At 37.2% G+C, this 90,813-nt stretch carries 88 protein-coding genes, 1 riboswitch and 1 other annotated feature (1 of these 90 only partly in view); of the genes, 22 read left to right on the forward strand and 66 right to left on the reverse strand.

Going from position 1 to position 90,813, the window contains the following annotated elements; genetic code table 11:
* Nucleotides 1-300, reverse strand: partial view of a transcriptional regulator SpxA gene (gene spxA, locus AB3I72_RS04515; protein WP_002356477.1) — the 5' portion only. The gene continues 99 nt to the left of window position 1, outside the view; the window shows 300 of its 399 coding nt (coding positions 1-300); it begins with the start codon at nt 298-300; the stop codon falls past the left edge of the window.
* A gap of 359 nt (nt 301-659) precedes the next feature.
* On the opposite strand from spxA, the gene trpS reads away from it, so the two are divergent.
* A complete protein-coding gene (trpS, locus tag AB3I72_RS04520) occupies nt 660-1,670 on the forward strand; it encodes a tryptophan--tRNA ligase (RefSeq protein WP_002359559.1) in 1,011 nt (336 codons plus the stop codon).
* A 44-nt stretch (nt 1,671-1,714) separates the two neighbouring features.
* On the opposite strand, the gene AB3I72_RS04525 is transcribed toward trpS, so the two are convergent.
* Nucleotides 1,715-3,430, reverse strand: coding sequence for an ABC transporter ATP-binding protein (locus AB3I72_RS04525; RefSeq protein WP_176944517.1), 1,716 nt, complete (start codon nt 3,428-3,430; stop codon nt 1,715-1,717).
* A 327-nt stretch (nt 3,431-3,757) separates the two neighbouring features.
* Here AB3I72_RS04525 and AB3I72_RS04530 point away from each other — a divergent pair, with 327 nt between their 5' ends.
* Nucleotides 3,758-4,471 (forward strand): HAD family hydrolase, encoded by a 714-nt coding sequence (locus tag AB3I72_RS04530; RefSeq protein WP_176944516.1) that lies wholly within the window; start codon nt 3,758-3,760, stop codon nt 4,469-4,471.
* 37 nt (nt 4,472-4,508) lie between these two features.
* On the opposite strand, the gene elrE is transcribed toward AB3I72_RS04530, so the two are convergent.
* From elrE to AB3I72_RS04580, 10 genes are all read right to left on the reverse strand, one after another.
* Entirely contained in the window at nt 4,509-5,534 is a 1,026-nt protein-coding gene (elrE, locus tag AB3I72_RS04535; protein ID WP_061101067.1) for a transmembrane protein ElrE, read from the reverse strand.
* 74 nt (nt 5,535-5,608) lie between these two features.
* Nucleotides 5,609-6,385: a WxL domain-containing protein ElrD gene (gene elrD / locus AB3I72_RS04540; RefSeq protein ID WP_002362542.1), complete on the reverse strand. Its 777-nt coding sequence runs from the start codon at nt 6,383-6,385 to the stop codon at nt 5,609-5,611.
* A 40-nt stretch (nt 6,386-6,425) separates the two neighbouring features.
* The gene (gene elrC / locus AB3I72_RS04545) at nt 6,426-7,208 is read right to left on the reverse strand and encodes a WxL domain-containing protein ElrC (RefSeq protein ID WP_061101065.1); all 783 of its coding nucleotides are present in this window, start codon (nt 7,206-7,208) and stop codon (nt 6,426-6,428) included.
* 1 nt (nt 7,209) lies between these two features.
* A complete protein-coding gene (elrB, locus tag AB3I72_RS04550; RefSeq protein ID WP_061101064.1) occupies nt 7,210-7,578 on the reverse strand; it encodes an LPXTG anchor domain-containing protein ElrB in 369 nt (122 codons plus the stop codon).
* 3 nt (nt 7,579-7,581) lie between these two features.
* Nucleotides 7,582-9,753: an enterococcal leucine-rich protein ElrA gene (gene elrA, locus AB3I72_RS04555; protein ID WP_368023621.1), complete on the reverse strand. Its 2,172-nt coding sequence runs from the start codon at nt 9,751-9,753 to the stop codon at nt 7,582-7,584.
* Nucleotides 9,754-9,942: 189 nt separating this feature from the next.
* Nucleotides 9,943-10,848 carry an Rgg family transcriptional regulator ElrR gene (elrR, locus tag AB3I72_RS04560; protein WP_061101117.1) on the reverse strand — a complete coding sequence of 302 codons (906 nt, stop codon included), beginning with the start codon at nt 10,846-10,848 and terminating at the stop codon, nt 9,943-9,945.
* Nucleotides 10,849-10,915: 67 nt separating this feature from the next.
* Complete coding sequence (locus AB3I72_RS04565; protein WP_368023622.1) at nt 10,916-14,113, reverse strand: SNF2 helicase associated domain-containing protein; 3,198 nt, start codon at nt 14,111-14,113, stop codon at nt 10,916-10,918.
* 19 nt (nt 14,114-14,132) lie between these two features.
* On the reverse strand, nt 14,133-17,270 hold the full coding sequence (locus AB3I72_RS04570) for an AAA family ATPase (RefSeq protein WP_368023624.1): 3,138 nt from the start codon (nt 17,268-17,270) through the stop codon (nt 14,133-14,135).
* A 4-nt stretch (nt 17,271-17,274) separates the two neighbouring features.
* On the reverse strand, nt 17,275-18,543 hold the full coding sequence (locus AB3I72_RS04575) for an exonuclease SbcCD subunit D (protein WP_176944512.1): 1,269 nt from the start codon (nt 18,541-18,543) through the stop codon (nt 17,275-17,277).
* 51 nt (nt 18,544-18,594) lie between these two features.
* Complete coding sequence (locus AB3I72_RS04580; protein WP_002367188.1) at nt 18,595-19,221, reverse strand: 1-acyl-sn-glycerol-3-phosphate acyltransferase; 627 nt, start codon at nt 19,219-19,221, stop codon at nt 18,595-18,597.
* A 188-nt stretch (nt 19,222-19,409) separates the two neighbouring features.
* Between AB3I72_RS04580 and AB3I72_RS04585 the strand changes: the two genes are divergently transcribed.
* Nucleotides 19,410-20,144, forward strand: coding sequence for a tRNA1(Val) (adenine(37)-N6)-methyltransferase (locus AB3I72_RS04585; protein WP_061101060.1), 735 nt, complete (start codon nt 19,410-19,412; stop codon nt 20,142-20,144).
* Nucleotides 20,134-20,400, forward strand: a complete 267-nt coding sequence (locus tag AB3I72_RS04590; RefSeq protein ID WP_002356455.1) for a GIY-YIG nuclease family protein — start codon at nt 20,134-20,136, stop codon at nt 20,398-20,400. Before AB3I72_RS04585 ends, AB3I72_RS04590 begins: the two co-directional genes overlap by 11 nt.
* A 66-nt stretch (nt 20,401-20,466) precedes the next feature.
* On the opposite strand, the gene AB3I72_RS04595 is transcribed toward AB3I72_RS04590, so the two are convergent.
* The 3 genes from AB3I72_RS04595 to AB3I72_RS04605 are packed head-to-tail and all read right to left on the reverse strand — an operon-like array spanning nt 20,467 to nt 22,055.
* A complete protein-coding gene (locus AB3I72_RS04595; RefSeq protein ID WP_002356454.1) occupies nt 20,467-21,162 on the reverse strand; it encodes a 5'-methylthioadenosine/adenosylhomocysteine nucleosidase in 696 nt (231 codons plus the stop codon).
* A 15-nt stretch (nt 21,163-21,177) separates the two neighbouring features.
* A complete protein-coding gene (gene macP / locus AB3I72_RS04600; protein WP_002356451.1) occupies nt 21,178-21,474 on the reverse strand; it encodes a cell wall synthase accessory phosphoprotein MacP in 297 nt (98 codons plus the stop codon).
* The gene (locus AB3I72_RS04605) at nt 21,471-22,055 is read right to left on the reverse strand and encodes an NUDIX hydrolase (protein ID WP_002356449.1); all 585 of its coding nucleotides are present in this window, start codon (nt 22,053-22,055) and stop codon (nt 21,471-21,473) included. Before AB3I72_RS04605 ends, macP begins: the two co-directional genes overlap by 4 nt.
* Nucleotides 22,056-22,457: 402 nt before the next feature.
* On the opposite strand from AB3I72_RS04605, the gene AB3I72_RS04610 reads away from it, so the two are divergent.
* The 4 genes from AB3I72_RS04610 (at nt 22,458) to AB3I72_RS04625 (ending at nt 25,870) form a co-directional block, all read left to right on the forward strand.
* On the forward strand, nt 22,458-23,138 hold the full coding sequence (locus tag AB3I72_RS04610) for a 5-bromo-4-chloroindolyl phosphate hydrolysis family protein (protein WP_002356448.1): 681 nt from the start codon (nt 22,458-22,460) through the stop codon (nt 23,136-23,138).
* A gap of 19 nt (nt 23,139-23,157) precedes the next feature.
* Nucleotides 23,158-24,345: a toxic anion resistance protein gene (locus AB3I72_RS04615; protein ID WP_002356447.1), complete on the forward strand. Its 1,188-nt coding sequence runs from the start codon at nt 23,158-23,160 to the stop codon at nt 24,343-24,345.
* A 144-nt stretch (nt 24,346-24,489) separates the two neighbouring features.
* The gene (locus AB3I72_RS04620; protein ID WP_002384084.1) at nt 24,490-25,329 is read left to right on the forward strand and encodes an NUDIX hydrolase; all 840 of its coding nucleotides are present in this window, start codon (nt 24,490-24,492) and stop codon (nt 25,327-25,329) included.
* A gap of 16 nt (nt 25,330-25,345) precedes the next feature.
* A complete protein-coding gene (locus AB3I72_RS04625; RefSeq protein WP_002367191.1) occupies nt 25,346-25,870 on the forward strand; it encodes a GNAT family N-acetyltransferase in 525 nt (174 codons plus the stop codon).
* Nucleotides 25,871-25,914: 44 nt separating this feature from the next.
* Here AB3I72_RS04625 and AB3I72_RS04630 read toward each other — a convergent pair whose 3' ends face one another.
* The 4 genes from AB3I72_RS04630 to recX form a co-directional block, all read right to left on the reverse strand.
* Nucleotides 25,915-26,400, reverse strand: coding sequence for a hypothetical protein (locus AB3I72_RS04630; protein ID WP_002356444.1), 486 nt, complete (start codon nt 26,398-26,400; stop codon nt 25,915-25,917).
* 137 nt (nt 26,401-26,537) lie between these two features.
* Nucleotides 26,538-27,662 carry an LCP family protein gene (locus tag AB3I72_RS04635; protein ID WP_368023625.1) on the reverse strand — a complete coding sequence of 375 codons (1,125 nt, stop codon included), beginning with the start codon at nt 27,660-27,662 and terminating at the stop codon, nt 26,538-26,540.
* 180 nt (nt 27,663-27,842) lie between these two features.
* On the reverse strand, nt 27,843-29,027 hold the full coding sequence (gene mutY, locus AB3I72_RS04640) for an A/G-specific adenine glycosylase (protein ID WP_002367193.1): 1,185 nt from the start codon (nt 29,025-29,027) through the stop codon (nt 27,843-27,845).
* Nucleotides 29,017-29,817, reverse strand: a complete 801-nt coding sequence (gene recX, locus AB3I72_RS04645) for a recombination regulator RecX (RefSeq protein ID WP_002367194.1) — start codon at nt 29,815-29,817, stop codon at nt 29,017-29,019. Before recX ends, mutY begins: the two co-directional genes overlap by 11 nt.
* 131 nt (nt 29,818-29,948) lie before the next feature.
* Here recX and rlmD point away from each other — a divergent pair, with 131 nt between their 5' ends.
* On the forward strand, nt 29,949-31,319 hold the full coding sequence (gene rlmD, locus AB3I72_RS04650; RefSeq protein WP_002382523.1) for a 23S rRNA (uracil(1939)-C(5))-methyltransferase RlmD: 1,371 nt from the start codon (nt 29,949-29,951) through the stop codon (nt 31,317-31,319).
* Between the two features lie 71 nt (nt 31,320-31,390).
* Here rlmD and AB3I72_RS04655 read toward each other — a convergent pair whose 3' ends face one another.
* The 3 genes from AB3I72_RS04655 to AB3I72_RS04665 all read right to left on the reverse strand — a co-directional run bounded on the left by AB3I72_RS04655 (nt 31,391) and on the right by AB3I72_RS04665 (nt 36,374).
* The gene (locus tag AB3I72_RS04655; protein ID WP_002356434.1) at nt 31,391-31,639 is read right to left on the reverse strand and encodes a GlsB/YeaQ/YmgE family stress response membrane protein; all 249 of its coding nucleotides are present in this window, start codon (nt 31,637-31,639) and stop codon (nt 31,391-31,393) included.
* A gap of 180 nt (nt 31,640-31,819) precedes the next feature.
* Nucleotides 31,820-34,942 carry a beta-galactosidase subunit alpha gene (ebgA, locus tag AB3I72_RS04660; protein WP_002397876.1) on the reverse strand — a complete coding sequence of 1,041 codons (3,123 nt, stop codon included), beginning with the start codon at nt 34,940-34,942 and terminating at the stop codon, nt 31,820-31,822.
* Nucleotides 34,875-36,374, reverse strand: coding sequence for an amino acid permease (locus AB3I72_RS04665; protein WP_002359464.1), 1,500 nt, complete (start codon nt 36,372-36,374; stop codon nt 34,875-34,877). Before AB3I72_RS04665 ends, ebgA begins: the two co-directional genes overlap by 68 nt.
* 148 nt (nt 36,375-36,522) lie before the next feature.
* Between AB3I72_RS04665 and AB3I72_RS04670 the strand changes: the two genes are divergently transcribed.
* Nucleotides 36,523-37,353 (forward strand): AraC family transcriptional regulator, encoded by an 831-nt coding sequence (locus tag AB3I72_RS04670; protein WP_086279895.1) that lies wholly within the window; start codon nt 36,523-36,525, stop codon nt 37,351-37,353.
* Between the two features lie 318 nt (nt 37,354-37,671).
* The gene (locus AB3I72_RS04675) at nt 37,672-38,544 is read left to right on the forward strand and encodes an LPXTG cell wall anchor domain-containing protein (RefSeq protein ID WP_176944508.1); all 873 of its coding nucleotides are present in this window, start codon (nt 37,672-37,674) and stop codon (nt 38,542-38,544) included.
* Between the two features lie 249 nt (nt 38,545-38,793).
* On the opposite strand, the gene rplL is transcribed toward AB3I72_RS04675, so the two are convergent.
* The 6 genes from rplL to lsa(A) all read right to left on the reverse strand — a co-directional run bounded on the left by rplL (nt 38,794) and on the right by lsa(A) (nt 42,889).
* Nucleotides 38,794-39,162: a 50S ribosomal protein L7/L12 gene (gene rplL, locus AB3I72_RS04680; protein WP_002382519.1), complete on the reverse strand. Its 369-nt coding sequence runs from the start codon at nt 39,160-39,162 to the stop codon at nt 38,794-38,796.
* Between the two features lie 62 nt (nt 39,163-39,224).
* Nucleotides 39,225-39,725 (reverse strand): 50S ribosomal protein L10, encoded by a 501-nt coding sequence (gene rplJ / locus AB3I72_RS04685; protein ID WP_002388423.1) that lies wholly within the window; start codon nt 39,723-39,725, stop codon nt 39,225-39,227.
* Nucleotides 39,726-39,917: a hypothetical protein gene (locus AB3I72_RS04690; protein WP_104842350.1), complete on the reverse strand. Its 192-nt coding sequence runs from the start codon at nt 39,915-39,917 to the stop codon at nt 39,726-39,728.
* Nucleotides 39,855-39,984 (reverse strand) — a sequence feature (ribosomal protein L10 leader region). Its footprint overlaps the gene before it by 63 nt.
* Before the next feature lie 62 nt (nt 39,985-40,046).
* Entirely contained in the window at nt 40,047-40,736 is a 690-nt protein-coding gene (gene rplA / locus AB3I72_RS04695) for a 50S ribosomal protein L1 (protein WP_086279886.1), read from the reverse strand.
* A gap of 111 nt (nt 40,737-40,847) precedes the next feature.
* Nucleotides 40,848-41,270 (reverse strand): 50S ribosomal protein L11, encoded by a 423-nt coding sequence (rplK, locus tag AB3I72_RS04700; RefSeq protein WP_002356424.1) that lies wholly within the window; start codon nt 41,268-41,270, stop codon nt 40,848-40,850.
* Between the two features lie 122 nt (nt 41,271-41,392).
* Nucleotides 41,393-42,889 carry an ABC-F type ribosomal protection protein Lsa(A) gene (gene lsa(A), locus AB3I72_RS04705; protein ID WP_104806376.1) on the reverse strand — a complete coding sequence of 499 codons (1,497 nt, stop codon included), beginning with the start codon at nt 42,887-42,889 and terminating at the stop codon, nt 41,393-41,395.
* A gap of 375 nt (nt 42,890-43,264) precedes the next feature.
* On the opposite strand from lsa(A), the gene sdaAB reads away from it, so the two are divergent.
* Together sdaAB and sdaAA are read left to right on the forward strand one after the other, a co-directional pair.
* Complete coding sequence (gene sdaAB / locus AB3I72_RS04710; protein ID WP_002414070.1) at nt 43,265-43,933, forward strand: L-serine ammonia-lyase, iron-sulfur-dependent subunit beta; 669 nt, start codon at nt 43,265-43,267, stop codon at nt 43,931-43,933.
* A gap of 22 nt (nt 43,934-43,955) precedes the next feature.
* Nucleotides 43,956-44,828, forward strand: coding sequence for an L-serine ammonia-lyase, iron-sulfur-dependent, subunit alpha (gene sdaAA, locus AB3I72_RS04715; protein WP_002367199.1), 873 nt, complete (start codon nt 43,956-43,958; stop codon nt 44,826-44,828).
* Between the two features lie 64 nt (nt 44,829-44,892).
* Here sdaAA and AB3I72_RS04720 read toward each other — a convergent pair whose 3' ends face one another.
* The 3 genes from AB3I72_RS04720 to AB3I72_RS04730 are packed head-to-tail and all read right to left on the reverse strand — an operon-like array spanning nt 44,893 to nt 48,480.
* Nucleotides 44,893-45,738, reverse strand: a complete 846-nt coding sequence (locus tag AB3I72_RS04720; RefSeq protein ID WP_368023626.1) for a M55 family metallopeptidase — start codon at nt 45,736-45,738, stop codon at nt 44,893-44,895.
* Nucleotides 45,735-46,838 carry a M42 family metallopeptidase gene (locus AB3I72_RS04725; protein ID WP_104806377.1) on the reverse strand — a complete coding sequence of 368 codons (1,104 nt, stop codon included), beginning with the start codon at nt 46,836-46,838 and terminating at the stop codon, nt 45,735-45,737. The genes AB3I72_RS04720 and AB3I72_RS04725 overlap by 4 nt, the downstream gene beginning before the upstream one ends.
* 13 nt (nt 46,839-46,851) lie before the next feature.
* Nucleotides 46,852-48,480 carry a peptide ABC transporter substrate-binding protein gene (locus tag AB3I72_RS04730; RefSeq protein WP_368023627.1) on the reverse strand — a complete coding sequence of 543 codons (1,629 nt, stop codon included), beginning with the start codon at nt 48,478-48,480 and terminating at the stop codon, nt 46,852-46,854.
* A 77-nt stretch (nt 48,481-48,557) separates the two neighbouring features.
* On the opposite strand from AB3I72_RS04730, the gene AB3I72_RS04735 reads away from it, so the two are divergent.
* Nucleotides 48,558-49,280, forward strand: a complete 723-nt coding sequence (locus tag AB3I72_RS04735) for a MurR/RpiR family transcriptional regulator (protein WP_048941895.1) — start codon at nt 48,558-48,560, stop codon at nt 49,278-49,280.
* Between the two features lie 92 nt (nt 49,281-49,372).
* On the opposite strand, the gene AB3I72_RS04740 is transcribed toward AB3I72_RS04735, so the two are convergent.
* The 4 genes from AB3I72_RS04740 to rpmG all read right to left on the reverse strand — a co-directional run bounded on the left by AB3I72_RS04740 (nt 49,373) and on the right by rpmG (nt 51,384).
* Nucleotides 49,373-50,260, reverse strand: coding sequence for an alpha/beta hydrolase (locus AB3I72_RS04740; protein WP_061101050.1), 888 nt, complete (start codon nt 50,258-50,260; stop codon nt 49,373-49,375).
* A gap of 110 nt (nt 50,261-50,370) precedes the next feature.
* Nucleotides 50,371-50,916 (reverse strand): transcription termination/antitermination protein NusG, encoded by a 546-nt coding sequence (gene nusG, locus AB3I72_RS04745; protein ID WP_002384070.1) that lies wholly within the window; start codon nt 50,914-50,916, stop codon nt 50,371-50,373.
* 124 nt (nt 50,917-51,040) lie between these two features.
* On the reverse strand, nt 51,041-51,211 hold the full coding sequence (gene secE / locus AB3I72_RS04750; protein WP_002356409.1) for a preprotein translocase subunit SecE: 171 nt from the start codon (nt 51,209-51,211) through the stop codon (nt 51,041-51,043).
* Nucleotides 51,212-51,231: 20 nt separating this feature from the next.
* Nucleotides 51,232-51,384, reverse strand: a complete 153-nt coding sequence (gene rpmG / locus AB3I72_RS04755) for a 50S ribosomal protein L33 (protein WP_002356408.1) — start codon at nt 51,382-51,384, stop codon at nt 51,232-51,234.
* 285 nt (nt 51,385-51,669) lie between these two features.
* Here rpmG and cbpA point away from each other — a divergent pair, with 285 nt between their 5' ends.
* Nucleotides 51,670-52,308, forward strand: coding sequence for a cyclic di-AMP binding protein CbpA (gene cbpA, locus AB3I72_RS04760; RefSeq protein WP_002365057.1), 639 nt, complete (start codon nt 51,670-51,672; stop codon nt 52,306-52,308).
* Nucleotides 52,309-52,455: 147 nt separating this feature from the next.
* On the opposite strand, the gene AB3I72_RS04765 is transcribed toward cbpA, so the two are convergent.
* The 3 genes from AB3I72_RS04765 to AB3I72_RS04775 all read right to left on the reverse strand — a co-directional run bounded on the left by AB3I72_RS04765 (nt 52,456) and on the right by AB3I72_RS04775 (nt 56,006).
* Complete coding sequence (locus AB3I72_RS04765; protein WP_368023628.1) at nt 52,456-54,054, reverse strand: glycosyltransferase family 39 protein; 1,599 nt, start codon at nt 54,052-54,054, stop codon at nt 52,456-52,458.
* A 63-nt stretch (nt 54,055-54,117) separates the two neighbouring features.
* Nucleotides 54,118-55,020, reverse strand: a complete 903-nt coding sequence (gene murB / locus AB3I72_RS04770) for a UDP-N-acetylmuramate dehydrogenase (RefSeq protein WP_002356404.1) — start codon at nt 55,018-55,020, stop codon at nt 54,118-54,120.
* Nucleotides 55,021-55,091: 71 nt separating this feature from the next.
* Complete coding sequence (locus tag AB3I72_RS04775; protein WP_368023629.1) at nt 55,092-56,006, reverse strand: Gfo/Idh/MocA family protein; 915 nt, start codon at nt 56,004-56,006, stop codon at nt 55,092-55,094.
* A gap of 206 nt (nt 56,007-56,212) precedes the next feature.
* On the opposite strand from AB3I72_RS04775, the gene AB3I72_RS04780 reads away from it, so the two are divergent.
* The 3 genes from AB3I72_RS04780 (at nt 56,213) to AB3I72_RS04790 (ending at nt 58,246) form a co-directional block, all read left to right on the forward strand.
* Nucleotides 56,213-56,968, forward strand: coding sequence for an exodeoxyribonuclease III (locus AB3I72_RS04780; protein WP_113792699.1), 756 nt, complete (start codon nt 56,213-56,215; stop codon nt 56,966-56,968).
* A gap of 33 nt (nt 56,969-57,001) precedes the next feature.
* On the forward strand, nt 57,002-57,535 hold the full coding sequence (locus AB3I72_RS04785; RefSeq protein WP_010713133.1) for a 3'-5' exonuclease: 534 nt from the start codon (nt 57,002-57,004) through the stop codon (nt 57,533-57,535).
* A gap of 120 nt (nt 57,536-57,655) precedes the next feature.
* Nucleotides 57,656-58,246, forward strand: a complete 591-nt coding sequence (locus AB3I72_RS04790) for a hypothetical protein (protein WP_241708798.1) — start codon at nt 57,656-57,658, stop codon at nt 58,244-58,246.
* Between the two features lie 99 nt (nt 58,247-58,345).
* Here AB3I72_RS04790 and AB3I72_RS04795 read toward each other — a convergent pair whose 3' ends face one another.
* The 14 genes from AB3I72_RS04795 to AB3I72_RS04860 form a co-directional block, all read right to left on the reverse strand.
* Nucleotides 58,346-60,028: an FAD-dependent oxidoreductase gene (locus AB3I72_RS04795; protein ID WP_010827704.1), complete on the reverse strand. Its 1,683-nt coding sequence runs from the start codon at nt 60,026-60,028 to the stop codon at nt 58,346-58,348.
* A 96-nt stretch (nt 60,029-60,124) separates the two neighbouring features.
* Nucleotides 60,125-60,688, reverse strand: a complete 564-nt coding sequence (gene ahpC / locus AB3I72_RS04800; RefSeq protein ID WP_002367212.1) for an alkyl hydroperoxide reductase subunit C — start codon at nt 60,686-60,688, stop codon at nt 60,125-60,127.
* A 240-nt stretch (nt 60,689-60,928) separates the two neighbouring features.
* Nucleotides 60,929-61,618 (reverse strand): O-methyltransferase, encoded by a 690-nt coding sequence (locus AB3I72_RS04805; RefSeq protein ID WP_002381418.1) that lies wholly within the window; start codon nt 61,616-61,618, stop codon nt 60,929-60,931.
* Between the two features lie 613 nt (nt 61,619-62,231).
* Nucleotides 62,232-63,236 (reverse strand): lipoate--protein ligase, encoded by a 1,005-nt coding sequence (locus AB3I72_RS04810; RefSeq protein WP_002356394.1) that lies wholly within the window; start codon nt 63,234-63,236, stop codon nt 62,232-62,234.
* 32 nt (nt 63,237-63,268) lie between these two features.
* Entirely contained in the window at nt 63,269-64,009 is a 741-nt protein-coding gene (locus AB3I72_RS04815) for an MBL fold metallo-hydrolase (protein ID WP_002356393.1), read from the reverse strand.
* 145 nt (nt 64,010-64,154) lie between these two features.
* On the reverse strand, nt 64,155-64,946 hold the full coding sequence (locus AB3I72_RS04820; protein WP_002381417.1) for a DUF975 family protein: 792 nt from the start codon (nt 64,944-64,946) through the stop codon (nt 64,155-64,157).
* A gap of 20 nt (nt 64,947-64,966) precedes the next feature.
* Nucleotides 64,967-66,049: a M42 family metallopeptidase gene (locus AB3I72_RS04825; RefSeq protein WP_368023630.1), complete on the reverse strand. Its 1,083-nt coding sequence runs from the start codon at nt 66,047-66,049 to the stop codon at nt 64,967-64,969.
* Nucleotides 66,050-66,261: 212 nt separating this feature from the next.
* On the reverse strand, nt 66,262-67,536 hold the full coding sequence (gene dltD / locus AB3I72_RS04830) for a D-alanyl-lipoteichoic acid biosynthesis protein DltD (protein ID WP_002356390.1): 1,275 nt from the start codon (nt 67,534-67,536) through the stop codon (nt 66,262-66,264).
* The gene (dltC, locus tag AB3I72_RS04835; RefSeq protein ID WP_002356389.1) at nt 67,536-67,772 is read right to left on the reverse strand and encodes a D-alanine--poly(phosphoribitol) ligase subunit DltC; all 237 of its coding nucleotides are present in this window, start codon (nt 67,770-67,772) and stop codon (nt 67,536-67,538) included. Before dltC ends, dltD begins: the two co-directional genes overlap by 1 nt.
* Before the next feature lie 32 nt (nt 67,773-67,804).
* The gene (dltB, locus tag AB3I72_RS04840) at nt 67,805-69,010 is read right to left on the reverse strand and encodes a D-alanyl-lipoteichoic acid biosynthesis protein DltB (RefSeq protein ID WP_002382500.1); all 1,206 of its coding nucleotides are present in this window, start codon (nt 69,008-69,010) and stop codon (nt 67,805-67,807) included.
* A complete protein-coding gene (gene dltA, locus AB3I72_RS04845) occupies nt 69,007-70,527 on the reverse strand; it encodes a D-alanine--poly(phosphoribitol) ligase subunit DltA (protein ID WP_368023631.1) in 1,521 nt (506 codons plus the stop codon). The genes dltB and dltA overlap by 4 nt, the downstream gene beginning before the upstream one ends.
* 14 nt (nt 70,528-70,541) lie before the next feature.
* Nucleotides 70,542-70,691 (reverse strand): teichoic acid D-Ala incorporation-associated protein DltX, encoded by a 150-nt coding sequence (locus AB3I72_RS04850; RefSeq protein ID WP_002356384.1) that lies wholly within the window; start codon nt 70,689-70,691, stop codon nt 70,542-70,544.
* A gap of 203 nt (nt 70,692-70,894) precedes the next feature.
* Entirely contained in the window at nt 70,895-72,991 is a 2,097-nt protein-coding gene (locus AB3I72_RS04855) for an ABC transporter permease (RefSeq protein WP_104806587.1), read from the reverse strand.
* Nucleotides 72,981-73,748, reverse strand: a complete 768-nt coding sequence (locus tag AB3I72_RS04860; RefSeq protein WP_002356382.1) for an ABC transporter ATP-binding protein — start codon at nt 73,746-73,748, stop codon at nt 72,981-72,983. The genes AB3I72_RS04855 and AB3I72_RS04860 overlap by 11 nt, the downstream gene beginning before the upstream one ends.
* Nucleotides 73,749-74,153: 405 nt before the next feature.
* Between AB3I72_RS04860 and nrdD the strand changes: the two genes are divergently transcribed.
* Both nrdD and nrdG read left to right on the forward strand, forming a co-directional pair.
* Entirely contained in the window at nt 74,154-76,337 is a 2,184-nt protein-coding gene (nrdD, locus tag AB3I72_RS04865) for an anaerobic ribonucleoside-triphosphate reductase (protein WP_368023632.1), read from the forward strand.
* 32 nt (nt 76,338-76,369) lie between these two features.
* On the forward strand, nt 76,370-76,966 hold the full coding sequence (gene nrdG, locus AB3I72_RS04870; protein WP_002356379.1) for an anaerobic ribonucleoside-triphosphate reductase activating protein: 597 nt from the start codon (nt 76,370-76,372) through the stop codon (nt 76,964-76,966).
* Nucleotides 76,967-77,010: 44 nt separating this feature from the next.
* On the opposite strand, the gene dinB is transcribed toward nrdG, so the two are convergent.
* From dinB to AB3I72_RS04940, 14 genes are all read right to left on the reverse strand, one after another.
* The gene (gene dinB / locus AB3I72_RS04875; protein WP_023894966.1) at nt 77,011-78,126 is read right to left on the reverse strand and encodes a DNA polymerase IV; all 1,116 of its coding nucleotides are present in this window, start codon (nt 78,124-78,126) and stop codon (nt 77,011-77,013) included.
* A gap of 128 nt (nt 78,127-78,254) precedes the next feature.
* Complete coding sequence (gene fetB / locus AB3I72_RS04880) at nt 78,255-79,013, reverse strand: iron export ABC transporter permease subunit FetB (protein WP_002356377.1); 759 nt, start codon at nt 79,011-79,013, stop codon at nt 78,255-78,257.
* Nucleotides 78,997-79,659, reverse strand: coding sequence for an ATP-binding cassette domain-containing protein (locus AB3I72_RS04885; protein ID WP_002356375.1), 663 nt, complete (start codon nt 79,657-79,659; stop codon nt 78,997-78,999). Before AB3I72_RS04885 ends, fetB begins: the two co-directional genes overlap by 17 nt.
* A 14-nt stretch (nt 79,660-79,673) precedes the next feature.
* The gene (rsmI, locus tag AB3I72_RS04890; protein WP_002356373.1) at nt 79,674-80,546 is read right to left on the reverse strand and encodes a 16S rRNA (cytidine(1402)-2'-O)-methyltransferase; all 873 of its coding nucleotides are present in this window, start codon (nt 80,544-80,546) and stop codon (nt 79,674-79,676) included.
* A gap of 112 nt (nt 80,547-80,658) precedes the next feature.
* Nucleotides 80,659-81,006 carry a DNA replication initiation control protein YabA gene (locus AB3I72_RS04895; protein ID WP_002356372.1) on the reverse strand — a complete coding sequence of 116 codons (348 nt, stop codon included), beginning with the start codon at nt 81,004-81,006 and terminating at the stop codon, nt 80,659-80,661.
* Nucleotides 80,999-81,838 carry a stage 0 sporulation family protein gene (locus AB3I72_RS04900; protein WP_002356371.1) on the reverse strand — a complete coding sequence of 280 codons (840 nt, stop codon included), beginning with the start codon at nt 81,836-81,838 and terminating at the stop codon, nt 80,999-81,001. The genes AB3I72_RS04895 and AB3I72_RS04900 overlap by 8 nt, the downstream gene beginning before the upstream one ends.
* Nucleotides 81,839-81,954: 116 nt before the next feature.
* Nucleotides 81,955-82,905 carry a DNA polymerase III subunit delta' gene (holB, locus tag AB3I72_RS04905; RefSeq protein ID WP_002384059.1) on the reverse strand — a complete coding sequence of 317 codons (951 nt, stop codon included), beginning with the start codon at nt 82,903-82,905 and terminating at the stop codon, nt 81,955-81,957.
* 1 nt (nt 82,906) lies between these two features.
* Nucleotides 82,907-83,236, reverse strand: a complete 330-nt coding sequence (locus tag AB3I72_RS04910; protein ID WP_002356367.1) for a cyclic-di-AMP receptor — start codon at nt 83,234-83,236, stop codon at nt 82,907-82,909.
* Nucleotides 83,237-83,255: 19 nt separating this feature from the next.
* A complete protein-coding gene (tmk, locus tag AB3I72_RS04915) occupies nt 83,256-83,894 on the reverse strand; it encodes a dTMP kinase (protein WP_002356366.1) in 639 nt (212 codons plus the stop codon).
* Nucleotides 83,895-84,102: 208 nt separating this feature from the next.
* Nucleotides 84,103-84,699 (reverse strand): recombination mediator RecR, encoded by a 597-nt coding sequence (recR, locus tag AB3I72_RS04920; RefSeq protein ID WP_002356363.1) that lies wholly within the window; start codon nt 84,697-84,699, stop codon nt 84,103-84,105.
* A 175-nt stretch (nt 84,700-84,874) separates the two neighbouring features.
* Nucleotides 84,875-85,537: a thiaminase II gene (gene tenA, locus AB3I72_RS04925; RefSeq protein WP_086279847.1), complete on the reverse strand. Its 663-nt coding sequence runs from the start codon at nt 85,535-85,537 to the stop codon at nt 84,875-84,877.
* Nucleotides 85,538-85,548: 11 nt separating this feature from the next.
* Nucleotides 85,549-86,202, reverse strand: a complete 654-nt coding sequence (locus AB3I72_RS04930; protein WP_368023633.1) for a CbiQ family ECF transporter T component — start codon at nt 86,200-86,202, stop codon at nt 85,549-85,551.
* Nucleotides 86,193-87,551, reverse strand: a complete 1,359-nt coding sequence (locus AB3I72_RS04935; RefSeq protein WP_104806588.1) for an ABC transporter ATP-binding protein — start codon at nt 87,549-87,551, stop codon at nt 86,193-86,195. Before AB3I72_RS04935 ends, AB3I72_RS04930 begins: the two co-directional genes overlap by 10 nt.
* Nucleotides 87,548-88,111 carry an ECF transporter S component gene (locus AB3I72_RS04940; RefSeq protein WP_002359429.1) on the reverse strand — a complete coding sequence of 188 codons (564 nt, stop codon included), beginning with the start codon at nt 88,109-88,111 and terminating at the stop codon, nt 87,548-87,550. Before AB3I72_RS04940 ends, AB3I72_RS04935 begins: the two co-directional genes overlap by 4 nt.
* 104 nt (nt 88,112-88,215) lie before the next feature.
* Nucleotides 88,216-88,306, reverse strand: a riboswitch (TPP riboswitch).
* A gap of 178 nt (nt 88,307-88,484) precedes the next feature.
* On the opposite strand from AB3I72_RS04940, the gene AB3I72_RS04945 reads away from it, so the two are divergent.
* Nucleotides 88,485-89,270 carry a TraX family protein gene (locus tag AB3I72_RS04945; protein ID WP_368023634.1) on the forward strand — a complete coding sequence of 262 codons (786 nt, stop codon included), beginning with the start codon at nt 88,485-88,487 and terminating at the stop codon, nt 89,268-89,270.
* A gap of 163 nt (nt 89,271-89,433) precedes the next feature.
* Complete coding sequence (locus AB3I72_RS04950) at nt 89,434-90,795, forward strand: MFS transporter (RefSeq protein WP_368023635.1); 1,362 nt, start codon at nt 89,434-89,436, stop codon at nt 90,793-90,795.
* Nucleotides 90,796-90,813 lie beyond the last annotated feature (18 nt).

The raw sequence follows: 90,813 nt of genomic DNA on the forward strand, positions 1-90,813 counted from the left end.
TCTTTTCTCATCAATCATAATTGGCCGACGCAACAATCCAGGGTTTTCTTGAACCAACTCTAATAAATCTTGAAGTGGAAGCTCGTCCAAATCCATATTTAATTTTTGGAAAACTTTAGAGCGAGTAGAGATAATCTCTTCTGTTCCATCTTCTGTCATGATTAAAATTGCTTTTAATTCCTCAATGTTTAAAGGTTCAGAAAAAATATTTCTTTCTTTAAAAGGAATTTCGTGCTCTTGCAACCAGGCTCTAGCCTTACGACATGACGTGCAACTCGGGGAAGTATAAAGTGTCAACATTGTGCATCACTCCTTTTCGCGAATCATCGCGTTTCTGAAACAGGGAACTGTACTGTTCCTCTATTTAAAACCAGTATACCTAATTTCTAATAAAAATACTAGGGGTTTTTAAACATTTTTTATTAACTTTGTTTATTTTTCCTTCATTACATCCGTGTAAAATTAGGGTTAATTTTTATGAAATTTTATGGATATTCGTTATGATTCTGTAAAAAAGTAATACAGTTTTCTATTTTTATGGTTGCTGTTATAATTTACTTCTCTTGGTGATTTTTCAAGAAGTTCCCATGTATTTTTTTCTAATAAAATGTATAATAGAACTATTCACTATCTTAAGTCTAAAGTCAGGTGGTTATTTAATGAAAACAATTTTTTCTGGTATTCAGCCCAGTGGTACTCCGACAATCGGAAATTACATTGGTGCGATGAAACAATTTATCGAATTACAAAATGAATACAATTGTTATTTTTGTATTGTGGATGAACATGCCATTACCGTTCCCCAAGAACCGCAAAAGCTACGTCAACAAATTCGTAGCTTAGCAGCTCTTTACCTAGCGGTTGGTTTAGACCCACAAAAAGCAACAATTTTCATACAGTCTGAAGTGAGTGCGCATGCAGAAGCTGGTTGGATCATTCAGTGCAATACTTCTATTGGTGAGTTAGAACGAATGACACAATTTAAAGATAAATCGCAAAAAAATGGTCGTGCTGGCGTAAGCGCTGGTCTTTTAACATACCCTCCATTAATGGTTGGTGATATCGTGTTGTACAACGCTGACTTAGTGCCAGTCGGAGATGATCAAAAACAACACTTAGAATTAACACGTGATTTTGTGGAACGCTTCAATAAACGTTATGCCCAAAAAAATCAAGAAATTTTAACGATGCCTGAAGTAAAAATCGCTGAGCAAGGTAGTCGAATTATGAGCTTACAGGAACCAACGAAAAAGATGAGTAAGTCTGATACAAATGTGAAGGGCTTTATTTCAATGCTTGATGAGCCAGCAGTGATTCGCAAAAAAATCCGCTCTGCTGTAACTGATTCAACTGGTGTAATTGAATATAATAAAGAAGAAAAGCCTGGCATTACTAACTTACTAAATATTTATTCTGCTGCGACAGGTCAAACTGTTGAGGAACTTGTTCAAGCTTACGAAGGCAAAGGCTATGGAGACTTCAAAGCAGATTTAGCAGAAGCAGTGGTTGCCTTATTAGAACCTATTCAAGTGCGCTACCAAGAGCTTCTAGCTTCAGAAGAATTAGATATGATTTTAGATGAGGGCGCAGAAAACGCTCGCCAGGTAGCCAACAAAACACTTCAACGAATGAAAAATGCTGTTGGTTTGGGAAGAAAAGTTCGGCGCTAACTAAACATAATAAAAACCCGCGAAGTTTTATTCGCGGGTTTTTATTATGTTCTAAATTGAGCATCGTACAGCCGACGATAATGGCCTCTTTGCGCGTACAAAGTTTCATGTGTTCCATCTTCTAAAATTCCTTGGTCACTAACCACGATTATTCGATCAGCATGTTTAATCGTTGCCAGTCTGTGGGCAATAATTAATGTTGTTCGCCCGTCAGCTAACGAGTTTAATGACTCTTGAATCACTTGCTCTGTTTCTGTATCTAATGCAGAAGTCGCTTCATCTAGAATTAAAATCGGCGGGTTCTTCAAGAACATTCGCGCAATTGCCACTCGCTGCTTTTGACCGCCCGATAATTTCACGCCACGCTCGCCAATAATTGTGTCCAAGCCATCTGGCATTAGCTGAATTACATGTTCTAAATGTGCTAATTTCACCGCTTGTTGAATGTCTATTTCTGTAGCATTTAAATTCCCATAAGCAATATTTTCTCGTAATGTTCCAGGGAATAAAAACACATCTTGTTGAACAATTCCAATCTGCTTACGTAATGAAGCCAAGGTCATTTGCTGGATATTTCTACCGTCAATCGTAATTTCACCACTACTGACTTCATAAAAACGAGGCAACAGATTACACAAGGTCGTTTTTCCTGAACCACTTTGTCCAACGAAAGCAACGGTTTCACCAGGTTGAATTTTTAAATTGATATGGTCTAAAACTTTTGTGCCATCTTCATAAGCAAATGAAACATCTTTATAGGCAATCATTCCTTCTAAATGCGAAACAGCAACAGCTCCTGGCAAATCTTTGATGGACGATTGTTTGTCCATTTCTTCCGTAAAACGTTTAAAACCAGCAAATCCTTTGGGATAGCTTTCAATCATATTGTTGACTTTTTCAATCGGCCGAATAAAAATATTGGCTAATAAAATAAACCCTACAAACTGACCTTCTGTAATTTCTCCTTTAATTGTATAATACGCACCAAAAATTAATGAAAATAAATTTATCAGACGAATTAATAAGTAATTATAGGCGGAACTGACACCCATCACCTTATAAAAATATAATTTCGATTTTCGATACATTTGGTTTAAATAATTAAACTGTTTTCGTTCAAATGGTTCATTTGCAAAAGATTGCGTGACACGTATCCCACTTACTGACGCTTCAATCCCAGCATTAAATTCACCTAAATTATCGTAAATATCCGTATTCGCTTTTGTCATTTTTTTATTAAAATAGCCTAGCGCAATCGTGATAAATGGCAATAAAATAAACGTAGCGATGGCTAATTTCACGTGAATGGTTAACATTAATAAAAAAGAACCTGCTAACGTCATAATCGTAATAAAGACGTCTTCTGGACCATGATGCGCCACTTCCGAAATTTCAAAAAGATCAGTGGTCAAACGGCTCATTAATTTCCCTGTTTTTTGATTATCATAATACTCAAACGGTTGTGTTTGAAGATGCTGATATAATTCTTCACGCATATCTGTTTCAATATTCACGCCTAACATATGACCAAAATAAACCACAATAAATTGTAAAAACGTATTGATTATATAAAATGCAAATAAGCCCGCACTAGCTAATGCAATGAGGCGAAAATCTCCTTTTGGCATAATCTTATCAATTACTTGGTTGACTGCTACTGGAAAAGCCAACTCTAACAGCCCCGCAAAAACGGCACACCCAAAATCCAAAATAAATAATCGACGATAAGGTCGATAATACCCAAAAAAACGCTTTAACATAACTCCTTAACTCTCCCCCTTCATTCTCACTCATTATACGGAAAAAGACGGTCTCTTGCAAAATTCTAACTTCTATCAGAACACACGTTATTTAAGTAACTTTGACTCAAAATCATTTTCACAAACTTTTCATTATCAGAATATTTTTTCATTTATCGTTTCCATTTTTTCGGTAAAAATAACTATAATTGTCTTTTCCCGCAAGGCTTTGATTTCTGCGAAAAACCTTGAAATACAGTGAAAAATACTCTATTTATTTGTGAAAATATCAGCTACAATATAACATATGAAAAGTTTTGTAAAAAAGTTAAGAGGTGCACTTGTTAAATGAGAACCATTGTTTTTGATGTTGATGACACGCTGTACGATCAGCAACAACCCTTTCGAAATGCGATGACTAAAATTTTCCCGAACGTTGCGACAGAGGATATGCATGAATTGTATCTTCGTTTTAGACACCACAGCGATGAAACGTTTCCGAAAGTTTTAGCCAATGAATGGTCCCTAGATTTCATGCGGTTTTTCCGGATGAATGAAACATTAAAGGATCTAAACTATCCAGAAATTTCACAAGAAGAAGGAAAAATTTTCCAACAAGTTTATGAAGAAGAATTGGATAATATTACGATGCATCCAGAAGTTACTAAGCTTCTTGATACTTTACAAGAAAAGGAAATTCCGATGGGGATTATTACAAATGGTCCAACAGACCATCAATTTAAAAAAGTTAAACAATTGAATCTTGAAAAATGGGTTCCAAGCCAAAATATCATTATTTCTCAAAGTACGGGTTTCCAAAAACCTGAAAAGGAAATTTTTGATTTAGCCTGTAATCAATTTTGTATGGAACCTGAACATACTTTATATGTTGGTGATAGTTATGACAATGATATTGTAGGCGCACGTAATGGTGGCTGGCATTCTCTTTGGTTTAACCACCGCTCTCGTGAACTACCAAGTTGCCAACCTGCATCACACCTTGCAGAAGTCACTTGTTTCACTGAACTTTGTCCGACTGTGGAGAAATTATTTAATCTTTAAAAAAAAGCCGCTCTTCAAATTGAAGAACGGCTTTTTTTTATTTATTTTTTTGTTTTTTCAGACGTAAAATGATGAACAAACAGATTATCAGTAAAAGGATCAATAAACCGATTAAGAGATAAATAAGTTTAGATTCCGTTTTTTTGACGGTTACATCTTTCTCATTAAATGTTTTTGCTTCCTCTTTTGAGATTGTAAATTCTTTCGTAAATTGCCATTTTTTTCCTGAGCCTTCCACAGTCATTGCCAATACATACGTCCCAGCTTCCATTTCATTTTCTTCATAAGGAATAGGGAAATTAAAAATTGAATTTGGCGCCATTTGCATATCTTCTTGTTCTTTCTCTAAAATAACGTTATTTGTTTTCTTATTTTTAACATTTGCCGCTACTTTCATTGATTGAAGATAGGCTGCTTCATGGTTTAGCAGTGTTGCAGAAATAACACTGCGCGCATTTCTTTGCGTCGGTTCAACTTTCTCTAAAGACAATTCTGGTTGTACAACTGTTTCATTTTCTCGAAGTAAAACAGCTACTGTATAGGCATAGCGATTTTCAATTGCTAAGCCGTTTGTATTTTCTTTTTGCTTGTCTTTCGTTTCATCGACTTTTTCACTAAACGTGATCCCGCCCGCTAGTTGCCCTGAAAACTCTTCTTTCGGCATCTTCACTCGCAATTCAACTACTTTTTCACTTTTAGCAGGCAATTCAACACTCTCACCGCCGTCTTTCAGTTGAATGATTTCTGATAAATCTGCTGGTGCAGATTTATCTAAAGCTGTTAACGACTCACCATATTCAATCACTCCGTTGCTGTTTGTTGTGGCCGACTTCACACTAACATCAATCACTAAATTTTCATCTGTACTATTGGCCGCTCGAACTTTCAAAATTTGTTCTTGGTCTGGTTTCATCATTAAATCAAAATATGTTTTTGTTTTATCTATTTGGTTTTCTGGAATTTCTGTTTCAACACTAAATCGTAATTCTGCTGCTGAGGTTTCAATCCCAAAAGCAAAGAAATAAAAACTTAGGATCATCAGAATAAAATATCTATTTTTCATTTCGCTCTACACTCCATTTCTATGTAAAGGAGAAAGGCTGAGTTCCCCTCTTCCTTTCTCCAAAAAGGTTCTTTTTATACTGGCGTATTAGCTAATGTCCAAGTAATTGTTGTTTTGTAGGCATCGTTTAATTTAACTGATTTACCTGGCACTTTTAATTGAACATCTTTCATTACTTGACGGCCGTCAACTTCAGCAATTGAACTAGCATTGCCGTATAAGTATGACCATTTCCCAGCACCTTGATCTGTTGCGGCTACCATCACGTTATGACTTTCACCCACTGTACCAAAAGTTACACTCGCTAAACTTGTTGGTGCAGCGCTTTGTCCTGCTGTCACAGCTGAAGCATTTTGAAAGACAATTTCAGTTCCTTCAAGTGTCTGACCTTTTGTAGCAGAAGTAAATGCAGAATTTTGTTTTGCAGATAAAGTCCAGCCTTCTAAAGTTCCACGATTATCTGTAATTTGAGCAAATAATGGGCCCGTTTTTTCAACATTATTTTTATCTTTTAAAACTTGTGCTGATGCAAAATAGATTTCATCTTTTGTGCTGATGATATTTTCACCAAAGTTTAAACTTGAAGCATAGTCCAAGGTTAAGGGGCCTGTAGAACCTTCATCAACTGGTTTGTCAGGATTTACTGGGTCGATAGGTGTCACAGGATCTTTGCCGTCTTTGTCTTCTGGATCCACTACAGGATTTTTGCTGTTGGGATCTTTTTCATCTGGTGCTTTAAATTTTACAATAGCATCTGTGTCGCGATTAGCCACTTCCTCTGCTTGAACTGGTAGTGTTCCTACCGCGATGGTTGCTAAAATTAAGCTGCTTGCGATGGTCATTTTTTTCATGTTAGTGCTCCTTCTCTTCTATATGTTATAGTTTCAATAATTATACGCTTGGTAAATCAGCGATTGTCCATGTTAAAACAGTTTTGTATTGAACAGCATCTTTTGGTGTTGCTCCTGGTACAGTTAGTGTGATCGCTGTATTTTTATCTACGTTTTCACCGTCAACTTCCACTTTTTCAATCCCACCGAACGCACTAAGCCAAGTTCCAGAACCTTGACCTTCAGCGGCAGACATCACATTTGATGAATCGCCAGCTACTAAAGTTACTTCATGCGCAGTTGGTGTGACTGCTTTGGAATTTGACACTGCTTTGTTTTGACTTAATTTAATTTCTGAACCGTCTAAAACTTTATTTAATGTTTCTTTTGTCGCTGTTAATTGTGTTTCTTGTTTAACTGTTAAGGCCCAACCGGCATTCGTTCCGCGTTTGTCGGAAATTTGTACATAATTTGGTTTAGGATTAGTCAAATCAGGACCAGAACCGTCTGCCAAGAAAAAGTATTGTGGATTTGCATAATATTTTTCATCTTTATTTGAAATTTTATTTTTGCCAAAGTCTAAACTAGAAGCATAATCGATACTTAGTGGACCAGTTGTTCCTTCATTTGGCTTATTACCAGTGTCTGGTGTCGTTGGGTCAAAGGGTTCAACAGGTTTTTCGGTATCTGGATTCACTGGATCGACTGGTTTGTTGATAGAGGCATCCGGTGTAAATTCAACGATAGCATTTGATTCATAGTTTTTTTCTTCTGCATTCACTTCTGGTGCAATAGCCACGCCTAAAGTGATAGCTGGGATTGTTGCTAAGATAATTTTTTTCATTTTATTGTTCCTTCTTTCTTTTTTTTAAAATAAAACTAGCCAAAAAGATGACTATTATTCCGAGATAATTAAACATTTGTTGCTGTTTAGTACCAGTTCGAGGTAAGAAGCCTGAGCCTTTTTGATCAACCGTTTTACTTGTTGAATGCTTCAATGATTCTCCACTCACTGCTGGTATTGCTTCCGACTGCTTGGGGAAACGCTGTGGTATCTTACCATCTGGTTTTTCTTTGTTGGCTGGTGGCTCATACTCGCCATAAAAAGAAACTTCTGCATTTGTCGGATAGGCATTTGTTTCAGCAAATACATCAACTGATGAAATCAATCCTAATAACAACACGCCGCTAACTATTTTTTTGATAAGACTCACCCCCTATTTTGCACTGCCATCAGGTACGTCCATCAAGTGCCAAGTTAGTTTTGCTTCGTATTCTTCTGCTTTGGCTGTCCCTCCAGGAACAGATAATAACAACTCTTGGTCATTTTCTTTCCATTGATCAGAAATATTTGTTTCTTGATGTCCATTGACTTGGTTGTGAACAAGAATCGATTGGCCTTCTGGAATGTCCTGTAAGCGATGGTTGGTTCTAAATTTTAAAATATTCGGCAACGTAGCACCTGATTCAGATTTGAAATCAGAAGTAACGGTTAGTGCAAGCGACCAATTATTCCCTGTTTGACGAGTATCCCGTATCACTAATGGTTGATCCATGGAAACAATTGGATATTGGGTCGTGCTACTAGCGATTTGCAGCTCATTCCCAAAGGAAATCGCTGTGGGTACCGTTTTGAACCTGACAGAGCCAACCACAGTGACTGTTAGCGCTAATTCATCAATCTTGTAGCCTTTATCATAGACTTCCACGACCAACTGCTGTTTTCCATAAGTTAGTTCTGGTAATAACAAGGCTTTTTCCTTAAATGTTTTAGAATTAGTGGTTGTTTCATCTGCTAATTTCTGGATTTCTTGGCCCTCTTTTTTGATAATAAATTGTAATCTATTCCCAGCATCGACATCTTGCCAATAAAAAGGTAGGGCTGTTTTTTGAAAATCATCAATATCGATTGTTTTTTCCAACGACTTTTCTATACGCTCTTTTGACCAAGATAGTTTCGTTTCACTTAAGAAAACTTCTTTGACAGGTTGGACGACTGTTCCAGAAAAGTTCCCTAAGTATGCTTTATCTGTTGATTCCCAGATATAAGAAACGCCTTCATGAGCTTTGGGTAAATTCCATTCAAACAGTCCTTTTGTGGCATCGTAACTTCCATAAGGGCTAATCGTCAGCGGTGGAAATAGTTGACCATCACGAGATACCACCTTATTTTTTAATTGCAGTGGTTTCCCAGCAATATAATCGACAGAAGATAAGATAATCATTTGATTAGATACATCTAGCCCTGTAATGGCCGTTAAGCCTTTTAACGGACTTATATCTGAAATTTGATTTTCTCCCACATCTAAAACTGTTAGATTGAGTGTTTTCTCTAACGGTGCCAAGGAAGAAATTTGATTGTTTCTTGCATACAGTACACGCAGATTAGGAACAGTGCTTAAAGCTTCCAGACTAGCAATCGTTTGATTCATAATACTCAACTCTTCTAGACGTGGTTTATTCGCCAAGGGCGCAATTGTTTTTAATTGATTATTTTCCACATAAAGACGGAGTAGGTTATTTGCTTCCGTAAGCCCATCTAAAGTAGCAATCTGATTATTGGCAGCCCAAATGGTTTCTAAATTACGAAGAGAACGAAGCGGGTCGAAGGAAGTCACTCGATTATTCGGCGTGATTTTTGACGGATGATCTGTCGTATTTTGGATACTTAAATTTTTTAAAGCAGCCATTCCTTCAAGCCCATTTAATGTCGTTAATTGATTGTTCTCAACATACAAGCCTTCTAAACTAATTAATCCTGCTTGACCTAACGGACTAAGATCAGCTATTTTATTGTTTCTCATATATAAAAAACGTAATAGCTTAAATTCACCTTTAGCAAAAGGACTCAAATCTGTTACATTGAGTGAATCTTGAAAAGATAATTCTTCTAAGTTTCTTAGGTATTGAACTCCTTCCACATTAGAAACAACGACATTTTCTAAAATAACTTTATTCAGTTTATCCAATTCTGCTTGGGTGACAGTATTAGAGGTCCGAGATTTGCTTAACTGTTTTCTGATATTTTCCGCAAAGGCTGGATCAGGAAATAGTGTACTGATAGGCGTCGCTTTATCTAAGACAGCACCTGCGTATAATTGGGGCATCATCAGTTGTGCTTCCGTTATCGCTAGTGCTTCATTTGGCGGCTCTTCACTTGTTTCAACAGTCGTTAACTCTTCTGATTGGGGAATCTCCGAACTACAGGTTGCTGAATTTTGCTCTTCTGCCAATGAAGTTTCTGAAATCTTTTCTTCTGAAACAGATGAAACATTTTCTTCACTGGAGGATGCGATTGTTTCGGTCGTTTCGGCGAAAGTTGTTACAGGAAGTAGCAAACTATTAGCCAAAAGTAAGGCACTAACTGCGGAGATGCACATTTTTTTCATAAACTTCACCTCCTGATATTTTCTTAATTATAGTGAATATCAACTGAAAATGGGTTCAATTACGACAAACTGTCTAAATTAATTTGTATAGACAAGACAAAGAGCGCCAAATAGGGTTTTCTACCCCTATTTGGCGCTCTTTGTCGCTAAACACAACCAGAATTTATTATGACAAATTCTCAATTATGCCTAGTTTTCTTTTATTTCTTTTAAACTATCCTCTATTTTTTCCAATTGCCCAGCAAAAAAATCTTGTTTGGCTTTTGGTAAAAACAATGTGATAGATAAAAGGATTTGTTCTTTAAAGATTGACCAATCTGCGAATAATTCTTCATTGGTTAAAATCATTTCTATTTTTTCTGCTATTTTTTTCCAGAGGATCATTCGCCAGTTATTTTCACCCACTTCATATTCTTTAAACATGCTTAATACATGAAGAATATGGGGAACATTTTGGCTGACAATCGCCGCAAATAAAAAATCAATAATTACTTGCTCGATAATTTCTAGCGAGCGAATATCAATAATTTCCCGCTCATTGACGGATTGTAGTACACGAAAAAGTAACGAAGTTGGAAACGGCTGCAAGCCAACATTTTTTTGTAATGCTAAAAATTTCAAATTAAAAATAGTATACACATCGGCATTAATTAATCGTTCCAGAATCTGATTTTCTAATGCAATAATTTCCTCTTTTGTCACAACCGTTTGAGGGTTAAAAAGATATTCCAACGCCAACATCGAATACATCACCTCTTGTTTTCCTAAAGCAAAAGACGATTTCTCATAATACGCCCGATAATCTGCAACGATTCGACTACTTTCTTGAAAATTTTTACTAAAGATTGCTTGATTAAACTGCTCCTTAGCTAAAACTGTTTTGGACATTGGCGTTAATTTTTCTGTCATTTCCATCGGCGAAATAGACAAGATTTCGACAATAATGGCTAAATCCGAAATACGTAATTCACTATTTCCTTGGACAAAGCGTTGATAACTTCGACTAGAAACACCATTTTCATCAAAGACACGCAGAGGAATATTTTTCCCTTTACGAATCCGTTCAATTTCTTCACCTAGCGGTCGATATTCCATATATTCTTTTTGTTTCAAACGAATTACTCCATTTCTCTTTAAATAAGATAGCAACTAAGTTGAACGGCTATTCTCCAATGCTTAAAATTGTGCGAATATCTTCTTCCGTCATTTTCGCTAATTGCTCTTCATTTCCTTGAATCACTTTTTGGAACAGCTCGCGTTTCTCTTGCTGTAAGGAATTCATTTTTTCTTCAACCGTTCCTTCTGCAATCATCCGCCACACTTCAACAACCTTTTTTTGTCCCATGCGGTGCGCCCGACCAGCCGCTTGTTCTTCGACTGCGGGATTCCACCATAAATCGTATAAAATAACTGTATCTGCACCAGTTAAATTTAGTCCGGTTCCCCCTGCTTTCAATGAAATTAAAAAGACATCTTTTTCTCCTTCATTGAAGGCATTCGCCATCGTTAACCGATCTTGGGGCTTCGTACTTCCTCGTAAATAGAACGTCTCTAAACCTAATTCATTCAATTCTTTTTCTAAGATAGAAAGCATGCTTGTGAACTGAGAAAATAATAGGACACGACGATTGTTTTCTTTGGCAGCCACTAAAAAGTCTTTGACTTGTTCCACTTTGCCAGAACCTCCCGTGTAATCCTCAATAAACAAACGCGGATCGCAACAGATTTGTCGTAAACGGGTCAAGCCTGCTAAAATACTCATACGATTTTTCTTGAAGGTTGCCTGATCCATTTGACTAACATCTGCTTGCATTTGTTTTAGATAGGCCAAATAAACCGTTTTTTGTTCTTCTGTTAAGACACTGTACATATTATTTTCAATTTTTTCTGGTAAGTCTGCGAGCACCGTTTTCTTGTCTCGTCGTAAAATGAATGGTTGAATCATTTTGGCAATTTCTTCCGGCTTAATTTCTCGAAAGGCTTTTTTGCCTGGGAACAATCCCGGTAAGATCATTTGGAAAATTGACCACAGTTCATCTAAATTATTTTCAATTGGTGTGCCACTTAATGCAAAACGTTGGGGTACTTTTAAACTTTTTAAGGATTGCGCCGTTTTGGTCCCACTATTTTTAACCATTTGGGCCTCATCTAGAATCAAATAGCCGACACGCATTTCCTGATAAAGCTGAACATCTTGTCGCATACTTGCATAAGAAGTAATCAGAATATCTTCGGTGCTATTTTGTAAAAGCGCTGCTCGTTCTTGGCGATTGCCAGAAACCACTTGAACATTTAAGGTTGGCGCAAAACGTTTGACTTCGGCTAACCAGTTATAGGTTAAACTTGCAGGAGCGACAATCAAAGCTGTCCCTTTCAAGCGCTCTTCTTCTTTTTCCGAAAGTAAATAGGTAATGGTTTGCAGTGTCTTCCCTAAACCCATTTCATCAGCTAAAATACCGCCAAATTGATAATGGCTAAGCATTTTCAGCCATTTATACCCTGTTTCTTGGTAATGGCGTAACGTTGCTTGTAAGGTTTTGGGGACTTGCGCTTCAAAGTTTTCTGGATGTGTTAAATCCGTGACCATTTTTTTAAAGGAATCTGAAAAATGTGCCCGCTCGTTGTCTTCTAATAAACTTTCGATCATGAGACCTTGATTTTTGGGCACATGAATGACATTGTCTTCTTGATGCATATTTTTTCGCAGCTTCGTTAAAATTGCACTTGTATGGAAAAATTCCTCTGAATCAAAAGCAAGAATTTCACCACTTTTTAACGTATAAAAAGCATCATTACGTAGCAGACTAGTCAATACTGCATCGATTTCGGTTTCATCAATGCCAGTGACATCAAACCGAATATCTAACCAAGAATCCCCTTCCGCAACTTCAATCGTTGGTTGATGATGCTGGGCATCTAAATACAATTCCCGTAATTTCCGTCCCATCCGAACTTCTCCTAATTGACGGAAAGCTGGAACTTCGGCTTTAAAGAAATAATACAAGGACTCTCCAACAGGTAAGACTTTTTCAAAGCCTGTGGTTGTTTGCTGATAGGCAAACTGTTGAAATTGCTGCTTAATTGCTGTTTCTTTTGCTTTATCTCGAACGATTTCTTGATTAACTTCAGGTAATTGAGCATATTTCGGGTTTGTCGAGAAAATGACTTCTCCATAGTGATAATCAATCCGAGCGTTAATCCGACCTTTAATTTTCTTAAAAATAAAGACTGCTTTTAAAGGATGATGGACGACTAATTCTTCAACTGATTCTTCAACAGACACTCGACCAATTTTTTCCAATAATGGTAACACTTCACTAAATAAATCAGAAACTGTTTCTTTTTCATAAATAATTGACGGCTCTTCCAAGCGTTTCATTAATTGGAGTAGCGTGGTGTAGATGGCTTCCTGCTCTTCTGTTAGTAAATAAACCGTTTGATCCGCAATCGCCCAGTGATAGTGGGCTAGAAACGTTGTAATAGGATTCTGAATAGTTAATTTGAAGCTTTGTTCCTCGGTTTTTTGCACTGTAAACGTAAGTGGCAAACTGGTTTCTTTGAACGTTAGATAGCGATACTTATGAGTTTGATTGGTCAATATAAACTGACCCGTTCGATTCATTTTTTCAACTAACGATTGACTGCGATCAATTGGTAATAATAGATAACGTTTGTCGATTTTCCCTTTAACTTGAATACCGTTTGCACCTAATAATTGGCTGGTATGATAAATTGCCGCAAGTTCTGTTAAAATTTCTTGAATCTCCATTGAAAAAGAATCATGTAGCAAAGTAAATTGGTGTTGTTTATTCACCATAAAAGTCATTTCTTTTTCATATGCTTGTAAAAAATCACCAATATTTTTCACAATATATGTTTTAGGTTTGGTGCCTTCCAAACCAATTTTTAAAGAAAGACCAATCGTTGATAATTCTGGATAGTAATTATTCGTTTCAATCACATCTAAATGAAATTCTAAACGTAAAGGCTGCAAGGGAACTTCGGCAGAAGCTTTGCTTAATTTGGCAAAGCCTTTTGTAAACATTTCAGCTGTTGATCGATTTGTTTTCTCAAAACTGACTGTTTGATTCGCTTGAATAATTCTTGACACGCCTCGTTGTTTCAGTGCCAGTTCAACTGCCACTGTATGCTTGCAATAGCCATGTTCCATCCAATATTGACATTCACAAACATCTTGTTCTTTGGCGGTACCATCCAATTCAACAAGATAAAGTTCTTCCCCTAAAACCTCAGACAACCAGATCCTTTTTTCTGGATTTTGAACGATAGATAAGACCCGGCCTTCTTGCATATATTCGCGCCCTTGTTCAACGATTCGCTCTGGAATACTCCATTTCATCGACTCACCTCCTCTTCTACTAAGCTAGCTGATAGTGAACGGTACTTTGACCATTCCCATTGCTTTTTATTTGTAATTGTTGTGGAATTCGTGCTTTTAATTCGCCAATATGACTAATAATCCCAATCATGCGGCCTTCATTTTCAATCGTTTCTAACGCCTCCATTGCCATTTCCAATGCTTCTTCATCTAAGGAACCAAAGCCTTCATCAATAAACAACGCATCAATTAAGACTCCGCCTGCTTGTTCTTGAATCACTTCTGCTAAAGAAAGTGCCAAAGCTAACGCTGCTATAAAACTTTCCCCGCCTGATAACGTGTGAGCGCTGCGCACCGTCCCTGAATTGTCATCATAAATATTGATTTCTAGCCCCGTTTGATTCCGATAACTGCCTGCTTCGTGATTCAATTCAAATTGATAACGACTATTGGTCAGGCGGTCTAAACGCTGATTAGCGACTGTCAGCACTCTTTCTAAATACGTTTGTAACATATACCGTTCAAAACTAATTTTTTTAGGATTATTGCCATTCACCGTATCTGCCAACTGTTGTAGTGCAGCAACTTCCTCAAACTTGTCTTCAATTGTTGTTCTTTGCGCATTAATTTCTTGAACCAACTGTTGGTTGTTCAGCATTTTTTCATGCAGTTGATAGTATTTTTTTTCTTGTTCTTCAATTTGTTGTGTTATTTGTTCAATTTCTGTGGTGATTAAAGATAATTCTGGGAACGTATCACTAGATAATTTTTTCTCAATTTCAGCGAGTTGGATAGTCAGTTGGGTTTGCTCTTGTTCAAATAAAGAAATTTGTTCTTGCTGACTTTCTAGTGTCGGTACCTCTTTCAACCACTCCGTCAATTGGTCCTCTGTCACTCCTTGTTCCGTTAAAACTGCCTTTAACTGACTCTCAAGTTGTGTGACTGTTTGTTGAAGTGTTTGTTGTTCTTTCTCCAAATGCGTCAAGGTACTTTCAAGGATCATTTCTTCTTTCTTCAAGGTTTCTCCTTGTGTCGTCACGTTTTCTTTTTGACGTTCAAATGCAGAGAGTTCTTCTTGAAGCAAAGCTTGTTGTTTGGTCATTTCTTCATATGTGACGGTTGCATCCAATAATTGGCTAGCAATCATTTGCTGCTGGATAGTGATTCTTTCCAGACTTTGTTGCTTTGTTTCTACTTGTTGTCGGAGCACTTCAAAGCGTTGGGAATTTTCAGCTACTTGTTCTTCTAGTTCCGCTAGATGGTCCTTTTCGACTGAAATTTCCGTTAGTTTTTGTGCTATTCGTTGTTTTTCTTTAGCTAATTGCGACTCAACTTCCGCAATTTCTGCAGGTGTTACTTGTGAAAAAGTTAGTCCTGTTAACGGCAACTGCAAGTCAGCAAACTGGGCTGCTAATTGTTCTTGTTCCTCAGTATACGCAGCTTCCTGTTCTTGTAATTGGCTTTCTTTCTGTTGCTTTTCCGCCCCTAATGCAGAGAGCGTTTCAGTAAATCGTTGAACCGTTTTTTCAACTTCCGTTAATTCCCGTTCCACTTGATCAATCTCTTCTAGGGAAACTTCTTGATGAGTTTGTTGCTTTGGATGTTCTAAAGAGCCACAAACTGGGCAAGGTGCCCCCTCTTCAAGTAACAAGCTTAATCGTTGGATTTGTAAAGAGGCCCATTGACTTTTCTTTGTCTGCAACTTCGTTTCTTCGGCGCTTTTTTGTTGCTGTTCAACTGCAAACCGTTGTGTCAACTCGTGCAATTCCCCTTGGTTTTGACTAATTTTTTGCCAAGCTTTTTGATTTTTTTGCCAACGTTCTACAAAATTTTGCCAATGATCTGCTACACTAGAACATTCAAAATTTGCTTTTTCAAGTGTTCCTTCTTGTTCAATAAATTGTTTGGCTGTCGCCACTTTATCCACTAATGTTGTTTTTTCCTGTTGGCAAGATTCATACTCTTTTTGAATGGCTTGATAATTGGCTTGTTCTGCTATTTGTCGTTGAGCTAACTGTTCATATTCTTGGTATTGTGGTAATTGACGTTGAATCGTTTGAAGACGTTCTTGTTTTTCAGCAATCAATGGTTGTTGTTCTTCCAACTCACTCATGATTGCTTGCCAATCCGTCAATGCTTGTTGCGTTTCCATGAGAGCTTGTTGTTTGGACTTTGTTTCTTGCTCTTTTTGTTGTTTTTCGCTTCGTTTTTCAAAGACTTTTTCAGCTAAAGATTGCTGTTTTTGACTCCATTTTAATTGCTGAATCTGTTCCTTTAGCCGCTCAATGACGGTTTCCTGTTCAGCTTGTTTTGCTTTCTTTTCCAGTAATTCTTCTTTTTGCTGTTGCAAGTTTTGCCGTTCTTCAATGGCATAACGAACTTGCTCTTTTGCTTGTTTGGCTTGTTTTAAGGTTGCAATTTGTTCTCTTTCAACTAATAGTTGTTGCTGAGCCTCTTGTTGTTGGCTTTCTAATAATTGAAGTTTTTCAAAAAGTGTCATTGTCGGTTCAGGTTTTTCTGACCAACGCAACTGTTCTGTTTTCAGTTCAATTTTTTGCTGGGTTTCTTGAATCTCTTGATTGGCAATTTTTAAGCGTTCTTTTAAATTTTCGCTGAACAACTGATACAATTCTGTTCCGAATAAATTACGCAAAACCTTTTCTTTTTCATCACTTTTAGCAATTAAAAAAGTCCGAAACTCTCCTTGTGGTAACAATACAATTTGAGCAAATTGATTGGCGTTTAAATGCAATAATTCTTGAATGAGTTCGTCCACTTCGCGTCTTTTAGAATAGGCTCGTAGTTCTTTCCCTTGAGCATCTTTGACAATTAAAGAAATTTTGGCACTTTGTTTACGGACTCCTGTGCCACGTTTTTTAAAAAGTTCTTGTTCGGGAAGGCGGTTCAGTTCATAGAGATACTCGTTATGTTTAAAAAGCAAAGTAACTTCAGTGGCTTCTGAGGGGTCAGCAAATGTGGAACGCATTTCTTTGCCTAAACGTAATTTCCCAGAACTTTCACCAAACAAAGCATAGCTCATTCCATCAAAAATCGTTGTTTTCCCAGACCCTGTTTTTCCACTAATTAGAAAAAGTGAAGAATCTTCAAACTTCGTAAAATCAATGGTTTCATTAATATACGGTCCGAAGTTTTTCAATGTTAAAGATAATGGTTTCATCCTGTTACTTCCCTCTTTCTAATTGATTAAGTGTACTCAGTTCTTCTTGGACCCATTGTGCTTGTTGTTCTGTCAAGGCCTCTCCTGTCACATCGTTAAAAAAGTCATGCAGATGTTCTTCTGGTGAACGTTGTTCTATTTGTACCACTTTTTTCTGATTTCCGTTGCTTGTTTCTCGACCATTCAAACGTTCCAACCCAATAATTTTGGGGTAAATTTTTCGCAATTGATTCATCATGTTGGGAATGATCGCTCGGTCGGTTAATTGGACATGTAAATAATTTTCCCGATTCACTTCTTGATAAAACGCGGGATCCGTTAACTGCTGAAACGAGCCCGTCAATTGTTGAATGTCTCGCAATGGTTTCAAAGCACGGAATTGAAAATGAACTTCAGCTTCTGTTTCAACAAGCCAAACACCCTTTTCTTGTGTCATTTCTGATAAAGAAAATTTTACAGGCGAGCCACTGTATCGAGCATTAGGTGCCTGCAACGCATTTTTTCCATGTAAGTGGCCCAACGCGACGTAATCAAAAGGCTCTAACAAAGCTGTTGGTACAACATCCAAACCACCCACTGTTAATTTTGTTTCAGAATCAGTTTTTTCACTGCCAGCGACAAAAAAATGACTAACTAACACTTGTTTTTTGTTGGGGAGAAAAGATTCCTGCATTTTCGCGACAACTTTTTCCATCGCCGCCTGAATCGTTCGAATCGTTTCGTCTTCAAAATATAAGCGAGCCGCAATCGGTTCAAAATAAGGCAACAAATAAAATTGGGTATTGTCGATTTCAATTGGTTGAAAGGCTTGTTCTAAACGCGTATTCAAATGAAATTGCGTTTGGTTAAACCAAGGGCCTCCTGTTTCTAAACGAGTACTGCTATCATGGTTTCCCGAAATAGCTAACACGGGGAAATGCTCTTTGAGATTCATTTGAATCATCATTTCATTAAAAACCTCGACTGCTTCAACCGCTGGAACAGAGCGATCATACAAATCTCCAGCGATCACAACAGCATCCACTTGCTCTTCTTTCGCAATTGCTAAGATTTGTTTAAAGGCTTCTCTTTGTTCTGCCAACAAATCAAAACCATGTAATTTTTTGCCAATATGCCAATCTGCTGTATGTAAAAATTTCATTTTTTCACCGCCTAAAAAAGTCCTTCTTATTATTATAACAAATTTCTGGTATTTTTTAAGAAAATCGGACAGAAGAATTAGATTTTTAACAAACTTTTTTCTTAACGCAAGAAAAAAGACAGGAAGCATCATCTTTTGATGAGACTACCTGCCAGTAACATACCTATTCTATAGCGGTTTGTTTTATTCTTTTTCTGTTGAATCATACTTAAAAGTTGGATCAATTTCTTTATCTAACTGATCAAATGCTTCTTGCATCCGACGTTCCACTTCAGCTAAACCGTCTTTATCCATTTTTTTAATATCGCTAATATCGATTGGGTCCCCAAAACGAACCGTTACTTTTTTACGTTTAAACAACTCTTTTAAAGTTAACGGACCTTGATAAACAGATGGCACGATAGGTACTCGACCCATTTTAGCAATCAAGGCTACCCCACCTTTTAATTCTGAGGAATGACGCGTGCCACTAGGGAACATAATCAAACTTAAATCAGAATTTTTTAAAATTTTGACAGGTGTTTTAATCGCGCTGGGACCGGGCTTCTCACGATCCACCGGAAACGCATTCGCATGTTTTAAAATGAAACGTAAAACAGGATTTTTAAACAACTCTTTTTTTGCCATAAAGCTAAACTTCTTAGGACTGCCAGCAACAGCTAAATACAGCGGTTCCCACCATGTTCGATGCGGCGCAACTAAGACATAGTTTTGGTCTTTTGGTAATTTTTCTTTATTTTCATAATGTGCATTTCCATTAATCACAAATAAAATGACGCGAACCACGCCACGCATAAATGTAAAAAACATAATTTTCTTCCTTTCTTCTCTCCGCTTTCTAGTATGCCGAAAGCTCTACCTTTTGACAAGCTTTTTTTACGTCTATCAATCAGAGAAATAACATGTCCCCACTAATCTAGGGAACAGATTTTGTCATACGGGTTTAAAAGTAGTATAATACATGAACAATCAGATGAAAAGTTGGAGGTTCTTAATCTATGTTATTATCCGGCGAACGGATTGATCAATTATATGCGGATGATATTCAAATTATTCAAAGTAAAGAAGTCTTTTCTTTTTCCATTGATGCAGTCTTATTGGCTAATTTTCCGCAACTACCAAAAAAAGGCAAGATTGTCGATTTGTGTGCTGGCAATGGCGCGGTCGGCCTCTTCGTTAGTCGGAAAACAGCTGCAACGATCGACCAAATCGAATTACAACCTCGTTTGGCAGATATGGGACAACGAAGTATTCTATTAAATAAATTGGAAAAACAAGTAACGATGTATGAACGTGATTTAAAACAAGCGACAGAGGTCATCAAAAAAGATTCTGTTGATTTAGTACTATGTAACCCCCCATACTTTAAAGAACGACCAACTAGCAAAAAAAATCCAAACCCGCATTTAGCGATTGCCCGTCATGAAATTCACACGTCTCTTCAAGAAGTGGTCACTGTGTCGGCGGATTTATTAAAAACAAATGGTCGCCTCGCAATGGTTCATCGTCCTGATCGTTTCCTTGATATTTTACATGCCATGGAAAACGCCAATATTGCGCCGAAAAAAGCTCGGTTTGTTTATCCGAAGCCAGGCAAAGAAGCCAATGTTTTACTAATTGAAGGCATTAAACAAGGCAAAAAAGACGGTTTTCGTGTGTTACCACCTCTTTTTACATACAATGAAAAGAACGAATACGAAGCAGAAATGAAGGCTATGCTGTATGGAGAATAAGAAATCCCATTATTTTTATGTTTTACTTTGCCAAGATGGTTCCTTTTACGGTGGCTATACAACTGAGCCAGAACGTCGATTAACCGAACATAATAGCGGAACTGGTGCAAAATATACTCGATTAGCCAAACGACGGCCAGTCAAAATGATTCATACAGAGAAATTTGAAACACGTAGCGCGGCCACCAAAGCCGAAGCCGCCTTTAAAAAATTAACGCGTAAACAAAAAGAACAGTATTTAAAAACCTTCCATTAAATGACAATCAGCAAAAAGAAATAGCCATCATTTCATCAATGAAATGATGGCTATTTCTTTCTCTTTTTAAACTAAATTCTCGACAAAATGAATAACCATTTCGGCTGATTTTTTCCCAGCTTCATCGATGAATTCGTCAAAGCTTTGAGTTGCTTCGCCATCTGCTGTATCACTCATTGCCCGTACAACTAAGAATGGAATATTGAACTGTGAAGCGGCTTGGCCAATTGCTGCGCCTTCCATTTCACAAGCTAAGGCTTCAGGAAACTCTTTCTTAATTTTGGCGATTTTCTCAGCGCTGTCCACAAAAGTATCTCCAGTAACAATCAATCCTTTACGAATAGCTAAACCAGTTTTTTCAGCAGCTTTCGCAATTTCCATCCGCAAGTATTCACTTGTTTCAAAATACAAAGGCACACCACCAGGCAATTGTCCATAGGCATAACCAAAACCAGTGACATCAACATCAAAGTAAGCTAATTTGTCTGCAATGACTAAATCGCCGACTTTTAGTCCTTCACCGATACCACCAGCAGAACCTGTATTAATCACCATATTTACGCCATATTGATGAATCAATAAAGTCGTGGTCACAGCTGAGGCCACTTTACCAATTCCTGAACGAACCACAATCACCTCATGCCTTCCTAACGAACCAGAAACAAATAAAGCGCCTGCTCGTTCCCATGACATCGTGTCTGTCAATTTTTCTTTTAGAATTTTGACCTCTTGATCCATTGCTCCAATAATTCCAATTTTCATAGTGATTCCTCTTTTCTATAAATTCAAAACGATATATGCCACAACGGCTAATAAAATCGCTACAATAATAATTGCCTTGTTTAACCAAGTACTCCGTTCTCGACGCTTCGAGTATTCTCCTACTCGTGACTTGTTGATCGGTTTTTGTTTTTTCTTTTCTTTACGATAAAACGTCGAAATTTCTTTTTCTTTTCGCTTATACGCTTTTTCCGCCAGCTTCTGCTCTTCCTGCTGACGACGTTCCGCTTCTTTTTCTTCTGCTTCTCTGCGTTTGCGAAGTTCTGTCCGAGTGACTAACGGACCTTTGCTCATTGCGTGTCCTCCTTAAACTGTCTCTGCAGTAAATACAATTCCCAGTATTGTATAGCAAAAAGTGTTTTGGCATCACAAATCGTGCCCTTTGCCACTTCTGCTTTGGCTTCAGCTATTGTTAGCTCGTAAAGTTCCAAGATTTCATCTTCATCTTGAGGACGCGGATTTTCGACTTTCTGCAAATCCGTTGCCAAATAGAGAGCCAATTTTTCATTAGCAAATCCTGGTGACAGATACATTGAATTTATGTAGGTGAGCTGACCTGCACGATACCCAGTTTCTTCTTCTAATTCCCGCATAGCCGTCGTTTCCAGTTGATTTTCTTCTCCAGGATCAATTTTTCCCGCCGGAATTTCTAAAATCACTTGTTCCAAGGGTTTTCTAAATTGTTTAACTAAGACGATTTTTCCTTCTGCGGTTAACGGAATCATAGCTACTGCGCCTGAATGAAAAACCAATTCGCGTTTAGCAGTGCCGCCTGTCGGTAAAGCCACGTCATCCAAAAAAACATCAATAATCTTTCCTTTAAAAATTTCTCGACGTTGAAGTGTTTTTTCTTCGAAGTCCTCATAATTTAACATATCTTTCACCAACCTTTCTTGTTTATCATACCCTAAAATGATAAAAATCGCACCCCTTCTTCTCTAGTTAAACCCTTTTCAAAGAAAAAAATTTATTGCTTTAGAAAAAAATTACATTTTCGAAAAAAAATAGACATAAAAAATTCACAACTTCCTTGTATTATTTAAGCATACCAACAAACAACCCTAACAAAACACTTTTTCATTTTTAACTCCTTTCCCGTCCTACCCCCAATTAGGACGGGTCTTTTTTTGCATTTTATACTTTTTTTCTTAGGATTTCACTAAATCATAAAATACATCTTCCGCTGTATGTCTTTTCTCTCACAGAGTATGCTAAAATAACTATTGTAACGAGAGCTGACTCTTTCGAGGATTAGATAGATAGGAGGAACTATATAAATGAACAAATTAAATACAAAATTACTGATTGGCTATATTCTTTTAGGAGCCTTAATCATTGCTGTCGCTAGAGAATATGGCTTCTTCGCTTTTGTGATTCTGGTAGGCTTTTTAGTATTCGTTCTCTATCGAAAAAAGAAAAATGCCGCCGACAAGAGCGATCAAATGCCTTACTTAACGAAAGATAAAGAAGCCCATTATCGTGAGTTGGGGTTATCTCCACAAGAAATTGATTTTTTCAGAAGTACAATGAGCACAGCCAAAAAACAAATCATACAATTACAAGAAAACATGAATCGTTCAACTAAATTACGGGCGATTGACTTACGTAATGATACAACGAAGGTTTCTAAAGCTCTGTTTAAAGAGTTAGTGAAAGAACCTAAAAAGTTACACTTAGCCAATCACTTTCTCTACACACATTTACCAAATATCGTTGACTTAACAAGTAAACATTTAGAAATCGAACAACATGAAGTAAAAAACAAACAAACGTATGAAAAATTAGAAGAAAGCGCACAAATCATTGACCAATTGTCAAAATTAGTTAAAAATGATTATGAGGAAATCGTTTCCGATGACTTAGACGATTTAGATGTCGAAATGTCGATCGCTAAAAGCAGCTTGTCGCAAAAAGCTGCAACTGAGGAATCACCTCAAGTAAACGAAGACCAGCAATAATCATTAGGGAGGAAAAAAAATGACTGAGCAACAACCCAAAGAAACAACATCTGTAACCAATACATTGGACGATTTATTAAGTAATCCATTTTCATCAATGGATGAACTAACACCAACGCAACAAAATGAACTATCTGAGTTAAAAGAACAGCAAGCAGCTCCTCGTTTAATTGATAAATTACCACAAGAACGTCAAGCCCAAGCAAAAGAGTTAGCTTCAAAAATTGACGTTCAAGATTCACAAGCAGTAATTACCTATGGTTCAAATGCCCAAATCAAACTTGGCGAATTTTCGCAAGCGATGTTAAACCACGTTCAAGCACAAGACATTGGTCCTGTTGGTGATTCACTGACCGATTTAATGTTTCGTTTAAATGAAGCCAATCCCAATGAATTACGTGCTGGCGAAGGCAACTTTATTCAAAAAATGTTAGGTAAAGTCAAACAATCCGTTTACGAAATTACCGCCAAATATCAAAAAATTGGTGCGCAAATTGACAAAATCGCTGTCAAATTAACCCATGAAAAAGATGGTCTTTTAAAAGATAATGCCATGTTAGATCAATTGTATCAAAAAAATAAAGATTATTTTGATGCCTTAAACATCTATATTGCCGCTGGGGAATTAAAAGCAGAAGAACTACGGACGCAAATTATCCCTGAAGCCATGAAAAAAGCGGAAGAGTCTGGAGATCAAATGGATGTCCAAATTGTTAATGATTATAACCAATTCCTAGACCGTTTAGAAAAAAGAACCCATGATTTACGCTTGGCTCGTCAAATTACGATTCAACAAGCCCCACAAATTCGTTTAATCCAAAATACTAACCAAGCTTTGGCTGAGAAAATTCAATCATCGGTGAATACAGCGATTCCGTTATGGAAAAACCAAGTAGTCATCGCCTTGACCTTACTCCGTCAAAAAGATGCTGTGACTGCTCAACGTCAAGTCTCTGAAACCACCAATGACTTACTGAAGAAAAATTCAGAAATGCTAAAAATTTCTGCAATTGAAACAGCAAAAGAAAACGAACGTGGCCTAGTCGATATTGAAACATTACAAAAAACACAAAATGATTTAATTGAAACTATCCAAGAAACATTACGTATTCAACAAGAAGGAAAAGAAAAACGCCAAGCTGCCGAAATCGAGCTTGGCCATATGGAAGAAGATTTGAAAAATAAATTATTAGAATTAACACAATAAACAACGTTTAGAACAAACTTCTTATAGTACAAGCCTGGGACAAAAATCACTTTGGATTTTTGTCCCAGGCTTGCTTTTCTTTTTACGCTTGAATGTTGTATTTCAGCCACTTAATGATACAATAAAAGAAAACCATGTTTCTTTTTGAAAGGAGGAGCAATTGTGCCACAATTTGCTTCTAAAGCCGAAGAAAAAAATTATTATGAACGCCAAGCTAGCTTAGCAGAGTTTCTAACTTGGTATCATCAACAAGAATTACCTGAATATGAAAAACCCTCTTTAACCGTTGATATGGTTCTTCTTTGTTACAACAAGGAAGCCGATCAATTAAAAGTCTTACTGATTCAACGTAAAGGTCACCCCTTTAGAAACTCATGGGCGCTTCCTGGCGGTTTTGTTAATCGCAACGAATCTACTGAAGATAGTGTTTTAAGAGAAACAAAAGAGGAAACTGGTGTGGTGATTTCTCAAGAAAATATTGAACAATTACACAGCTTTAGTCGCCCAGATCGAGATCCTCGTGGCTGGGTCGTGACAGTCAGCTATTTAGCCTTTATTGGTGAAGAACCTTTAATTGCTGGCGACGATGCCAAAGAAGTCCACTGGTTCAATCTTGAACGGCATGGTCAACACATCACGTTATCTCATGAAGATGTGGAAATTACTTTAGACTTGAAAACAGCGGCCTCTCTTGGTAAAGATACATTAGCCTTCGACCATAGTGAAATTATAATTAAGGCGTTTAATCGTGTTGTTGATAAGATGGAACATGAACCGCAAGTGCTTCAAGTCTTAGGAAAAGATTTCACCATTACGGAAGCCCGTAAGGTTTTTGCGAAGTTCCTCGGCGTTGATTATCGCAGCATTGACCATTCAAATTTTAAAAAAGCCATGACACAATATTTTGAAGAGTTAGGTGAACGTCCCGTTGGCATTGGCCGCCCTTCAAAAATTTACCAATTGAAAACAACAACAGGGTTCTAAGAGGAGGGAATATTTTTTGACTGTTTACTTAAGAAAAGCAGAACCTTCTGATTTGCCTGACATCCTTGCTATCATTGAAGATGGACGCCGCACCTTACAAAAAAGTGGCATTCCCCAATGGCAAAACGGCGATGGCCCGAATCAAGAAATTTTAGCAAAAGATATCGACCAGCAAACTTGCTATATTTTAATGGTTGATAATGCCTTGGCAGGCGTTGGTGTTTTATGTTCGGAGATTGATCCTGCTTATGAAGCGATTTTTAATGGTTCTTGGCAACCTCATTCCCAAGCTACGTATACAGCAATTCACCGTGTTGCTCTAAAAAGTTCCTTTCAAGGTCAAGGACTGGCCTTGGTGCTTTTGCGCTTACTGATTACAGCCGCTCGTTTGCAAGGTGCTACTGATATTCGAATCGATACACATCCACAAAATCTCGCTATGCAGCACTTGATTAAAAAAGCTGGCTTTGTTTATCAAGGTGACGTGATTTTAGATGTTAACGATGGCGAACGTTATGCTTATCAGATGATATTGAAATAAAAAAGTTAGGGATAACTGCCAGATTGACAGCTATCCCTAACTTTTTACATCTTATGAACACTATGAGCGCTTTGAATGCCCTCACAGGCTTCTTTACAAGCTTGATTAATTAATAAATAAGAGGATTCTTTTTGGCGGATTCCTAATTGATATTTCAATTCATCTGTCACTTGGCAAGATTCACTTAATGCCTCTAACCAGAAAAATACTCCTTCTTTATACGTATCTAATCCTTCTAGCAAGATTTTCGTTGCTTCTTTATCATAATACGGCTCTAAATTTTTACGAAACATCATTTCTTCTGTAAAAAAACGATTCACATTATTTCGGCAAAACATATAAGTGTCACGGCCTCTCCGATGTGCAGCCTGATTACAACCGTATTCTTGAACTTCTTTAGAGATGGCTTTGAAAATTTCGTTGTATACTTCAATTCTTTGCATAATTGACAAAATGGTATCTGTATAACTAAACATAACTCCTTGCTCCCTTCCCCTTCTAAGTAACAAAAATTTGCTTGTTACTTTCATTATAAAGGGAATGTTGGGTTTATATCAAATGATACGCTGTTTTCTTGCTAAAATCCTTCGTTTTTTCCTTAGAAGAATAATAAGTAAGCGGATTACTTAATCTGTTATGTTCGGATTTTCTAGACTTGGAAAATAAATTATTTTATAAAGCCATTTTCCGTTTTAACTGATGGCAACGGGCCAGTCTGTGTATTGCCAGGAACACCAATATACGTATTGCCGTTGATGGAAGTCATTTCGTTTTCCTCAGCTGCTTCATCTTGAACGGTATAATCACTTTGATATAAAAATTCACCGTTCGTATGGAAGACATAGCCGTCTTGATCTCGTTCATCTGGCTTTTCTAAATTTAAAGACACGCGTAATTGATGACGGACATTTTCAATACTATCTGGATATAGTTCAACCATACTGCGCCCTTCATTACTAAAAGTGCGCCAGTCAAAAGAAAGCTGTTGTTTATCATAATTGGTCCAAGTCAAACCTTCTTTGACTAAATGAGTCAATTCATTGGAATCCACATCAGTTTGAATGTTTCCATTTAACGAATCAATAATGTCCATTATTTTCATGATTGATTGACCAGATTTCAACTTGTCTTCAACTGCTTGAATAATTTCTTGTTGTCGGAATCCACGCATAATATCGTTATCGCTATGTCTTTCACGGGCATAAGATAAAGCTTTCATACCATCTAAATGCTGTTTCCCTGCATCAAAATGAATGGATCCTGGCCCGTCTTTGGTGACACCATCAAACGCCTGCTTGACATTGACATCTATGCCGCCAACTGCATCAATTAACTTAATAAAAGATAAAAAGTTAAACACAACGTAATGATTGATTGGAATATTCAATAATTTCTCAACTGTGTTAACAGAAGCTGTTGGTCCATCGTAGGTATAGGCGGCTTCAATTCGCTGCATCCCTTGGTAATTTTTCGCATCAATTTGAACAAAACTATCCCGTGGCAAACTTAAATAGGTTATTTTCTTCGTCTTGTTATTCACGGTAATCACCATCATAGCATCAGTCCTAGTTGTGCCTAATTTCCGTTCAATTGTATTGTCTAGACCCATGACCAAAAACGATTGACTATCTTTATTTTGCGCTTCAGTATAATCATTTTTTATGGGGACATAGCCTTTATCAATCGTTTTCTTTAAATAGCTACCCGCTACAGCAAAGTATGCTGAGCCGACTGTGACAAAAAACAAAATGATGACTAAACTAATTAAGCTGATTTTTCGCTTCCTACTCATTGGCTGTACTTCCTCTCTCTTGAAAAGTCTCCACCATCATTACTACTCCTCTAAGCAGACAAGAGACAAGTCTATCTTACCAGTCCCCTTCAAAACTAAACATAGCAGAATTTATATAGGGGTATAACCTAGAGGAAACAAAAAAGAGGGGCTTGTTTGTTTAAAAGCCTCTCTTTTTTGTTATTTATTTTTGTGTTCTTTTTTGAACAATTCCACCATTTTTTGCTGTGGTTTTGGAAAAACATACTCTGAAAATTGTTGTGCTGCCACCCATCGCTGCGACTCTAGTGTGGCTAATTCGCCTGTATTTCGGCCATAAAAGACTAAGATATGCCATTTTAAATGACTGAAAATATGAACGACTTCGCCTAAGGCACGTTTTTGCCAGACAACTGTTTCATAGTCAGCAAAAACATTGACAGGTTCTTCAGCGACCAAAGGCTCTGTTACAGGCTCTAACTCTAAAGTTAATTGTTTTTCCGTTTCTGCTGGTTGCGCCATTTTTTGCAATTGTTGAAATTGTTTTTTGCTAATTTCTTCAATCGGAAACAGCCACATATTGGCTAACAAACCGGTTTCAGGGCGTTGTTCTAATAAAAATTCTTGCTTTTTATTTTCAATAATAGTGCCGACATAATACACATCTTTCGGCTTAACTTTTTTTGATTTAACTGGATAAGCGGTCATTTTATCTGCCTGATAGGCCGCACAATATTGCTGAAGCGGACAGCTTTCACACTTAGGTGAAGTTGGGGTGCAGACGGCTGAGCCTAGATCCATTAAGGCTTGATTAAAATCCCCTGGACGCTCACGATCGATGATTTTAAGCATCGCCGCTTCAAATACTTTACGATTACTCGCTTTTGCAATATCTGCATCAATTTCAAATAAACGGCTCACTACCCGCATGACGTTACCATCAATTGCTGGTTCGGGTAAATTAAAGGCAATACTGCCAATCGCACCAGCCGTATAGGGGCCGATTCCTTTTAAACTCCGAATATCTTCGATTGTGTCAGGCATTTTCCCACCAAATTCTGAAACAATCTGTTGCGCTGCCACTTTTAAATTACGCGCTCGTGAATAGTAGCCTAACCCTTCCCAAGCTTTCAACAACTTATCATCTGGCGCTTCCGCTAAATCTTGAATCGTCGGAAACCATTCCATAAATCGATAAAAATAATCAATGACTGTATCTACGCGAGTTTGTTGTAGCATAATTTCAGAAATCCAAATACGATACGCATCTGTATTCGCTCGCCAAGGTAAATTGCGTTTTTCTCGTTCATACCAAGCTAAAAAATCTTCCTGGAATGAACTAACTTTTTCGGGACTCCACGCCTCCCAAGGCTCTTTATTCGTCATGTTCTACTTCCTTTTCGCTAATAAATTGCTGAACCAAATCATAGTCAAACCCTTTTTGGAATAAGCTTTGTTTGACTTTTTGGACTTTTTTAGAAAAATCAAATCGCTGATTAGCACGCCATAAACGTTCGCCTTCCTTGTTTAACGCTTGTTGTTCTTGTTCTTCGTCCTTTTCAAAAGCTAAAGATTCCAAAGCTAGATCAATGATTTCATTTGTAAAGCCCTTTTGCATCAGATGCAGACGCGTTTTCTGTAGTGCATCTTTAAAACTTTTAGTTCGATAGCGTTTCATGGCCTTTTCTGCAGTTGCTGTGGCAACATTAAGCTGTTCATCTAACGTATAAAAGGTCAAGCCATGCTGAATATCTTCTTCACTAATGCCTTTTTGCTTTAATTGTTGTGCCACATTTCGTGGTCCTTTATCACTGGTTCGCATAGCTGTCCGTACGTAACTTTCACTAAAAATTGCATCATCCAACAACCGTAGCTCTTCTAAACGTTGAACGATTTTTACTCGATCTTCAGGTACAATTTCTTTCTCTTTTAAATAAGTAAAAATCTCTTTCTTTGAACGTAATTGATAGCTTAAGTAATTCATCGCCATTTGTAACCCGACATCATAAGAACTGGCTTTTTTTATTTCTTCTATTAAAGTATCTGATAACTCTTGGCCTTTTAGCAGACGCTGCCGTACTAAAATATCTTCCGAGACACGCAGTTTTTCGCCTGAAGATAGCCAAAGTAGGTAAAATTCACCTTTATCTTTACTAATTCGTGTGATTGTTGTCATCTTATTCTCCTGCCCCTCTAAATCAGAACATATATTCTACTATACCATAGAATCCTTGGAAGCCAAATAAATAAAAATGTGCTAAAATGGGAGGAAGTGAAAAATGTGAGATGACTAAAGGATGAAAGAATATGACCCAACAACTAGTAAAAAAAGGCCAACAAATTTCTTTAAAAATTAAACGATTAGGAATTAATGGCGAAGGTATCGGCTATTATAAAAAATTAATTATTTTCGTTCCTGGGGCGCTACCCAAAGAAGAAGTGACTGCCACGATCACAAATGTTACACCCAAATTTGCTGAAGGAACCCTTCAATCTGTCAAAAAAGCTGCTAAAGATCGCGTGGTCCCTCCTTGTCCTGTCTATGAAACATGTGGCGGCTGCCAACTACAACATTTAGCCTACAAAGCACAATTAGACTTTAAAAAAGATTTATTGAAGCAGGCGCTTAACAAATTTAAACCAGTCAATTATCAAAACTATGAACTACGAAAAACAATTGGGATGGAGAATCCTTGGAATTATCGAAATAAAGCCCAATTCCAATTACGCCAAATCGATGGCCAAGTAGAAGCTGGTCTCTATCAAGCTGATTCACATCAATTAGTACCGATTGATAACTGTTTGGTCCAACAGCCTGCGACAACCAAGGTGATGAATACATTAGTTGATTTATTGAATGACTTTCAATTACCAATTTATGATGAACGTAAAAATAGTGGTATCTTTCGAACATTAATGGTTCGAGTGGGCATCCAAACTGGCGAAGTCCAAGTAGTGTTCATTACACAATCGCAGAAATTTCCACAAAAAGAAAAAATGGTTCGCGCAATTAATGAACAATTACCAGAAGTTGTTTCTATTATGCAAAATGTTCAAAATAAAAAAACCTCTCTAGTAATGGGTGATGATACCCTTCACTTATGGGGCAAAGAAAGCATTGAAGAACACATTAACGACGTTGTCTTTGATTTATCGCCGCGAGCATTTTTCCAATTGAATCCAGAACAAACGGAAATTTTATATAATGAAGGAATCAAGGCCTTAGATTTACAACCAAATGAAACTGTTGTTGATGCTTATTGTGGCGTCGGGACCATTGGCTTAAGTTTAGCGAAACAAGCACATCAAGTTCGTGGTATGGATACCATTCCCGCCGCAATTGACGATGCTAGATTCAATGCAAAACGACTTGGTGTTACGAACACACATTATGCTGTTGGAACAGCTGAAGACTTATTACCTAAATGGTTCAAAGAAGGTTTTAAACCTGATGCCATTGTAGTTGATCCCCCACGGACTGGTTTGGATCGTAAATTATTAACGGCCCTTTTGAAACAACCACCTAAGAAAATGGTGTATATTTCTTGTAATGTATCCACGTTAGCACGTGATTTAGTTCAATTAGCCAAAGTATATCAAGTAAACTATTTACAATCTGTTGATATGTTTCCACAAACCGCTCGTTGTGAAGTTGTCGTAAAATTAACGAGAAAATAAAAAAAGGCACCAAGTTTCACGAAATTCGTGAGACTTGGTGCCTTTAACTAATTAAACAATTATTTACTTAATTAGCTATTTTTTCGTCCGAAGAAGAATGAAACCACAGCAACTAAAATTACTGCCCCAATAATTGATGGCACAATTGCCATACCTGCTACGTGAGGACCCCAGCTACCTAAGATTTTTTCTCCGATAAATGAACCAACTAAACCGGCAACGATATTCGCAATCCAACCCATTGATTGACCTTTGCTTGTAAGCGCGCCAGCGATAGCACCGATAACAGCACCAACGATTAAAACCCATAAAGTATGCATAAAATAATTCCTCCTAAATGCTTTATCTAGCGAATAATTCGCTATGTTACTATTATGGACTACTTTTATTAGATAACAAAATAGTTTGCTTGTTTCCATGAAAAAAAAGCAATAATTTCTGATAATTTCATTAAAAAAGCTCAGAACAGGAGACCGAAGTGCACTGTTCTGAGCTTTTATTTAAGAAATCGTTGGTCGTTTTACTCGTTCATGTGCGACATCCGCTGCTTGAATCTCTTTATTATTAAAAGGTGTTAAGCGGAATGCCAATTGGAATTCTTCAAACGTAGTCCGGTATTTTTCTAATTGCCACTGGCCACAAGAGTAGCTACCTAGGGCGTTTTGTTTGTAATCGATATTTAAAACAACATACTCACTTTCTTGTAATTCATTGGTATGCTTAGCAACATCTAGCGCTTGTTCTTCAAAATAAGAAACACTAAAATTATATGAATCAGCCGCTGTTGCTACTACCCCTTGGCCGCGATCATCCGTGAATGCGGACCATTTAGTCGCCATGTGGTTACCATTGGCTTGTGGAACAACATAATTAGTGAACATTTCCGCCACTGTAGCATCATAAACGCCAAGTAAACCAGCTTCTTGTGAATCTACATAGTTTTCTCTCGGCCCTTTACCGAAATATTTTACTTCTGATAGAGACTTGTCTAAATGGAGAGTCACACCCAAACGTGGTAACATATCTGGCGCATTTTCAATTTTACCAGCAGGACTACCTTTTAAGTCGAAGAAAATTTCGCCATTTGGTGCAATTAAATACTGATAGGTACATTGATAATGCCAAGCACTGTTAGTCGTTCCGTTAATTGTTTTTACGATGACTTGGATAAAATCATCAACTTTTTTCCACTCAAAAGAACGGACAATTTCATGCTCTAAATGTAAGAAATATTTCTTCTTCATTTCATCAATAATTTCCATATCATTACTGATTGGTGCCCGCCAAAATGTAAATTTCGGCCCTTTATGCAATAGTTTTTTACCATCTCGTGTCACATTCGTTAAGGCGCCCTTCACTTTATCAAAATTAATTGAAAAGTTTGGTCCTTCAATGTATAAATGAGGGCCAATTTCCTTTGCCATCAACGTGCCAACTGGTGTGATCTCAATCCCTGGTGTTGCAATTGGCAATTCAAACTGTGCGGTAGCTAATTCATGACCAGCAGATGCATAGGCGGTCGTTTCTTTCAATTGATATGAAAGAGTTAAATAATAGGCGGCTCCTGCCTTTTTAGGAAAATCTAAATGATAAGGTAAGTGCAGTCTTCCTTCTGCTCTAGCAGCAATTGCTGGCACTGCTACTGTCCCTGATTGAATCACTGTTTGATCTTCAGTAATTGTATAAACCAGCTTAAAGATAGCCAAGTTTTCAAAGTCAAAACGACTCAATAATGAGAATTCACCTGACAGAACGTCAATAGCGCTAGTTGTAATGGGTTCAATGACTTTTTTGTATTCATACAAGCTAGGAGATGGCGTACGGTCAGGCATCAACATCCCATCAATACAAAAATCTTTGTTACTTGGATCATCGCCGAAATCGCCGCCATAACGATAATAAACTTCACCGTTATCTGTTACCGATTCAATGCCATGGTCAAACCATTCCCAAATAAAGCCACCTTGTAATTTATCATGAGCATAAAATAGCTCTTGATATTCTTTTAAATTCCCAGGGCCATTCCCCATCGCATGACAATATTCACATAAAATATGCGGTTTTTTTGAATTTTCAATAATCGTATTCATCAGTAATTCTCTAGTTGGGTGTTCCAACCACGTATACATTGTAGAATAGACATCCGTGACCTCTGCTTCAAAATCACCTTCATAATGGACCAAGCGTGTCGGATCCATTTCTTTGGCAATACGGGCCATTTCAATAAAGTTATGACCAAACGCAGATTCATTTCCTAACGACCAAAAGAGAATTGATGGATGATTTTTATCCCGTTGAATCATCCGTACCATCCGAGAAACATAAGCCGTTTCCCATTCTGGATCGTTGCTAATCCAATCATATTCTCCAGTTAATTCAAAGCCGTGACATTCCAAATCAGTTTCATCAATCACATACATTCCATATTCATCGCATAAATCATAGAAATAAGCAGATGCTGGATAATGACTGGTTCGAATGGCATTAATATTAAATTGTTTCATTAAACGAATATCTTTTTCAATTTCTTCACGACTAACCACTCGACCATTTTTCGGATTATAATCATGACGATTCATTCCTTTTAGTTTAATGGCCACACCGTTGACTAAGAAAGTCTCACCAGATACATGAATATTTCTGAAACCAACTTTTTGCGGAATAACTTCGACGACTTCCCCTTCAGAAAAAACAGTGATAAATAGCTGATACAAGTATGGTTTTTCCGCTGACCAAGCAGTGACAGACGGTAAACTTGCTGAAAATTCAACCGTACCTTGATTTCCTGCGACAGTCTCTTTAAGAACCGTTTTTCCCTGCTGATCCATCAACTCCAATTGAACTTGTTGTCCTTTGTCTTGCCAAAATTTACCGGTAATTGCCAAGTGGCCATTTTGATACGAATCATCTAAATCGGAAATAATAAAGAAATCTTCCAGCCCATTTTCTGGTACACCAAGTAATTCAACATCACGAAAAATACCACTTAACCACCACATATCTTGATCTTCTAAATACGTACCATCTGACCATTGATAGACTCGCACCGTTAAATCATTTGTTTCACCAATTTTAGCGTAAGGCGTAATGTCAAATTCTGCTTCATTTCGTGCACCTTTACTGTAGCCAACTTCATGGCCGTTCACCCAAACATGATAAGCTGAATCTACGCCACAAAAACGTAAAATGATTTTTTTATCATGAAATGTTTCATCTATAGCAAATGTCCGTTTGTAAATACCTGTTGGGTTTTCCGTTGGTACATACGGCGGATTAATGGGAAAATTGTACCATAAATCAGAGTAATGCATTTTGCCATATCCTTGGACTTGCCAATTTCCAGGAACAGTGATTTGATCCATTTGGCTTGTATCAAAGTCCGTCGCAAAAAAGTTTTCTGGGCTGTATTCTGGCGCTTCTAAAAAAAGAAAATGCCAGCGTCCGTTTAAATTTTTGTATGCTTGTGTATATTTATTTTCATTTAGTAAGGCTGTTTCTTTCGAAGGAAAGCTCGAAAAATGTGCTCGTCCAGGCAACCGATTGATACTATCTACTTTATAATTTTCCCAAGTCTTCATAATCCATTTCTCCTTTACCAACTTCATTTTTTTCTTTTGTTTCATACCGTTTCCAGCAAATCCAAGCAAAGCCCATAAAGACAATTAAACCAATGATGTTATACGCCAACATGCCCAGTGGACTAGCGGTTCCTTTCGGTAACGTGCCATTGATTTCTTCCATGATTAATTTTGGATCCGGCACAGTTGACATAAAGAATACAAAGATAAAAATGGCTAATAAGAAAATCCCCGCAATTAAGCCAAAGGTTCGATTACCAAAGCGGAAACTTCTCGGCATTGTTTCTTTTTTCCAACGAAGCCCAATATAGGCGATTAACAAGAACAAGACAGGTACTAATGACGTAGAAGCTGTCATATTAATTAACGTTTCTAAAAAGCTATCCATATTTCCAATTCCTAATGCTGGAATGGCAACTAAAATCGTCACAATAATTCCTTGAACTAACAAAGCATTGGTTGGATTTCCCTCTTCGTTCGTTTTCACTAGCCACTTACCGAAGACCCCATCAGGAATTTCTGAGAAAAATACTTTAACTGGTGCTGCCGTCCACAGAGCCAAAGAACCAAGACTTCCGACAAATAAGATAATTCCTACTAAGCGCACCATCATTGCTGCGGGAATATGGAAATACGTACCTAAAATTTTAAAGATATCAAAAATACCATTTGAAAAATTTCCTTTTAAGACGTCCGTTGGCACTACCAAACCTACAGCAACGGCACCAAGAATATACATGATACCGACCGCAATCGTTGCACCAATCATCGTGCGGACAAACGTTTTATTGCCGCCTTTAACATCCTTAATGTATACGCCGATACTTTCACCACCGCCAACAGCTTGTAAAATCCACGCCATCGTCATGAAAAAAGTCCAATTAAAAGTTGGCATAATTGACGTCGTGGTAAATTCTTGTGCTGGCTCATTGCCAAAACCAAACACGACGACAAAGGCTAAAACCACAAAAGCCACGCCCATAAATAAACGAGCACCACCCGCTAAGCTAGTCACTTTCGAAATCCACGAAACCCCTTTAATACAAACCCATGTCATTAACCAAAATAACAGAATAGAAATCACTGCAATTATTTTAGTACTATGGTTTCCTTGAAAAACGTTTTGACCTAAAAAAGCGTATGAACCATAAATCAATGTATTCGGTAGTAATGAACAGAAGAAAAACAAGTTGACAAAGAAATATGACCAAGCGCCTAAAAATGCCCATTTAGGTCCTAACACAGATTCCAACCAACTGTGAACACCTGACTCATTCTCAGAATTAGCAGAAGCAAATTCTGCAATCATTAGAATAAATGGTAAAAAGTAAAAAATAGAGCCGAATAAATAGCCTGGAATAGTTGCTAGGCCAATCTGAATACTGTTGTTGACAATGCTGGGAAAGGCAAAAACCGCTGAAAAAGTCATGAGCATCAATGCGACAGAACCTAATCGTTCCCGTGAATGTGTTGCCATTTTACTACATCCTCTCTTTATCAAATTAATTAGTACTTACACATTGTAAAACGCTTACAGTTTTTTAAAAATAAAAAATGTTGCCTATTTCTTGTAAAGATGTTGACTTTTAGAAAGCCTTTACATACTCTTATAAAGAGGTGATAGCATGCAAAATGTTTTTACAAATAATGTCAGCATCCTGATTAATGATCAACCTATTAGCCAAGAATTTCATCTTTATGAAGCTGGCTATGAAAAATGCCGCCCGACAAAACCAACTGAGTTTGCCCCTATTAATTATTGGGTTTTGCATTATTGTAGCGATGGTGAAGGCTATTTTTCAACACCCTTTATGGAAAAACAACACATTACCGCTGGCGATTTGTTTATGATTCCAGCCAATTGTCGCAATATTTATTATCCTAATCGGCAAAATCCTTGGACCTATCATTGGGTCGGTTTTGTTGGAGATCTTTCGTCTCAGTATTTAGAAAAAATAGGCCTGACTACCGAAAATTGTATTTTAAAAGGAACTGTTGATAAGAAATTAGAAAGTTTATTTAAAAATATTTACCAAGAAGCGAAGAAACATAATCATTTTGGCAGTTTAAGTGAAAGCTTTCAATTGTTGAATTATCTAGAGCATCATTCCGTTACACAGCACGAAAATCAAAGCCAACAATTATTTAACCAAATTAAAATGACTATTCACGAAAATTTTTCAAACAATCTTTCAATTAGTCAATTAGCTTCTGAATATAACATTGATCGTAGCTATTTATTTAAGCTGTTTCAGCGTTATGAACAAACAAATCCTAGTATTTATGTACAAAACTTAAAATTGCAAAAAGCCTGTTCTCTGTTAAGAAAAAGTTCCTTAACCATCACGGAAATCAGTTTTGAAGCAGGTTTTTCTTCGCCTTCTTATTTTTCAAAATTTTTCTTCCAGAAAAAAGAGATGACGCCTCGACAATATCGTCAACAGTTTTTGACTTAAAATAAATTGTCATTATTCTTAAATCTGTATTTTTATCCTTTTAAAAGATTGACGAGTTTTCGCTATGCAGCATACTTGTCAATCTTTTATATAATGACTAATTTACTCGAAACTACCATTAAGCGAATACAGTACTTCTATAACCAACACCTTTGAAATATTTTGACACTAATGTAATGCTCTCTATGGATCGTTTTTTTGATAGATTAACAGTTTAAAATTTATATTTTTTATCACCCAGTATATATTCTTAAGCTTTTCTTAATATTTAATTGTTACAAAAACATTTCGAAAATGTTACAATAGGTAACGAAAGGAATGATTAAAATGAAAAAAATGTTTTTAGGACTCTTTTGTTTTGTTTCGCTTGCCACACTATCAGTTTCTAATGTATGGGCAGAAGATTCGGCTAATGAAGCTTCTGTGGAAAAGTCAACAGTTACTTCTTTAACGCAAGAAACTTCGGCAACAACAATTAATGCTTCAACTGATTCAACAGCACTTACAGCTGAAAGCGAGGAACTTCCATCGCTTCGTCAAACACTTCTTAATTACGTAGGTATGTATGGTTTAACAGAAACCTTGATAAATCGTTTATCTGATGACGAACTGGCCTACGCAAAAAAAGTTTCGTTTCATTTTGTAAACCAAGACATCAGTGGAACAGCAAGAATGATTACTAAATTATATGGTGAGAAACCTATCCCGGAGGACTCCTACTCTACAGATTACTCAACATTAACGATTGATGACTTAAAAAATTATTTACCTCAAATTCGACTTTCGTTAATTTATGTATATGATTTAAATAGTGATGTTGTAAATAATTTAAGCGATCAAACACTCATCGATTTAATTAATCAAGTCAAGGTAGACTACGCTAACCAAAATTATCCATCTGATGTTCGTGGCGATTATGGTTTAGCATCAATGGCAGATAAAATAAAAGCAAACGATTATACGTCAATTAATCAAAGTGCTGAAAGTGTTTCTTCGGATACTACTAATACAGAATCTACATTACAAACAACTACAAGCAGTTCGAAGAAAGCTACTACATCAAGTTCAACTGAGCACAAAAAGGGGATATTTCCCAGTACTGGCGAAAAAAAATCAGTTTTATTTACCATCATTGGAATCATCTTACTATCTTTAGTCAGTATATTCATTATAAAGAATAAAAAGAATTAGACCTACTATTCAATCATTATTTAAATAATTTGCTTTTTATCAAATAATATTGGTAACGAGAACTTATAGAAATTATCAAATCCAGAGGTTAAGATCCTCTGGATTTTCTCTTTAGCTATGAATACTTATCTTTATTAAACGAAAAGTTTATTTTGACAATCAATTCACTAACTTTACCACCATTTAAAAGCTTAATAAAAAAGAACCCTTGCCACACAAGGGTTCTCGAACATTCAAAAGTTGAATGAATTATTTTACTGTTACTGAAGCGCCAACTTCTTCTAAAGCAGCTTTTAAAGCTTCTGCTTCTTCTTTAGAAACGCCTTCTTTAACTGGTGCAGGAGCGCCATCAACTACAGCTTTAGCTTCTTTCAAGCCTAAGCCAGTTGCTTCACGAACTGCTTTGATAACTTTAACTTTTTGATCGCCAGCTGCTGTTAATTCAACAGTGAATTCAGTTTGTTCTTCTGCTGCTCCACCTGCTGCTGGTCCAGCTACTGCTACAGGAGCTGCTGCTGATACGTCAAATTTTTCTTCGATAGCTTTAACTAATTCGCTTAGTTCTAAGATAGTTGCTGTTTCTAACTCAGCAACGATGTTTTCAATGTTTAATGCCATTTTGAATTTCCTCCATTTAAATTAAAATTGTTTGTTTTTTATTTGTTTGAATTAGACTGCAATTAAGCAACTTCTTCGTTTTTCTCTGCCACTGCTTTGACAGCGTAAGCCACGTTGCGGACTGGCGCTTGTAATACAGATAATAGCATAGATAGTAAACCTTCGCGGTTTGGTAGTTTTGCCAACGCAGTAATTTGTTCCACTGAAGAAACTTTTCCTTCGATGACGCCACCTTTGATTTCTAATGCTTTTGCATCTTTAGCAAATTCGTCGATGATTTTAGCTGGTGCTACTACATCGTCGTTGCTGAATGCGACAGCAGTTGGGCCTGTAAAGACTTCGTCTAAGCCGTCTAAACCAACTTTTTTAGCTGCACGAGAAAGGATTGAGTTTTTGATGACTTTCATTTCTACGCCTGCTTCACGTAATTGTTTACGTAAGTTAGTGACTTCTTCAACTGTTAAACCACGGTAGTCCACGATTACAACTGATGCTGCTGATTCAAATTTCTCAGCGGCTGCTTGAACTAGGCTTTCTTTTTTAGCGATTGCTGCTTCACTCATTTATTTCACCTCCTGATTTTGATGGTGGAGTTGGACTTGGTTTACGATATGTAAAGTAGAAGAATCAAATGAAACTTCGCTCACTTCGTTCGCCAAGTATTGTTTTATATCGGCTTTTTTTAAAAAGTCGTGTAAAACAACAAAACTCCATGCCACCGTAGACATAGAGGGACCGAATTGTATATAACTCAACAATTGTCCTCGGTAGGAAATTAAGACTTGCGTCACCTACTGTCTTCGGTACAGTTAATTATTAACCTCACTCACTTTACCATAGGGTAAGTGAGTGAGTCAAGAATTTTTTAATTATTTTCTTTCAAATTAGAAAGAAGTTTGGTCAACGTGGATTCCAGGTCCAAATGTTGTTGTTACTGAAATGTTTTTGATGTATTGACCTTTAGCAGTTGATGGTTTAGCTTTCAATAATACGTCGTTAATTGTGTTGAAGTTTTCAACCAATTTTTCGTTATCAAATGAAACTTTACCGATTGGTACGTGGATGTTACCAGCTTTGTCGACGCGGTAAGTTACTTTACCAGCTTTAACTTCTTCAACAGCTTTTGTAACGTCCATTGTTACAGTACCAGTTTTAGGGTTTGGCATTAAACCTTTTGGTCCTAAGACACGGCCTAATTTACCAACTGTAGCCATCATGTCAGGAGTCGCAACAACTACGTCAAAGTCGAACCATCCACCTTGGATTTTTGCAACCATGTCGTCGTCGCCTACGAAATCTGCACCAGCAGCTTCAGCTTCTTTAGCTTTTTCGCCTTTAGCGAATACTAAAACAGTTTGTGTTTTACCAGTTCCGTTTGGAAGCACAACTGCTCCACGGATTTGTTGGTCTGCTTTTTTAGGGTCAACGTTCAATTTGTAAGCAACTTCAACTGTTGCGTCAAATTTCGCGATGTTTGTATCTTTTGCTAAAGCTACTGCTTCTTCAACTGAGTAAGCTTTTGTAGCATCAACTTTTTTCAATGCTTCTTGCATTTTTTTGCTCTTTTTAGCCATTTTGTTTCCTCCTTGATTGTGGTTATAACGGTTGTACCTCCCACGTCTTTCATATCTTTAAATATGAAACGAACTGAGAAGCTACTTCTTTGAGTAAGTGTGGAATAAAAATTATTCTACGATGATACCCATGCTTCGTGCAGTTCCTGCAACCATGCGCATTGCTGCTTCAACGTCAGCGGCGTTTAGGTCTGCCATTTTAAGTTCAGCGATTTCTTTCACTTGATCGCTTGAAACTGTTGCAACTTTAGTTTTGTTTGGTTCACCTGAACCTTTTTCGATTTTTGCAGCTTTTTTCAATAAGACTGCAGCAGGTGGTGTTTTAGTAATGAATGTAAATGAACGATCTTCATATACAGAGATTACTACTGGAATAATCAAGCCTGCTTGGTCAGCTGTACGAGCATTGAATTCTTTAGTGAATCCCATGATGTTGATACCTGCTTGACCTAACGCTGGACCTACTGGTGGAGCTGGTGTTGCTTTCCCCGCAGGAATTTGTAATTTAACGATTTTTTCTACTTTTTTAGCCACGAAAATACCTCCTTAAGTTCTCGTGCGTGGTTAATGGGGTTGAGATTTCCCCTCCCACTCAACGTACATTTAAAACATACCCTATTACTATACAGGATTCCCTTTACTTTTTCAAGATGTTTTTATGATTTCAAGGCAATTTTTTTATCTGTTATTTTCTTCATGAAATGTGCATCATGATCAATCACTAGCATTGCAGGCTTCACAGATAAGATTAGCGCTTCTAATTGTTGATGATTAAACACATCCAAGTAATTAAGGGGTTCATCCCAAATATAAAGTTCAGCTGATTGAGACAATGATTTGGCTACTTCGACTTTTTTCCGTTGCCCCATACTCATTTGTTCAATTCGATTAGTGAAAACGGCGCGCTCCATCCCAAGTTTTCGTAAGTTATTTAAAAATTGGGTGTAATCTAACTGATTTTTCTCTGCAAATTCGGATAAAGTTCCTTGATTGTCTTCATAATCTTGGCGCACATAAGAAATGGTTAATTGGTGAGCCAAAGTGGCTTCGCCTTCTGAATCCCCAGAAAAATTATCCAATAAATACTGAATTAAGCTCGATTTTCCTGAGCCATTTTTTCCTGTTATTCCGACAATTTCTCCCGCGTTTATTGAAAAAGAAATTGGCGCAAATAGCCAATTTTTCTCGTAGCCCAGACGAAGCTCTTCCACCGTCAATAATGTTTTGTGATGCGTTGGCTGATAATCCATTGACAAAGGCTCAATATACTCAAGATCTTTTAATAGTTTTTCTTTTTCTGCTAATTGTGTTTCGGCGCGTTGTTGAATGTGTTTCGAACGCTTCATTACGCGCGCAGCCCGGGCACCAATGGCTCCTGTATCAAAAATCGCCCCGCTTCCTTTTTCCTTAGCGTTGCCGTACTTATCACCTTCACGGTTCATCGACCATTCCGCTTTTTTACGAGCGGTTTCTTTCAAGCGATTGACTTCTTTTTTGATTTTTTCATTTTCTGCCAGTTCAAAAGCATCTCTTAATTTTTTTTGCTCTTCATAAATAGAAAAATTCCCTTGATACAGTGTCAATTGACTTTTTTCAATCGCCAAAATATGATCAACTACTTCATCAACAAATGCCCGATCGTGGCTGACTAAAATAAATCCGTGTTTCTTTTTCTTCAAATATTCAGCCACTTGTTGTCTGCCAGCTAGATCTAAATGATTTGTTGGCTCGTCAATTAAAGGAAAGGCATTTTCTTCAATAAAAAGAAGACCTAATAAAACTTTCGTCTTTTCGCCGCCTGATAAAGAAGAAAAGGGCCGCCATAAAACTTCAGGATCAACGTTTAAAAGCGTTAATTCTCGTTCTAATTCCCACTGTTCAAAAGAAGTCACCTCTTGTAAGACATAATAAGTGAGCTGTTGTTCTTCTGCAACTGTTTGTGGAAAATAGACGAAATCGACTTGATGAAGAATCTCTCCTTGGTAATCCAACTGCTTTTGTAACAATCTTAATAAGGTTGTTTTCCCACGGCCATTGCGGCCAATCAATCCTAATTTCCAATTGGTATCCATCGTGATATTTGCCTGATCAAAAAGCAATACTTCTTGATTATCATAGGCAAAAGATAGTTGTTTTAGTTCAATTTTCGACATAAATATACCTCCATAAAGCAAAATTGATGCAGCTTTACGGAAATCAGCGGCATCAATCCAAGGTATACAAAAAGACCCGTGGCTGAATTCTTTAAGCTAATTTCCGAAAATCCGCACACTCCACCCGTTATATTCAGGCAAAGTTATACAGTTTCTCTAAAAAATTAACTTAAATTTTCAACGCACGAATCCCTCTTTTCGTCTTTTATTATCTAGAATTTAGCATCTCTTCACTGATTTGTCAACGAAGGCCCCTTGCTTTCATTCTGATAAAAATTTAAATTATTCGCTAAAACACAAGCGATTGCCTAGTTCCCCGCCATTTTTTGTGTTAGACTTCCAATGAAAACATATTCTAATGAAGAAGGTGCTGAAATGGAAGAGTTACGCTTTAATAGTGTTTTTGATATTATCGGACCCGTTATGATTGGTCCAAGCAGTTCTCATACAGCTGGAGCGGCAAGAATTGGAAAAGTGGTTCGCAGTATTTTTGGACAGCAACCTGATAGCGTTGACATTTATTTATATGAGTCTTTTGCCAAAACTTATCGTGGTCACGGAACAGATATCGCCTTAGTTGGCGGCCTTTTAGGTATGGAACCAGATGATGAGCAATTAGCCAATTCTTTGGAAATTGCTTATGAACAAGGAATGGAAGTTTGTTTTATTCCTAAAAGTGAAAAAGCAGACCACCCTAATTCCGTTAAAATTGTGGTTTCTTCTGGCGACCGAAAACTATCTGTGACAGGAATTTCAATTGGTGGTGGAAACATTCAAATTTCTGAATTAAATGGCTTCAAATTGTCTTTAAGTATGGGCACGCCAACATTTATTGTTGTCCATCAAGATGTTCCTGGCATGATTGCTAAGGTGACCAACATCCTTTCAGCTAGCGATATCAATATTAGTACAATGACCGTTACCCGAGAATCTAAAGGGGAAAAAGCGATCATGATTATTGAAGTTGATCAAGCTGAAGTCGGTGACATTGTCATGCAATTAGCTGAAATCCCTCATATATATAGCGTTAACTATTTTGACTAAATGAACGTAAAGGAGTAATACGATGTTTTATTCAATTGAAGATTTGGTAGCTCAAGCGAAAGAGTACCCTTCTGTGAGCGAATTAATGATTGCAACAGAAATGGCTCATGGCGGGTATTCTCGTGAACGAATTATTGAAACAATGGAAAAAAATCTAGCCGTTATGAAACAATCTGTCGCTGAAGGAATAGCTGGTGTTACCTCAGTAACAGGGCTAACTGGTGGCGATGCAACCCGCTTAAATGATTACATACATTCAGGCAACTTTTTAAGCGGTGAGACCATTTTACAAGCCGTGCGAAATGCGATTGCTGTTAATGAAGTTAATGCAAAAATGGGCTTGATTTGTGCTACACCAACCGCAGGCAGTGCTGGAGTAGTTTCTGGCGTCTTGTTGGCAGTTATTGATCGCTTAAAGTTAACGCATCAGCAACAATTGGATTTTCTATTTACAGCTGGGGCTTTTGGCTTAGTGATTGCCAACAATGCCTCAATCAGTGGTGCCGAAGGTGGTTGTCAAGCTGAAGTCGGTTCTGCTAGTGCAATGGCCAGTGCCGCTTTAGTTGCGGCTTCTGGCGGTACGCCTGATCAATCTGCTCAAGCTGTGGCCATTACGATAAAAAATATGATGGGCCTCATTTGTGATCCTGTTGCGGGACTTGTTGAAGTCCCTTGCGTGAAGCGAAACGCATTAGGTTCTTCTCAAGCCTTCATCTCAGCTGACATGGCTTTAGCGGGGATTCGAAGTGTCATTCCACCAGATGAAGTCATCCACGCAATGTACCAAGTGGGTCGCCAAATGCCACAAATTTTCAAGGAAACAGCTGAAGGCGGTCTTGCGGTGACACCAACTGCACAACGTTTAAGCAAAGAAATTCTAGAGAAACAAAAATAGAAATAACTATAGCAAGAAGCTTACAGAAAAAAATGTCCATTCGTTTTTTCCGTAAGCTTCTTCTTTAATAACTTGTTCCGCCTAAACCAACTACAGCGACAATTCCATTCATGACATCTTTCATCGTTTCACCTACAAATGAAACAGTTCTACCATCAATGCGTTTAATCATTGGTAACATTTCAATGCGATCTGCTTGTGCTGTCGTCACACATTGCAATTTTACAGTTGCTGGTGTTTGCAAGGCATATCGGGGTAATTCAGACAACGCAAAGGAAGTTAACACCTGACTTGTAGTTGCTACGATAGCTTCCCGAACTTGTTGCATGGGTCTATTTTTGATTGCATAACGTCCCAGAGATTCTTTGGTGGAAACAAAGGGGACTTCGGGCATCATTTTTTCTTGAAAAATTTGTTCCTCTAAGCCTGATTCACCGATAATTAAACCAACAGGGACACCTAATTCGCTAGCGTAAGCTGCATTAATTGTCGTTTCATTCATCGCTAAGTCGTTTATTTTTAAATCATAAGCAACACTAGCACTATACCCATGATCCATATTCCCTTTTTGTTTACCAATACCGGCATGATAACCTAAGAAAAAGACTACATCATAGCTACTATCCAAGCCACTCATCATATAATCCATGCGAGGAAAGCCGCTCACTAAGGAAATTCGTTCATCCATTTCTGCCAAGCGCGCATAAGCTAAATTCAATCCACGGCTATGCGAATCGGCAATAGTAATTTCTGTAATTTGTTCATTTTTAGCACTCTTTTGAATCCCTTCAATCAACCAAGCCACATGTTGGTGATATAATTCTCGGAATAAAACGGTATCCTCTTTTTCCATATCAAATGTCGCAATACCTGCTAATCCTTCAATATCGCATGATACATAAATCTTCATTTGTTCCACTCCTTTGACAATGGCTGAACCAGTGCTTGAATTTTGTCAGCATCTAAATTTTTGATTAATTGAATGACTAATTCTTTCGCCGCTTGGTAATCTTGAAAGTCCACATAGCAATGGGGTGTGTGAGCGTAACGGACAGGAATTCCTACAACAATCGTCGGGGCTCCTTGAACTTGTGTAATCGCCATGCCATTGGTTCCACCACCACTTCGAACAGAAACTTGAACAGGGATTTTGTGTATTTTAGCAATCTCTAGTGCATACTCTTGAAATTCCGGATTCGTAATCATAGAAACATCAAAATAGCGTAACATCGGTCCTTTTCCCATTGCTGATTGAATCATCTCTGGCGTTTCTGCCGTATCATCAGCCGGGCAGCCTTCGAAAACAATAGCTAAATCAGGATTGACTTGCTTTGCGGCAATAAGTGCTCCTCTTTCGCCAACTTCTTCTTGTGCAGTTATTGTCGCAACTAACTTGAATGGAAGTGTCTCTTCTTTCAACTCCTCCATGACATCCACTAAGCAAGCACAGCCAATGCGACAATCAAAAGCTTTTCCTAAAAAAAGATCTGTCTGTTCGTTGTAACAACACGTCACATCTGGAATGACCGGTGCACCAAGATCGATTTTGTACGTTTCAATTACTTCTTCTTTTGAGGTAGCGCCAATGTCGATCGTCAAATCAGCAATGGTTAATGGCCGCTGACGTTCCTCTGGTGTCATAAAATGAGGGGGTCGACTAGTAACTACGCCTGGCAGATAAGTGCCTTCCCGGTTACGAATCCGAACTTTTTGTGCAGAAATCGTATTAGGGACCCAGCCACCTAACGGAAGAAAACGCAACAAGCCGTTTTCTTTAATTGCTTGAATCATAAAACCCACTTCGTCACTATGAGCATCAAAAAGCACAACTGGACCTTCACTTAGATTATTTTTCTTCTCAAGATATAAATTTTTAATGGCATCTAGCCGTTGAATAGTAAAATCCGCAGTTGCGTGTTGAAGGATTCTAACGACTTCTGTTTCAAAGCCTGAAACACCATTAGCATTTGAAAGTTCCTGAATTAATTGAACAGCTTGACTTTTTTTCATTTTTTCCCAACCTTTACTTGTCACTGATAGAGACTGATTTGTAATAGCCTGAACCTAATGGACCATAGACTAAATTTTGGACAGAATCGTCCACTAAGCGTGCTTCTGTTAATTGATAAAGAGGAACTAGGGGTGCTTCTTCCGCAACCAATTGATCCGCTTTTTGTAATGTTTTCCAACGTTCTTCATATTTATTTGCATAAGTTACGTTTGCTTCTTGAAGCAACTGATCGAAGGTCTTATTAGACCATTTACCAAAATTATTGGAATTTTTTGATTGCAGTAAGTTTAAGAAATCGATTGGATCAGCATATACTGGCGTCCAGCCACCAACCACAATGTCGAAATCTCCGCTGCGACTTTTTTCTAAACGATTATTAAAAGGAACTGGCGAAACATTGACTGTTAAATTTTCTAAATTATCTGCTAAAGCTCCTTGAACATACTCACTGATTTTTTTAGCATTTTCTGTATCCGAACTTAAAATCGTTAGCTCCGCTTTTTCAATTCCTAATTCTTTTTTAGCCGTTTGCCATAACTCTTTCGCTTTTTCTGGTTCACTAGGATTTAAATCTCCTAATTCCTCTGCAAAATCTTTTTGCGTTTCTTGATTAGTGAAACCTGTTGGCACGAAGCCAAGTGCTTTTTTTGAGCCATCATTTAAAACATTTTTAGCTAAACGTTCAGAATTCAATGATAATGCTATCGCTCGACGTGCATTCTTATTTGCCAAAAGATCTTTTTGCGTATTTAATTGGATATAATACGTTCCAGGAATTTCACGAATTTTCAAAGCTGCATTGCCTTGTTCTTGTGCAACAATTTCTCCAGAAATTTTTACAACATCTAATTCTTTCCCTTCGAAAAGATTTTTCCCAGTATTGACTTCTTTAACGACTTGGACATCCACCTTATCCAGCGAAACATTCGCTTGATCCCAATAATTTTTATTCTTCACATAGGACCAAGTATTATTCGTGCCATCCCAACCTTCCAATGTGAAAGCGCCATTGTAAAGTGTTGACTCAGCTGATGTACCATAGTTTTTGCCCGTTTTTTCGACAAATGCTTCATTTAAAGGATAAAAAGCTGGCACCGCCAATAACTGTTGAAAATAACTCATAGGATAGCTCAGCTCTACTTCCAAGGTATGGTCATCAATGGCTGTTACCCCTAGCTCTTCTTTGGATTTTCCACCGTCAACAATAGCATGATAATTTTTTAGCCCTTCAAAATAATACGCTTGCGGGGAAGCTGTTTTTGGGTCTACTGTGCGCTTCCAAGAATATTCAAAATCATTGGCTGTGATTGGCTCGCCGTTACTCCATTTTGCATCTTTTCGAATCGTAAAAGTATAGATTAAACCATCATTAGAGGGCTGTACTTTTTCAGTTGCCAATGCTGGTTTAGCTTCTCCTTTTTCGTCAAAGGAGAAAAGTCCCTCCCCTACTTGGCTCATTACATCTGCTGCTGTATTATCCATTGCCAACGACACGTCTGCCGTTGATAATTCCGAATCAATTCCGACCCGTAATACCTGTTGTTCTTGTTTTTTGGTTTCTTTCCCGACACTTCCACAGCCCGAGAGAAGTAAAACCGTGATTGCTGCCAAAGACAGCCTTTGCTTTGTTGCCCTTTTCATAAAAACACCTCATTTTTTTATTTTTTGATACCTTTTTCCCACAAAATTATTTATAATCTGATAAAGGAGGTTTGCTCATGAACTTAGATTACTTAAAAGAAACGTATCATTTAACGAAAACAGAAAGTCAGATTTTGTATTATTTGGATCAACAAAGTACGAACGCAGCCGATTTGAGTATTCGGGAAGTTGCCAAACACTGTTTTTCTTCGCCTAGTTCCATCATTCGTTTAGCCAAAAAATTAAATTTATCAGGTTATAATGAACTTATTTACAAATTAAAAGAAGCCCATTTTTCTCAGCCAATCCCTTTTGAAACAGCGCCTTCATTTGAAACAACCAACGAGTTTTGTCAACTGCTTGCCAAACACAAGAGTCATTTATTTGTTATTTTAGGTCATGACTTTTCACGACATTTGGCGGCTTACATTAGTGAAGTTTTCAATTTTCATGGCATCCCCAGCATCACAACAGCCTATACTCATTCGATAAATAGTCAAAATAATCAGAATTTTCTTTTTATCATTCTTTCACATTCTGGTGAAGAAAAATACCTAAAAGAAACAGCTCTGCTTGCGAAAGAGAAAAAACATCCTATCATTTCTTTTGTTGGCGCCAAAAATTCAACTCTTGGTCGACTGGCAGATCTCGTTTTTTCAACTGACTCTTACAGCCCGTTTTCAACAAGTGTCGCTCAGCCACAAATGTTTTTTGGCCAAACATTAATCACCTTTGAAGCCTTGATTTGTGCTTATTTAAATCATGAGGATTCCATGCCAATATCTCCTAAAAATAAATAATTTTATTTATTATAGCTGAAAAAAGCTATTTCGCTAGCCAAAGTATAGAAAAAGGCACATGTTCCATTTTTTATGGAACATGTGCCTTTTTGCTATTTTTTACTCGGCCATAGAAATTCGATTAGCAATTGATCTACTTCAGGATTTTCATGTAATTGGCTATGTTGTGCATTTTCTCCTTTAATAATCTGGCTAGTGACTTGAGTTCCTCGCTGTCTTAGCAAGGCGTTGACTGCTAAGGCACTAGATAACGGTACCGTTCCATCACTTAAATCTGTTGCACTTAATTGACCACCAATTAATAAAATGGGCAGTTTTTCTGGAACAACATTAATCATCTCTTGATAATCCAAATAGCGGCTACTTTTTTCTGTGGGGCCATTTTCTAGTTCCGTTTCGATGGTTTGCTGTTGACTCGTATCAATAAAATCATTGAAAGGTGCTCCAATGCTGACAAATTTTTCAATTTTAGGTAACGATGTGTCTTGCCCATAGGTTCCTAAATAACGTAAACCACTAACACCACCCATAGAGTGCCCGACAATATTGGCTTTGTTCACTTGATAATTTTTTTGTAAATAGAGTAATGTGTTTTTTATCCATTCTGTTTGATTCCATTCATTGTTTTTATTATCTTCAAATAGAACTTGAACACTGGGATTCGTCGCTTTGCCACTTAAAGCTCCTCGCTCTTTAACCACGGTCCCATCAGGTTTAACGAGTAGCACTAATTCTTGAGTTGTGGCACCTTGTTTCTCCAAGCGATGAAGTAACGAGCCAAACGAATTTTTAGTTCCCGCGTAACCATGAAAAAAGAGCGTTGGTGTTGTTGTGCGGTTTAACTCAACGGTTGCTTCTTTTGTGGCGGCTTGGTTGTCATTCTTCGTGGTTGCTCCAATTTGGCAAGCACTTAATAATAGAACAAGACCCATTAGCAAAGAAAAATAACGATATTTTTTGGCCTGTTTCATTTTTTTCATTCCTTTCTGCGATGAAATAAAAAAGGGCTTGGAAAAGAAGTCAGTTGACTGCTTTTCCAGACCCTACAATCTGTATCAATCAGCTGAACAATAGTTTGTCAGCTTGTTTATTAATCAATGTTATCGACTTGTTCAAAGTCTAATTCTGTACTTGTTTCACGACCAAACATATCGATGTTTACTTTTAATTTTTGTTTTTCTTCATCGATTTCTGTCACAACACCTTCAAGACCAGAAAAGGCACCTTCGATAATTTTCACTGTATCGCCTAGCGCTACTTCTAAGTCTGATTGACGGGTGCTCATGCCAATTGAACGTAAAATGTGGTTAATTTCTTCTTGTAATAAAGGAGCGGGTTTACTACCGGCACCATGTGAGCCTACAAAACCAGTTACGCCTGGCGTGTTACGAACAATATACCAAGAATCATCGGTCATAATCATTTCCACTAACACATAACCAGGGAAAGTTTTATGAACGATTTCTTTTTCTTTACCATTTTTGACTTCTTTTTCTGTTTCTTCTGGTACAACGACACGAAAAATATAATCGCCCATCCCCATGCTTTGTGCACGTGATTCAATGTTTGCTTTTACTTTATTTTCATAGCCTGAATAGGTGTGCAATACGTACCAATTTCTTTCAAAAGTTTCCATTACTGATTCGGCTCCTTTAAATGTTTTAGTTTATTTTTTTCGAGCAAATAAAAAAAGCTCAGTTTCCCGAAGCTTTTTCTCGAATACTATTATAGCACCCCTCGTCGGGAAATACTAGAATTAATTATTTTAAAATCCAGCCAAATGCCGTTTGGATAACAGTATCCATGATAAAGAACAATGCTGCAAATAAAATAGATGTTTCAATTACAACTAATGTATCTTTACGCAATTGTTTTTTTGTTGGCCAAGTTACTTGCTTCATCTCATCAGCAACGCTGCGGAAAAATTTCATGTTGATACCCTCCTCTAAATCTATTTCGTTTCTTTATGTAACGTGTATTGATTACAATATTTACAGAATTTATTGATTTCTAAGCGTTCGCCACGTTTACCTTCACTAACGGATTTAGAATAGTTGCGAGAGCCACAAACGGAACAAGCAAGAGCTGCTTTCTTTGTTGCCATGTTCTTCGACCTCCTCTATTCACAAATTTACTTCTTAACAGTACCATTATTCGAAAAAGTTGTCAAAGTTTAATTTACTTTTTAAAGAAGCGCTGTGCCGATTCTTACGTAATTTTTTACCATTATCGCGAATACGTGCTTGATTTCTTTTACAAAATATCTGATTTTTCTTTATTTTCTATTTATTTTAACAAAATTGCTTTTATTCTGAGGTCTCAGCTATTGTTTTCTGCTAAGTTATGATATGATAAATTTATTAAAAATGAACCCTTAGGAGGCCTGTTTATGTTATTAAAATCTGTAGTTATTAAAAAAGATAATTTAACAACAGTCAATGAATCTTGTACTCTAGAAGAAGCTCTTTCTATTTTAGAAGACTCAGGTTACCGTTGTGTCCCAATTTTAGACGAATCTGGAAAAATTTTCCGAGGAAATATCTATAAAATGCATATTTACCGCCATAAAGCAAACGGTGGCGATATGAGTTTACCTGTTACCTATTTGTTAAAAAATGCCACAAAATTTATTTATGTCAACACTTCATTTTTCAAGGTATTTTTTACTATTAAAGAACTACCTTACATTGCTGTTTTAGATGAAAATAATTATTTTTACGGCATTTTAACACACAGCACCTTATTAAATATTTTAGCGCAATCTTGGAATGTAAAACAAGGGAGCTATGTTTTAACGATTGCTTCAGTTGGTCAACAAGGCGACTTAGCAGCCATTTCAAAAATCATTGCCAAATATAGCAGCATCGCCAGCTGTATTACATTGGATGTTGATAGTGAAGAATTTGTTCGTCGCACACTTATTACTTTACCAGCCGGCACAACTGCCGAAACGTGTACAGCCATTGTAGAACATTTAGAGCGGAAAAACTTTAAAGTTGTAGAATTGGAAAATTTAGAAGACGAGTAAAATTTACGAATTACCAAACGAAAACTATTAGTAATATAAGTAAAAAACAACAATATAGCTCCTTTTATGGGAACTGTATCGTTGTTTTTTATTTTCTACTAAAATATCTCTATAATTTAGGGAACTGATGAATCTAAAATTGATTTTTTACAACTCATCAGTCCTTATTGGCAAAGAGCCTCTATAGTCCGTTGATGTAAATGATTTTTTTATTCCGTTTATAGAAACAATGTCATTAATTCGTGCCAAACCATTTGCCGATAAAAGATAGAAGAATGGTAAATACTGAATTAAATATCTAGATCGTCCACCTTCAAATAAAAGCAAATATAGAAATGCTCCTATAATCGTTAATTTTATTATTAATAGTGTACCTCCTTGAATGTCCTTAACAAAAAAAGATAACAACATTCCTAGTAAAACTATAATCCACAGTATTTGCATGACAAACCGAAGATTATTTGTACGTTTTCCTTGTTGATAGTAGGTATCTCTAAGCTTCGTTTGAAATTCACTTTTCGAAGGTTTTGTAGGATTTTGTGGTGTACCATCTCGTCCCCAACCAAAATCGCCACGATCAGTATTATTAAAATGTTTTACTAGAAGAAATTTAGTGTAACCTACCATCCCATAATCTTCCAACCGTTTCTTTATAGTTTCAGTTGTATATTTCTTTTTCTTTTCTAATGTAGGAAGGCTATTCACTTTTCTTGTATCTTTCTCACTATATCCTCCAGATCCAGTCAGACCCATCATTACAAAGTGCGTCCACGGTTTTTGCATCTCAGCATCATAATTAACGATTGTTTGCTGCTTCTGAAAAATTGAAAAACATCCCACAGTTATTATAAAGAAAAACATCGCTACAAAAAATGATAAAACATTTTTTTTATAAAGCTTTCCGGTAGTGAGTAATTTAATTCCCATAATAATAGTCCATGCTATTAAGAATACAATAGAGGAGGGCTTTAAAAGATAACAAATACCTAGAAGAATACCTATAAATATTAAATTCCATACGCCACTATTTTTTATCTCGATTTGTTTAGCATATAAAAGTAGCACAGCTGATATAACAGGAATCATTATTACATCAGTATATGGTACTAAAATCCATGGTGAAAACATCAATGAAAAAGAAGCCAAGTAGAAAGTTAAATATGCAACTTTTTTATTAAACAAATACTTAGCTGCTTTAAATAAGATAACAAATCCTATATCCATAAAAATTATATTCCACAACTGCCAGACAAACCAAGACGATCCCCAAGTATGATTAAACAGATTCATTACCTTAGAAATTCCATACATCAAAAAAAAGAAAAAAGAATTATTAGGATTTATTGATAGGTAATTACTGATAACTTCTTTATTTTCAGGCAAAGCACTTACACCATTAAAAATCGCTGATACATCCCAACCAATAGGAGCGGAAATATTAGTTAAGATAAACACTTGTAAACAAAAGCCAAAAATAAAATAAATGCCTGTAATTAATCCTATATTTTCCACAAATATTTTTTTTACACCAAACAGATATTTATCAATCCACTTTTTAACATGTTTACTAAAAAGGAGTACTACTATCGCAAGTATTGCTATTAACAGTATCAAAAAAAAATGGTTTGTAAGAGTACTGATTTTTAAGTTATCTGAGCGAAAAGCACCTATTAATGTTATCGAAATAAAAAATAAAAAAAGCCAATTTATGGCTGAAGGTAGCCATTTTTTATAAATAAAATTCATTATAATCTCCCTATGATCATAATACAAGTATACTTAATTTTCATTCGAAAAATTAAAGAGTCTTTAGACTTCTTCACCAATAATTCGAACTTCCGTTTGTAATTCAACATCAAATTTTTCTTTAATCACTTCTTGGATATGTGCAATTAATTCCACATAATCTGTTGCAGTTGCATGATCGATGTTAACAATAAATCCCGCATGCTTTTCAGAAATTTGAGCACCGCCCCATTTTAAGCCTTGTAAGCCAGCGTCTTGGATTAATTTTCCTGTAAAATGACCAACAGGGCGTTTAAAGACACTGCCACAAGAGGGATACTCTAGCGGTTGCTTCAGTTCACGAAGTTCCGTTAATTCATCCATTTGGGCTTTAATTTCTGCATGGTTTCCTTTTTCTAAAGCAAACGTTGCTTGCAAGACAATGCAATGTAATTCTTGAATTTCACTATGACGATAACGGAAATTCAGGTCTTCTTTCGTCATGGTTTGGATAGTTCCATCTGCCAACAGCACTTCTGCAGACTGGAAAACATCTTTAATTTCCCCGCCATATGCTCCAGCATTCATATAAACAGCACCGCCGACACTTCCTGGAATGCCACAAGCAAATTCAAAACCAGTTAAATCAGCTGCTAAGGCTTCGTAGGTTGTATCAATCAGCTTGGCACCAGCATCCACAATCATGGTGGTACCGGCTACTTTGATTTCTTTCATTTCTGTTAGCATAATCACGACATCGCGAATACCGCCATCACGAACAATCAAGTTGCTAGCATTGCCTAATACTAACCATGAAAGTCCTTGTTCTCGGCAATACGCCACAATCTCTTCGACTTCTTTTTTTGTTTTGGGTAAGGCCAACACATCAGCTGGGCCGCCTGTTTTGGTAAAGGTTACGTTTTTTAATGGTTCATCTACTAATAAAGTAATTTCGTTTAATGTTTCTAACATAGCTTTAGTGTTCACGAAAGTTAGTCCTTTCTTTTCAAAATATCTGTCTTATTCTAGCATGATAGAAAGAAAGTTGCTAGTCCTCTTTAAAGAACATGCCGTTGTTGTTGGCGTAGCATTTCTTCACATAACGCATGACTTTCATAGACTTTTTCTTGTTTTAACTCTTGCTCTTGCGGTTTTTTAATGGCCTGGATGAAAGCAGTAACCATTTGGTAAAAACCTCTTTTTTCCAATGTTGGCGTCCAATCTCCCATCTCTTTTACTTGGCATTCTTCTTCTGTTTGGATGGTCAAATGCGTTAAATTTTCCAAGCGATAAGTACCTGTGAGGCTGGTGACTTCAAAAGTTTCAGTATTGGCCCCAGAGTGTAAATCCATGGAACAAACAATCGTTGTCTGTTCGGTTTCTAATTGTAAAATTGCTCGTTTTAAATAACCGTTTTCTTCCACTAATTTTGACTGCACCACGTGGAGCGGTCCTTCCGCTAAATAAACTGCGGTATCAACGACATGTAAAAATAAATCATACATCATAAAACTTGTTTCTCTCGTTGTATTGATGCGGTTCTTTTTAATAAAAATAGTTTGTTTTTCAGGAATATTTTTCAATACTTCCGTATAAGGGGCAAAACGACGATTGAAACCAACCATCAGACACAGATTTTTTGCTGCTGCCAATGCTTGTAATTCTTTGACTTCAGCAAGCTCTTCACTTAAAGGTTTGTCCACAAAGACGTGAATACCAGCCTGTAATAATTGGCGAACGACTGCACCATGCACTTTTGTGGCTACATGGACAAAGCAAGCATCAATCTTTGCTTCAATCAATTCTTCTATGGTCCCAACGGTTTCTGTAAAGCCATACTGATCAGCGATTTTTTGTCGTGTTTCTGGGTTTCTAGTTGCTAACACAAACTCTGCCAAATGGCGGCATTCACTATAAGTTGGCAAATACGCTTTTTGTGCAATATTTCCTAAACCAATGACTCCAATTTTCATTCGTTTGTCCTCATTTCTGCTCTTTTTACTATTTTATCATAGACTACTTCTTTCCAAAAATCAGTCATTTTCTCTTTTTCTTTTCAAGTATTTAAAACTTCTTTAAAAAGTATTAGAATAGAAGAAAGCACCAAGCGACCTTTTCTTTGGTTCTGGTTTGCACTGAAACGAGCAAAAGCGTTTCTTATTTGAAAGGAGTTTCAACAATGAAATGTATTTCTTGGAATGTCAACGGCTTACGAGCGGTTGTTAAAAAGAATTTTATGGATGTTTTTAATGAATTAGATGCAGATTTTTTCTGTTTACAAGAAACAAAATTACAAGCTGGGCAAATTGATTTAGAACTTCCTGGCTATCATCAGTATTGGAATTACGCCGAAAAAAAAGGCTATTCTGGCACAGCAATTTTCGCTAAAGAAGAAGCGTTAAGTGTTCGCTATGGCTTAGGTATCGAGGCTCACGATCAAGAAGGCCGCGTGATCACTTTAGAATATCCAGAATTTTTCATAGTCACTTGCTACACACCAAACTCACAAGCTGAACTAAAGCGTTTAGCTTATCGAATGACATGGGAAGATGCTTTTCGTGCCTATTTAAACGAATTAAATCAAGAAAAACCCGTAATTCTTTGCGGTGATTTAAACGTAGCTCATCAAAATATTGATTTAAAAAATTGGAAAACCAATCAAAAAAATGCGGGGTTCACGCCTGAAGAACGGCAAAAATTTACTGATTTATTAGACAGTGGTTTCACTGATACATTCCGTTATTTTTATCCAGAAGCTGAGGGCATCTACTCATGGTGGAGTTATCGCTTTAATGCACGAAAAAATAACGCAGGTTGGCGGATTGACTATTTCGTTGTGTCAGAATCCTTGAATGAGCGTTTAGTCAGTGCTAAAATCCATACAGATATTCTTGGTAGTGATCATTGTCCAGTGGAAGTTGTACTTGATTTTTAAGTGTTACTCAACGCGTTGAAAGGAGTTTTTTTAATGAACTTTTACGCTTTTGACTTTGAAACAGCTAGTTATGATAAACATAGTGCCTGTTCCATTGCAATTGTTAAAGTAGAAAATAGTCGGATTGTGGATGAATTTTACACGTTAATCAAACCAGAAACACCTTTTTTCTGGCGAAATACGCAAATTCACGGCATTCATGAATCAGATGTTGCCAATGCGCCCAAATTCCCTGAAGTATGGCAACAAATTCAGCATTGTTTTCAGCCAAATCGGTTAGTGGTCGCTCACAACGCAAGTTTTGATTGTAGCGTTTTGGCTGGCTGTTTAGATTACTATGGCTTAGAACAACCTAATTACCTTTCTTTATGTACTGTCAAAACGAGTCGCAAACTGTTTCCTGAATTTCCTAATCATAAATTAAATACCGTTTGTGAAAACCTCAATATCACTTTAAATAATCATCATGATGCTTTAGAAGATAGCCGTGCTTGTGCCGAAATTCTTTTACAGCAAGAACAACGATTTGGGGTTGAACCTTTAAAAAAATTAGTATTGGTGAAATAATCCAGTTCTTGTTTCCAGCGAAGGCGTTATCTCTTTCATTGGCTAGTTGGCTGGAGATAACGTCTTTTCTTTTACATAACTTTTCCGCTAAAACAAAAATTTTTCAGAAAGGACGCGATGATGTATTCGATTCTTTACTTATTCACAGACTCTCTCAAAAATGCGTGGCGCTCAAAAAACCAATTTAGTACGTTGATTCTTATCTTTATTATTAGTTTTCTGACTTTTTCTGCTCTATTATTGACTTTGTTGTTTTCTCGATGGCTTTCACAAATGATTCTTCTTGATAATTATGCAGTGATTCCTCCCTTGAAAATTTTCAGAGGTTTGGCTGGAATCAGCACTGGAACACTCTTTTTCTTCCTGATTAGTTATATTTGCCGAGCTTTCTTCCTAACTTTTTTAGAGCAAAAAAACGACTTACTGATCTTAGCTCTTTTAGGTACGACAAAATTACAAATTTTAATTAGCTATGCCTTACAACCCCTCTATTATTTGATTTTTATTTTGCCTTTAGCCGCTTTTCTAGCTAATAAGCTCATTCAACAGTTTATCCATGATTTTTTCAGCGAGGTGCCTGGTTTAATGCATATCGATAGCTACATGCAAGGTATCTTTTTACCACTAACAGGAAGCCTATTGTTCATTTGCTGTTGTGTCTTTTTAATTCTTTTTAGGAAACTCAATCGCTTAATCAAAAAAGGTACTTGACTAACTATGCGAAAAAAGTGAGAAATACATCATCTCGACGTATTTCTCACTTTTTTGAATGACTTAGGTCTTTAGGCTATTTACTTTTTTCCGCCTCTTTTAAGCCAAGGCTTCAATAATTTCGGTCATTGTTTTTGAACCAAAAATCATTTGTTCGCCATCAATCAGCATTGCTGGAACGCTCATAATTTTCTTTTCTTTTTTCAACTCTGGAAATAGACTAATGTCCACCATTTCTGCTTCAACATGAGGATTAATTGATGCAATCCGTTGGCAAGCGGCCACGACATCGGGACAGAAATGACATGTTAGTGAAACAAAGATTTCTATTTTTCTTTTTGGCAATGCAAGTATGTTCTTTTGCAGACTTGCTTCTAACGGCTGTCCCTCGCTGCCGACATTATAAACTGCCAAAACCAACGAGTTTACTTCATGGCCACTAGGAATACCACTAAATTTAATTCCTGTATAGTTTCCTGCCGCATCTAAGAGCACAACGCTAGGCATTTTTTCAATCCCATACAGCAATTCTTTGGCTGGCTCAGTATCTTTCAAAATCGTTTCTAAAGTAATCTTCTGATCCAGACTTGCAAATTCTGTTAAGAATGACTGAAGTTCCAATGATTTTTCATCACTTGCATCCAAAAACTGAAGCAATGTCACTTTTTTGGTTAGTTTAGCGAAAATACCGCTTAATTGTTGGCGCATACTTTCTGGGAACCACTGATGCTTACCAGTAACTTTCGCTGGCTGTTTTTCTTTTGATTGCTGACTGTTTGTTTCAGGGGCAGATTGATTAGCTAATCGTTCAGTCATTCGCTTCGTTACAATCGGTTGGCCCGCCTGTGTTTTTTGTTCTGTCACGTAACGTTGCGCATGAGTGGCGGCAATTGCACCGTCTGCAACCGCCGTCACAATTTGACGTAATTCTTTTATTCGTAAATCTCCTGCTGCATAAACGCCAGGAATATTGGTTTCCATATTCTCAGTTGTTGGCACATACCCACGGTCTAAAGCAATTTTCCCTTCAAAAATTTCTGTACTTGGTTTATTTCCAGCAAAAACAAACAGACCAAATGTACTGTCTTTTGGCGCTTCATAAACCGTTTCTTCTCCCGTCTGGTTATTGACAAACACAGCTTTTCGGACAAAATCATCTCCCGTAATTTCTTTCACTTCTGTGTTATAAACAATCTTAATTTTCGGGTGATTTTTAGCCGCCTCCGCAGTTAATTTTGCACATGTAAAATCGGGTTCTCGGATAATCATCGTTACTGATTTACCGTAACGTGTCAAATAAACGGCCTCTTCCGCTGCTGCATAACCGCCACCAATCACAAAAATATCTAGGCCTTGGAAAAACTCCCCATCACAAGTAGAACAATAGGCCACGCCGCGTCCTGTAAATTCACTTTCACCAGGGAAACCAATTTTACGAGCAGAGGCCCCTGTCGCAATCAATACTGCATATGCTTGGTAGGTTTGACTCGCCGATTGAACAGTTTTTATCGTTTGACTAAAATCAACATCAATAATCTCGTCTTTTGTAAAAGCTACACCGAAGTCTTGTGCTTGAATGCGCATTTCTTCCATTAGTTCTGGACCTGTTGTGTGACGAATCGCTGGATAGTTCACAATTTCAGAAGTCGTCGTTACCTGTCCGCCAATTTTGTCTTTTTCAATAATTAAGGTATCCATCATTGCGCGACCTGCATAGATACCTGCAGATAAAGCAGCTGAGCCGCCACCAATAATAATCAAATCGTAGATTTCTTCTGTCACTTGCTTCTCCTCTTTCTTCTGTGTTTCAGAAAAAGAGCTGAACAAAACATTTTCTCTGTTTTATCCAACTCTTTGACCTCTATTTACAAAGCGAATTTAAATTTTACCAACTAAATCTAAGCTTGGCGCAATTGTTTCTTCTCCTGGTTGCCAATTGGCTGGACAAACTTTATCACCATGTTCTGCTACAAATTGAGAAGCTTCTAATTTACGAACAAGTTCTTCAGCATTACGACCAATACCCATGTCGTTGATTTCATAAGATTTGATGTCACCTTCTGGACTCACAATAAATGAAGCACGGTAAGCCATTCCAGAAGCTTCATCTAAAACGCCAAAGAAACGAGCAAGTTGACCGTTGGGATCGGCTAACATTGGATATTTAATTTTTCCAATCGTTTCTGTAGCGTCAGCCCATGCTTTATGCACATAATGACTATCTTCTGAAACAGAGTAAACCTCACAATTTAATTCCTGTAAATGCGCATAATGCTCTTGCATATCCCCTAATTCCGTAGGACACACGAAAGAAAAATCAGCTGGATAAAAGAAGAAAATACTCCATTTTCCTAAAATATCTTCTGTTGATACTCGTGTAAATTCACCATCGTGATAGGCATCACATTCAAAGTCAAAAAGTTTTTGATTAATTAAATTCATTGTCGTTCCTCCTCTGTTTTTTTACTCTTTAAGGATAACAGTTTATAATTATTCCGTCAATAGAATAATTATAAACAAACAAGGTTTTATTAACACATAATACTGTCCTATTGAGAATTTTGTGATTATCATTCTCAATTAGAAATAGTGAGATAACTTTTTAAATAACATAAAAAAGAAAGCGAATCATTAAAAGAACTTGCTTTTTAATGATTCGCTTTCTTTTTGTGAAGACATTCTTTAACTATCTAAAATAATCGTTTCTTTCTCTTTGGTAATTAAAATAACTCCATCACCAAGAGGAACTAAAGTAGAAGTTAAATCAGGATGCGCCATGACTACATCTAAAAATTGGTTTAATTTACGATGAATCGCTCGATTTTTTTTCGGTACTTCCTCAGCAGGGTCTAAAATTGTCCCAGCTTGAAATACATCATCCACCATTAAAACACCGCCAACTGGCAGCAACCGTAAACATTCAGGTAAAAATTCAATGTATTTTGATTTGGCACTATCCATAAAAATAAAGTCATAAGGTCCTTCCAACGTTGGTAGAATCTCAGCTGCTTGTCCTTCTAAAAGAGTGACCTTTTCTTCTAAGTCTAGGCGTTGGTAGGTTTTCTTCGCTTTTTTTATCATTACGTCAAAACGATCAATCGTGGTCACGTGACCATCTTCACCAACAAATTGGGCCATCAAGCTTGAAGAAAAACCAATTGCTGCCCCGATTTCTAAAATATTTTTAGGCTTTAGTTGTCCTAGCAAAAATTGTAGAAAAACTACTGTTTCGTGCGGAATAATCGGCACCCCTGCTTCATTGGCTTCCGCCTCTACTGCACCTAATTCTCCGGGAAGTTTCTTTTGTTTTGTACGCATATACTCAACCAATTCTGGTTTAACGACTGGTCGATGCATCATTTCGTTTCTCATCACTTTCGCTCCTTTTCGTCCCTTTATTATACGAATTCCTTGTTCCTCTGTAAAGGATTGAAATAGGATTCTTAGTATTTGTTTGAAAATAACCTACACATTCTTAACTTCCTAGCTAAGTGCGGATTACTTTTTGTAAGCACATTTTTTCTTTGTTTCCGCTATTTTTTATTAAGTTTTAATTAGAAAACGTCAAAAAGTAGCCTTCAAGAACATACTTATTGATTTTTTCTCGTTATTTCTTATAAAAATACTTCTACATATGTTAATATTTTCCCTTAAATCACTCTCAATTCTTGCTATTTCAAGCCCCAAAACAAGCCTATAACCTTGCTAAAATAAGAAACGTCAAATTTTACTACTTTGTCTGTAAAAATTTGGTATCACAAAAGAAAGGAAATCTTGTATACTCTTTACAGATAGTGATTTATAGTGAAGCACATAACCAAATTCCCGGACTTGACTTGGTTCAAGTACATATGCAGGCGAGCTATTTGATAGTTCCCTGATAAAAATCGTTTCGACGATTTTGCACATAGTACTACCTTTCTAAAAGCTAAAAATTATTTTTTAGCTAGAAAAAAGACAACCGTTTGAAACGGCTGTCTTTTTTTTAATAAATTAACCCAAGCAAATCTTCTTTTTCGATATTGCCAAAGTATTTTTTAACGTCAATTTGATCAATGGCTTCTTCTAAAGAAGCTTTATCATATTTCACGCCGGTTAAAATATCTTCAACATCTTTAATTTCACCAAGCCCAAAGAAGTCCCCAAAGATTTTAATTTCTTGAATGGCACCATCCGCCACATTCATTTTCATTTCAATTGAACCAATTGGGAAACGATGGCGACGTTCTAAGTTAAATGCAGGTGATTTACCATAATTCCAATCCCAATTGCGATAGTATTGCTCTGAAATTTTGTTAATAGCCGCCCAGTCTTGATCAGTTAATTCATACGTTTTAACTTGGTCGATCGAATCTACGCCGAAAATTTTCAAAAGAATTTCTTGGCGGAATTCTTCCGTTGTCATCTCTTGTTTATCTTCAGATAAAAATGGTTTAATGTTTGTTACCCGTGAACGAACAGACTTGATACCTTTAGATTCGATTTTATCTTTCCGTACTTTCAATGTATTTACAACTTCATCAATATCACTATCAAACATTAAGGTTCCATGTGCAAACATGCGGCCGTTGGTAGCGTACATCGCATTTCCTGAAAACTTCATATCATTAATCACTAGGTCATTGCGCCCTTTTAATTCGGCACCTTCAACGCCTAAGTCGTGCAATGCTTGAATAATTGGTTGGGTAACTTTCGCAAAATCACGGAAAGAGTTGCCGTCATCTGGCATAATAAAACTAAAATTCAAATTACCATGATCATGATAAACGGCGCCGCCGCCACTTAAGCGACGAACAACATGAATGCCGTGCTCATCTACATATTCTTTGTTAATTTCTTCAATTGTATTTTGGTTACGGCCAATAATGATTGACGGCTCGTTAATGTAAAATAAAAGGATGGGCTCATCTAAAGGCATTTCTGTTAACAAATATGTTTCAATTGCTAAATTCACTCGTGGGTCATTATTTTCATTCGGTACAAAAATCACAATCGGTTCTCTCCCTTGGTATAGTTACTTTTTTAAATCTCAACTGTTAAATCTGGTTGGGCTAATGTCACTGGAATTTCCGTTCCAGCATAGTTTTGCGCTTCTTCACGTAGTTGTTCCAATGACCCATGTTGTGGTAAATGGGTCAACATCAATTGTTTGACTTGTGCGGCTTTGGCAATTTCACCCGCTTCTCTTGATGTAAAATGTGCATGATGTCGTTCATTACCTTCAAATAAGTACGTATCCGCTAAGAATAAATCCGCGTCTTTTGCAAAGTCTTCAAAACTTGCTAAGTAACCAGAGTCTCCTGTAAAGACAAAGACTTTGCCGGTCGCTTTTTCAACAATCCGCATCGCGTAACAAGTGACAGGATGAATCGTTTCCATGAAAGTAATTAAAAATGGTCCTACTGCCAACTCTTCTGCTTCAAAATACTCTTTCCCTTCGGAAACGTTAGGAAGCGTTAGTTCTTTGAAATGCATTTGATCTTGTGTATGGCCATATATTGGCAAAATAGGAGTCGGTTCCAGCGTTGGATAAAGCTGACGATAATATTGTAAAACGCCTAAATCTGCGATATGGTCATGATGATAATGCGACAGAATGACAGCATCTAATTTCAATGGATCTAGATAGTTTTCTAAACGCACTAATGTTGTACTGCCTGCATCAATAAGCAAATGAAAGCCTTCAGATTCTAACAAATAGGAACTCGTTCCTTCTCCTTTGTATGGATAAGCACCTAAACAGCCTAAGACAGTCAATTTCATGTGTGGACAACCTCCTTCAATACGATACTTCCATGTTACCATAAAATAACGGAAAAACGAGGTTAAAACGCTTAAATTTTCACAAAAAGACCAAAGAAAAAACCTGAATCCTTTGTCGAGATAACAAAGGATTCAAGCTTCTTTTTTATTCTTCGGCTAAACCTTTTTCTTCTAAGGCAGTTTGATAAAAACTAGCTAACGCTACATGGTTATAAGGAATCACCCATAATAGACCGATACCAATAGCTAAAAAGCCCACAATATACCAACCAATAAAAGAAAATTGTAAACATAAATATTGCCAAAAACGATTTTTCATTAAATATAACGCCTGTTTCAACGCCATCATAATTGGCAGTTCTGGATTATCAAAACGTAGCCACACAGCAAATTGAAAGACGCCACTCACAAACAAACCAATTAAAAAGATCAAGATAGTGGCAACGCCAAACGCTAGGAAAAAGGAAAAATCATTTAAGAAAAAGGTTTGGATTTCCTCTGGTGTAACTGTACTAAACATCAATTTGAAATACAAGGTTGTCCCTGCACCAAATAAAATTGGTAACAAAAATAACAAACCAATTACACGTTCAAGTACTTTTTGAAGTAGGTTGACCACGAATAGCGGACCATAATATTTTCCTTGAAAAACACTCATTAAAATATTGACCCGCACCTTTTCACCACGCAACACCTTCAAGGCTGCGTAATATAGCGCATAACTTAACGCGAATAAAACAAAAATTTGCAGTAATACTGCGGCAAAACTACTTTGAAAAACTTGATTTTCACCAGAAAATAAATTTTGCACAATCGATGTTAAGAAGCTCTGTAAAACCACTCCTAAGAAAGTTAACCAAGCCATGATCCCCCATTGCCCATCAAGGGCTCTGCGAGCATTGGCACGATGTTGCGAATTTGTTACTAAACTTTTCATTCATTCCATCCTTTCTGAAACTAATAACTAGTCAATTTAGCGACTGTTTCTTTATCTAGACGTTTCACCACTTCTGTGACTAATTTGACTGTGTTGAAATAATCATCTTCATGAATAACTGAGGTATGTGAATGCAGATATCTAACAGGCACCGTGATGGCTAATGATGGAATCCCGTTGCGCGTTAAATGCATGCGGCCAGCATCCGTACCTCCCCCTGTAATCACTGTATATTGGAAGGGAATGTTATTTTCTTCCGCCACTTGAATAACAAAATCACGTAATTTTTTATGCGGAATCATTGATGCATCATAAATCAAAATTTGTGGCCCTTCACCTAAAACAGAGTCGGCTTCTTTAGGTGTCATTCCTGGTGTGTCACCAGCTGTTCCTGTGTCTAAAGCAAACGCTATGTCTGGATTCACAAGATGCGTACTTGTTTGCGCACCGCGTAGCCCGACTTCTTCTTGCACATCACTGCCTGCAAATAAAATATTGGGGTGCCCTTCTGTCGCTAAATTTTCTAAAACTTTTAATGAAACGGCCGTACCAATTCGGTTATCCCACGCTTTTGCCAATAAAAATTTTGTATCATTCATGCGACGATAGTCAATATATGGTGTCACCATATCCCCTGGATGAATCCCCCATTCTGCAACTTGTTGATCGCTACTTGCACCAATATCAATAAACATATCTGCAATCTCATAGGGTTTGTTACGAACTTCCGCTGTTAACACATGTGGTGGTTTAGACCCAATGACACCATGGTAAAACTTACCAGTCGTGGTTTTAATCTGAACTTGTTGGGCCAACATCACTTGCCCCCACCAACCGCCAACGGTTTGAAATTTTAAAAAGCCTTTTTCTGTGATTTGGGTAACCATGAAACCGACTTCATCCATATGCCCAGAAATGTAGACTTTTGGTCCTTCTTTATCACCAACATTTTTTGCAATAATACTGCCAAGGCCATCATATAAAAATTTATCCGCATACGGTGCTGCATACTTTTTAAATAACGAACGTACTTCGTCTTCATTCCCAGCAATCCCTTTAGCACTTGTTAAATCAATTAACATTTTTTCTTCTTTTGCATCCATAAAAATAACTCCCCTCAAAAACCAATTTTATCCATTATACCACGAACTAAAAAAATACTTACAAAAAATAAATTGAGCACCGTTCTCCACTAAAAGTAAACGAAAAAACAGCCTGCACGCTCGTTATTCAACGGCAGGTACAGGCTATTTTCATTGTTACGAAGCGCTTCTAGTCCGCTTCAAATAATTGGTACTTAATCCATCTTGCCTTCTTAAAATTGAGGTAAGACCAATGGATTTTGTTGTTGCCAATCTGTCTGATAAAAACGATCATCAATTTGATACGCTAACTTTTTAGACGCAGGTTGTTTCATAAATTCATCTACTTGACGATCAACAGCGAGCCAACCACGCCAACCTAAATGAATCGTGTCCGCCATAAAGTAACGTTCATTACTACATGTTGAGAAGTCAGCAATGTTAGTAAAGCCTTGCTCTTGAAGTTGATATTTCAGCTTGCGTGCTACTTGTTGCAACATATCTTGTGACAAGCCCGTATAGTCCGACCAACGTTTGTTAACAGGTGGGATTACAAATAAAACATCGACATTTTTTTCTGCTAACTGTTCTAACGCAGCTTGGAAATCACCATATTCTGGAGAAAAACGATAATCCCATTTCTTTTGTGAATGAGCTAATTTCGGTAAAACTGGTTTAATCCGTTGGCGATAAAAACCGTTACTAATTTCAAATTTATTATTATTAATGGCTTTTGCCGCAATTTTTCCAGCTAGCTGATCTAATTCATTAAAATTATACGTAGCGGGTAATTGTTTCATATCTTTTTCAACAATTGGTTCTCTGCTAACCATGCCAATTTGGCTAAACAATTCATCCTCACGATTCAAGAAACGGAGATTCATTATAAAATAATCTCGTTGAGAGCGTTGGGGAAGTTGCCCTGCCTGCAGATTTGCCAAAGTTTCCATTAAGACTTTGTCTTTTTGAACAACTGGAAATTTGGTCAAACGTTGTGCTAGATATTGGTCACCGCTGGTTAATTCGGTTAAATTAGCTAACCATTGGTAGGTTTGTAATTGTGAATAGTGTGCACCAAAACTATCATTAGGTACACCCTTTTTGACAAACCATTGCGGAGATAAAATAAAGACCGCTTTTTTATTGGCGATCGCATCGCCCATCGAATGAATGACCATCGCTTGGGTTAATGACTGTGTGCCCGCTTCTCCTAGTAAAAACGGTCGGTAGTTCCGTTGATACTTTTCAGAGAGCACACTAGGGTGGAAAGCACTAAATCGACTTAATTCAGAAGAGCCAAAAAAAGGAACATATTTACCAGAAGCCACTGCTTTGTTTTTAATCACATTGCCTTTTAAAACGTTCGGTGCCATTGACGTTGATGCTTCCTTCAACGTTTTTTCGGAAGTTAAATTGATTCTGAACGGTGCAAAAAAGAACACTGCAACCAAGACCGCTGAACAAAGCACTGGACCTAAGATTCTAATTAGTCGTTTTTTTCTAGACATTATTGTAAAGCTTCCACTTGTTGAATGATTTGTTTTGGTGTTCCCCATACTTCACGGTCAAAGTCTGATACAGGAACTTGGATTCCTAATTGTCCTTCAATTTCTACTAATAATTGAACCGTTGCTAAAGAGTCCAATAATCCTTCTTCAAATAATTGAATATCTTGATTGTTCACAACTTCGTCTGTTCCTGTAATATCTTCTAAAATGTTTAATACTGTTTCTTGAATGTTCATTGTAAATTGCCCCTTTATATTTTTATTTTTGTTTATTTAAACCATAGTTTGTCTAAAAATCCTGAGAAAATCAGGAAGCTGACACAAACCGCTTGGAAAGTTAAAAAGACTGCAAATGCATGTGTAAATTTGTTTGATGGTATCTTGTCTTTATGTTTTTTCTTAAAACGTAGCCAAGCATCTGTCACACAAATTAGTGTTGCATGGTAGAGCCCATAAGCGATGTAGAACCACGTTAATCCATGCCAAATGCCCATGATTAAGAACAACGCAAAGTAACCAATATTAGAAGTCACAATCCGACTCTTAAAGACTTTCTTTTTCATTAAGAAAAACATTAAGCGCATGTAAATGTAATCACGGAACCAAAAAGATAAGGTCATGTGCCAACGATTCCAGAATTCTTTAATATTCCAACTTAGGAACGGTTTGTTAAAGTTCATTGGTGTATCATAGCCCATTAAATAACTTGTGCCAACGGCCAGTAAACTATAGCCTGCGAAATCAAAGAATAGATACAAACTGTAATTATACATATAGCCGACTGTCCACCAAGATAAACCACCTTGTGCCAAGGCCATTTTTTCCACATGTGGTAAAAAGACACCACCAAGATAATGACTGATAATAAACTTATATAAAAATCCTAGAAATAAATAAAAAATTCCTTTTTCTAAAAAGTCTAAATATTTCTCCGCACTCGGCGGGTTTTTCAAATCTTTTTCAAAGCGCCGATAACGATCGATAGGTCCTGAAGAAATAGTCGGGAAAAACAAGAGAAACTGAATGTAACGGAACGGATGATATTCTTTCATTACACCATCCCGTAAATCCATGACCACTTGGACCGCTTTAAAGGTTAAATAAGAAATCCCTAAAAAGCCAAGTAAGGTTGTTTTGCCTGTCATGAAGGGAGAAACTTTCACCCAAACAAGCGGTAATATAGCTAAAAAGACAGCCAGATAAAAGACCCAACCCGCATTTTTATTTTTTCGATAAGCCGCATAGCCCCACGTTAGTAACGTTTGATAAATAACATATACAATCAGAGCGACTCCTTGTTGCCAAAATTCGCCACCAAAACTGATATATAGAAAGACCAATGTCACGAGTGTTTGGTACCAAGGCCAACGTGTCCCTTTAATGGCTAAGGTTAAAATCATTGGCAACAGAGCCGCAATTAGCAGAACGAAGTAATACGGTGCATTATAGGGAATCATATGAGGAAAATTCATCATGTGGCATTCACCTCATTCATCAACCCTTTCCGATCAATTTTGCCATTACTTGTCAAAGGTAATTGTTCAACATATACAAATTTTTGTGGAATCATGTAGTCCATTGTCAACGTGGCTAATTCTTGTTTAATTGCCTTAGTTAATTGAAAATCACTTGAAAATTCATGCGCTTGCGGAACGACATAGGCAATTAATTGTTGGACTTTATTTCCTTGATATTTCGGCACAACGACTGCTTGTTTCACGTAGGAAACATTCGTTAAGTGATGATCCACTTCTTCTAACTCAATGCGGTAGCCATGCAATTTAATTTGAAAATCTAAGCGTCCCTCATACTGCAATAGGTTATCGACTAACTTTCCAGCATCGCCTGTGCGATAAGCTGGTACGCCATCTAATTGGAAAAAAGCTTCAGCTGTTTTCACAGGATTATTTAGATAGCCTTTGGAAACACTTGGTCCAGCAATGACGATTTCACCAATTTCACCTGTAGGTAATTTTGACATGCCTTCCATAATATAAATTTGCGTATCCTCTTTCACATACCCGATTGGTAAACGTTGGACACTTTTTAAAACTTCTTGAGTGATTTCAATGGCACTAATCGCTACAGTCGCTTCTGTCGGCCCGTACGTATTATAAATATGCGCAGTTGGGAAACGAGCGGCTAATTTCTCAGCCGTTGGTTTTGGTAATTCTTCTCCACAGAATAAAAACGTGCGCAGTGCTGGTAGATGTTCACCATCGAAGCTTGGTTCCATTAGACACAATTCAATAAAGGACGGTGTTGAAACCCAGACGTCGATTGTTAATTGTGGCAAACGCGTAAATAATTGTTTAAAATCGTTAATGATTTCATTGGGTAACGGAGTTAATGAGCCGCCTAACGCCAATGCGGGATAAATAGACATCACCGATAAATCAAACGAATAAGGTGCCTGTGCTAAAAAGCGGGCCCCTTCTTCTAAACCAAAATCTTGCAACAACCAATTCGTAAAGCTAACTAAATTATCATGGCTGATTTGCACACCCTTTGGTACGCCAGTTGTCCCTGAAGTGAAAATGATATAGTAATTACTTGCTCCTGTGACAGGCGTCAACGCAGGCGCATGTCGAGGTGCATGCATCATCATTTCTGTTAATTCTTCCGCCGTAATTACTGGCACTTCGGTGGCTAACTCAGGCCATTCATGCACAGCAATCACTGCGGTTGGTTTGGCTACGTTTAGAATTAGTTCAATGCGTTCTTTTGGTGTATGTGCATCAATGGGGATATAGCTAAAACCAGCTTTCGATGCGCCTAGAAAACTCACAATCATTTCAAAATCTAATTCTCCGTATACGACAATCGCTGACTTGTCCGTTTTCAGCTCAGCTAAATAAGCGGCTAGATTGTCTGACTTTTCTTTTAACTCTCCATACGTAGAGACTTTTTCTTCGGTTAAATAAACAGGACGTTGGGGTTCTTTACGTGCCCATTCATCAATCGTTTGAATCATATTAATTACTTTTTCCATGTATAGCCGCCTCCTTAAAACTCGTTATAAATGAAGGTTCCTCCATTGATATTCTTGTAATGATAAAGATAAATTAATGCAATGACAATGAAAGAATAAAATAACGTTTTACCGATGAATTTAAGACTTTCGTTATTGAGAATTTTCTGAAAAGTTGTTTTCATTATCATTCACCTCCTAAGGTTAATCGCTATCCATTATTTTATGCTATATTTCAGCAAAGTCCATTGAAATTTCTTACAATTTAATAAAAAAACTAACAATTTCGTCACTTCTTAAATTTTCATGATTTTCATAAACGGAACTCTCATAATTTTTTCGCATAAAGAAACTGTAAAAACCGCTTCACAACGGCTTTTACAGTTTTTTAAAAATGGATGTGTCGAATCATCCGCGCATAAATGGCAGACGTTAAAATATAAAAAATTAGATAAACAATTATTAAGATTCCACAAGAAAGATATACTAACAAATATCCTGGACTCTTAATAAATTGGCTTAACAAATAAATAGCGAAGGTGGTATGCAAAATCCCAATGACCATCGGCGGAAAGAAAATCAAACTATTCTGTCGATAAATTTGCTTAGTTATCGCTTTACTAGAAACACCCATCCTTTTTAAAGTCACGTAATCTTGACGCTCACTTACAGCGGAAAACAGTTGTCGTAACATCAAAATACTGCCCGTAATAAACAACGCTAAAATCGCCACAAACATGGAGACATATAAAGTCAAGCCGTTAATTTTTCGTTCATAGCGTAAAGAGGCGTAGCGATCATTCATATTTAGTCGCCAAGTTTCGGTGACATCATCTTGCGTATTCTTTGCCTCTTCGTTAGGCATTTGTTTGGCAAAACCACTTAACTGCTGGTTGTTTTTTTCATACTTATACAAAATTGGCGTTTGCCATTCTGTGGCAATCTGTTTATTTACGGCTTCATAAAGTTTTTCACGGCTTTTCGTGTCAACATTTACGGCGTTAATCTGATATTGAATGGAATTTTTTGTCACTTTCTGATAAAGGGCATCGGAAACGACAATCGTTGGTAAGGAATATTGCAGTAAAAAATTGCCTAAATAGTTTGGCAGCACTTGTTGCAGTTGTGCCGTCTCTCCTTCAACAAATTGCAGTTTCGCGCCATAACGAGACATACCACTTAAGATATTGGTAAAGCTATCCATATAGATTACACTTTGGTCATTTTTTAAATGTAAATCATTCAAATAAGGATTAATTTTTTGATAGTTGCGATAATTGGAGAAGGATAAAACATTAACTGCTTCAATCGTTTCTTGTTCCTCTTGCGCTTGACCAATTCGCAAGGTACGTTCAATTCCAGTAATTTTATAAGAAAGTGTCACTTCATTTTTTATTTTGGTGTCTTTCGCTTCATCAAGAACTTTCTTCAATTTAGGATAGCTTTCCTGTGAAACTAAAAAGTCCACGGGGCCATCACTGTTGACCGTGTGCATACTAATCGTATACACAAAAACCATCACGCCGATCCCACTCAAGGCTGTCGCAATTAACAAGGTCAAACCAGTGAGTGTTTTGCTACTTTTAAATAAGTAGCGTTTGGCATTGCCTAAAGTAATCATGCGTAAATCTTGGTAATACCATTTTTTTCTATGATTAAATAAGCGAATGATAAAATACATAGTATAACGGAAAAATAAATAAGTTCCCACCACACATAGACCCAAAATGATAAAAGGTGTCAACGTAATAATCATTGGAATCGAGATATTCAATGAATCATTTAATTGTTTATACACAATACCTGTCGCTAAATTACGAAAATCAAACGCGATAAAATAACCGGCCAGTAAACAAATAGGACCTAAAATACCTAGAAACTGCCGCCGTTTCGTTAAACGACTATAATTAATTTGACCAATTTTTTCTTGGTGCATAAGCTGCGACAATGGATAACGATAAATCATCCAAATACTTCTTAAGCAGACAATCAGAATCATAAATGCAAAAGCTACACCGGTTTCAATAACGGAACGCCAAGAAATATAGAAGAAACTGGGCACTTCTAAAAACATAACTTTGGCTAAAATCATTGAAAACAACTTGGTGAAAATCACTCCTAAAATAATCCCATTAATTAGTGAAACAAAGCCTAAAACTAAATTTTCCACTAAAAAAATTAGTGAAACTTGGCTCTTTCTCAAGCCAATTAATCGATACAATCCAATTTCTTGGCTACGTTTTCCTATAAAAAAACGATTTGCTGCCAACATAAAGCCCAAAATAATAATGGTGACTAAGGTACTACCAAGTCCTAAAGATCGCTTAATTTCGATATCACGGCCTGCACCTGCGACAAGAGGCTGGTTGTAAGCAATCGCACGGAAACAATAATAAACGACCGCTGCAAAAGTCATACTAATGTAATAAACCAGATAATTAGGTACATGAGCTTTTAAATTTTTTAATGATAGTTTAAAAATCATTTGCGCGCCCGCCTCCACCAATCGTTGCTTGCATATCTATCACACGATTAAAAAATTCCTTACGTGATCCTTGACGAACAACTTCTGAGAAAATCGCACCGTCTTTAATGAACAAGATGCGATTGCAAAAACTGGCCGTGTACGGGTCATGTGTCACCATCAAAATTGTGGCATCATCATGTAGATTAATTTCAGCTAAATATTTCAACAATTCTGTTGCTGATTTTGAATCCAGCGAGCCAGTTGGTTCATCTGCAAAAATAATTTTAGGGTTCGTAATCAAAGCACGAGCAGCTGCTACCCGTTGTTTTTGTCCCACAGATATCTCTGGTGGATAAGCAGATAAAAGCTCCTGAATCCCCAAAATCGAAGTCACATGTAACAAACGTTTATCCATTTCTTCTAATGAAACTTTTTCTACAGCTAAAGGCAACAGAATATTGTCCTTCACATTTAACGTATCAATTAAGTTAAACGATTGAAAAATAAACCCCATTTCGTTTCTTCGAAAATCACTTAATTGATTATCTCGCATTTTTAAAATATCTTGTCCGGCGATGCGCACGATCCCTGCGGTCGGCAAAATAATCGAGGATAAGACATTCAACAGTGTCGATTTCCCAGCACCGCTGGGACCCATAATCCCCACAAATTCGCCTTCATCAACGGTAAACGAAATATTATCTAATACTTCTGTTTTATTATTTAAACGACCATATGTCTTGCTGACATGGTTTACTTCTACAATTTTTTTCATTTTTCTCGCTCCAACGTTTTGTTATTACTCTTATTTTACCAAGAAAAAATCTGAATGAACATCGTTTTATCTTACAATATCGTTCGGTAGTCAAAGAATAATTGGCATTTCGTGAATAAATCTGCAAACAATTATTATTTAATAATTGTTATTTTTTAGTGTTGCTTTTAGCAATTTGGCAAAAAACTCTTTGCTGTTTTTTAATTTTGACAAAGAATTTTTTTCACGCAAAAAAATTTGCTCAATCCTTTTCTTCATTTGTTTTCATATTTTTTCAAAACAGCACAAGCACAATATATAGTGTTTGTCTAGTGATATTTTACTAAAAATACGCAATATATCGATTGAATTTAGCCGACCTTTGTATTAGGATAGTTACTAACGAGATATAAGGAGCTGGATAAAATGATGAAGATTACTGATGAAAAAGCCGAGGATGTTAATCTCTCAACAATTAAAGTCGTCAAACGAGATGGTCGTTTAGTGACTTTCGATGATCAAAAAATATACGACGCTTTGATCAAAGCTGAACAAAAAATACATGACCAAGTCACTCCTTTGACACATCAAAAAGTCCAATCGATTGTTGCCGATGTCAATCGAGAAATTGCCGAACGTTTTACCAATAACGTAAAAATTTATGAAATTCAAAATATTGTGGAACATACTCTGCTATCCAACAACGAATATGCCTTAGCCGAAGAATACATTCATTACAGAACCCAACGTGATTTTGAGCGTAGTAAAGCAACTGATATTAATGTATCTATCGGCAAATTAATTAATAAAGATCAGACTGTCGTGAACGAAAATGCCAACAAAGACAGTGACGTTTTTAATACGCAACGTGATCTAACCGCTGGGATTGTTGGCAAATCAATTGGTTTAAAGATGTTGCCTTTACACGTGGCTAATGCCCATCAAAAAGGCGACATTCATTACCACGATTTAGATTATCATCCATATACGCCCATGACAAACTGCTGTTTAATTGATTTTAAAGGCATGCTAAACAATGGCTTTAAAATTGGGAACGCTGATGTCGAATCACCAAAATCAATTCAAACGGCCACTGCACAAATTTCTCAAATTATTGCCAATGTAGCTTCCAGTCAGTATGGTGGTTGCTCTGCCGATCGGATTGATGAATTATTAGCGCCTTTTGCGGAACGTAATTATGAAAAACATTTAGCAGATGCGCAAGAATGGATTGAAGGAGAAGAACGCCAAAAAGCATTCGCTCAGAAGAAAACGAAAAAAGATATTTTTGATGCCATGCAAAGTCTTGAGTATGAAATTAATACTTTATTTACTTCCAATGGACAAACCCCTTTTACTTCTCTGGGATTTGGTTTAGGTACCAACTGGTTTGAGCGAGAAATTCAACGGGCGATTTTACAAATCCGAATTAATGGCTTAGGGATTGAAAAACGAACAGCTATTTTCCCAAAACTGATTTTCACAATTAAACGAGGCGTTAATGCGCAACCTACTGATCCAAACTACGATATTAAACAGCTGGCACTGGAATGCGCAACGAAACGCATGTATCCTGATGTTTTAAACTATGATAAAATCGTTGAACTAACAGGTAGTTTTAAGGTACCAATGGGCTGTCGTTCCTTTTTACAAGGCTGGAAAGACGAACAAGGTGAAGAAGTAAATGTTGGCCGAATGAATTTAGGCGTTGTGACCTTGAACTTACCAAGAATCGCTTTAGAAGCGCAAGGAAGTCAAGAAAAGTTCTGGCAAATTTTAAATGAACGTTTAGCGATCGTTAAAGATGCTTTGGTTTATCGGGTTGAACGTGTTAAAGAAGCTAAACCAGCGAATGCACCGATTTTATACATGTATGGTGCATTTGGAAAACGTTTAGCTACACAGGATGCCGTAGATGAACTGTTTAAAAACAAGCGTGCCACGGTTTCACTTGGCTATATTGGCTTGTATGAAGTGGCTTCTGCCTTTTACGGCGGTGCTTGGGAGGACAATCAAGAGGCCAAAAACTTTACACTGGATATTTTAAAAGAACTGAAAAAAAATGCCGACAACTGGGGCAACGAATACGGCTATCATTTTAGTGTCTACTCTACACCGAGCGAAAGCTTGACTGACCGTTTTTGCCGTTTAGATACTGAAAAATTTGGCATCGTCGAAAATATTACAGATAAAGAATATTACACAAATAGTTTCCATTATGATGTACGCAAAAATCCAACGCCTTTTGAAAAACTTGATTTTGAAAAGGATTATCCAAAATACTGTTCTGGTGGTTTTATCCACTACTGTGAATACCCCATGTTACAGCAAAATCCCAAAGCACTTGAAGCTGTCTGGGATTACGCTTATGACAAAGTTGGCTATTTAGGAACCAATACGCCAATTGATCATTGTTATGCCTGTGGTTTTGAAGGGGACTTCCATCCAACTGAACGTGGCTTTGAATGTCCAGAATGTGGCAATCATGATCCTAAGACTTGTGATGTCGTTAAACGGACTTGTGGTTATTTAGGTAACCCGCAAGCTCGCCCAATGGTACACGGTCGTCACAAAGAAATTTCCTCTCGTGTGAAACATTTAAAAAATTAAACTCGATTATTCTATAGAAAGAAGTTTTGCTGATGCGTAATCCAAAACCACAAGAATGGAAAACCGAAGACTACAGCCAAAAAAAGATTGCCGATTACAAAGCGTTCAACTTTGTTGATGGCGAAGGTGTACGCAATAGTTTATATGTGAGTGGCTGTCTCTTTGCTTGTGAAGGTTGTTTTAACAAAGCTGTCCAAAATTTCAATTACGGTACGCCGTTTACAGAATCTTTAATGAATCAAATTATTGAAGATTTGTCCCATGACTATGTCCAAGGTTTGACTCTTTTGGGTGGTGAACCCTTTCTGAATACAGATGTTTGTCTTAGTGTAGTCAAACGTGTCCGGGAAACATTTGGCTCAGCCAAAGATATCTGGTCTTGGTCAGGGTATACCTTTGAAGAACTACTTTTAGAAACGCCTGATAAGCTTGAACTACTCCATTCAATTGACATTTTAGTTGATGGGCGCTTTGAACTGGCAAAACGTAATTTAAATTTACAATTTCGTGGCAGTAGTAATCAACGGATTATTGATGTACCCAAATCACTTGCTGCTGGCAAAGCTGTTATTTGGGAAAAATGTCATGACGCCGAAACGTCTTATGAACAAATCAAAAAATCAATTTAAAAAAGTTAGCCCTTTAGCCATCTCTTGAGGATGTGTCTAAAGGGCTAACTTTTTTCCCATAAAGGTAAAACAATGTTTTCATACGCTAGTGGATCTAAATTCGTTAAAGTAATGCCTAATAAACGGATTCCTTGTTCTAAACCTAAAATATCTTCCCAAATTAAATTCGCTTGATAGAAAAGTTCTTCTTTTTTAGAAATATATTCAGGTAATGTCACACGTTTCGTAATCGTCGTATAGTCAGTATAACGAACTTTTAGGACTACTGTTTTGCCATGTTTTTGCACTCGTTGCAACGCACGCTCAACCCCTGCTGCTAATTGTCTCAATTGAGCCGTAACTTGCTCTTCCGTCGTTAAAGGGGTGCCGTAAGTATGTTCCTTGCCTACCGACTTACGGTCTCTAGTCACTTGAACTGGCGCATCATGGATACCGCGGACTTTACGATACAATGAATAACCCATTTTACCGAATAACCGAATCAACGTCATCTCATCTTGCTTGTATAAATCTGCTCCAGTAAAAATCCCTAGTTCATGCATTTTAGGCACTGTTTTTTTGCCGATTCCGTGGAAATCTTCAATCGGTAATGCTTTCAAAAAATCTTCGGCCTCTTCTGGTAAGACAACCGTCAGGCCCTTTGGTTTCTGGAAATCTGATGCTAACTTGGCTAAAAACTTATTGTAACTAACACCTGCCGAGCAAGTTAACTGCAATTCATGCCAAATATCATATTGGATCATTTTCGCAATTTTAATAGCCGACTTACTGTTGACCTTATTTTCAGTTACATCTAAATACGCTTCGTCAATAGATACTGGTTCAATCACATCTGTATAGCGGCGAAAAATTTCACGGATTTCTTGAGAAATTTCACTATATTTCTGATAATTACCTGGCTTAAAAATAGCACTTGGACATAGTTCATACGCCTTTTGAGCACTCATAGCCGAGTGAATACCGTACTGTCGAGCAATATAATTCGCTGTGGTCACCACTCCTTTGCCCCCAGTATCACTTGGATGGCGCGCAATAACTAACGGATGTCCTACTAACTCTGGATGATCTCGTTCTTCAACTGAAGCAAAAAACGCGTCCATATCTATATGTATAATTTTTCTCGACGTATCTTTTTTTAAGGGAAAACGTAATTCGCTCATCATTTTGATTCGCCTCCTCCCTCCATTATATACGAACGTCCGTTCTTTTTCAAATTGAAACTTCTTTATTTCAACCAGAAAAAACTGAAAATCCGTGAAGTTATAAACACAGATTTCCAGCTTTTTAATTAAACGACCAATTGTTTTTGTTGATTATAGTAGCCTTTATAGGCAAGATAAGTTGCAATTACTGAACCAATACTTGTTGCTGATAGCAACATAAAGGTCACCATAATCTGATATTTTATCGCATGGACAGGATCAACGCCCGCAAAAATCAAGCCTGACATCATCCCAGGTAAACTAACAATTCCGACAGTTTTGGCAGAATCAATCGTCGGCGCCATCCCGGTTTTCACACTTTGTTGGATGATTGGTAAAGAGGCGAGTTTGATAGTTGCACCTAATGCTAGTTTCTCCATTACCGCTTGCCGTTGGTTTTGAAAAAGAGTATCTAAATTGCGATAGCATAAACCAATTGCCACCATCGAATTGCTGGCAATCATCCCACTGATAGGAATGATTTGAGAAGGAATAAATTTAATAGAACCAGAAAAAATCAAAATACCAATGGTAATTCCTGTACTACAACCAATCGCAATAAAAGAAATCAAAAAGCCCTTTTGTAATTGCTGGCTGCGTTTTTTTGCATTAAAGGCTGCGTTGGAAACAATCACCAAAACCATGATGAGCGTTAAAATCAAGTTATTGACTTGAAAAACATATTTTAATAAATAGCCGACTGCGACTAATTGAATGACTGCTCGAATCACACTAATAATAATATCTTTGGTAAAACCTAATTTTTCTTTAGTACTAATAATTAATGCGACCACCACTAGCATGGCTGAAAAAAATAAGGATAAATTATTAACTGCTAAATCCATCTGTCGGCGCCACCTTTCCTGCTACAATACGAATCACTTGCTGTGCTTGCTGAATTTCTTCGGTATCATGCGTGACACGAACCAGCGTGACTCCTTGCTCTTTGTTTAATTGGTTTAACAATTGATTGACAATCTGTTTGCTTTCTTCATCTAATCCCGTTGTAACTTCGTCTAATAATAAAACATCTGGTACAAAAATAATGTTTCGTAGCAAAGCAACCCGTTGTCGCTCACCACCAGAGAGTTCAGCTATTTTCTTTTCAAGATAAGCAGCGGGCAATTTCACTTGTTGGAGCAATGCCACGACTTTTTCCTGATTAAACGCTTCTTGTCTGACGGTAAATGGAAATAACAAATTATCATACACGGTTTCACCAAATAAAGTTGGCTGCTGAAAACAATAAGAAACTTTTTGGCGGTATGTTTCGATTGGCATTGTAGTAATTGGCGCTTCTTGATAAAAAATTTCGCCTTCTGTAGGACTTAATAATGAAGATAAAATTTTTAAAAATGTACTTTTCCCGCTACCTGAAGGACCAACAATTGTTGTATTGCTACCTGTTTCAAATGACAAATCAATATCAGAAAGAATGCTACGACCATTTACTTGATAAGACACGCCTTCTGCACGCAATAAATTACTCATGTTTCTCTCCTTTTTTAAATGGAATGATATTCTTTATATACTTCTTGTTTTTTTACATTTCTCAATTTGGCCACTTCTTTGATCGCCTCTTTGGAACTCCGTCCCTCTTCCTCCATTAAAACTTGTACATGTTCTTTGAGGGAAATAGCTGGCATTGCTGCTATTGTCTCTTTCTCACCAGTAAATCCGCTAACTAATAAACAACACTCGCCTTTTAGCGTATTTTCTGCTAAATATTCTGTTAGTTCTCCTAAGGTACCTCGTAAATACTCTTCGTGAAGTTTCGTTAATTCTCGACAAATCACAGCAGGGCGTTCTTGACCATAGACTTCAGCAAACGTTGCTACCGTTTTAGCAATCCGATAGGGGGACTCATAAAAAATCTGTGTCGGCCGCTCTTCTTTTAATGCTGATAACACGTCTTTCTGTTCTTTTTTCTTTCTTGGTAAAAAACCATAAAACGTAAATGGCTGTGGTAAAAGACCCGAGGCAATCAAGGCGGTCATTCCTGCCGTAGGTCCTGGCAAGGCAATCACTGCCAGTTCTTCTTCAAGACATGCTGTAACCAATTCATGACCAGGATCACTAATTGAAGGCATACCTGCATCGCTAACTTGGGCAATCGTTTCACCACTCAGCAATCGTGTAATCAGTTGAGGAATTCGCTCTTTGTAATTATGTTCGTGTAAACTAATTTGTGGTGTTGTAATCTCAAAATGATTTAGCAATTTTTGTGTGTTTCTTGTGTCCTCACTAGCAATCACCGTTGCTTCTTTCAATATGTTTAAACAACGAATACTCATATCTTCTAAATTGCCGATCGGTGTTGGGACAAGATACAATTTTCCTTTTGTTGTTTGCTTATCAAAACTTTTCTGTTTTTGCATAGCGCATCCCTCATTTTCCTTTTTCGTTCTATAAATAGATAAAGGTTTGATTTGACAATCGATTGACTGTCAAACCAAACCTTTCCTTTTTATTTGCAGTGTTCCACTAGACTTAACGCGTACGTTCCCCATAAATAACATCAAGACAAAAGGCACATTCTTCATCATTTTCACGTCTTGAACCATATAAAATATTGCAGACATGGAAGCCCTCTTCATAAAGTTTTTCCAAATTCATACGTGATTTTGATAGCTCTTGTTTTTCAGTTTCAGTTGTATTTCCTGCTAACTTATTCAGTTCTTGGAGATGCTCCCGTAAGCGTTGGTTTTCGATTTCCAACGTGGTATTTTTTTCTACCAACTCATGGAGTGCTGCTTTAATTTCTCTTAATTGTGTCACGGAACTGTCTAAATCAGTTTCCAACGAATTTAATCCATCATAGAGCGAACGTTTATCCATTTTGATCACCTTTTTCAGCAGCAACTTTCGCAGTAGCTTCTTTGATTTCTTCGTAATCATAATCCGCTGCGATTTCACGACCATGCAGACGAACTTTGACAATCCGACTTAATAGATTCAACCCGACGACTTTACCTTTGCCATCTGGTGTTATTACTTCTTTTCCATAATCTGGTAATTCTTTTTTAGCGGCTTCATATTCGTCGTTTTCGTATTTCAAACAACACATTAAGCGGCCACATAATCCCGAAATTTTGACAGGATTTAAAGATAACCCTTGATCTTTAGCCATTTTGATTGAAACTGGCATAAAATCTCCTAGAAATGTTGAGCAACATAGTTGTCTGCCACAAGGGCCAATGCCACCTAATATTTTCGCTTCATCTCGGACACCAATTTGACGTAACTCAATTCGCGTCCGGAAAATAGCCGCTAAGTCTTTGACTAATTCACGAAAATCAATTCGCCCATCTGCCGTAAAGTAAAAAATCATTTTGCTACGATCGAAGGTATATTCTACTCGCACTAATTTCATTTTTAAGTCATGAGCTCGAATTTTTTCATTGGCAATGCTTTTGGCAGCTTCTGCATCAGCCAAATTTTTTTGTTCTTTTTCTAAATCATTGGCTGTTGCTTTATTTAAAATGGGTTTTAGGTCCTCTGGTAAATCGTCTGAATCGACTGTTTTTTTAGGAATAGCAACAGTAGCTAATTGTTTTGACTGTTGAGATTCAACGAGTACTTTCTCATTATAAATATACTCAGATTTTCCAGGAGCAAAATAATAGATATGACCGGCTTCACGGAAGCGAACTCCTACTACTTCTACCATTTTATTCCTCCTAATCTAGTTCAAGTGAACGTCGCTTCAATCGGTTAAGGAACTTGCTGAAACAACTAAGTTCCTACTATATTATGAAACTGAATGCCACTTGGCACTTTTTTCCTTTATGATTTAGGGTGAATCATTTGGATAACTAATTGTTCACAAACATTTTGCCAACTAACATTGGCAGTCCATTTTTGGCGTGCTTTCAAAATTAGCGCCAACCGTTCCGCCTGCTCTTCCGTTACTTTTTTGGCTTGCTGTGTCGCAACACTTTCTTCCAATAATTGACGGTAATAAACCATGAGCAAGTCAAAGCTAAGCGCTTGTTGTTCTTTTTCCTTAAATACTTTGACCATTTTCTTCTGAACGTAGATAAATGCCTGTAAATCATTACTTTTTAGATAATTAAACCATTGCAAAATGATTTCCCTAGCTTCATTAAACCATTCATCTTGAGAGATTTCAACTGCTTTCTCAAAACTATTTGTCAGCTCAGCTAAAAGGGTTGCAGTCTTTTCACCAATCCCCTGTTTGATTAAGCGATCAATTAATGTTTTTTTGACTAATGGTTGAAAATGTAAGGTTTGGCATCGTGATTGAATCGTTGGTAAAATTCGAGAAAGCGAAGTGGTTTCTAAAATAGCTAAAATTTGTCCTTCTGGTTCTTCTAAAAATTTTAAGAGACTATTGGCTGCGCCGGTACTCATTTTATCTGCTTCTTGAATTAAGAAAACTTTTTTAGCAGTCTCGACCCCACTTTTAGAAAACTCCGCTTTTAATTCACGGATTTGGTTCACTTTGATGGTTTGCCCATCTGGCGCAATTCTTAAAACATCTGGATGTTCATTTTCATTAATCCGCACACAATTATGGCATTCGTTACAAGGCTGTTGATTTACTAAATTCGTACAAAAGACATGTTTCGCCATCCATAAGCCAAATTCTTGTTTTCCAGTTCCTGTATCTCCTTCAAAAAGATAAGCATGGGCAAGACGACCATGCTCAAAACTTTTTTGGAGTTGCTTGTACAGCAAAGGTTGCATTTGCTGTAGCTGTTGTGCTTCATTCATCTTAATATTGATGGAATCCTTCAACTGGTAAGACGAAGCAAGTAGCGCCGCCTACTTCAACTTCCACAGGATAAGGAATTTGGCCATCCATTGTGATATCTAAAGTCACAGGTGTTGAAACATATTGTTTTCTTGATTGACATGTTTCTTTAATTAAAGCTAATGTTTCGTCGACACGTTCATCATCAATCCCAATAATAAATGTGCTGTTTCCCGCTTTTAAGAATCCACCTGTTGAGGATAATTTTGTAGCACGAATATTGGCATCAATAAATTCGTTGGCTAATCGGTTACTATCTTTGTCTTGTACAATGGCTAAAATAATCTTCATGGTCTACACCTTCCTATAATTAAAAGTTTTCTGGATAACGTTCAATAATCGCCTGATACGTTGCTTCTACGACAAGTTCTAAACTCATCCGTGCATCAATCTTTTTGATCCGTTGTGGATTTTCTTCTGCTAATTTCAAATATTCATGACGAACACGTTGATGAAATTCTAATCCTTCTGAATCTAAGCGATCAATTTGCTGTGTTCGATTTTCTTGAATCCGCCGTAAGCCAGTATCTGAGTCAACGTCTAAATAAATTGTAAAATCTGGTGAGACACCTTCTGTCGCAAACGCATTAATTGAAGCAATGGGGGCAATCCCAATTCTACGCCCAGCGCCTTGGTAGGCTAATGAGCTGTCAACAAAACGATCACATAGGACTAAATGACCCGCTTCCAAAGCTGGCAAGATTTTTTCCACTAAATGTTGACGACGAGCAGCTGCGTAAAGTAAAGCTTCTGTTCGCTCATCCATTCTGTCATTTCTTGGATCTAAAATAACTGTTCGAATCTTTTCGGCAATCGGTATGCCGCCTGGTTCTCTTGTAGTGACAATTTTTCGTTTTGACTCTTTAGCTAATCTTTCAGAAACTTCCTTCAAAACACTGGTTTTACCAGCACCATCTGGACCTTCAAATGTGATAAAAATACCCTGCACGTGCGAAAACTCCAATCAATTTTTACTTGTATCTATTATACTTCATCTTGCTCTATCAGTCTAATTGAAATCCTTATGTCCTATTTAAAGTGATGCATCCGCTGAAAAAAAGAAACTGAAAAAGAAGTACTGAAAAACTTGAACTGCGACATTTTCTCACAGAAACGACCTACTTCGATTTCAACTTCTTTTTCCAACGATGTTTCTTTTAAATTTCTCGACGTCCTTCGACTGCTTTTAGCAAGGTTATTTCGTCTGCATATTCAATATCACTGCCGACAGACAAGCCGTGTGCCAAACGAGTAACGGTGATTCCAGCTGGTTTAATGAGCCGTGATAAATACATCGCCGTCGCTTCTCCTTCAGTGGTAGCGTTGGTTGCTATAATGACCTCTTTCACTTCATCATCGTGCAATCGTTTGATCAAAGAGGCAATATTAATATCTTCTGGTCCTGTTCCTTCCATCGGTGAAAGCACCCCGTGGAGTACGTGATACAAGCCTTGATATTCACGCATTTTTTCCATTGCCATAACGTCTTTTGGCTCTTCCACTACTAAAATAATACTACGGTCACGATTTTTATCTTGGCAAATTTCACAAGGATCTTCTTCAGTAATATTTCCGCAAATACTACAGAAATGGAGATCTCTCTTGACACTAATTAGCGCTTTTGCAAAAGCATTAGCATCTTCTTCTTTCATATCAATTGTATAAAAAGCAAGCCGTGTCGCTGTTTTTTGACCAATTCCTGGTAATTTCATATAACTTTCAATCAATTTTGCAATCGGTTCTGGATAATTCATGAGGCTTCTACAGTCCTTTCTTAGCAAGGCGTTTCTGTTATTACTGAGCGAGTTATAACAGATTTTGCGTCACTGAATATCTTATCACGCCCTGTCAAAAAAGCAACTGACAATTACTGCTTTCTAATACAAAAACAAGTCGTTAGTTACGAGCACTAAACGACTTGTTTTTGTATTAACCAATCCAGGTTTCGTGTGTATAGGCCATTTCCCAAAAAGCGTATTCCATCTCACTGCTGATAACAAAAGCGGTAATCATAGCTGCTTGTTCTTGTGGTGAACTTTCTTCATATAATTGGTCTAACAGTTGGCGTTCCTCTTGGACGTGTTGGTACGCTTCCTCCCCAGCATAGGTTTCAATCCAACGTTGGTACAGTGGCTCTGGTGAGTGTTGTTTGACTAACTGTGCACCAATTTCTTGATAGAGCCAAGAACAAGGCAACATACTTGCTGCGGCCGTCTTAGGCGTTCCTTCAATAAGTTGGCGATACATATGAGAAACATAGTGATAAGCGGTTGGTGCAATCGGTGTCGCTGCAACTTCTTCTTCCGTAATCGCTAGTTCTTCAAAAAAAGTTTCACGAATAGCTAATTCGCCCAACGCAAGATTTTCCGCATTTGTTAAGAGTAATTTTTTCAATCGAGGTTGTTGCGTTTGTGCCGCAATCAAGCGATAAAGTTGACTAAAGTGTTTTAAATAGTAATGATCTTGAATTAAATAGTAGCGAAAAATCTTTGGACTCAAGGTTCCTTCATGTAACTCTGTGATAAAAGGATGCTGAAAACTTCCTTGCCAAGAAGCTTGCGCTTGTTCTTTGGCTTGTTCTGTAAATGTCATAGGTTTCTCCTTTACGTTAGAAAAATAAACAAATTTGTAAAAATGATGATCAAAATAGCAAGCCCAAGACTGACTTTTGCTGACACAAAATGCTCTTTTCGACTTCTGGTGGCTCCTTCTTCATAGCCATGGGCAGACATTGCTTCCGTATATTTATCTCGCCAAGAAACAGCAACGAGCAGTGTTTTAACATAAAGCATCGGCGACCAAAAATGAAACGTTTTGCCACGGAGTAGGCTTGCTTCTTTTAAATCATTAATTTCTCTTTTCACTTCCGGTAAGGCGTGAACCACCACTAAAATTCCATAAACAAAGTTTGGTGCTATCCCCTTTTGTTCCAATAACAACAATAATTCTTCAAAATCAACGCCTACAGCAAAAGCTAGTCCTAAACCGGCAAAGGCATACGTTCGACTAAACAAAAGCCAGGCTTGTTGACTACTCGTACCATGCAAATAAATAGACCAAAACGTCCCGATTGCTGGTAAAAGTGGCAAGAAAAATAACCAAAGCAGTAAGCGCGATTTTCGCTGGCCTATTAAAAAAATGATACAACCCATAAAAACCGCCAAATTTGCCAAAATTGACTGAGAAAAAGATAATTCAAAGGTCAAAATAAGAATCAAAGAAGCATAAATTGCTGCATTTGTTTGCTTTATTTGCATGTGGTTCCCTCCTGCCAGATAATCAGTTGTTGCTGCAGCAATTCTATTCGGTAATTGCTCACGCCAGAGAGAGGTTCTAGCCGATGCGTGACGATTAGAAAATCTTGTTGCGCACTTTTTTCTTTGATCCATTCAACAAAATAATTGCATGCTCGCTCATCTAATCCAGCAAAAGGTTCATCTAAAAGTAAACAGTCCAAATCTAAGCTCAGCAAACTAATTAATTGCACCATCTTTTTTTGCCCTTCACTTAGTTGAAAAACACTGTGCTCTAGTTTTTCTTTTAAACCTAAAAAAGTTAAGGCTTCCTCTTGTTTTCTTCTTTTTTCTGCTGTCATGTTCTGACCAAACAAAAGCTCTTCTCGTAAAGTCAACGTGACAAACTGACGATTGGCTTGTTGCACCGCTAATGTCATGTGTTGATACAATTTTTTTGAAGCCCGCAAGCGGCGGCCCGCCAAGAACATTTTTCCTTGATATTTTTGTCTCTGAACGATGGCTTTTAATAAGGTGGATTTTCCCGCCCCATTTGGCCCCGTCAACGTGGTAATTCCTTTAAAAAAAAGCGCTTCTTTTTCTTCAAGTAGCACTCGTTTTCCCTGAGACAAACGAAAATTTTTCAATTGGAGCATTGGTTGTTTTACCACAGAAGTTGTAAGCTGAAATGTCTGCGGTTTTGTTTTGATAAACGTCAACGGTTGCTTTTCAAACTGGCCATTTTTCAACGTGACGACTTGGTCCACAACATCAGCGTAATCGTTGAAATCGTGGTCGCACACCAAAATCGTTTTGCCTGCTTGATGGAGTCTTGCTAAAATTTGAATAAATTGTTTTCGAGAGGTTGGATCAATACTTGCAAAAGGTTCATCTAATAAAAGAATATCTGGGTTCATTGCTAGCAGAACTGTCAACGCCGCTTTTTGTTTTTCACCACCAGATAACGTCGCTAATTCTCGTGTGAATAAGGTTTGAGTCTGAACAAGTTGAAGCGCTGTTTGGATTTTTCGGTTCATTTCTTCAGGCGAGATTCCTAAATTTTCTAAAGCAAAAATCAGTTCTCGTTCCAAGGTTTTCATTGTAAATTGTTGACTGGTGTTTTGAAACAGCATGCCAATTTTTTGCGCCTTTTCACGAGTTGATAATTGTCGGCGTTCCATTCCTTCAATCAAAATTTCTCCTTGGTAATCAAGCGGAGCAAATCCGGCAATTAATCGTAAGAGCGTTGATTTTCCACTACCACTATCGCCAATTAATAAGGAAAACGTTCCTTGAGGAATTGCTAAATTTGTCTTTTCAAACAAGGGTTGTTCTCGTGAAAAAGACACAGCTTTTAATTGGATACTATTCATTTTGCCTTCACAGCTAACCCTTGCGCAGACTGATACATTCGTAAAATAACTTTCGTTAAGAAAATACCAAAGAAACAAATAGAAACGAACCGAACGCTAATTAAAGCAATGTTCATCCCCAGACCGTAATTGCCATAACCAAACTTAAAGTATTCATACACATAACTAAAAATAGTCGTCCCAATCGCACTATAAAATAACGTTAGTGTATCGTACCGTTTGTAGCGTGTCACAAAAAAGCCACTTTCACTACCTAGGCCTTGAATCACACCAGAAATTAATACACTAGGTCCGAAATACGAACCATAAAGCATTTCTGCCAAAGCGGCTAAAACTTCCGCCAAAACAGCACTTCCCGCTCGTGGAATCAGCATCGCTGCAATTGGTGCCACCATGGTCCACATTCCAAATAAAAGCTCATTGGCAAATGGACTCAGTCCTAATGGTAACAGCGCAGCATTCAATAACGCATAGAGGAACCCTGCCCCCATAAAAACACCGCCAAACAAAAAGGCTAAAAAAGCGAGTAAGACGACTTGTTGCAATGACCATTTTTTCAATAAAAAAACTCCTTTCTCTTAACAAAAAGCAAAAGGAGTGACTTAAATAAACCCTGATAAAAGAAAACACACTCATCCTAGGACAGAATGAGTGCGTGAAAAATCAAAGTAAATCGGCATTTCCCTGCGACAGTACTAACTGCATCAGGTTCAATGGGTATCATCTCAGCCATAACAGCACCCCAAATGTTTTTTATTAAAATGTACTTTTACTATAGCATAGAATAATTATAAAAACTAGTCTTGGCACTTTTTTCTTTCATCAAAAGCTGAAGAAATCAAACAATTTTGTAAGATAACTGTTAGGCAAATAAATGGTTGGTTTTTCTGAACTTTGTTATATTGTTCTTTATGAAAGAGAGGCGTTTATACTATGGGTAAAACATTAACTGGCTTTCATTTGAAAGTCATTGGGGTTATTTCAATGGTCTTTGACCATCTATTGCAATTTTTTAGTTTTTTAGGCGTGCCTGGTTGGTTCGGATGGATTGGACGAATTGCTGCACCTATTTTCTTATTTGAAAGTTCTGAAGGCTTCATTCACACAAGCAATCGGCGAAAATACATGTTCCGGTTATTGTTAGGCTTCTGGATTATGGGGATTCTGAACGGCATTTTAAATGCGTATTTTTCAACAGGTGGCTTAATTATCAATAATATTTTTGGGACGTTATTTTTAGGTACGGTCTACATGCAGTCTATGGACTATTTTAAACAAAAACAAATTGGTAAAGGGCTTCTTTGGTTTATTGTGCCTTTATTAATCAGTGCTCTACCTCTCGTTGTTTTTAGTTCTCCAGACATATTAAGCAACCCTGCTATCTTAATTGGTTTCCAACTTTTCAATCTGATTGTGCCATCACTAATGATGACAGAAGGTGGGTTTTTATTTGTTCTCTTGGCCGTGGCTTTTTATTTATTACATGGCAAAAAGTGGTTACAAATTTCAGCGATTGGCGTTGTTGCGTTGATTTCAGCAGCCAGCTATAATTTCCAAGAACTATTCGGGGCGAATCACCAATGGATGATGATTTTAGCAGCGATTCCAATTATTCTTTATAATGGTGAAAAAGGCCGTGGCATGCGGAATTTCTTTTATATTTTCTATCCAGCTCACATTGCTATTTTTGCAATTATTAGTTTCTTCATGCAACGTTAATTATTTTCTTCTTGACGATTGCCTAAAAACTGTTTACAATGCAACATGTAAACAAATCGTACAGATAACACGCAAGTTGCGTGTCGAGAGAGAGGCGGTTTCTATTCTTATAGAAACTGCTTCTATTTTTTTACGAAAAAATGAAAACTATAGAGGTGATTAAATGGAACAAAAAAACGTACGATTATTCCCTGCCGTTTTAGCGACAGGAATTATGTCTTTTGCTGGCGTATTAATTGAAACAGCAATGAATGTAACTTTTCCGACATTAACAAAGGAATTTGGTGTTTCCACCGGTACCGTGCAGTGGGTGACAACGATTTATTTATTAGTTATTTCTATCATGGTGCCCTTATCCAATTATTTATTAAAAACCTATTCGCTAAGACGCTTATTTATCGTTGCGAATCTTTTCTTTTTGATTGGTTTAGCGATTGATGTCTATTCGCCATCTTTCAGTATCTTGTTATTAGGCCGACTCTTCCAAGGGGCTAGCACTGGGATTGCTTTGCCACTGATGTTTCATATTATTTTGAACTTTACCCCGCTGGAAAAACGGGGAACGATGATGGGGGTAGGCACATTGACCACTTCAATTGCTCCAGCCATTGGTCCAACGTATGGTGGAATCTTAACATCTTCCCTATCTTGGCACGCCATCTTTTTATTCTTAATCCCTGTTTTACTACTTTCTTTGTTTATGGGATTATCTGCTATTCCAGAAATACCTGTTAAAAAAACCACCACTCTTGATTTGGTTAGTTTAATTGGTATTGCCCTGTTATTTAGTGGTTTGTTGATGTTTTTAAGTAAAATTGGCACATTGTTTGGCTGGCTTTCACTTCTGGCAGCCGTTATTGGCTTTGTTATTTTCTATAAACGAGCAACAACCGCTAAACAGCCACTAGTTCGTTTGACAATTTTAAAAAATCCCGCCTTTGTTTTATTTTTATGTGGCTTTTTAGTTTGTCAATTCTTATTGTTAGGTATTTCCTTTGTCTTACCAAACTTTGTTCAAATCGTCCTTGGAAAAAATGCGTTTGTAGCTGGGCTAGTCATGCTGCCAGGTGCTACAGTCGGGGCCATTTTAGCACCACTTTCTGGACGAGTGTTGGATCAATACGGCGCTAAAAAACCTATATTATTTGGCTTAAGTTTGGCGACAATCGGTTGGCTAGCTTTAACAATTTTACTAGAGATGCCTGTTTTATTAGGATTCGTCGCTGGACATGTTACCTATATGATTGGTCTAGGTTTTGCATACAGTAATATGATGACGACTGGTATGAGCTTGTTAGAGGAGAAAGATTTTGGCGACGGTAATACGTTATTTAATACACTTCAACAATTTTCTGGCGCTATTGCGACGGCCATTGTAGCGACGATTATTAATATCGCTCAAGACCACGCAGATAATTTTGCTCAGGGGACAACGATGGGCTCACTCATTTCTCTGATTTTCTTGTTAACCTTATTAGTAATTGTTTTAATTGCTTGCTGGAATTATTTCCGCAAAAAAGCTTAAAAAAAAGCAGCTGGTCCG

The sequence above is a fragment of the Enterococcus sp. GC34 genome (assembly GCF_040886645.1).
GTDB lineage: Bacteria > Bacillota > Bacilli > Lactobacillales > Enterococcaceae > Enterococcus > Enterococcus faecalis.

Bases quoted from the DNA above. Each gene is read 5' to 3' on its own strand.
- trpS (WP_002359559.1), top strand. From the start codon at position 660: ATGAAAACAATTTTTTCTGGTATTCAGCCCAGTGGTACTCCGACAATC.
- AB3I72_RS04525 (WP_176944517.1), bottom strand. From the start codon at position 3,430: ATGTTAAAGCGTTTTTTTGGGTATTATCGACCTTATCGTCGATTATTT.
- AB3I72_RS04530 (WP_176944516.1), top strand. From the start codon at position 3,758: ATGAGAACCATTGTTTTTGATGTTGATGACACGCTGTACGATCAGCAA.
- elrE (WP_061101067.1), bottom strand. From the start codon at position 5,534: ATGAAAAATAGATATTTTATTCTGATGATCCTAAGTTTTTATTTCTTT.
- elrD (WP_002362542.1), bottom strand. From the start codon at position 6,385: ATGAAAAAAATGACCATCGCAAGCAGCTTAATTTTAGCAACCATCGCG.
- elrC (WP_061101065.1), bottom strand. From the start codon at position 7,208: ATGAAAAAAATTATCTTAGCAACAATCCCAGCTATCACTTTAGGCGTG.
- elrA (WP_368023621.1), bottom strand. From the start codon at position 9,753: ATGAAAAAAATGTGCATCTCCGCAGTTAGTGCCTTACTTTTGGCTAAT.
- elrR (WP_061101117.1), bottom strand. From the start codon at position 10,848: ATGGAATATCGACCGCTAGGTGAAGAAATTGAACGGATTCGTAAAGGG.
- AB3I72_RS04565 (WP_368023622.1), bottom strand. From the start codon at position 14,113: ATGAAATGGAGTATTCCAGAGCGAATCGTTGAACAAGGGCGCGAATAT.
- AB3I72_RS04570 (WP_368023624.1), bottom strand. From the start codon at position 17,270: ATGAAACCATTATCTTTAACATTGAAAAACTTCGGACCGTATATTAAT.
- AB3I72_RS04575 (WP_176944512.1), bottom strand. From the start codon at position 18,543: ATGATGCTTCCTGTCTTTTTTCTTGCGTTAAGAAAAAAGTTTGTTAAA.
- AB3I72_RS04580 (WP_002367188.1), bottom strand. From the start codon at position 19,221: ATGTTTTTTACATTTATGCGTGGCGTGGTTCGCGTCATTTTATTTGTG.
- AB3I72_RS04585 (WP_061101060.1), top strand. From the start codon at position 19,410: ATGTTATTATCCGGCGAACGGATTGATCAATTATATGCGGATGATATT.
- AB3I72_RS04590 (WP_002356455.1), top strand. From the start codon at position 20,134: ATGGAGAATAAGAAATCCCATTATTTTTATGTTTTACTTTGCCAAGAT.
- AB3I72_RS04595 (WP_002356454.1), bottom strand. From the start codon at position 21,162: ATGAAAATTGGAATTATTGGAGCAATGGATCAAGAGGTCAAAATTCTA.
- macP (WP_002356451.1), bottom strand. From the start codon at position 21,474: ATGAGCAAAGGTCCGTTAGTCACTCGGACAGAACTTCGCAAACGCAGA.
- AB3I72_RS04605 (WP_002356449.1), bottom strand. From the start codon at position 22,055: ATGTTAAATTATGAGGACTTCGAAGAAAAAACACTTCAACGTCGAGAA.
- AB3I72_RS04610 (WP_002356448.1), top strand. From the start codon at position 22,458: ATGAACAAATTAAATACAAAATTACTGATTGGCTATATTCTTTTAGGA.
- AB3I72_RS04615 (WP_002356447.1), top strand. From the start codon at position 23,158: ATGACTGAGCAACAACCCAAAGAAACAACATCTGTAACCAATACATTG.
- AB3I72_RS04630 (WP_002356444.1), bottom strand. From the start codon at position 26,400: ATGAAAGTAACAAGCAAATTTTTGTTACTTAGAAGGGGAAGGGAGCAA.
- AB3I72_RS04635 (WP_368023625.1), bottom strand. From the start codon at position 27,662: ATGAGTAGGAAGCGAAAAATCAGCTTAATTAGTTTAGTCATCATTTTG.
- mutY (WP_002367193.1), bottom strand. From the start codon at position 29,027: ATGACGAATAAAGAGCCTTGGGAGGCGTGGAGTCCCGAAAAAGTTAGT.
- recX (WP_002367194.1), bottom strand. From the start codon at position 29,817: ATGACAACAATCACACGAATTAGTAAAGATAAAGGTGAATTTTACCTA.
- rlmD (WP_002382523.1), top strand. From the start codon at position 29,949: ATGACCCAACAACTAGTAAAAAAAGGCCAACAAATTTCTTTAAAAATT.
- AB3I72_RS04655 (WP_002356434.1), bottom strand. From the start codon at position 31,639: ATGCATACTTTATGGGTTTTAATCGTTGGTGCTGTTATCGGTGCTATC.
- ebgA (WP_002397876.1), bottom strand. From the start codon at position 34,942: ATGAAACAAAAGAAAAAAATGAAGTTGGTAAAGGAGAAATGGATTATG.
- AB3I72_RS04665 (WP_002359464.1), bottom strand. From the start codon at position 36,374: ATGGCAACACATTCACGGGAACGATTAGGTTCTGTCGCATTGATGCTC.
- AB3I72_RS04670 (WP_086279895.1), top strand. From the start codon at position 36,523: ATGCAAAATGTTTTTACAAATAATGTCAGCATCCTGATTAATGATCAA.
- AB3I72_RS04675 (WP_176944508.1), top strand. From the start codon at position 37,672: ATGATTAAAATGAAAAAAATGTTTTTAGGACTCTTTTGTTTTGTTTCG.
- rplL (WP_002382519.1), bottom strand. From the start codon at position 39,162: ATGGCATTAAACATTGAAAACATCGTTGCTGAGTTAGAAACAGCAACT.
- rplJ (WP_002388423.1), bottom strand. From the start codon at position 39,725: ATGAGTGAAGCAGCAATCGCTAAAAAAGAAAGCCTAGTTCAAGCAGCC.
- rplA (WP_086279886.1), bottom strand. From the start codon at position 40,736: ATGGCTAAAAAGAGCAAAAAAATGCAAGAAGCATTGAAAAAAGTTGAT.
- sdaAB (WP_002414070.1), top strand. From the start codon at position 43,265: ATGGAAGAGTTACGCTTTAATAGTGTTTTTGATATTATCGGACCCGTT.
- sdaAA (WP_002367199.1), top strand. From the start codon at position 43,956: ATGTTTTATTCAATTGAAGATTTGGTAGCTCAAGCGAAAGAGTACCCT.
- AB3I72_RS04720 (WP_368023626.1), bottom strand. From the start codon at position 45,738: ATGAAGATTTATGTATCATGCGATATTGAAGGATTAGCAGGTATTGCG.
- AB3I72_RS04725 (WP_104806377.1), bottom strand. From the start codon at position 46,838: ATGAAAAAAAGTCAAGCTGTTCAATTAATTCAGGAACTTTCAAATGCT.
- AB3I72_RS04730 (WP_368023627.1), bottom strand. From the start codon at position 48,480: ATGAAAAGGGCAACAAAGCAAAGGCTGTCTTTGGCAGCAATCACGGTT.
- AB3I72_RS04735 (WP_048941895.1), top strand. From the start codon at position 48,558: ATGAACTTAGATTACTTAAAAGAAACGTATCATTTAACGAAAACAGAA.
- AB3I72_RS04740 (WP_061101050.1), bottom strand. From the start codon at position 50,260: ATGAAAAAAATGAAACAGGCCAAAAAATATCGTTATTTTTCTTTGCTA.
- nusG (WP_002384070.1), bottom strand. From the start codon at position 50,916: ATGGAAACTTTTGAAAGAAATTGGTACGTATTGCACACCTATTCAGGC.
- secE (WP_002356409.1), bottom strand. From the start codon at position 51,211: ATGAAATTTTTCCGCAGCGTTGCTGATGAGATGAAGCAAGTAACTTGG.
- rpmG (WP_002356408.1), bottom strand. From the start codon at position 51,384: ATGGCAACAAAGAAAGCAGCTCTTGCTTGTTCCGTTTGTGGCTCTCGC.
- cbpA (WP_002365057.1), top strand. From the start codon at position 51,670: ATGTTATTAAAATCTGTAGTTATTAAAAAAGATAATTTAACAACAGTC.
- AB3I72_RS04765 (WP_368023628.1), bottom strand. From the start codon at position 54,054: ATGAATTTTATTTATAAAAAATGGCTACCTTCAGCCATAAATTGGCTT.
- AB3I72_RS04775 (WP_368023629.1), bottom strand. From the start codon at position 56,006: ATGAAAATTGGAGTCATTGGTTTAGGAAATATTGCACAAAAAGCGTAT.
- AB3I72_RS04780 (WP_113792699.1), top strand. From the start codon at position 56,213: ATGAAATGTATTTCTTGGAATGTCAACGGCTTACGAGCGGTTGTTAAA.
- AB3I72_RS04785 (WP_010713133.1), top strand. From the start codon at position 57,002: ATGAACTTTTACGCTTTTGACTTTGAAACAGCTAGTTATGATAAACAT.
- AB3I72_RS04790 (WP_241708798.1), top strand. From the start codon at position 57,656: ATGTATTCGATTCTTTACTTATTCACAGACTCTCTCAAAAATGCGTGG.
- ahpC (WP_002367212.1), bottom strand. From the start codon at position 60,688: ATGAATTTAATTAATCAAAAACTTTTTGACTTTGAATGTGATGCCTAT.
- AB3I72_RS04805 (WP_002381418.1), bottom strand. From the start codon at position 61,618: ATGAGAAACGAAATGATGCATCGACCAGTCGTTAAACCAGAATTGGTT.
- AB3I72_RS04815 (WP_002356393.1), bottom strand. From the start codon at position 64,009: ATGAAATTGACTGTCTTAGGCTGTTTAGGTGCTTATCCATACAAAGGA.
- AB3I72_RS04820 (WP_002381417.1), bottom strand. From the start codon at position 64,946: ATGAAAAGTTTAGTAACAAATTCGCAACATCGTGCCAATGCTCGCAGA.
- AB3I72_RS04825 (WP_368023630.1), bottom strand. From the start codon at position 66,049: ATGGATGCAAAAGAAGAAAAAATGTTAATTGATTTAACAAGTGCTAAA.
- dltD (WP_002356390.1), bottom strand. From the start codon at position 67,536: ATGTCTAGAAAAAAACGACTAATTAGAATCTTAGGTCCAGTGCTTTGT.
- dltC (WP_002356389.1), bottom strand. From the start codon at position 67,772: ATGAACATTCAAGAAACAGTATTAAACATTTTAGAAGATATTACAGGA.
- dltB (WP_002382500.1), bottom strand. From the start codon at position 69,010: ATGATGAATTTTCCTCATATGATTCCCTATAATGCACCGTATTACTTC.
- dltA (WP_368023631.1), bottom strand. From the start codon at position 70,527: ATGGAAAAAGTAATTAATATGATTCAAACGATTGATGAATGGGCACGT.
- AB3I72_RS04850 (WP_002356384.1), bottom strand. From the start codon at position 70,691: ATGAAAACAACTTTTCAGAAAATTCTCAATAACGAAAGTCTTAAATTC.
- AB3I72_RS04855 (WP_104806587.1), bottom strand. From the start codon at position 72,991: ATGATTTTTAAACTATCATTAAAAAATTTAAAAGCTCATGTACCTAAT.
- AB3I72_RS04860 (WP_002356382.1), bottom strand. From the start codon at position 73,748: ATGAAAAAAATTGTAGAAGTAAACCATGTCAGCAAGACATATGGTCGT.
- nrdD (WP_368023632.1), top strand. From the start codon at position 74,154: ATGATGAAGATTACTGATGAAAAAGCCGAGGATGTTAATCTCTCAACA.
- nrdG (WP_002356379.1), top strand. From the start codon at position 76,370: ATGCGTAATCCAAAACCACAAGAATGGAAAACCGAAGACTACAGCCAA.
- dinB (WP_023894966.1), bottom strand. From the start codon at position 78,126: ATGAGCGAATTACGTTTTCCCTTAAAAAAAGATACGTCGAGAAAAATT.
- fetB (WP_002356377.1), bottom strand. From the start codon at position 79,013: ATGGATTTAGCAGTTAATAATTTATCCTTATTTTTTTCAGCCATGCTA.
- AB3I72_RS04885 (WP_002356375.1), bottom strand. From the start codon at position 79,659: ATGAGTAATTTATTGCGTGCAGAAGGCGTGTCTTATCAAGTAAATGGT.
- rsmI (WP_002356373.1), bottom strand. From the start codon at position 80,546: ATGCAAAAACAGAAAAGTTTTGATAAGCAAACAACAAAAGGAAAATTG.
- AB3I72_RS04895 (WP_002356372.1), bottom strand. From the start codon at position 81,006: ATGGATAAACGTTCGCTCTATGATGGATTAAATTCGTTGGAAACTGAT.
- AB3I72_RS04900 (WP_002356371.1), bottom strand. From the start codon at position 81,838: ATGGTAGAAGTAGTAGGAGTTCGCTTCCGTGAAGCCGGTCATATCTAT.
- holB (WP_002384059.1), bottom strand. From the start codon at position 82,905: ATGAATGAAGCACAACAGCTACAGCAAATGCAACCTTTGCTGTACAAG.
- AB3I72_RS04910 (WP_002356367.1), bottom strand. From the start codon at position 83,236: ATGAAGATTATTTTAGCCATTGTACAAGACAAAGATAGTAACCGATTA.
- recR (WP_002356363.1), bottom strand. From the start codon at position 84,699: ATGAATTATCCAGAACCGATTGCAAAATTGATTGAAAGTTATATGAAA.
- tenA (WP_086279847.1), bottom strand. From the start codon at position 85,537: ATGACATTTACAGAACAAGCCAAAGAACAAGCGCAAGCTTCTTGGCAA.
- AB3I72_RS04930 (WP_368023633.1), bottom strand. From the start codon at position 86,202: ATGCAAATAAAGCAAACAAATGCAGCAATTTATGCTTCTTTGATTCTT.
- AB3I72_RS04935 (WP_104806588.1), bottom strand. From the start codon at position 87,551: ATGAATAGTATCCAATTAAAAGCTGTGTCTTTTTCACGAGAACAACCC.
- AB3I72_RS04945 (WP_368023634.1), top strand. From the start codon at position 88,485: ATGGGTAAAACATTAACTGGCTTTCATTTGAAAGTCATTGGGGTTATT.
- AB3I72_RS04950 (WP_368023635.1), top strand. From the start codon at position 89,434: ATGGAACAAAAAAACGTACGATTATTCCCTGCCGTTTTAGCGACAGGA.